111 protein-coding genes, 1 tRNA gene and 1 riboswitch (1 of these 113 running past the window's edge) are annotated in these 115,343 nt (G+C 53.2%); of the genes, 75 read left to right on the top strand and 37 right to left on the bottom strand.

Annotated features, from left to right (window positions below):
* From accC to pqqA, 4 genes are all read left to right on the top strand, one after another.
* Window positions 1-716, top strand: partial view of an acetyl-CoA carboxylase biotin carboxylase subunit gene (accC, locus tag CHB59_RS06165; RefSeq protein ID WP_089375352.1) — the 3' portion only. Its footprint begins 634 nt before the window's first position; only the last 716 of its 1,350 coding nucleotides appear in the window; its start codon lies off the left edge, out of view; the stop codon is at window positions 714-716.
* Window positions 716-1,603 carry a 50S ribosomal protein L11 methyltransferase gene (gene prmA / locus CHB59_RS06160; protein WP_089375351.1) on the top strand — a complete coding sequence of 296 codons (888 nt, stop codon included), beginning with the start codon at window positions 716-718 and terminating at the stop codon, window positions 1,601-1,603. Before accC ends, prmA begins: the two co-directional genes overlap by 1 nt.
* Window positions 1,604-1,612: 9 nt before the next feature.
* The gene (locus CHB59_RS06155) at window positions 1,613-2,539 is read left to right on the top strand and encodes a DUF3426 domain-containing protein (protein ID WP_089375350.1); all 927 of its coding nucleotides are present in this window, start codon (window positions 1,613-1,615) and stop codon (window positions 2,537-2,539) included.
* Between the two features lie 168 nt (window positions 2,540-2,707).
* On the top strand, window positions 2,708-2,779 hold the full coding sequence (gene pqqA / locus CHB59_RS11870) for a pyrroloquinoline quinone precursor peptide PqqA (protein ID WP_081774944.1): 72 nt from the start codon (window positions 2,708-2,710) through the stop codon (window positions 2,777-2,779).
* 49 nt (window positions 2,780-2,828) lie between these two features.
* Here the strand turns inward: pqqA and CHB59_RS06145 are convergent, their stop codons facing one another.
* Window positions 2,829-3,731: a hydrogen peroxide-inducible genes activator gene (locus tag CHB59_RS06145; RefSeq protein ID WP_089375349.1), complete on the bottom strand. Its 903-nt coding sequence runs from the start codon at window positions 3,729-3,731 to the stop codon at window positions 2,829-2,831.
* Window positions 3,732-3,873: 142 nt separating this feature from the next.
* On the opposite strand from CHB59_RS06145, the gene CHB59_RS06140 reads away from it, so the two are divergent.
* On the top strand, window positions 3,874-5,037 hold the full coding sequence (locus CHB59_RS06140; RefSeq protein WP_245835064.1) for an HPP family protein: 1,164 nt from the start codon (window positions 3,874-3,876) through the stop codon (window positions 5,035-5,037).
* A gap of 4 nt (window positions 5,038-5,041) precedes the next feature.
* On the opposite strand, the gene CHB59_RS06135 is transcribed toward CHB59_RS06140, so the two are convergent.
* Window positions 5,042-6,277, bottom strand: coding sequence for a mechanosensitive ion channel family protein (locus CHB59_RS06135; protein WP_089375348.1), 1,236 nt, complete (start codon window positions 6,275-6,277; stop codon window positions 5,042-5,044).
* A 452-nt stretch (window positions 6,278-6,729) separates the two neighbouring features.
* On the opposite strand from CHB59_RS06135, the gene CHB59_RS06130 reads away from it, so the two are divergent.
* A complete protein-coding gene (locus CHB59_RS06130; RefSeq protein WP_089375347.1) occupies window positions 6,730-6,882 on the top strand; it encodes a DUF3096 domain-containing protein in 153 nt (50 codons plus the stop codon).
* Window positions 6,883-7,083: 201 nt separating this feature from the next.
* Window positions 7,084-7,356, top strand: coding sequence for an HU family DNA-binding protein (locus CHB59_RS06125; protein WP_089375346.1), 273 nt, complete (start codon window positions 7,084-7,086; stop codon window positions 7,354-7,356).
* A gap of 34 nt (window positions 7,357-7,390) precedes the next feature.
* Here CHB59_RS06125 and CHB59_RS06120 read toward each other — a convergent pair whose 3' ends face one another.
* Window positions 7,391-7,879 (bottom strand): GNAT family N-acetyltransferase, encoded by a 489-nt coding sequence (locus tag CHB59_RS06120; RefSeq protein WP_179212086.1) that lies wholly within the window; start codon window positions 7,877-7,879, stop codon window positions 7,391-7,393.
* Complete coding sequence (locus CHB59_RS06115) at window positions 7,869-8,234, bottom strand: hypothetical protein (protein ID WP_089375344.1); 366 nt, start codon at window positions 8,232-8,234, stop codon at window positions 7,869-7,871. The genes CHB59_RS06120 and CHB59_RS06115 overlap by 11 nt, the downstream gene beginning before the upstream one ends.
* Window positions 8,235-8,314: 80 nt before the next feature.
* Here CHB59_RS06115 and msrB point away from each other — a divergent pair, with 80 nt between their 5' ends.
* From msrB to CHB59_RS06095, 4 genes are all read left to right on the top strand, one after another.
* On the top strand, window positions 8,315-8,707 hold the full coding sequence (gene msrB / locus CHB59_RS06110; protein WP_089375343.1) for a peptide-methionine (R)-S-oxide reductase MsrB: 393 nt from the start codon (window positions 8,315-8,317) through the stop codon (window positions 8,705-8,707).
* Between the two features lie 5 nt (window positions 8,708-8,712).
* Window positions 8,713-9,063: a DUF4186 domain-containing protein gene (locus CHB59_RS06105; protein ID WP_089375342.1), complete on the top strand. Its 351-nt coding sequence runs from the start codon at window positions 8,713-8,715 to the stop codon at window positions 9,061-9,063.
* Window positions 9,064-9,148: 85 nt separating this feature from the next.
* The gene (mqo, locus tag CHB59_RS06100) at window positions 9,149-10,630 is read left to right on the top strand and encodes a malate dehydrogenase (quinone) (protein WP_089375341.1); all 1,482 of its coding nucleotides are present in this window, start codon (window positions 9,149-9,151) and stop codon (window positions 10,628-10,630) included.
* Window positions 10,631-10,841: 211 nt separating this feature from the next.
* Window positions 10,842-11,147 carry a BON domain-containing protein gene (locus CHB59_RS06095; protein WP_089375340.1) on the top strand — a complete coding sequence of 102 codons (306 nt, stop codon included), beginning with the start codon at window positions 10,842-10,844 and terminating at the stop codon, window positions 11,145-11,147.
* Window positions 11,148-11,196: 49 nt separating this feature from the next.
* On the opposite strand, the gene CHB59_RS06090 is transcribed toward CHB59_RS06095, so the two are convergent.
* A complete protein-coding gene (locus tag CHB59_RS06090; protein WP_245835063.1) occupies window positions 11,197-12,066 on the bottom strand; it encodes an alpha/beta hydrolase family protein in 870 nt (289 codons plus the stop codon).
* Window positions 12,067-12,159: 93 nt separating this feature from the next.
* Window positions 12,160-12,235, bottom strand: a tRNA-Glu gene (locus CHB59_RS06085).
* A gap of 128 nt (window positions 12,236-12,363) precedes the next feature.
* On the opposite strand from CHB59_RS06085, the gene dinB reads away from it, so the two are divergent.
* Complete coding sequence (gene dinB, locus CHB59_RS06080) at window positions 12,364-13,521, top strand: DNA polymerase IV (RefSeq protein ID WP_089375338.1); 1,158 nt, start codon at window positions 12,364-12,366, stop codon at window positions 13,519-13,521.
* A gap of 642 nt (window positions 13,522-14,163) precedes the next feature.
* Complete coding sequence (locus tag CHB59_RS06075; RefSeq protein ID WP_245835061.1) at window positions 14,164-16,362, top strand: glycoside hydrolase family 2 protein; 2,199 nt, start codon at window positions 14,164-14,166, stop codon at window positions 16,360-16,362.
* A gap of 34 nt (window positions 16,363-16,396) precedes the next feature.
* Here the strand turns inward: CHB59_RS06075 and CHB59_RS06070 are convergent, their stop codons facing one another.
* From CHB59_RS06070 to dnaA, 4 genes are all read right to left on the bottom strand, one after another.
* Complete coding sequence (locus CHB59_RS06070) at window positions 16,397-17,932, bottom strand: SulP family inorganic anion transporter (RefSeq protein WP_089375337.1); 1,536 nt, start codon at window positions 17,930-17,932, stop codon at window positions 16,397-16,399.
* Between the two features lie 216 nt (window positions 17,933-18,148).
* Window positions 18,149-20,545, bottom strand: coding sequence for a DNA topoisomerase (ATP-hydrolyzing) subunit B (gene gyrB, locus CHB59_RS06065; RefSeq protein ID WP_089375336.1), 2,397 nt, complete (start codon window positions 20,543-20,545; stop codon window positions 18,149-18,151).
* Between the two features lie 49 nt (window positions 20,546-20,594).
* Window positions 20,595-21,698 carry a DNA polymerase III subunit beta gene (gene dnaN / locus CHB59_RS06060; RefSeq protein ID WP_089375335.1) on the bottom strand — a complete coding sequence of 368 codons (1,104 nt, stop codon included), beginning with the start codon at window positions 21,696-21,698 and terminating at the stop codon, window positions 20,595-20,597.
* A 217-nt stretch (window positions 21,699-21,915) separates the two neighbouring features.
* Window positions 21,916-23,340, bottom strand: coding sequence for a chromosomal replication initiator protein DnaA (gene dnaA / locus CHB59_RS06055; RefSeq protein ID WP_089375334.1), 1,425 nt, complete (start codon window positions 23,338-23,340; stop codon window positions 21,916-21,918).
* A gap of 282 nt (window positions 23,341-23,622) precedes the next feature.
* Between dnaA and rpmH the strand changes: the two genes are divergently transcribed.
* The 25 genes from rpmH to CHB59_RS05930 all read left to right on the top strand — a co-directional run bounded on the left by rpmH (window position 23,623) and on the right by CHB59_RS05930 (window position 46,692).
* Window positions 23,623-23,757 (top strand): 50S ribosomal protein L34, encoded by a 135-nt coding sequence (gene rpmH, locus CHB59_RS06050; protein WP_045751845.1) that lies wholly within the window; start codon window positions 23,623-23,625, stop codon window positions 23,755-23,757.
* 35 nt (window positions 23,758-23,792) lie between these two features.
* Window positions 23,793-24,170 (top strand): ribonuclease P protein component, encoded by a 378-nt coding sequence (gene rnpA, locus CHB59_RS06045; protein ID WP_179212085.1) that lies wholly within the window; start codon window positions 23,793-23,795, stop codon window positions 24,168-24,170.
* Between the two features lie 2 nt (window positions 24,171-24,172).
* Entirely contained in the window at window positions 24,173-24,385 is a 213-nt protein-coding gene (gene yidD / locus CHB59_RS06040) for a membrane protein insertion efficiency factor YidD (RefSeq protein ID WP_218816212.1), read from the top strand.
* Between the two features lie 33 nt (window positions 24,386-24,418).
* A complete protein-coding gene (gene yidC / locus CHB59_RS06035) occupies window positions 24,419-26,074 on the top strand; it encodes a membrane protein insertase YidC (RefSeq protein ID WP_089375332.1) in 1,656 nt (551 codons plus the stop codon).
* Window positions 26,061-27,401 carry a tRNA uridine-5-carboxymethylaminomethyl(34) synthesis GTPase MnmE gene (mnmE, locus tag CHB59_RS06030; RefSeq protein WP_089375331.1) on the top strand — a complete coding sequence of 447 codons (1,341 nt, stop codon included), beginning with the start codon at window positions 26,061-26,063 and terminating at the stop codon, window positions 27,399-27,401. Before yidC ends, mnmE begins: the two co-directional genes overlap by 14 nt.
* A gap of 291 nt (window positions 27,402-27,692) precedes the next feature.
* Entirely contained in the window at window positions 27,693-29,597 is a 1,905-nt protein-coding gene (gene mnmG / locus CHB59_RS06025) for a tRNA uridine-5-carboxymethylaminomethyl(34) synthesis enzyme MnmG (RefSeq protein WP_089375330.1), read from the top strand.
* Complete coding sequence (gene rsmG / locus CHB59_RS06020; RefSeq protein WP_089375329.1) at window positions 29,594-30,217, top strand: 16S rRNA (guanine(527)-N(7))-methyltransferase RsmG; 624 nt, start codon at window positions 29,594-29,596, stop codon at window positions 30,215-30,217. The genes mnmG and rsmG overlap by 4 nt, the downstream gene beginning before the upstream one ends.
* A 30-nt stretch (window positions 30,218-30,247) precedes the next feature.
* On the top strand, window positions 30,248-31,039 hold the full coding sequence (locus CHB59_RS06015; protein WP_089375328.1) for a ParA family protein: 792 nt from the start codon (window positions 30,248-30,250) through the stop codon (window positions 31,037-31,039).
* Between the two features lie 5 nt (window positions 31,040-31,044).
* Entirely contained in the window at window positions 31,045-31,905 is an 861-nt protein-coding gene (locus CHB59_RS06010) for a ParB/RepB/Spo0J family partition protein (protein ID WP_089375327.1), read from the top strand.
* Between the two features lie 115 nt (window positions 31,906-32,020).
* Window positions 32,021-32,407, top strand: coding sequence for an ATP synthase subunit I (locus tag CHB59_RS06005; protein ID WP_089375326.1), 387 nt, complete (start codon window positions 32,021-32,023; stop codon window positions 32,405-32,407).
* A gap of 11 nt (window positions 32,408-32,418) precedes the next feature.
* The gene (atpB, locus tag CHB59_RS06000) at window positions 32,419-33,222 is read left to right on the top strand and encodes a F0F1 ATP synthase subunit A (RefSeq protein ID WP_089375325.1); all 804 of its coding nucleotides are present in this window, start codon (window positions 32,419-32,421) and stop codon (window positions 33,220-33,222) included.
* Window positions 33,223-33,274: 52 nt separating this feature from the next.
* On the top strand, window positions 33,275-33,547 hold the full coding sequence (gene atpE / locus CHB59_RS05995) for a F0F1 ATP synthase subunit C (protein WP_011480965.1): 273 nt from the start codon (window positions 33,275-33,277) through the stop codon (window positions 33,545-33,547).
* Window positions 33,548-33,615: 68 nt separating this feature from the next.
* Window positions 33,616-34,086 carry a F0F1 ATP synthase subunit B gene (locus tag CHB59_RS05990; RefSeq protein ID WP_089375324.1) on the top strand — a complete coding sequence of 157 codons (471 nt, stop codon included), beginning with the start codon at window positions 33,616-33,618 and terminating at the stop codon, window positions 34,084-34,086.
* Window positions 34,087-34,106: 20 nt separating this feature from the next.
* A complete protein-coding gene (locus CHB59_RS05985; protein ID WP_089375323.1) occupies window positions 34,107-34,643 on the top strand; it encodes a F0F1 ATP synthase subunit delta in 537 nt (178 codons plus the stop codon).
* 9 nt (window positions 34,644-34,652) lie between these two features.
* Window positions 34,653-36,194, top strand: a complete 1,542-nt coding sequence (gene atpA / locus CHB59_RS05980; protein ID WP_089375322.1) for a F0F1 ATP synthase subunit alpha — start codon at window positions 34,653-34,655, stop codon at window positions 36,192-36,194.
* Between the two features lie 29 nt (window positions 36,195-36,223).
* Window positions 36,224-37,099 carry a F0F1 ATP synthase subunit gamma gene (atpG, locus tag CHB59_RS05975; RefSeq protein ID WP_089375321.1) on the top strand — a complete coding sequence of 292 codons (876 nt, stop codon included), beginning with the start codon at window positions 36,224-36,226 and terminating at the stop codon, window positions 37,097-37,099.
* Between the two features lie 62 nt (window positions 37,100-37,161).
* Window positions 37,162-38,559, top strand: a complete 1,398-nt coding sequence (gene atpD / locus CHB59_RS05970; RefSeq protein WP_089375320.1) for a F0F1 ATP synthase subunit beta — start codon at window positions 37,162-37,164, stop codon at window positions 38,557-38,559.
* Window positions 38,560-38,588: 29 nt separating this feature from the next.
* A complete protein-coding gene (locus CHB59_RS05965) occupies window positions 38,589-39,014 on the top strand; it encodes a F0F1 ATP synthase subunit epsilon (RefSeq protein WP_089375319.1) in 426 nt (141 codons plus the stop codon).
* Window positions 39,015-39,172: 158 nt separating this feature from the next.
* Window positions 39,173-40,486, top strand: a complete 1,314-nt coding sequence (gene glmU / locus CHB59_RS05960) for a bifunctional UDP-N-acetylglucosamine diphosphorylase/glucosamine-1-phosphate N-acetyltransferase GlmU (protein WP_089375406.1) — start codon at window positions 39,173-39,175, stop codon at window positions 40,484-40,486.
* A gap of 1 nt (window position 40,487) precedes the next feature.
* A complete protein-coding gene (gene glmS / locus CHB59_RS05955) occupies window positions 40,488-42,320 on the top strand; it encodes a glutamine--fructose-6-phosphate transaminase (isomerizing) (protein WP_089375318.1) in 1,833 nt (610 codons plus the stop codon).
* A gap of 18 nt (window positions 42,321-42,338) precedes the next feature.
* On the top strand, window positions 42,339-43,061 hold the full coding sequence (locus CHB59_RS05950; protein WP_089375317.1) for a response regulator: 723 nt from the start codon (window positions 42,339-42,341) through the stop codon (window positions 43,059-43,061).
* Between the two features lie 2 nt (window positions 43,062-43,063).
* Window positions 43,064-44,446, top strand: a complete 1,383-nt coding sequence (locus CHB59_RS05945) for an ATP-binding protein (protein WP_089375316.1) — start codon at window positions 43,064-43,066, stop codon at window positions 44,444-44,446.
* A gap of 83 nt (window positions 44,447-44,529) precedes the next feature.
* A complete protein-coding gene (locus CHB59_RS05940) occupies window positions 44,530-44,811 on the top strand; it encodes a DUF5666 domain-containing protein (RefSeq protein WP_089375315.1) in 282 nt (93 codons plus the stop codon).
* An 84-nt stretch (window positions 44,812-44,895) separates the two neighbouring features.
* Window positions 44,896-45,327 (top strand): DUF411 domain-containing protein, encoded by a 432-nt coding sequence (locus CHB59_RS05935; RefSeq protein ID WP_089375314.1) that lies wholly within the window; start codon window positions 44,896-44,898, stop codon window positions 45,325-45,327.
* Between the two features lie 129 nt (window positions 45,328-45,456).
* Window positions 45,457-46,692 (top strand): MFS transporter, encoded by a 1,236-nt coding sequence (locus CHB59_RS05930; RefSeq protein WP_089375313.1) that lies wholly within the window; start codon window positions 45,457-45,459, stop codon window positions 46,690-46,692.
* Here CHB59_RS05930 and CHB59_RS05925 read toward each other — a convergent pair.
* The gene (locus tag CHB59_RS05925; RefSeq protein ID WP_245835060.1) at window positions 46,689-47,588 is read right to left on the bottom strand and encodes a LysR family transcriptional regulator; all 900 of its coding nucleotides are present in this window, start codon (window positions 47,586-47,588) and stop codon (window positions 46,689-46,691) included. The genes CHB59_RS05930 and CHB59_RS05925 overlap by 4 nt on opposite strands.
* A gap of 195 nt (window positions 47,589-47,783) precedes the next feature.
* On the opposite strand from CHB59_RS05925, the gene CHB59_RS05920 reads away from it, so the two are divergent.
* The 3 genes from CHB59_RS05920 to CHB59_RS05910 are packed head-to-tail and all read left to right on the top strand — an operon-like array spanning window position 47,784 to window position 51,559.
* Window positions 47,784-48,245 (top strand): (2Fe-2S)-binding protein, encoded by a 462-nt coding sequence (locus CHB59_RS05920; protein ID WP_089375311.1) that lies wholly within the window; start codon window positions 47,784-47,786, stop codon window positions 48,243-48,245.
* A complete protein-coding gene (locus CHB59_RS05915; protein WP_089375310.1) occupies window positions 48,242-50,548 on the top strand; it encodes a xanthine dehydrogenase family protein molybdopterin-binding subunit in 2,307 nt (768 codons plus the stop codon). Before CHB59_RS05920 ends, CHB59_RS05915 begins: the two co-directional genes overlap by 4 nt.
* 6 nt (window positions 50,549-50,554) lie before the next feature.
* A complete protein-coding gene (locus CHB59_RS05910) occupies window positions 50,555-51,559 on the top strand; it encodes an XdhC family protein (RefSeq protein ID WP_089375309.1) in 1,005 nt (334 codons plus the stop codon).
* Here the strand turns inward: CHB59_RS05910 and CHB59_RS05905 are convergent.
* The 7 genes from CHB59_RS05905 to CHB59_RS05875 all read right to left on the bottom strand — a co-directional run bounded on the left by CHB59_RS05905 (window position 51,556) and on the right by CHB59_RS05875 (window position 59,414).
* Window positions 51,556-52,155, bottom strand: coding sequence for a nucleotidyltransferase family protein (locus CHB59_RS05905; protein ID WP_245835058.1), 600 nt, complete (start codon window positions 52,153-52,155; stop codon window positions 51,556-51,558). The two genes, CHB59_RS05910 and CHB59_RS05905, sit on opposite strands and share 4 nt — an antisense overlap.
* The gene (locus CHB59_RS05900) at window positions 52,152-52,673 is read right to left on the bottom strand and encodes a ProQ/FinO family protein (RefSeq protein ID WP_089375404.1); all 522 of its coding nucleotides are present in this window, start codon (window positions 52,671-52,673) and stop codon (window positions 52,152-52,154) included. The genes CHB59_RS05905 and CHB59_RS05900 overlap by 4 nt, the downstream gene beginning before the upstream one ends.
* 142 nt (window positions 52,674-52,815) lie before the next feature.
* Entirely contained in the window at window positions 52,816-54,768 is a 1,953-nt protein-coding gene (locus CHB59_RS05895; RefSeq protein ID WP_089375308.1) for an alpha-amylase family protein, read from the bottom strand.
* A 6-nt stretch (window positions 54,769-54,774) separates the two neighbouring features.
* Window positions 54,775-56,988 carry an HAD-IIB family hydrolase gene (locus CHB59_RS05890; protein ID WP_089375307.1) on the bottom strand — a complete coding sequence of 738 codons (2,214 nt, stop codon included), beginning with the start codon at window positions 56,986-56,988 and terminating at the stop codon, window positions 54,775-54,777.
* On the bottom strand, window positions 56,985-57,920 hold the full coding sequence (locus tag CHB59_RS05885; protein WP_089375306.1) for a carbohydrate kinase family protein: 936 nt from the start codon (window positions 57,918-57,920) through the stop codon (window positions 56,985-56,987). Before CHB59_RS05885 ends, CHB59_RS05890 begins: the two co-directional genes overlap by 4 nt.
* 352 nt (window positions 57,921-58,272) lie before the next feature.
* Window positions 58,273-59,007 (bottom strand): dienelactone hydrolase family protein, encoded by a 735-nt coding sequence (locus CHB59_RS05880; protein ID WP_089375305.1) that lies wholly within the window; start codon window positions 59,005-59,007, stop codon window positions 58,273-58,275.
* 119 nt (window positions 59,008-59,126) lie between these two features.
* Window positions 59,127-59,414: a PsiF family protein gene (locus CHB59_RS05875; RefSeq protein WP_089375304.1), complete on the bottom strand. Its 288-nt coding sequence runs from the start codon at window positions 59,412-59,414 to the stop codon at window positions 59,127-59,129.
* A 314-nt stretch (window positions 59,415-59,728) separates the two neighbouring features.
* Between CHB59_RS05875 and CHB59_RS05870 the strand changes: the two genes are divergently transcribed.
* On the top strand, window positions 59,729-59,971 hold the full coding sequence (locus CHB59_RS05870; RefSeq protein WP_089375303.1) for a hypothetical protein: 243 nt from the start codon (window positions 59,729-59,731) through the stop codon (window positions 59,969-59,971).
* 33 nt (window positions 59,972-60,004) lie between these two features.
* Here the strand turns inward: CHB59_RS05870 and gndA are convergent, their stop codons facing one another.
* Both gndA and CHB59_RS05860 read right to left on the bottom strand, forming a co-directional pair.
* Entirely contained in the window at window positions 60,005-61,516 is a 1,512-nt protein-coding gene (gndA, locus tag CHB59_RS05865) for an NADP-dependent phosphogluconate dehydrogenase (protein WP_089375302.1), read from the bottom strand.
* A gap of 160 nt (window positions 61,517-61,676) precedes the next feature.
* On the bottom strand, window positions 61,677-62,039 hold the full coding sequence (locus CHB59_RS05860) for a MerC domain-containing protein (RefSeq protein WP_089375301.1): 363 nt from the start codon (window positions 62,037-62,039) through the stop codon (window positions 61,677-61,679).
* Window positions 62,040-62,303: 264 nt separating this feature from the next.
* Here CHB59_RS05860 and CHB59_RS05855 point away from each other — a divergent pair, with 264 nt between their 5' ends.
* The 3 genes from CHB59_RS05855 (at window position 62,304) to CHB59_RS05845 (ending at window position 63,857) form a co-directional block, all read left to right on the top strand.
* Complete coding sequence (locus CHB59_RS05855) at window positions 62,304-62,705, top strand: hypothetical protein (RefSeq protein WP_089375403.1); 402 nt, start codon at window positions 62,304-62,306, stop codon at window positions 62,703-62,705.
* Between the two features lie 15 nt (window positions 62,706-62,720).
* Entirely contained in the window at window positions 62,721-63,257 is a 537-nt protein-coding gene (locus CHB59_RS05850) for a hypothetical protein (protein WP_089375300.1), read from the top strand.
* Window positions 63,258-63,329: 72 nt separating this feature from the next.
* On the top strand, window positions 63,330-63,857 hold the full coding sequence (locus CHB59_RS05845; protein WP_143738695.1) for a hypothetical protein: 528 nt from the start codon (window positions 63,330-63,332) through the stop codon (window positions 63,855-63,857).
* 20 nt (window positions 63,858-63,877) lie between these two features.
* Here the strand turns inward: CHB59_RS05845 and CHB59_RS05840 are convergent, their stop codons facing one another.
* Window positions 63,878-64,564 (bottom strand): uracil-DNA glycosylase, encoded by a 687-nt coding sequence (locus CHB59_RS05840; protein ID WP_179212084.1) that lies wholly within the window; start codon window positions 64,562-64,564, stop codon window positions 63,878-63,880.
* 153 nt (window positions 64,565-64,717) lie between these two features.
* On the opposite strand from CHB59_RS05840, the gene CHB59_RS05835 reads away from it, so the two are divergent.
* Window positions 64,718-65,011: a hypothetical protein gene (locus CHB59_RS05835; RefSeq protein WP_089375298.1), complete on the top strand. Its 294-nt coding sequence runs from the start codon at window positions 64,718-64,720 to the stop codon at window positions 65,009-65,011.
* Window positions 65,012-65,042: 31 nt separating this feature from the next.
* On the opposite strand, the gene CHB59_RS05830 is transcribed toward CHB59_RS05835, so the two are convergent.
* The 6 genes from CHB59_RS05830 to CHB59_RS05805 all read right to left on the bottom strand — a co-directional run bounded on the left by CHB59_RS05830 (window position 65,043) and on the right by CHB59_RS05805 (window position 70,981).
* A complete protein-coding gene (locus CHB59_RS05830; RefSeq protein WP_089375297.1) occupies window positions 65,043-65,915 on the bottom strand; it encodes an efflux RND transporter periplasmic adaptor subunit in 873 nt (290 codons plus the stop codon).
* Window positions 65,916-65,927: 12 nt separating this feature from the next.
* Window positions 65,928-66,125: a DUF1656 domain-containing protein gene (locus CHB59_RS05825; protein WP_089375296.1), complete on the bottom strand. Its 198-nt coding sequence runs from the start codon at window positions 66,123-66,125 to the stop codon at window positions 65,928-65,930.
* Complete coding sequence (locus CHB59_RS05820; protein ID WP_089375295.1) at window positions 66,118-68,301, bottom strand: FUSC family protein; 2,184 nt, start codon at window positions 68,299-68,301, stop codon at window positions 66,118-66,120. Before CHB59_RS05820 ends, CHB59_RS05825 begins: the two co-directional genes overlap by 8 nt.
* A complete protein-coding gene (locus CHB59_RS05815) occupies window positions 68,301-69,716 on the bottom strand; it encodes an efflux transporter outer membrane subunit (RefSeq protein ID WP_245835057.1) in 1,416 nt (471 codons plus the stop codon). Before CHB59_RS05815 ends, CHB59_RS05820 begins: the two co-directional genes overlap by 1 nt.
* A gap of 67 nt (window positions 69,717-69,783) precedes the next feature.
* Window positions 69,784-70,293 carry a MarR family winged helix-turn-helix transcriptional regulator gene (locus tag CHB59_RS05810; RefSeq protein ID WP_089375294.1) on the bottom strand — a complete coding sequence of 170 codons (510 nt, stop codon included), beginning with the start codon at window positions 70,291-70,293 and terminating at the stop codon, window positions 69,784-69,786.
* 67 nt (window positions 70,294-70,360) lie between these two features.
* Window positions 70,361-70,981, bottom strand: coding sequence for a TetR/AcrR family transcriptional regulator (locus CHB59_RS05805; RefSeq protein ID WP_179212083.1), 621 nt, complete (start codon window positions 70,979-70,981; stop codon window positions 70,361-70,363).
* Between the two features lie 122 nt (window positions 70,982-71,103).
* Here CHB59_RS05805 and CHB59_RS05800 point away from each other — a divergent pair, with 122 nt between their 5' ends.
* From CHB59_RS05800 to CHB59_RS05785, 4 genes are read left to right on the top strand one after another with little or no spacing between them, the layout of a single operon-like run.
* Window positions 71,104-71,898: a quinoprotein dehydrogenase-associated SoxYZ-like carrier gene (locus tag CHB59_RS05800; RefSeq protein WP_089375292.1), complete on the top strand. Its 795-nt coding sequence runs from the start codon at window positions 71,104-71,106 to the stop codon at window positions 71,896-71,898.
* A 32-nt stretch (window positions 71,899-71,930) separates the two neighbouring features.
* Window positions 71,931-72,206 (top strand): DUF4242 domain-containing protein, encoded by a 276-nt coding sequence (locus tag CHB59_RS05795; RefSeq protein ID WP_089375291.1) that lies wholly within the window; start codon window positions 71,931-71,933, stop codon window positions 72,204-72,206.
* Window positions 72,206-72,553, top strand: coding sequence for a c-type cytochrome (locus CHB59_RS05790; RefSeq protein ID WP_089375290.1), 348 nt, complete (start codon window positions 72,206-72,208; stop codon window positions 72,551-72,553). Before CHB59_RS05795 ends, CHB59_RS05790 begins: the two co-directional genes overlap by 1 nt.
* Window positions 72,550-73,806: an NAD(P)/FAD-dependent oxidoreductase gene (locus tag CHB59_RS05785; protein WP_089375289.1), complete on the top strand. Its 1,257-nt coding sequence runs from the start codon at window positions 72,550-72,552 to the stop codon at window positions 73,804-73,806. The genes CHB59_RS05790 and CHB59_RS05785 overlap by 4 nt, the downstream gene beginning before the upstream one ends.
* A 1-nt stretch (window position 73,807) precedes the next feature.
* Here CHB59_RS05785 and CHB59_RS05780 read toward each other — a convergent pair whose 3' ends face one another.
* Together CHB59_RS05780 and CHB59_RS05775 are read right to left on the bottom strand one after the other, a co-directional pair.
* Window positions 73,808-74,716, bottom strand: coding sequence for a DMT family transporter (locus CHB59_RS05780; RefSeq protein ID WP_089375288.1), 909 nt, complete (start codon window positions 74,714-74,716; stop codon window positions 73,808-73,810).
* 15 nt (window positions 74,717-74,731) lie between these two features.
* Entirely contained in the window at window positions 74,732-75,646 is a 915-nt protein-coding gene (locus CHB59_RS05775) for a LysR family transcriptional regulator (RefSeq protein WP_089375287.1), read from the bottom strand.
* 106 nt (window positions 75,647-75,752) lie between these two features.
* On the opposite strand from CHB59_RS05775, the gene CHB59_RS05770 reads away from it, so the two are divergent.
* Both CHB59_RS05770 and ycaC read left to right on the top strand, forming a co-directional pair.
* Window positions 75,753-76,616, top strand: a complete 864-nt coding sequence (locus CHB59_RS05770; RefSeq protein ID WP_089375286.1) for a pirin family protein — start codon at window positions 75,753-75,755, stop codon at window positions 76,614-76,616.
* A gap of 45 nt (window positions 76,617-76,661) precedes the next feature.
* Window positions 76,662-77,285 (top strand): isochorismate family cysteine hydrolase YcaC, encoded by a 624-nt coding sequence (gene ycaC, locus CHB59_RS05765; protein WP_089375285.1) that lies wholly within the window; start codon window positions 76,662-76,664, stop codon window positions 77,283-77,285.
* A 111-nt stretch (window positions 77,286-77,396) separates the two neighbouring features.
* Here the strand turns inward: ycaC and CHB59_RS05760 are convergent, their stop codons facing one another.
* Window positions 77,397-77,726: a hypothetical protein gene (locus tag CHB59_RS05760; RefSeq protein ID WP_089375284.1), complete on the bottom strand. Its 330-nt coding sequence runs from the start codon at window positions 77,724-77,726 to the stop codon at window positions 77,397-77,399.
* Window positions 77,727-77,837: 111 nt separating this feature from the next.
* On the bottom strand, window positions 77,838-78,428 hold the full coding sequence (locus CHB59_RS05755) for a cysteine hydrolase family protein (protein ID WP_089375283.1): 591 nt from the start codon (window positions 78,426-78,428) through the stop codon (window positions 77,838-77,840).
* Window positions 78,429-78,552: 124 nt separating this feature from the next.
* On the opposite strand from CHB59_RS05755, the gene waaA reads away from it, so the two are divergent.
* Complete coding sequence (gene waaA, locus CHB59_RS05750) at window positions 78,553-79,827, top strand: lipid IV(A) 3-deoxy-D-manno-octulosonic acid transferase (protein WP_089375282.1); 1,275 nt, start codon at window positions 78,553-78,555, stop codon at window positions 79,825-79,827.
* 7 nt (window positions 79,828-79,834) lie between these two features.
* Here the strand turns inward: waaA and CHB59_RS05745 are convergent, their stop codons facing one another.
* From CHB59_RS05745 to CHB59_RS05735, 3 genes are all read right to left on the bottom strand, one after another.
* Window positions 79,835-80,392 (bottom strand): isochorismatase family protein, encoded by a 558-nt coding sequence (locus tag CHB59_RS05745; RefSeq protein WP_089375281.1) that lies wholly within the window; start codon window positions 80,390-80,392, stop codon window positions 79,835-79,837.
* A 14-nt stretch (window positions 80,393-80,406) separates the two neighbouring features.
* Window positions 80,407-81,768: a TolC family outer membrane protein gene (locus CHB59_RS05740; protein ID WP_089375280.1), complete on the bottom strand. Its 1,362-nt coding sequence runs from the start codon at window positions 81,766-81,768 to the stop codon at window positions 80,407-80,409.
* A 148-nt stretch (window positions 81,769-81,916) separates the two neighbouring features.
* Window positions 81,917-82,573, bottom strand: coding sequence for a protein-L-isoaspartate O-methyltransferase family protein (locus CHB59_RS05735; protein ID WP_179212082.1), 657 nt, complete (start codon window positions 82,571-82,573; stop codon window positions 81,917-81,919).
* A 210-nt stretch (window positions 82,574-82,783) separates the two neighbouring features.
* Window positions 82,784-82,904, top strand: a riboswitch (TPP riboswitch).
* 76 nt (window positions 82,905-82,980) lie between these two features.
* On the opposite strand from CHB59_RS05735, the gene thiC reads away from it, so the two are divergent.
* From thiC to CHB59_RS05625, 22 genes are all read left to right on the top strand, one after another.
* Window positions 82,981-84,867, top strand: coding sequence for a phosphomethylpyrimidine synthase ThiC (gene thiC / locus CHB59_RS05730; RefSeq protein ID WP_089375279.1), 1,887 nt, complete (start codon window positions 82,981-82,983; stop codon window positions 84,865-84,867).
* A 207-nt stretch (window positions 84,868-85,074) separates the two neighbouring features.
* Window positions 85,075-85,560: a sigma-70 family RNA polymerase sigma factor gene (locus tag CHB59_RS05725; protein WP_245835055.1), complete on the top strand. Its 486-nt coding sequence runs from the start codon at window positions 85,075-85,077 to the stop codon at window positions 85,558-85,560.
* Window positions 85,561-86,538, top strand: a complete 978-nt coding sequence (locus CHB59_RS05720; RefSeq protein WP_089375277.1) for a FecR domain-containing protein — start codon at window positions 85,561-85,563, stop codon at window positions 86,536-86,538.
* Window positions 86,539-86,625: 87 nt separating this feature from the next.
* The gene (locus CHB59_RS05715) at window positions 86,626-89,067 is read left to right on the top strand and encodes a TonB-dependent siderophore receptor (protein ID WP_089375276.1); all 2,442 of its coding nucleotides are present in this window, start codon (window positions 86,626-86,628) and stop codon (window positions 89,065-89,067) included.
* A gap of 550 nt (window positions 89,068-89,617) precedes the next feature.
* The gene (locus CHB59_RS05710; RefSeq protein WP_089375399.1) at window positions 89,618-95,131 is read left to right on the top strand and encodes a glutamate synthase-related protein; all 5,514 of its coding nucleotides are present in this window, start codon (window positions 89,618-89,620) and stop codon (window positions 95,129-95,131) included.
* Window positions 95,132-95,196: 65 nt separating this feature from the next.
* Window positions 95,197-96,942 (top strand): sulfite reductase subunit alpha, encoded by a 1,746-nt coding sequence (locus CHB59_RS05705; RefSeq protein WP_089375275.1) that lies wholly within the window; start codon window positions 95,197-95,199, stop codon window positions 96,940-96,942.
* A 218-nt stretch (window positions 96,943-97,160) separates the two neighbouring features.
* The gene (locus CHB59_RS05700; protein ID WP_245835053.1) at window positions 97,161-97,793 is read left to right on the top strand and encodes a hypothetical protein; all 633 of its coding nucleotides are present in this window, start codon (window positions 97,161-97,163) and stop codon (window positions 97,791-97,793) included.
* 6 nt (window positions 97,794-97,799) lie between these two features.
* Entirely contained in the window at window positions 97,800-98,960 is a 1,161-nt protein-coding gene (locus CHB59_RS05695; protein WP_425435865.1) for an efflux RND transporter periplasmic adaptor subunit, read from the top strand.
* The gene (locus tag CHB59_RS05690; RefSeq protein ID WP_281252018.1) at window positions 98,957-100,906 is read left to right on the top strand and encodes a MacB family efflux pump subunit; all 1,950 of its coding nucleotides are present in this window, start codon (window positions 98,957-98,959) and stop codon (window positions 100,904-100,906) included. The genes CHB59_RS05695 and CHB59_RS05690 overlap by 4 nt, the downstream gene beginning before the upstream one ends.
* Window positions 100,899-102,290 carry an efflux transporter outer membrane subunit gene (locus CHB59_RS05685; RefSeq protein WP_245835052.1) on the top strand — a complete coding sequence of 464 codons (1,392 nt, stop codon included), beginning with the start codon at window positions 100,899-100,901 and terminating at the stop codon, window positions 102,288-102,290. Before CHB59_RS05690 ends, CHB59_RS05685 begins: the two co-directional genes overlap by 8 nt.
* Window positions 102,291-102,375: 85 nt before the next feature.
* Window positions 102,376-103,293, top strand: coding sequence for a tetratricopeptide repeat protein (locus tag CHB59_RS05680; RefSeq protein WP_089375272.1), 918 nt, complete (start codon window positions 102,376-102,378; stop codon window positions 103,291-103,293).
* A 99-nt stretch (window positions 103,294-103,392) separates the two neighbouring features.
* The gene (locus CHB59_RS05675; RefSeq protein ID WP_089375271.1) at window positions 103,393-103,896 is read left to right on the top strand and encodes a sigma-70 family RNA polymerase sigma factor; all 504 of its coding nucleotides are present in this window, start codon (window positions 103,393-103,395) and stop codon (window positions 103,894-103,896) included.
* On the top strand, window positions 103,893-104,822 hold the full coding sequence (locus CHB59_RS05670) for a FecR domain-containing protein (RefSeq protein ID WP_245835050.1): 930 nt from the start codon (window positions 103,893-103,895) through the stop codon (window positions 104,820-104,822). Before CHB59_RS05675 ends, CHB59_RS05670 begins: the two co-directional genes overlap by 4 nt.
* 100 nt (window positions 104,823-104,922) lie before the next feature.
* Window positions 104,923-107,373 carry a TonB-dependent receptor gene (locus tag CHB59_RS05665; protein ID WP_245835049.1) on the top strand — a complete coding sequence of 817 codons (2,451 nt, stop codon included), beginning with the start codon at window positions 104,923-104,925 and terminating at the stop codon, window positions 107,371-107,373.
* A 27-nt stretch (window positions 107,374-107,400) separates the two neighbouring features.
* Window positions 107,401-108,534 carry a PepSY-associated TM helix domain-containing protein gene (locus CHB59_RS05660; RefSeq protein WP_089375268.1) on the top strand — a complete coding sequence of 378 codons (1,134 nt, stop codon included), beginning with the start codon at window positions 107,401-107,403 and terminating at the stop codon, window positions 108,532-108,534.
* A gap of 30 nt (window positions 108,535-108,564) precedes the next feature.
* Window positions 108,565-108,738 carry a hypothetical protein gene (locus tag CHB59_RS11730; RefSeq protein WP_089375267.1) on the top strand — a complete coding sequence of 58 codons (174 nt, stop codon included), beginning with the start codon at window positions 108,565-108,567 and terminating at the stop codon, window positions 108,736-108,738.
* Between the two features lie 302 nt (window positions 108,739-109,040).
* A complete protein-coding gene (locus CHB59_RS05650) occupies window positions 109,041-109,373 on the top strand; it encodes a TonB-dependent receptor (protein ID WP_089375266.1) in 333 nt (110 codons plus the stop codon).
* 419 nt (window positions 109,374-109,792) lie between these two features.
* On the top strand, window positions 109,793-111,388 hold the full coding sequence (locus CHB59_RS05645) for a PepSY-associated TM helix domain-containing protein (protein ID WP_089375265.1): 1,596 nt from the start codon (window positions 109,793-109,795) through the stop codon (window positions 111,386-111,388).
* The gene (locus tag CHB59_RS05640) at window positions 111,385-111,675 is read left to right on the top strand and encodes a DUF3649 domain-containing protein (RefSeq protein ID WP_089375264.1); all 291 of its coding nucleotides are present in this window, start codon (window positions 111,385-111,387) and stop codon (window positions 111,673-111,675) included. Before CHB59_RS05645 ends, CHB59_RS05640 begins: the two co-directional genes overlap by 4 nt.
* Complete coding sequence (locus tag CHB59_RS05635; protein ID WP_089375263.1) at window positions 111,672-112,475, top strand: DUF3325 domain-containing protein; 804 nt, start codon at window positions 111,672-111,674, stop codon at window positions 112,473-112,475. The genes CHB59_RS05640 and CHB59_RS05635 overlap by 4 nt, the downstream gene beginning before the upstream one ends.
* Window positions 112,475-112,789, top strand: coding sequence for a hypothetical protein (locus tag CHB59_RS05630; RefSeq protein ID WP_089375262.1), 315 nt, complete (start codon window positions 112,475-112,477; stop codon window positions 112,787-112,789). Before CHB59_RS05635 ends, CHB59_RS05630 begins: the two co-directional genes overlap by 1 nt.
* Before the next feature lie 75 nt (window positions 112,790-112,864).
* Window positions 112,865-113,101 carry a DUF2789 domain-containing protein gene (locus CHB59_RS05625; RefSeq protein WP_089375396.1) on the top strand — a complete coding sequence of 79 codons (237 nt, stop codon included), beginning with the start codon at window positions 112,865-112,867 and terminating at the stop codon, window positions 113,099-113,101.
* Window positions 113,102-113,182: 81 nt separating this feature from the next.
* Here CHB59_RS05625 and CHB59_RS05620 read toward each other — a convergent pair whose 3' ends face one another.
* The 3 genes from CHB59_RS05620 to CHB59_RS05610 form a co-directional block, all read right to left on the bottom strand.
* Window positions 113,183-113,977: an SDR family oxidoreductase gene (locus CHB59_RS05620; RefSeq protein WP_089375261.1), complete on the bottom strand. Its 795-nt coding sequence runs from the start codon at window positions 113,975-113,977 to the stop codon at window positions 113,183-113,185.
* Between the two features lie 8 nt (window positions 113,978-113,985).
* Window positions 113,986-114,621 (bottom strand): thiol:disulfide interchange protein DsbA/DsbL, encoded by a 636-nt coding sequence (locus CHB59_RS05615; protein WP_089375260.1) that lies wholly within the window; start codon window positions 114,619-114,621, stop codon window positions 113,986-113,988.
* 64 nt (window positions 114,622-114,685) lie between these two features.
* The gene (locus CHB59_RS05610; protein WP_089375259.1) at window positions 114,686-115,291 is read right to left on the bottom strand and encodes an SPOR domain-containing protein; all 606 of its coding nucleotides are present in this window, start codon (window positions 115,289-115,291) and stop codon (window positions 114,686-114,688) included.
* Between the last annotated feature and the right edge of the window lie 52 nt (window positions 115,292-115,343).

Below are 115,343 nucleotides of genomic sequence, written 5' to 3'. Positions count from 1 at the left end.
TTCAGGTGCTTGCAGACCAGCATGGCAATGCCATTTATCTGGGTGAACGTGACTGCTCCATGCAACGCCGCCACCAGAAAGTTCTGGAAGAAGCGCCTGCCATTGGCATCACACCCGAGTTGCGTGAGAAAATCGGTACGGCATGTGCAGAAGCCTGCAAACGCATCAATTACCGCGGTGCCGGCACTTTTGAGTTCCTCTATGAAAATGGTGAATTCTATTTCATTGAGATGAATACCCGCGTGCAGGTGGAACACCCTGTTACCGAGATGATCACGGGCATTGATATCGTCAAGCAGCAAATCCTGATTGCAGCTGGCGAAAAGCTCGACATCAGCCAGCAGGATGTCAAACTCTCCGGCCACTCCATCGAATGTCGCATCAACGCAGAAGACCCATTCAACTTTGTGCCATCTCCTGGCCGGATTAGCACATTCCATATGCCCGGTGGACCTGGCATACGCGTTGATACCCATGCCTACCAAGGTTATATGGTGCCTCCCAACTATGACTCCATGATAGGCAAGCTGATCGCCTACGGCGACACCCGTGAGCAAGCAATTGCCCGCATGCAGATCGCGTTGTCGGAAATGGTGGTAGAAGGCATCAAAACCAATGTAGCCTTGCACAAGGAGCTCATGGCTGATGATGCATTCCGCCATGGCGGCACCAGCATCCATTATCTGGAGCATAAACTGGGTATTGCCTCCAAATAATGGGCTGGATCTCGTTAAAGATTGAGGCGCAGGATAATAACGCCGAACTGTTGAGCGATGCCCTGATGGAGCTTGGTGCACTGGCCGCCAGTATTGAGGATGCCAATGCGGAAACCCCGGATGAGCAGCCCATTTTTGGCGAGCCTGGCGATCCTCCTCCAGGCATATGGCAGCAAAACGTGGTCAGCGCCCTGTTCAACGAAGATACAGACCTGCACACCGTATTGCAGTCATTGAGCGAAGCCACCGGCATTGCGACCTTCCAGTACACGACGGAAACCATTACGGAGCAGGATTGGGTGCGTGCCACCCAATCCCAGTTTGATCCCATCCGTATCCGCGATGACCTCTGGATCGTACCATCCTGGCATGATGCTCCCAATGCAGATGCATTGAATATTGTCCTTGACCCCGGCCTGGCGTTTGGTACCGGTAGCCACCCAACCACGCACCTGTGCCTGGCCTGGCTTGCGGATACCGTCAGCGCAGGTGCCAGCGTGCTGGATTATGGTTGCGGCTCGGGTATTCTTGCTATTGCAGCACGCAAGCTCGGCGCAAGCCAGGTCATCGGAGTGGATATTGATCCGCAGGCTATTCAATCCAGTGTCTATAACGCTGAACAAAATGCGGTCGATGCCAGCTTCTTCATGGCGAATGACCTGCCCAACGGCCAGTTCGATATCGTTGTTGCCAATATTCTATCCAGCGCGCTTTCCGTACTGGCCCCAGCCTTGGCAAGCACAGCACGACCCGGCGGAAAAATCGCACTTTCAGGCATTTTGCGGGAACAGGCGGAGCAAGTCAGTGCCATTTACCAAGAGTGGTTTGATATGAACCCACCCGTCTTCATGGATAGCTGGGTGCTGCTGACAGGAAGCAGAAGGTGACGCACTGATATGCAGCTACTGACCTCCTGCCCAGCGTGCAATACCCGATTTCACGTCAAGCCGGAACAATTGGCGGCACATGGAGGCCATGTGCGCTGTGGTCATTGCCTGCATATATTCAGGGCCTCAGCAGGACTATATGAAGTGCTGGCCCCACAGGCGCTGACAACAGCACTGCCCGATCCCGGACAAGCTCCCGCACACGACAACCACCCTAAGCCAGAACCCTTCATCATCTCCCTTGTCCAGGATGCTCCTCACTTCGAGGTTACCGCTGCCAGCGCAGCTCCATCCTTCAGCATGGATATCGCTGCCCTGCTCAACAAAAATCACGACAACTCCATCGACGAAACAAAACCCGAGACTGTCGTTGAATCATCCAACATGGAATTGCCTGAAGCCATCCGGGCACCGCTGCCCGGCGCGAGCTTCCTTGCCGAGGAAACTCCTGCTGTGCGCCAGATACCATTATGGTTGGCCCTGGTATTGATATCAGCGCTCTCGCTCGCGGCCATTGGGCAATCTGTTTATTTCTTCCGCACAGAACTGGTCAGTCACTGGCCAGCCAGCAGGCCAACACTGGTCACAGCCTGTAAGTGGCTGGGGTGCACGGTCTCCCTGGCACGCGACTCCTCTTTATTGGCTCTGGATGACTCAGACCTACAGGAAGATTTCGAACATCCTGAAGTCATCCAGCTATCCACCACTCTCATCAATAATGCAAGTTATGCGCAAGCCTTTCCTGTACTGGAACTTACTCTGACAGATAGCAGCGACCAGCCGAAACTGCGCCGTATTTTCCAGCCGGCAGAATACCTGCCTCCCGCTACCAATATAGATGACGGGATACCCGCCAAACAGAGCATACAGATTCACCTGGCATTTTCTACCAGTGGCGAAACCGTCTCTGGTTACCGCGTCTTTGTCACCTATTAGTCCAGACTCCGCATCGTGGTCATAACCGGCACTCATGAAAATCATGAGGTGCAGATCATGATGCTGCGCATGGCAGGTTGATCACGCTTCTATAAGATACGAATCATGCATTGCGTGATTGGAAACACAGTCCCGCAGTTTCTACCCCGAACCTAAAGGAGAGTTATTATGTGGACCAAGCCAGAAGTCACTGAAATGCGTTTCGGTTTTGAAGTAACCATGTACGTCTGCAACCGCTAAGTCTGTTGCTCATCTCCGTACACAAGGGGCCGTCAGGCCCCTTTGCTTTTTACTCTATTGGCTGCAGGCATGGCGATTGTAATGAACGCAGCGCATTCAACAAGCATTCTATTGCCTGCCCACGCGTATAGCCCTTACGCCATGCCAGAGCCATACGCCGCGTAGGCACAGGATCGGCAAAAGGAATCATCTTGATCAGTGGGTTCTGGTAACGCTCAACTGCTGCACTACACGGCAATACCGTAATACCCAGATTGGAAGCCACCATATTGCGGATGGTTTCAAGTGAGTTGCCCTGCAATACTTCTCCGTGCCTCGACAACTCAGGGCAAGCCAGCACTACCTGATTACTGAAACAATGCCCGCTATTCAGCAGAAGGACTTTCTCGTCAGCCAACTCCTCGGCATGAATCTCGGTACGGCTGGCCCAGGGATGAACGTCCGGCACAGCGACGACAAACCCTTCGTCATACACAGGTTCATAACTCACGCCGGGCACATCAAAAGGCAAGGCAATAATCGCGGCATCGATCACACGATTGCGTAACTGGGTTTCCAGATTGACCGTCAGGTTTTCTTCGACCTCCAGCGGCATTTCCGGCGCCAATACACGCAATGCAGGAATGATTTGTGGTAACAGATAAGGCCCTGCGGAATAAATCACGCCCAGCTTGAACGATCCCGCAAGCTGGTTATTGCCCATACGCGCAATATCCTTGATCCGGTTGGACTCTTCCAACGTGCGATTAGCCTGCGCCACAATCTGCTCGCCAATTGGCGTCATCGCCACATCTTTGTGACTACGCTCGAAGATGATTACGCCAAGCTCCTCTTCCAGCTTCTTGACTGCCAGACTCAAGGCTGGCTGACTCACAAAGCATTTTTCTGCAGCACGGCGGAAATTGCGTTCGCGCGCCACTGTCACAATGAATTTGAGTTCACTCAGCGTCATGCCAACTCCTGATAATCAATACATATTGAATTCTAACAATTAATAAATCATTAATATATGTTATCTAAAAATACCATATCGCCAAACGTCGCTAAGCGTATTAAATAATGATAAATTCCGTTGTTTTTACTGAAAGTAACGTGTGCCTGCTGTTTTGAACTGGCTCAAGGGTTTCAAGCCGCAACAAAGCCCTGTCAATCATCATGAAAAACTACGCGCCTGCCTAGGTGCCATGCTAGGCATCCTGGTCAGCGCAAGCATGAGTGCCTGGCTACTGGGTGCAGAGAGCCTGCCTTTCCTGATTGCGCCTCTGGGCGCCTCTGCCGTGCTGCTGTATGCAGTGCCTGCCAGCCCCCTGGCACAACCATGGTCCATTATGGGGGGGAACCTGATCTCCGCCATGGCAGGTATCGCCAGCCTGTATTTTATCCCCAGCATTCCTGTCGCCGCCGCTGTTGCAGTGGCGCTTGCCATCAGCCTGATGTTTGCATTGCGTTGCCTGCACCCACCAGGTGGAGCAGTAGCCCTCACTGCCGTGCTTTCCGGTTCCCTGGCACTGGAACATACTGCTTACTTCCTGCTGTTGGTCATTCTCAATTCCGGCCTGTTGCTGCTGGTTGCTCTCGCTTATAACAATGCCACCAGGCGACGCTACCCTCACCTGGTCAAACCGGAACCCAACACCCATAAAACCGGTGATGTCAGCCCATCTCATCGCATAGGTTTCACCTCGGATGACCTGGACGCCGTGCTCAAGCAATACAATCAGGTGCTGGACATTGCAAGAGACGATCTTGAAGACCTGCTTCTGCAAACGGAGATGCAGGCATACAAACGTCGTTTCGGGGAAATTACCTGTGGCGACATCATGTCGCGTGATGTGGTCAGTGTGGAATACGGCACATTACTGGAAGAAGCCTGGCCCCTGCTCCTCAACCACCACATCAAGGCCTTGCCAGTGGTAGATCGTGCCCGTCGTATTATCGGCATCATCACCCGTTTCGATTTCATGAAACATGCCAATCTCGATGTCTATCCCGGTTTTGAGGAAAAACTCAGGCAGTTCGTACGACGCACCTTCCAGGTGCAAACCGAGCAGCCTGAAGTAGTCGGGCAGATCATGACAAGCAAAGTCATGACAGTAAGTACAAACACACATATCGTCGAGCTAGTGTCTCTGCTGTCAGAACATGGTATCCATCATGTTCCGGTGCTGGACCAGGAACGCCGCCTTGCTGGTATCGTAACCCAGACCGACCTGATTGCCGCCCTTTATCGAGGGCGGCTGGAGGAAACTACCCGTTAACGGATCAGGGCTGGATCGGGCGCAATGCCTGGAAATCCGCGCCGCTTGGGTTTTGGAATACGCGTAAACCAAATTCCGGCAAAATAGCCAGCAAATGATCAAAGATATCTGACTGGATCGCTTCATACTGCACCCAGGCCGTGGTATTGGTGAAGCACCAGATTTCCAGCGGAATACCTTCCGCAGACAGGTTCTGCTGGCGTACGACCATGGTCATCCCCTGATGCAACCTGGGATTATGCTTAAGGTATTGCTCCACATAAGCACGGAAAGTGCCGATATTGGTCACCCTACGGGTATTAATCGGCTGCTTGCCTTTCTCTCCCAATGCCTTATTCCACTCATCCAGCTCATTCTGTTTTTTCTTCAAATAATCATCCAACAAGCTGAACTTCTCCAGGTGCTGCAGCTCATTGGAAGTAAGGAAATGAATACTGTTCTGGTCGATAAAAATACTGCGCTTGATGCGACGCCCACCAGACTCAAACATACCGCGCCAGTTCTTGAAGGAATCAGTGATAAAACGCTTGGTCGGAATTGTCGTAATCGTCTTGTCCCAGTTCTGTATCTTGACTGTGTGCAAGGCAATATCGATTACATCGCCATCGGCATTCAGTTGTGGCATCTCCACCCAGTCGCCAACTCGGATGATGTCGTTAGAGCTGATTTGCACACTCGCCACCAGAGAAAGTAACGTATCCTGGAAAATCAACATCAGCACCGCTGCCATTGCACCAATACCAGACAACAAAATTACCGGGGAACGATCCATCAAAGTCGCCACCACCAGAATCGCAGCCAGGATGTAAATCACCAGTTTAACCACCTGTACATAACCCTTAATTGGCTTGCGATGGGCATCAGGCCGCTGCTGCCAGACATCATTGACCACATCCAGCACACCAGCAATTGCCAAGCCAATGGTTAATACGATAAAGCCATGTGCCACATTGCGTACCACCGTCACCACGGCTTCTGGCAGGCCAGAAATCCAGGCAATACCCACGGAAATAATCAAGGCCGGTACAATATTCGATAAACGCGCCACCACACGATTTCTTGCAATGGCCTGCCCGACAGTGGCAGAGCGCAATACTTTATGTAGTCCTCGAACAAGGATATGCTTCACTACCCAGTTAGCAAACCAGGCACCAAGCAATAATAGTGCAACACACACCAAACTGAATACTTCTTGATGGCTTTGCAGCCATGCAACCAACTGACTCCAATTTTCTGTCATTACTCTCTTTCCTATCTGTTACAACATGTGCGACCAGTACGTAGCCAGCCACCTCGAATATTCCCGCCATATCCATAGCAAATCACCCTTCATGGCAAAACAAAGCTGATGGCCAGCCAAATATTTTAGGGAACAGAATTTTAGTACGCTCTGAATGGGATAGGTTCAGAAAAAATCCCACCTCGCCTGCCATTGACGGAAAACTCGGCATAGGTATTTGTCTGGCATTGTCCTACATGGCAATCAGCAACCTTCCGATACAGCATGACTCATGCTGAGCGCAGGATAAAACTTCAACTTTGAAGGAATCCATCATGAAATTTCTGATTAAAGCAGCAGTACTCACCTATGTTGTCAAACGTGTTGCCAAATCCTATTTACACAAGGCTTGATTCACCGGGGAGTAGACACTCCCTTTTCCATATTTTCCAGCTCCTATTGAAAGGGTGTTCATGAACCTGCACCTCAGTCTTGCTCCTGTTATTTCCCTGATTGCCGGCATCCTGATCCTGGCAATTCCACGCTTGCTTAATTATATTGTGGCGCTTTATCTGATCATCATTGGCATTCTGGGCCTACTGGGTCCCCAGGCCTTTGGGGCCTGAGACTACCCTAAATTGTGTCAAAGTCGCGTCAAAACAGGCTCTAAACACAAAAATTTGCTTGATTGATGCGCAAAAGGGGTTTATTTGATCGCTGGTTGTGATATTTTCTCCTCTGTTACTACTTAACCTGGTAACAAGGCGAAGTATCAGCCTTACTATAATTAGCTTGATAACCCAATATACACAAGGACTGGACAACATATGAACAAGACAGAACTGATCGAAGAAATCGCCAAGGAAGCTGGTATTTCCAAGGCCGCCGCAGGCAAAGCTGTTGATGCATTCACTGCATCCGTAACAGCCGCATTGAAAGGTGGAGATACAGTAACTCTGATCGGCTTCGGTACTTTTGGCGTTTCCGAGCGTGCTGCCCGTACTGGCCGCAACCCTCAAACTGGTCAGGAAATCAAGATCGCTGCTCGTAAGGCCCCTAGCTTCAAGGCAGGTAAGGCACTGAAAGATGCATTGAACTAATAATTGTTCAATGAGCACGATATAAAACGCCAGCTTATGCTGGCGTTTTTGTTTGCTCCGGCAACAAGACCTTGCCGAAACACCGGCTCACAGGATTACCGATATATGCGCCATAAGGCGCTATCTGCTGATAACCCAACCATTGATATAACGTGATGGCAGCAACCTGCAGATAACCGGTTTCCACCAGTATGCGTCGCATGCCCTGCTGAACCGCAAATTGCTCAAGCTCATGCAGCAGGCGTTTGGCCAATCCAAGCCTGCGCGCGGATGGCCTCACGAACAAGCGCTTGATTTCTGCCTCTCCCTCAGCCAGTGGCATCAATGCCACACATGCCAGTGCCTGGCCATCCTGGTATGCCACCAGTGTCAGCATGGGTTGCAACGATGTGAGCGCCGGCATGGCAGGATAAATCTGGAACAACTCCTGCTCCAGCTGCAACAAAAGCTGCTGCACGTCGGCATCAGTAAATCGGCGGGAAGCAATCACCATCCCGCTGGTCTCGCCTTGCTTATTCTTCATCCTGGTCTGGCGAGTGGAATTCCACATCCTCATATACAGACTCGGCAATAGGCAACAGTGCTTCATGCAATGCCTGTTCGGTCTCCAGGCTGTATTGCTGCTGTGCTGTCAGCGCTGGTGCTGTTTCCAGTGCCTTTAACAATGGCTCATAATCATCTCCTGATATACTGAAATGATCATCGCTACCTACAGGCTTGTTATAGGTAAGCGAATATCGCCGTTGGTGTAACTCAAGATCGAATCTGATATTAAAATAGGGGATTGCAGTCTCGTTTTCTTTCGACTCACCATAATCAAAGTCGAGAAGGACGACATCAACATCCTGGATGCTTATGATTTTGCCGTGCTGTGTCACTGCATTTTCCTTAGATAGCTTAAACCCGTTATTGTACTGGGTTTAAGCAGCATCCCACTATAATCTGCGAGGAGGAAACAATGCCCAAGGTTTTCAAATCTGATGTGGAATGGCAGCAGCAGCTCACCCCATTGCAATATGAAGTGACACGCCATGCCGCCACCGAACGCGCTGGCACAGGAGAATACGCCTATCATTCCGAGCATGGCATTTATCATTGTGTCTGCTGTGATACACCCTTGTTTGCATCCGATACCAAATTTGATGCCGGCTGTGGCTGGCCCAGTTATTTCGAGGCCTTGCACCCCGACAACATCCGCGAGAAGAGAGATACATCACACGGCATGATACGTACCGAGGTGATCTGTAATGTCTGCGATGCCCACCTTGGCCATGTATTCCCTGACGGGCCGCCCCCCACCGGCATGCGTTACTGCATCAATTCCGCCTCACTGCGTTTTGAGCCTGTGTAACCTGTATGCGCGAGCTGGAGGAATTGTTCTCAGTCCTGGGACGCTCCCGCTTCCGCAGCTCGTTCAAGCTCAATGCCCAGGATAAGGCTTACTTGCATAGCAAGGGATTGCCAGTCATCAACGACCATGCCCGTGACTTTATTGCCAGGCGCCTGGCTCCAGCTGTCATTGCCAATGATGGCAAGCAAACCCCATATCGCGGCCACCCGGTATTCGTCGCCCAGCATGCCACTGCATGTTGCTGCCGTGGTTGCCTGCAAAAATGGCACCTGATTCCTGATAACCGTGCATTGAGCGCCTGCGAGCAGGATTATGTAGTTCACGTGCTCATGCATTGGCTGGAGCAGACGTATTGAACAGGAAGCAGTGTTTTACAGGAGCGTTGCTTATGCCTATCATTGGCGACCCTGAACCATTATCAACCCATCATTTCAGTCTGACATGACCACTTCCATAGACACCGATATCCTACTGGTCGGCGGCGGCATCATGAGCGCCACGCTGGGCACCCTGCTCCACAAACTCGACCCGGAATTACGCATCACGCTGGTCGAACAGCAGACTGAAGTTGCCAGCGAAAGCAGTGATGGCTGGAATAATGCCGGGACAGGGCATGCTGGTTATTGCGAGTTGAACTACACGCCGCAGAATGCAGACGGCAGTGTTTCCATTCCGCGCGCGCTCAAGATCAATGCTGCTTTTGAAGAGTCCCTGCAATTCTGGGCCTGGCTGGTAGAGCAAGGCATGCTGGATGAACCCACGAGCTTTATCAACCCGACGCCCCATATCAGCTTTGTCTGGGGGGACAAGAATGTTGCCTTCCTGAAAAAGCGCCACGCCGCCTTGAGCGCCCATCATTTATTCGCCGATATGGAATACAGCGAAGATCCGGCTGTATTGCAACAGTGGATGCCACTGGTGATGGCATCGCGCAACACAGATACGCCAGTAGCCGCCACGCGCGTCGCTTATGGCAGCGATGTCGATTTTGGCTCGCTCACCAGACAATTGGTACGCCAACTGGAGAAACAGCCAGGGTTCACACTGTTGACACAGCATGCCATCACCAGCCTCAAGCAGGAGCAAGGCCGCTGGCAGCTCAAGGCAAACAACCTGGCACAGGGAACAGCACTGCAGATCAATGCCGGCTTTGTTTTTCTCGGTGCTGGTGGCGCCACCCTGCCTTTGTTGCAAAAATCCGGCATCAAGGAAGCCAAAGGCTATGGCGGTTTCCCGGTCAGTGGCCAATGGCTGGTATGCCACAACCAGGAGGCAATCAACCAGCATCATGCCAAGGTCTATGGCAAAGCACCGATTGGCGCTCCCCCCATGTCCGTACCCCATCTGGATACCCGCATCATCAATGGCAAGCCCGCCCTGCTGTTTGGCCCGTTCGCCGGTTTCACTACCCGCTTCCTCAAACAGGGTTCGCTACTGGACCTCATCAGCTCCATCAAACCCGGCAATCTGAAATCCATGCTGGGAGCAGGACTCCACAATATGGATTTGACTCGCTACCTGATTGGGGAAGTCTTCCAGAGCCACCAGCAACGCGTAGCAGCCTTGCGTAATTTTTGTCCGCAAGCTGCTGAAAGTGAATGGTCACTTGTTTCTGCAGGCCAGCGTGTCCAGATTATCAAGCAATGTGAACAAAAAGGTGGAAAACTGGAGTTCGGCACAGAAATTGTCTCTGCTGCAGATGGTAGCCTGGCAGCATTGCTGGGAGCCTCGCCTGGCGCTTCCACCTCTGTCCCCGCGATGATGGAAGTATTGCAACGCTGCTTTGGCGAGGAAATGCGTAGTCCAGCCTGGCAGGAGCGTATGCAGGAAATGGTGCCATCCTATGGCCAGTCACTGGTTGAGGACGCAGCACTGTTGGGCAAAGTCCGCCAGCGCACCCTGTCCAGCCTGAAACTGGCATAAACCGGTTTCCAGAGCTGCCACTTCCTGCAGAAAAGCAGCGCCAGGTAACGGGGGCTGCGCCTGCAGCTTCTCTTGCCATACTCTCCATATCCAATTTCTGTGGTCGTCCCATTCCTACAGGGGTTTCAGTCGCTTGCCGATTCAATGCTGCCATCAACGTGGCCAGAATAGACTCGTCCTATCCAACAGAAAAACCTAAAAGGAGTCCCGTATGAAAGCCAATGTTAAAAGCCTGTTGCTGATTAGTGCCTTGCTGATGCCAATCGCAAGTTTTGCTGCTGACGGAGACAGTATTGAAACCAAGGTTAGTGATTCAGTCATCACAGCCAAGGTCAAAGCCGCATTCGCCAAGGACAAGCTGGTCAGTGCTTCTGATATCAAGGTAGAAACCGATAGCAACGGCTTGGTGCAATTGAGTGGTACGGCAAAAAGCAAGGAAGAGGCAGATCACGCTGTGGTGCTTGCCAAAAGTATTCAGGGTGTCACCGGCGTGAAGGATGATATCGTTGCGCCATAGCCCAGAAAAATCAATCTGGTGATAAAAATGGGGCACAAAGCCCCATTTTTCATGATGTCTTGAGCTTGAGATTCAGGTAAGCCAGGATTTCCTGCTTGAGCTGTTCATGAAACTGCTCGCGGTCAAACCCCTCTGGATCCGTGGTAGGCAACGCCCCACCTTGCTTGATCTTTAACGGAAAGGGACTGAGGAAGGAAAAATGCCCCGCATTGCTGACGCAGCGGCTATCCACTCTGGCTGGGTCAGGCACCCCCTCCAGCACAATGTCATTGTGCCAGGCAGGCGTGTACGGGTCATGCTCAGCACTCAGCATCAGGATGGGCACATGCACGCCGCTCAGGGCTGCCTTGGGCTTGAACCAGACAGTTGCAGGGGCGAGCAGCACCAATGCCTTGATGCGTGCATCATGCTCGACATCCACCAGGCTGGGCGCTGGCCCCTGATAATCCGGCTTGAATACCTCTGGCGGAAACCAGGGGTTTCCGCCAGCCAGTGCCAGTGCAGCATACCCGCCCATGGAATGCCCGATCACCGCCACATTGCCAGGTAACAGATAAGGGGCAAACCTGGCATCCTGGTACAAGTAATCAGTAGTCAGCTTGAGATGGCGTGGGCGGTATTGCAGATTATCCACCGTACCCATGAGTCGATTGTCCACACGGTTATTGCCTGGGTGTTCTATCATCGCCACGATATAGCCATGGCGCGCCAGGTGGCAGGTAATACTGCGATACAGCAAATGCGACCCACCACTCCCATGCGACACCAACACCAAAGGATACTGTCCTGGCGCAATGGGCGCATCCAGGCTGACCTCCATGACATAAGGCCCGAATCCCTGACTGACAGGAACCTGTTGTGTCGGATACATGACCAGCGCCGGAAATGAAAGCTCATTCCCAGCATCTTGCAATGTCATTTGACGAACACCAACGAACATATAATAATCAATGACTTATAAATAATACAGACAAAATAAAAGCAGACATTGAAAGTCTGCTTTTATTAGCATTGGCGTCCCCACGGGGATTCGAACCCCGGTTACCGCCGTGAAAGGGCGATGTCCTAGGCCTCTAGACGATGGGGACATGAAACATAATGTTTCTAGAGGGTGCGAATTCTAACCAAGAACTCCGACAAATGCTAGTGTTTTTTGAAAATTTGTTTACACAGCAGATTTCTACAAATCCACTGGATTTGCTAGCATAGCGCCCAGATGACTGATCCTGCCTTCCCACATCGCCGTATTGCTCACCTCGACATGGATATGTTCTTTGCCGGGGTGGAGTTGCTGCGTTATCCGGAATTGCGTGGGCAGGCGGTCGTAGTAGGCGGCCGCTCAGCCCAGCAACCCAGGCAATTGCCTGACGGCAGTTATCAATTCTCCCGCCTGCGTGAATATAACGGACGGGGAGTAGTCACCACATCAACTTATGAAGCGCGCAAACTTGGCGTCTACTCTGCCATGGGCCTCATGAAATCGGCCCAATTGGCGCCCGATGCCATCCTGTTGCCAGCAAATTTCGAGTCCTATCGCCATTATTCGCGCCTGTTCAAGGCAGCAGTCGCCGAGATTGTGCCCCAGATTGAGAACCGGGGCATTGATGAAATTTATATTGACCTGAGCACCATCGAAGAAGATACCCATACGCTTGCCATGCGCCTGAAACAGGCTGTAATACAGGCCACAGGCCTTTCTTGTTCCATCGGCATCGCTGCCAACAAGTTACTGGCAAAAATTGCTTCCGACCTCGACAAGCCTGATGGGCTGACCATCATTGATGAGCAGGCCTTCCGCGAGCGTATATGGCCGCTTCCTGCCAAAAAGATCAACGGCATAGGACCTAAAGCCACGGCCAAACTGGAAACGCTGGGAATACACTCTATCGCCGACCTAGCTGCTGCAAACGCCAGGCAGCTACAGCAACATTTCGGTCGTAGCTATACGCATTGGCTTATGCAGGTAGCTCAGGGGCACGATGAAAGGCCTGTGGTAACCACATCCATCCCCAAATCCATGAGCCGTGAAACCACCTTTGAACGTGATATGCATGCGGTACAGGACAAGCGTTTTCTCGGCACGGCGTTTACTGCGCTTTGCGAGCGCGTGGCGGCAGACCTGCAACAGAAAGGATATGTGGGCCACACCGTAGGGATCAAGATCAAGTATCAGGATTTCCGTACTGCCACTCGTGACCTTACCCTGCCGACACCCACCAATAATGCCGCAGCCATCAGGCGGGCCGCAGGGGTTTGCCTGACGCGCCTGCCATTGGAGCAACGCTTCAGGTTGTTGGGTATCAAGGTGAGCAATCTGGTCCACATCGACGATATCCCAGCAGAAACACCGGAACAAACCAGCCTGTTTACCTGATCAGCCCGGCTGCCAGTACGCCAGGATATGTTCAACCAGATAATCAATGAGCGTAACTTACCAGGGGTAGCATGCCGGCCACGATGACAGGCATAGAAATTCAGTGGCTCAATTGCGCAGGAACATCCAGCCCGGGCAGGCTGGTGATACCCTGCAAGTTATCCGCTCTGCTTGCCCAAACGCTAAACCCCTGTCGTATTTGCATTTTTCATGTCTAGCATCATGGCGATGCCTATCGCTTTTGTATGCGTATGACTGGTGCGCCCTATCATCATGCGACTAGTCACTATCACCATAAAATCTTGAGCATGTGCACCATTCTCTGACAGCAAAATCAGTCATTCGACTATGCAGTAAAACATGCAGCGCTCTTATACTGAACGCTGAATGTCCCGATAAAATCCGGCTCAATGGAACTGTTCGGTGTCAAAACCATCCATATTGCATATGGTATGACCATTCGGTTTTTCAATCTATCTCAGGAGGTGTTATATGAAATTATTAATCAAGACCCTGATTGCAGGTTATGTCGCTAAACGGCTGACTCACTATCTCCTCAACCATAAAAAAACTCATACCATTGATGCCTGACCCCAAACCGGGTAAACACCCGGTTTTTTGTAACCTGCCTATTCGTATCCTATGCCTTGCCTGATTCAATTCCTGCTACTCTGCCTGACCCTGACCACATTATCCCTGCATGCACAGGAAACTGACCGCCAAACTCTGGACGGCAGCTGGCAGTTCCAGCCTATCGAGAAGGAATTGAATGTCACACCACAATTACAGGCTCCTGCACAGGGCTGGAAAAACATCAACGTGCCGGATAATTGGTATCGCCAAGGCCATGACATCAGTGGTTTTTCCTGGTACCAGAAACAATTCAAACTAGATGCAAAAAATAGTGCCAGAGTATCCCACTTGGTATTCAGTGGCGTGGATTACGAAGCTGATATCTGGCTCAATGATCGTTACCTCGGACATCATACTGGGTATTTCCAAGCGTTTGATTTCGATGTCACCGGCCTGTTGAAGCAAGGCAAAAACCAGTTACGCGTATTGGTGAATAGTCCTCTGGAAAAACCTGAAGACTGGTCCTTGCACAAGCGCCTGATCAAGGGGGTTCTCAGCCATCACGACACCCGGCCTGGCGGTGCCTGGTCTGATCGAGGGCAGGAAAAGAATACCGGGGGGATCTGGGCATCTGTGGAGTTGCAGTTCGCCGACCAAGCTGCACTGCGGCAGTTACAGGTCACACCACGCAAACAGGCAACCCTGGATCATCCACAGCGCTGGATGATCAATACCACGGCAGATATCCAGCAACATGTTTCACATGAAACATCAGTGACAGTGGAAGCCAGTATCAATCCTGAAAACTTCCAAGGGCCTGCTTCCGCTTTCAGGCTGCAGAAAACTCTCCAGCCTGGCAGCAATCCCCTTGCATTGAATTTTCCACTCAACAACCCTGCCCTGTGGTGGCCACGCAGTCATGGCAAGCCCAATCTCTACAGGCTGACTCTCAGTATCAAGGATGCCAGCGGCAAACTACTGGATAAGCAACAACAGGTATTTGGCGTGCGCGAGATCAGCGTCAACGATGGTCTGCAGTGGCATGTGAATGGCCGCCGCCTCTTCTTGCGCGGCACCAATTATATCGGCAGCCAATGGCTGGCGGAGATGACACCTGCGCGCTATCAGCACGACCTGGAAATGATGCAGGCAGCCAACATCAATGCTGTCCGGGTACATGCGCATGTCACGGGGCGCGCTTTCTACGAACTATGCGATCGCATGGGAATACTAGTGACCCAGGACTTCCCCTTGCTCTGGGGTTACAGCGACGATCCTGCCTTTATCAAGGAAGCACGGTCACAAGCCAGGGATATGGTGCAATCACTCAGGCAACATCCATCCATCATTTCCTGGACCATGCACAATGAACCTCCATGGGATTCTCCCTGGATGGCGCAGAAATATCCTGATTACCAGCCGGATATCAACCGTAAACTGGACGAATTACTTTACGAAGATATCAGCAAGCTTGATCCATTGCGTGTGGTACGCAAGGAATCTGCCACCAAGGAACATGAATGGATGGGCTGGTATTTCGACCATTGGCTTGCTTTCTCCCGCCCTGCGCCAACGCCCTGGAGCACAGAATTCGGCGCCCAGGCATTGCCCAACCTCAAGAGCCTGAAACGCATGTTCAGCAATGACTTGCTGTGGCCGGATACCGAGGCTAAATGGCGCGAATGGGAATACCACAATTTCCAGCGCAAGGAGACTTTTGAATTCGCCGGAGTAAAACAGGGTCGCAATATTGAGGAATTCATTGCCAACAGCCAGCACTACCAGGCACGACTGATCCAGTTTGCTGTGGAAAACTATCGCCGCCAACGCTACAGCCCGGTTTCAGCAGTATTCCAGTTCATGTTTGCAGAGAACTGGCCGTCCATTAACTGGGGCATTGTTGATTACTGGCGTGAGCCCAAGGCGGGCTATGCAGCGTTGCGTACGGCTTATCAACCCATCCTGCCCAGCCTGGAATGGAAACAGGATGAATACAAGGCAGGTGAAACCCCGAATATCGGCCTGTGGGCCATCAATGACACCTGGCATGGCTTTGAACACATTACCTATACCGTCACTCTGAGCCGGGACGGCAAACAACTGGACAGCCTCAAACTGCCCCTGGAAATGTTGCCGGATTCAGGCCACAAATTACGTGATTACCCACTAGCACCACTTGAACCCGGGCAATACCTCCTCAAAGCCGAAATCACTGATCAATACGGTAAACGCATGGGACACAACCAGTATCAGTTCAGCGTGGAATAACATCTATCGATAACGCAACTGCTTCCGTTGAACCCTATCCCAGCTTGTCATCCGCAACCGGATAAGTTGGATCTTCCAGCAGGTTGATCTCGACCAGTTCACGCGCCTGGCCCAGCAGGGCGCGGCAATCCGGGCTCAAATGTTTCAAAGAAAGCTGTTTGCCCTGCTGCGCGTAACGCTCGGCCAGCGCATCTATCGCCGCCAAGGCAGAATGATCCACCACCCGTGCATGCTGAAAATCAACAATCACCTGCTCCGGGTCATCATGCGGAGTGAACAGTGCCTGGAAATTGGCAATCGAGGCGAAAAACACACTACCCTTGAGCTTGTAAACCTTGCGCCCTGCTTCATCAAGATACGTGCTGGCAGCCACTTCCTTTGCATGTTCCCAGGCAAACACCAGCGCTGACACAATCACGCCGACCAGCACCGCAACAGCAAGATCACTGAATACTGTCACCACAGCCACCAGGATACCAACAAAGATATCCGGTTTCGGCACCTTGCCGAATAACCTGAAACTACCCCATTCAAAAGTTTGGATCGCCATGACGAAAATTACCCCGATCAAGGCCGCAAGCGGGATCATTTCTATCCAGTGCGAAGCAAACAGAATGAAGGACAACAGGAATATCGACATGGCCACCCCGGACAGGCGCAGCAAGCCCCCTGCATTCATGTTGATCATGCTCTGCCCTATCATGGCGCAACCGCCCATGCCGCCGAAAAACCCGGTCGCGACATTGGCTGCCCCTTGTGCCAGGGATTCACGGTTGGGCTGACCGCGTGTATTGGTCATTTCATCAATCAGGTTCAGCGTCAACAAGGTTTCAATCAGGCCGATCGCAGCCAGAATCAACGAATAGGGAAAAATAACCTTCAAGGTTTCCAGATCAAATGGCACCTGCGGAATATGAAAACTGGGCAATCCTCCTGCTATCGAGCCCAGATCCCCTACCGTTCTGGTTTCCAGGCCCAAGCTGGCCACCAGTACAGACACCACGGCAATCGCCACCAATGCCGAAGGTACCGCCTTGGTCAACCGTGGCAATAAATAAATGATCAGCATCGTCAGCGCAACCAGCCCGAGCATGGTGGCCAACATCTCTCCCGTCATCCATTGCATGCCGCCATCCATACCACTCACCTTGAAATGGCTGAACTGCGCGAAGAAAATCACCATCGCCAACCCGTTCACAAACCCCAGCATCACCGGATAAGGCACCATGCGGATGTATTTACCCATACGCGCCACGGCAAACAGCACCTGCAACACCCCCATCAACACCACGGTAGCAAACAAGTATTCCACACCATGCTGTACTACCAATGCCGTCATCACCACTGCCAATGAGCCAGCTGCCCCTGAAATCATTCCCGGACGCCCGCCAAATGCCGCTGTGATGAACGACACAATCACTGCTGCATACAAACCCGTCAATGGTGACACGTGTGCGACAAAAGCAAATGCTATCGTCTCCGGCACCATAGCCAAGGCTGTCGTCAGTCCGCTCAGTACATTGGTTTTGATCTGGGCCGGGGTCAGCCATCTGGATACTGCATTTGACACCTTATTCCTCCTGTTTTCCTGTATCCAATTGGTTTCATACGTAGGAATACCAATGATTAAAATAGCTCAAGACAATCTTGATTTAAATTAAATTTATATAAAAATCAATTGATTATATTAATTTAAGGTAAAAATAGACCCAGAAAATAGTAAAGGGTATTGGATTTTCCAATACCCTTTTTTAAAAACAACCAGACCTACTAAAAGTTTACTTTTTTAGACATCCAGATTATTCACACCCAATGCATTGCCTTCGATGAAAGCCCTACGCGGCTCTACCTGATCGCCCATGAGGGTAGTGAAAATTTCGTCTGCGGCAATAGCATCGTCGATCTGCACTTTGAGCAGGCGGCGCACAGTGGGGTCCATGGTAGTTTCCCAGAGTTGTTCCGGGTTCATTTCACCCAAACCTTTGTAGCGCTGGATGTTGAGGCCATGCTTAGCTTCACCCATGAGCCAGTCCAGGGCAGCCTTGAAGTTGTTCACTGCCTGCTGTTTTTCACCACGTTTGATGGTGGCACCTTCACCTATCAAACCACGCAGAATGTTAGATGTTGCCAGTATCTGCTGATAATCACCACTGCTGATAAAGTCGCTATCGATAATGGAAGCATGCAGGTTGCCGTGAACATATTTATTGATTTCAAGGCGATAGTTACCACTCTCCTGGTTTTGTGACACCAGTACCTCACTACCAGTATCACCCAGCAACAAACGTAATTGTGTTGCGGCAGTTTCAGCCGTTGCTTCAGTATCAAGTTCCAGTTTAGGCATCTCAAGCAATGCACGCAGGATACTTTCGTCATACAACGGAGCCAGGCGGCGAATAATGGCTTCAGTCAAGACCATCTGCTTGGCAATCACTTGCAGAGCCTCTCCACCGATACTCTCCCCACCTTCCTGCTTAAGCAGTTCCGCGCCTTTCAATGCAGATTGCAGCAAGTATTGATCAAGCTCCTGCTCATCCTTGAGATAGCGCTCATCTCGTCCCTGCTTGACTTTGTACAATGGTGGCTGGGCAATGTAAACGTGACCGCGCTCAACCAGCTCACCCATCTGACGGTAAAAGAATGTCAGCAACAAAGTACGGATATGCGCACCATCCACGTCAGCATCGGTCATGATAATGATACGGTGATAACGCAGTTTTTCTGCGTTGAAATCGTCCTTGCCTATGCCTGTGCCCATAGCCGTGATCAGGGTGGCAATTTCCTGTGATGACAGCAATTTGTCAAAACGGGCTTTTTCCACGTTCAGGATTTTCCCCTTCAAGGGAAGAATAGCCTGGAATTTACGATCCCGGCCCTGCTTGGCAGAACCGCCCGCAGAATCACCCTCAACCAGGTAGAGTTCGCTCAATGCCGGATCTTTTTCCTGGCAATCCGCGAGTTTTCCTGGCAATCCCATGGTATCCATGACACCCTTGCGGCGTGTCATTTCACGTGCTTTACGTGCAGCATCGCGCGCACGCGCTGCCTCGATGATCTTGTTACAGATTATTTTGGCTTCGTTCGGGTTTTCCAGCAGGTATTCCGCCAGTTTTGCCGCCACGACTTCCTGCACGACAGGCTGGACTTCGCTGGAAACCAATTTATCCTTGGTCTGAGAGGAGAATTTGGGTTCGGGTACCTTGACGGACAGCACACAAGTCAATCCTTCACGCATGTCATCGCCGCTGGTATCTATCTTGGCTTTTTTCGCCAATTCGTTCTGTTCGATATAGCTGTTCAATGTGCGCGTCATGGCGGTACGAAGACCAGTGAGATGCGTGCCACCATCGCGTTGTGGAATGTTGTTGGTGAAACATTGCACGTTTTCGCTGTAGGAATCGTTCCATTGCATGGAGACTTCTACCGTCATGCCGTCTTTTTCGCCGCTTGCGTAGAATGGCTTGGGATGCAGCACGGTTTTGCTGCGGTTCATGTATTCCACAAAACCCTTAACGCCACCAGAGTGGGCGAAGTTTTCCGATTTTCCGTTACGATGGTCGATCAGCTCGATCTTGACACCGTTATTGAGGAAAGACAGTTCCCGTATGCGCTTAGCAAGAATTTCAAAGTGGAATTCCACAGTAGTGAAAGTTTCTGTCGAAGCCAGGAAATGAACTTCGGTTCCCTTGCGTTCCGTCGTGCCGGTGACTGCCAATGGAGCAACAGGCACGCCACGGCGGAACTCCATCTGGTGCATCTGTCCATTGCGACAAATACGCAGCCTGAGCCAATCTGAAAGTGCGTTGACCACGGAAACACCCACCCCGTGCAGGCCGCCAGAAACCTTGTAGGAATTCTGGTCGAACTTGCCACCCGCATGTAACTCGGTCATGACGATTTCTGCCGCCGAACGCTTGGGTTCGTGCTTATCGTCTTCCTTGATTCCAGTGGGAATGCCACGGCCATTATCCGAAATACTGATGGAGTTGTCAGGGTGAATAATCACCTTAATGTCGTCACAGTGACCCGCCAAGGCTTCATCGATGGCGTTGTCCAGCACCTCGAATACCATGTGATGCAAGCCGCTACCATCAGAGGTATCACCAATATACATCCCTGGGCGTTTACGCACTGCGTCCAGGCCTTCAAGGATTTTAATACTGTCGGAATTGTAGTCAGTCATAGTCCTGTGGTTTCACGTGAAACAAAATTTTTTATTACTATTCAATCAGTTAAATACGCATTGGCATGACAACATATTTATAGTTGTTGTCATTCTCGACTGTTACGAGACAACTACTGTTGGCATCCGCAAATGAGAAAATCACGCTTTCGCTATCTGAGTTGTTCAATACGTCAATCATGTAGGTAACGTTAAAACCGATATCAAGGCTGGTTCCACCGTAACCAATTTCTAGTTCTTCTTCCGCTTCTTCTTGCTCGCTATTGGTGCTGATAAGTTTCAGGCTGTTGGCTGCAAGTACCATGCGAATGCCACGATATTTTTCATTGGAAAGAATTGAGGCACGTTGCATGGAAAGCAGAATCATCATGCGATCCACGGTAAAACTGTTCTGGTGTCCAGTTGGAATCACCCGTGTGTAATCCGGGAATTTTCCATCAATTACCTTTGAAATCAATCGGATATCACCAAACGCAAAATTTACCTGACCATTGGCAACCTCTATTGTGACTTCATCTTCACTTTCATCCAATAGTTTTATTAATTCAATGACTGTTTTACGCGGCAGGATAATTTCCTGTTTTTCATAATTGGAGTTGAGTTCAGTTGAAGTAAAGCTCAATCGATGACCATCAGTACCAACTACATTCAAGCGATTGCCATTGACTTCAAACAACAATCCGTTGAGGTAATAACGGATATCTTGCTGCGCCATGGCAAATTCAACCTGTTTGAACAGGCGCTTCAGGGATTTTTGTCCAATTTTGATTTCAGCGCTGACATTGTCAGCGGTTTTTTTCATCAATGGATAATCATTGGCAGGTAGTGTTTGCAGGTTGAACCGGCTTTTCCCGGTCTTTACCTGGATCCGGCTGTCCTGGGTGGTCATAGTGATATCTGCGTTTTCAGGTAATGATCGACAGATATCTAGTAATTTTTTGGCTGAGATCGTTGTTGACAGTTCTCCGCCTGCAGCGGTTTCAACCGCAAGGGAAATCTGCATTTCAAGATCTGTTGCTGTCAGGACAATTTTATCTTGTTTAGCTTCCAGCAAAAGATTGGAAAGAATAGGCAAGGTATGACGTCTTTCAACAATACTGCTTACGGATGAAAGAGGTTTTAGCAAAGTATCGCGATTGATTTTAATGTTCATATCTTTAAAACCTAATATATAAAAAATAAATTGATAATAGCAATAATAGTACGAACTTCTGTTGATAACTCTAATTTTCAATTAAATTTCAATTAGTTACACCAGGATGAACATTATTGAAATTTTTATATTCTGCTGTGGATAGAATGTTGACTATTTTACCAATTTCTTAAAACAACGCTTAATCCGCATTTTGTACACAGCATTTCCAGAAACCCTAATCCCTGATGACTTGTATCAGGATGGATATGTCACGTGCCACATTTGGGTCGTTCTGGCGTAATTGCTCAATTTCATCACATGCATGCATGACAGTTGTATGATGGCGACCACCAAATGCCTCACCTATTTCGGGAAAGCTGTGGTTGGTCAGTTCTCTGGCAAGTGCCATAGCAATCTGCCGGGGACGGGCAAAATTACGAGAACGCTTTTTGCTGTACATTTCAGCGACCTTGATCTTGTAGTAGTCCGCAACAGTTTTCTGGATATTGTCTATGGTGATCTGTCGCCCACGTACTGCAATCAGGTCTTTCAATGCTTCTTTGGCCAGGCTGACATCAATGATGTGACCAGTAAAATTGGCCATGGCGATAATACGGTTAAGAGCACCTTCGAGCTCTCTGACGCTGGAACGAACTTGTTTTGCAATAAAGAAAGCCACATCCTCATCTAGGGATACACGGGCAACTTCAGCTTTTTTGTGCAGGATGGCAACCCGCATTTCCAGTTCTGGAGGTTGGACTTCCACAGTCAGACCCCAACTGAAGCGCGTGCGCAGGCGCTCATCCATATCTGCGATTTCCTTGGGGTAGGTGTCGCAGGTGATGATGATTTGTTTTTTTGCTTCAATCAGAGAGTTGAAGGCATAAAAAAACTCTTCTTGCGTACGGCCTTTCTTGGCAAGGAACTGAATATCGTCAATCAGCAATAAATCCAGAGAGTGGTATTGGCGTTTGAATTCGTCAAAAGCCTTGTGTTCATATGCCTTGACGACATCGGAGACATAGCGCTCGGCATGCAGGTAGCGGATTTTGGCATCGGGCCGGTGAACTTTCAGATGATTGCCAATGGCTTGCAGGATATGGGTTTTGCCCAGACCCACTCCGCCATAGATAAACAAAGGGTTGTAAGCAGTGCCTGGATTGTCGGCAATCTGAATGGCTGCGGCACAAGCTAGTTGATTGGCTTTACCGGTAACGTAGTTATCAAAGCGCAGTTCAGGGTTAAGGCCGCTACCCTCGCCTGCAGGTTTGGGTTTTCTTGCTGCACTGGCTGCCGATTTCTGGATAACTGGCTTTGTTACCTTGTTGACTTCGGATTCAATGGTTTTTGCTGTGATCTGCTCGACTGTTTCAACAGGTTTCTTGTTGGCTGACACTGGTCTGCTAACGGCTTGTTTGTCACTGGCATCGTAGAGCGCAAGTTCGATTTGTCTAGGTTCCGAAAAAAATTCCTCGGCGAGCGTTTCGATTTTTCTCAGGTACCGGTCTTTTACCCAGTTCTGGACAAAGCGGTTGGGGGCGAGCACACGCAGAATTTCTTCACGTGCTTCAAACTGCAGTGGCTTGAACCAGGTATTGAATTGTTGTGTCGACAACTCTTCTTCAAAGCGACCGAGACAAAGTGACCAAAAATTTTCCATCGGTTGCCCGAAACCCCGCTGTGAGATGGATGATAAAATCGTGTATGTGGGTATGAGTACCCATCATTCTTCTTTTTATCGGCTGGATGCCGATTTTATAAGGTTCCAGCTCAATGGCTGGGACTAGGAATTCTAGCCTGTTTATCACAACTTATCCACAGCTAGGCCACAATCATTTTCACAGCGATCAGGTTTCCCCAAATAAACATTGACATAGGGCAGTGTTTTCAGGTTAAATTACGCGTTTTTGATTCGTAACATAGAAATCAACCGGAGATTCACATGAAACGCACTTACCAACCTTCCAAAGTTCGCCGCGCTCGTACGCACGGTTTCTTGGTGCGTATGAAGACCCGTGGTGGTCGCGCTGTTATTGCTGCGCGTCGTGCCAAGGGCCGTGCTCGCCTGGCTGTTTAATCAGTCACTCGCCGTTCAGGGCGAATTATTAGCTCATGGTTTTGCCATCCTATGCGTTCAAGCGTCGGGCAAAATTGTTAAAAACGGATGAATTTTCATCCGTTTTTAATTTCCGCAAACGAGTTTCAGGCCGCTATCTTGTGCTGCATTATCGCTATAATGCCCTTGATTATGCGAGGCTTGGCCTTGTTGTCAGCAAGAAAATGGCCCGTCGGGCGGTTGATCGCAACTACATGAAGCGGGTTTTGCGGGAGAAATTCAGGCTCAATCAGCATGTGTTGGCTGGTCTGGATATTGTGGCGAGGCCAGGTATATTGTTCAGTCATGCACAATTTACTGAAATTGAGCACGAATTCGCTGAACTTGTGGTCAAATTGCAACGCAAGCTTGTCAGTCAGCTGGATGCCAAATGAATATGCTGGCCCGATTGATGGTGGGTTTGATCAAGTTATATCAAGTGGCTTTGAGCCCTATGCTTGGTCAGAATTGCCGGTTTGCCCCAAGCTGTTCCCAATATGCCGTTGAAGCCATACGCAAGCATGGAGCCTGGCGCGGAGCATTTTATACAATACGCCGTTTATCCAAATGCCATCCATGGCATGATGGTGGCCATGACCCTGTGCCGTAGGATGATGGTTCAAGTAACGAAATTAAGAGATCTATGGATACCAAGCGCCTGATTCTGTTTGTTGTTTTCTCATTTTCCATCCTGATGCTATGGGATTCCTGGCAGCGTGATCACAAGCCAACGCCTGCTCCTTTAGCCGCAGCTACCCAGCAGATTGAGGATGGCAGTATTCCCCAGGCTGCAAACTCTTCCGCGGCTTCAACTACTCAGACCAACCCACCTGTGGAAGCTGGCTTCCGGCTGCAATCTGCTGAGCGTATTAATGTTGAAACTGATTTGTACAAAGCCAGTATTGATACGATAGGCGGTGATTTGCGTCATCTGGAGCTGCGCGAGCACAAGGATGACAATGATCTCGAGAAGAATTTTGTCCTGATGGACGATACATCTGCACCTATGTTGTATGTTGCGCAGACGGGTCTGATCGGCAATGATTTGCCTACCCACAAGGCAGCGTTTACAAGTGAATCCAGCAGTTATCAGCTTGCCGCAGGTGCTTCCAGTCTTGATGTGCGTTTAACCTGGAAAGGTGATAACGGTATTGAGGTGGACAAGATCTATACTTTCCATCGTGACAGTTATGCCATTGATGTGAGTTATGCGATCCGTAACAATAGTGGCGCGGCAATTGATCCTTCGGTTTACTACCAGATCGTGCATGACAATCAGTCCCATCAAGGCTCATATATGATGCCTACTTTTACTGGTGGTGCTTATTACACGGATGCCGACAAGTACAAAAAGCTGAGCTTTTCTGACATGACAAAGAACAATTTGTCGAAAAATACCAATGATGGCTGGGTGGGATTGGTACAGCATTATTTTGTCAGTGCCTGGATTCCCAAGGAAGGCCTGGCGCGTGAATTCTATTCGAAGAAACTGTCGGATAATTTATTCTCCATCGGCACAGTCAGCCATATGGGGGTGATAGAGCCTGGTAACTCTACTGAGCTGAAATCCAGGCTTTATGCTGGTCCACAGACGCAAAGTGATTTGAAGGCAGTGGCGCCGGGCCTGGAATATACCGTGGATTATGGCTGGTTGACCGTGATCGCCACACCATTGTTCTGGGTACTGTCCTCCATCCAGAAGCTGGTTCACAACTGGGGTGTGGCCATTATCCTGCTGACGATATTGATCAAGCTGGCTTTCTATCCATTGTCTGCGGCAAGTTACCGTTCCATGGCCAATATGCGTGAGCTTGCGCCGCGCCTGCAACGGCTGAAAGAGCAATATGGCGATGACAGGCAGAAGCTGCATCAGGCCATGATGGAGATGTATAAGACAGAAAAGATCAACCCTATGGGCGGCTGCCTGCCTATTCTGGTACAGATTCCCGTGTTTATTGCACTGTACTGGGTGTTGCTCGGCAGTGTGGAAATGCGCCATGCGCCATTCATGCTCTGGATTCAGGATTTGTCTGCAGTCGATCCTTACTATGTGCTGCCTATTCTCATGGGCGCTACCATGATCATCCAGACCAGGTTGAATCCAAAACCTACTGATCCGATTCAGGCCAAGGTCATGACCATCATGCCTATCGTATTCAGTGTGTTCTTCTTCTTCTTCCCGGCAGGCCTGGTACTTTACTGGTTGGTGAACAACGTCCTGTCCATTGCCCAGCAATGGCATATCAATCGCACTATCCATAACGAAGCTGCCAAGAAGAAGGGAAATGCACGCCGTTGATACCATCGCTGCCATTGCCACTGCTCCCGGTTCCGGGGGTATTGGCGTGGTACGGGTTTCAGGCCCATTAAGCCGTGAGATTGCGGAGGGAGTGCTGGGGCACTGCCCTGCCCCACGGCATGCGGCGTACTTGCCATTTCAAGATGCAGATCAAGCCCTGATCGATCAGGGAATTGCCATCTACTATGCTGCGCCCTTTTCTTATACGGGTGAAGATGTGCTTGAATTGCAGGCACATGGCGGCCCTGCCCTCATGCAGATACTGCTCAAGCGTTGCCTGGCCTTGGGTGCGCGCCAGGCAGAGCCTGGTGAATTTACCCGTCGAGCTTACCTCAATGACAAAATTGATCTGGCCCAGGCTGAAGCCGTTGCTGATGTGATTAATGCAGCAACAGAAGCTGCTGCACGTAGTGCAGTCAGGTCTCTCTCGGGCGAATTTTCTGCACGCATTCATCTGCTGTTGCAACAGCTCATTGATTTACGCCTGTATGTTGAAGCATGCCTGGATTTTCCTGAAGAAGACATAGATTTCATCAGCCAGGGACGGGTAGCGGAAAAATTGGCAACCGTGTCATCTGGCCTGGACGCAGTATTCAATGAAGCGCGTCAAGGCAACTTATTGCGGGAGGGGCTGCAGGTGGTCTTGGTGGGCCAGCCTAATGTTGGAAAATCCAGCTTGATGAATCAATTGGCGGGTGAAGAAGTCGCCATTGTGACCCCGATTGCCGGGACTACCAGGGATACGATAAAAAATTCCATACAGATCAATGGAATACCACTTCACATTATTGACACAGCCGGATTGCGCGAGACTTCGGACGAAGTTGAGCAGCATGGTATTGCCCGCACATGGCGAGCTCTAGAAAACGCCGGTGTTGCATTATTATTGCTTGACGCAGCTCATGGTATTGGCGAGATGGAAAAATCGATCCTGGATCGATTACCGCAGTTTTTGCCCAAAATATGGATTCATAACAAGATTGATCTCGACTCAACGAGCCCCCAAATTGTTATAGATAATAATGATACTCATATTCATCTTTCAGCCAAAACTGGATTGGGCGTGGATCTTCTGCGTCAGCAATTGTTGAATATTGCCGGATGGCAGCCGAATGGCGAAGGTGTATTCATGGCGAGAACGCGTCATCTGGTTGCCTTGAAACAAGTTCGTGAGCATCTGGATATTGCAGCGGATTTATTATTGCAGCCGGAGTTATTTGCCGAAGAACTGCGACTTGCACAAGAGGCATTGAATACCGTGACGGGAGAATTTACGCCGGACGATTTGCTTGGTGAAATCTTTAGTCGGTTCTGTATCGGAAAGTAATTAAGCCCTTGGTTTCGCAGTTTGGTCAATAAAGTGCTGTTGACCGGATTAAAGTATATTGGTTTTATTGACGCCTTGTTTTCCAGAATATCAAGACTGCAAGCACTATCAGTCTTATTTGTGATGTACTGCTACTTGAAATTTCATGTGTTTTTCTGATGTTCCACGTGGAACAAATTACGTTAAATTATGATGAATTGTGGATGTTTCACGTGAAACATGCCTGGTTTGCGACTGACAGGGTACTGGGTAATACAGTATCATTCATATAATTCTATCTGAGTATTATTCATGCAATATCCCGAGAAGTTTGATGTCATTGTTGTGGGTGGGGGCCATGCTGGCACGGAAGCGGCATTGGCGAGTGCTCGCATGGGGCAGAAAACCCTGTTGTTGACCCACAATATTGAAACTTTGGGGCAGATGTCCTGTAATCCTTCCATTGGTGGTATAGGCAAGGGGCACCTGGTCAAGGAAGTTGATGCGCTTGGTGGCGCCATGGCGGCGGCTACAGATGAAGGCGGTATCCAGTTCCGCATCCTGAATTCCAGCAAAGGTCCTGCGGTGCGTGCCACGCGAGCCCAGGCAGATCGCGTATTGTATAAGGCGGCAATTCGACACAGGTTGGAAAATCAGCCTAATCTCTGGTTATTCCAGCAGGCCGTGGACGATATTATCCTTGATGGTGAACGTGTAGCTGGTGTGGTCACGCAACTGGGTTTACGGTTTGAGGCCAAGTCGGTTGTGCTGACTGCGGGTACTTTCCTGGCTGGCTTGATTCATGTCGGGTTAGCCAATTACCAGGCTGGTCGGGCCGGTGATCCTCCGGCAGTTTCATTGGCTGCCCGGTTACGTGAAATCGGCTTGCCAGCTGGCCGGCTCAAGACCGGTACCCCACCACGCATCGATGGCCGTACCATAGACTATAGTGTCATGACTGAGCAGCCTGGTGATACACCGGTGCCGGTATTTTCTTTCCTGGGAAATGCGGATCAGCATCCTGCGCAATTGCCCTGCTGGATTACGTTCACAAACGAAAGAACCCACGACATCATACGCAGCGGCCTTGATCGTTCCCCAATGTATACAGGGGTGATCGAAGGTGTGGGGCCACGATACTGTCCGTCTGTTGAAGATAAGATACATCGTTTTTCGGACAAGGAATCTCATCAGATTTTCCTTGAACCTGAAGGTCTGAGCACGAATGAGATCTACCCCAATGGCATATCGACCAGCCTGCCTTTTGATATTCAGTATCAATTGGTGCGCTCGATCAAGGGGTTGGAGAATGCCCATATCCTGCGTCCTGGCTATGCCATCGAATATGATTATTATGATCCGCGCGGCCTGAAGAGCTCCCTGGAAACCAAGGCAGTCAAGGGGTTGTTCTTTGCCGGGCAGATCAATGGTACGACCGGTTATGAAGAAGCTGCTGCGCAGGGGCTGCTGGCTGGCGCCAATGCTGCGTTGTATGCCCAGGATAAAGAGGCCTGGTGGCCAAGTCGTGATCAGGCATATCTTGGTGTCCTCGTCGATGATCTCGTCACGCAGGGCGTGAGTGAGCCTTATCGCATGTTCACCAGTCGCGCTGAGTATCGCCTTATGTTGCGGGAAGACAATGCAGATATCCGCCTGACAGAAGCTGGCCGTAAAATTGGGTTGGTGGATGATGTGCGCTGGGAGGCTTTCCAGCGCAAGCAGGAGGCGATTGAGCGAGAGCAGCAACGCCTGCGTCGGACTTTCATTCATCCGCAACATGTGTCTCCTGAGCAATTGCAACAGGTGTTCGGCAAGGTGCTGGAGCGTGAATACTCCATGTTTGAATTGTTGCGCAGGCCTGAAGTGAGCTATGAGGCCCTGCTCTCCTTGCCGCAGGCTGGTGAAGGGGAGACGGATCCTCAGGTGCGGCAGCAGCTGGAGATCGCTGCGAAATACCAGGGTTATATTGATCGCCAGGCCGAAGAGATTGGGCGCTTGAAGGAAAGCGAACAATATAAATTGCCGGAAGACCTTGATTACAGCGAAGTGCACGGGCTTTCGATTGAAGTGCAGCAAAAGCTCAATAAGCAGAGACCGGAAACCATAGGGCAGGCTGGACGTATTTCCGGCGTTACGCCTGCGGCCATCTCCCTGCTGTTGGTGCATCTCAAGCGCAAGCATCGCAAGGCTCAAAATGCAGCGGATCATGTGGCATGAGTGTGCGTGAGAAGCTGGAAGCTGGATTACAGCAGCTTGGTATTGAATTATCGCCAGAGGTGGTGGATAAATTGCTGGCTTACCTGGCCTTGCTGGTGAAATGGAATAAAGTGCATAACCTGACGGCGGTGCGGGATCCTGAGGATATGGTGACTTTGCATTTGCTCGACAGCCTCACTGTGCTGCCGCATGTGCCCAGTGGCCGTTTGCTGGATGTGGGTAGTGGAGCCGGGTTGCCGGGTATTGTGCTGGCCATCTGTCGCCCTGATCTCAATGTCACGACTATTGATGCTGTGCAGAAAAAAGCCAGCTTTATGCGTCAGGTCAAAGCAGAGCTGCAGATCAATAATTTGCAGGTGGTGGCTGGGCGGGTGGAGCAACTGAAACCGGAGCAGCCATTTGATGCGGTGATTTCCCGCGCGTTTTCTGAAATTGCCCTGTTCATCAAGTTGACGCGGCATTTGATAGCAGAACATGGCATGTGGCTGGCCATGAAAGGGCAAAATCCGCAGGAAGAGCTGGCAGCTGTCACAACCGAGCCGGCAAGAATTGAAGAGTTAAAGGTACCGGGGTTAGATGCCAAGCGTCACCTGGTTTTTCTGCTGGCGCAACAGTTTTGATGATACAACGCACATGAGGTGGCTTAAATCATGAGGATTCTGGCAATTACCAATCAAAAAGGCGGGGTGGGTAAAACCACTACTTGCGTCAATCTTGCTGCCAGCCTGGCGGCAACCAAACGCAAGGTGCTGCTGATTGATCTTGACCCTCAGGGAAACGCCACTACTGGCTGCGGCGTTGATAAATCGCAAATGCAGCATACTATTTACCATGTGCTGCTGGGTGAGAAAAGCCTGAAGGAAGTCATGCAGCATTCCGAGCGCGGGCGTTTTGATGTGGTACCGGCCAATCGGGAGCTGGCTGGCGCAGAAGTGGAGTTGGTAAATGAATTTGCGCGTGAAACCCGGTTGAAGTCGGCCTTGGCGGTATTGGGCGACGAATATGATTATGTGCTGATAGATTGCCCGCCTGCCCTCAATCTCACTACCGTGAATGCACTGACCGCTGCCCATGCAGTCATGATTCCTATGCAGTGTGAATACTATGCGTTGGAGGGGTTGTCCGACCTGGTCAATACTATCAAGAAAGTCCGTGCCCACCTGAATCCGCGTCTTGAGATCGAGGGATTGCTGCGTACTTTGTTTGATAATCGTAACAGCCTGGCGCAGCAGGTTTCCAATGAACTGGCCCAGCATTTTGGGGATAAGGTCTACCGTACTGTGATTCCTCGCAATATTCGCCTGGCAGAAGCGCCAAGTTACGGTGTTCCTGTGTTATTGCATGACAAAACCTCCAAGGGAGCAAAAGCCTATCTGGCACTTGCCGGAGAAATAATCAACCGACATATCGTTAGTAATCAGCAGGTTGCAGCAACAAATTAGGAGTCATGATGGTGAAGAAGGCTTTGGGGCGCGGATTGGATGCGCTACTTGCAGGCGGGATGGAAAGCGTATCCACGAGTGATGCGCCGAGTACATTGCGGATTGAGCAATTGCAGTCTGGCAAATATCAACCCCGCACGCAGATGGATCAGGCTTCATTGGAAAGCCTGGCAATCTCCATTCGTGCTCAAGGTATCATGCAGCCGATTCTGGTGCGCAAGATTGATCATGGGAAATATGAAATTATTGCAGGTGAGCGTCGCTGGCGTGCATCGCAATTAGCGGGATTGACGGAAGTGCCAGTGCTCGTGCGCGACATTCCCGATGAATCTGCGCTTGCCATGGCCTTGATTGAAAATATCCAGCGCGAGAACTTGAATCCCTTGGAGGAAGCCCTTGGTATTCAACGACTGATCAATGAATTCAGCATGACACACCAAGCTGCAGCAGATGCAGTAGGCCGCTCTCGCAGTGTGGTGACTAATCTGCTTAGATTGCAGAATCTTCACAAAAGTGTGCAGGAAATGTTAATGCGGTCGGAGTTGGATATGGGGCATGCCAGAGCCCTTCTCTCCCTGACCGATGCTAAACAGATTTTGGCGGCGGAGCGCATTGTGCAGAATCAACTTTCTGTGCGAGAAGCAGAAAAACTGGTCAAGCAGTTGAGCGAAGAGTTCAAGGAAAGCCCGAGAGTTGCCAAGGTTGTTGACCGGGATGTTTTGCGATTGCAGGAGAATTTGTCGGAGGTGCTGGGTGCCAAAGTGGAAATCCGTGCTGGCAGCAAAGGCTCCGGACAAGTCAAGATTCAATATGCGAGCCTGGACCAACTCGACGAGCTAATTCAGCGATTTAAAGGTGGGAAATAGCAATTTCAGCTTGACTTGAGATTGATTTAACAACAAAATCTCGGGTTTTCACGGGTGGGGCAATTGTGCTCGGTTGGCTTTTGCCCGTAATTTGTGAAAAACAGGGAGTCAAGGCATGGATGCGTTACTGGCGAGAGTGATAAAAAGGCAGGTACTTGCCACGCTGGTAGTTGCAGGACTTGCCTTTGTCGTGCTGGGGCAATACGGTATCGGTTTGCACGGTGCTTTCTCTGCGCTTGCAGGTGGTGGGTCTGCCATTCTCGGAGGCCTTGCTGCAGGAATGAAGTTAAAGGGAAAGACAGCAACGGTTGGTGCAGGTTCCGTTCTGGTCAATATTTTGATCGCCGAGGCAATCAAAATTGCAGTGATTGCCATTACCCTGCTTTTGGTATTCAAGTTTTATGACAAGCTGGTTCCGATCGCGTTGATCGCCGGACTGGCAGCAGCCGCCGTGGTGTCAGGCGCTGCAATTTTTGCAATTAATGAAAAAAATAACGCTTAAGGTTTGATGTTATGTCGACAGGTCAATTAACTCCTTCTGAATATATCGGTCACCACCTTTCCTTCAACCAGATCAGTGTCGGTGAAGGCGGTTTCTGGGTTCTGAATGTGGATACGCTGGTGATGTCTGCCCTGCTGGGTATCGTTGTATTCGGTCTGTTGGGCTGGGTGGTACGTGGTGCCACTTCAGGCGTTCCTACAAAGCGCCAGGCGTTTGTTGAGCTGCTGTTGGAGTTTATTGACAATCAAGTCAAAAGCATTTTCCATGGCAATAGACATACTTTCCTTGCCCCTCTCGCCTTGACAGTATTTGTCTGGGTGCTGGTCATGAATGCGATGGACTTCCTGCCTATCGACATTATGGCGACTCTCTACGGCTGGCTTGGTTTGCATGAGTGGCGCAGTGTGCCTACTTCTGATATCAATGCGACCTTCGCCTTGGCGTTGTCAGTCTGGTTGTTGATGATTTTCTTCAGTATCAAGGTCAAGGGAGTTGGTGGTTGGATCCACGAGCTTTTCTGTTCCCCATTCGGCAGCAACCCTCTGGTGTGGCCTGCCAATTTTGCATTTAACCTCATCGAATACATTTCCAAGCCGTTGTCGCACTCCTTGCGTCTGTTCGGCAATATGTATGCCGGTGAGATCATTTTCCTGCTGCTCGGTATGTGGGCGGCGACCGGTCTGGCGGGTACCTTCTTTGGTGCGTTGCTGGGCGCTGGCTGGGCGATCTTCCATATCCTGATCGTCTGTCTGCAGGCATTTATTTTCATGATGCTGACGGTTGTCTACATAGCCATGGCGCACGAAAGCCACTAATCAGTTTTATCATTTTTTTATCGTTAACTCTCTAAAGCCGAAAGGAAATTAAATGGAGAATTTGCAATTGTTGGCCATGATTCAAGCTTACACCGGTGTTGGTATCGGTTTGATCATCGGTTTGGGTGCAGCTGGTGCCTGTATCGGTATTGGTATCATGTGTGCAAGCTTCCTGGATGGCGCTGCTCGTCAACCAGAACTGATTCCTGCTCTGCAAGGTAAAGTATTCCTACTGCTGGGTCTGATCGATGCTTCCTTCATTATCGGTGTTGGTCTGGCTATGATGTTCGCCTTTGCAAACCCACTGCTGAGCGTAGTTGCTTAACTGGAAATCTGGTTTCGGATTAAGTGAATACTTAACACTGACTGGATGTTAACGGCTCGGGAGCAAATATGAATATAAACCTGACATTAATTGCGCAGGCTATCTCATTTGCCATTCTGATCTGGTTTATCACAAAATTTGTGTGGCCATATCTCCTGAATGCGATTGAGACTCGCCAGAAAACCATTGCGGATGGTCTGGCGGCAGCTGAGCGCGGTAAGCAGGAGCTGGATTTGGCAACACAGCGTTCCGCTGATGTTGTTAACGATGCCAAGCAAAAAGCAACTTCCATTATCTCGCAGGCTGAGAAACGTGCCAGCGAAATCGTGGAAGAAGCCAAGGCAAATGCCAAGGCTGAAGGTGATCGTATCATCACCGGTGCCAAGGCAGAGATTGATCAGGAAGTAAATCGCGCCAAAGAAGGTCTGCGTCAGCAAGTTTCTACGCTGGCAATCGCCGGTGCGGAAAAAATCCTGCGCAAGGAAATTGATGCCAAGGCTCATGCTGACTTGTTGACCAGCATCGCAAACGAGCTCTAAGGAAGGAATGGGAGCACGATATGGCTGAAGCGATCACCATTGCAAGACCTTATGCTGTAGCGGTTTACCGCTTGGCCAAGGAAAAGAATGCGCTGGCAGAATGGTCGCAAATGCTCGCACTTGCCGCGACTGTCGCGGCAGATGAGCAAATGCGGACGTTTATTGACAACCCCAAGGTTGATGCGGCTGATTTGGAACGTGTATTCCTTTCCGTGTGCGGAGACAAGCTGAATGAAGCAGGTGCCAACCTGGTCAAGTTGCTTGTGGAATATGGTCGACTGTCCATCCTGCCAGAAGTTGCCGCTGCATTTGAGGATTTGAAGGCACAGGAAGAAGGTGTGCTGGAGGCCGAAATTACAGCAGCAACCCAGCCTAGCGATGCTGAATTTTCTGCCATCGTAAAGCGCCTGGAAACCAGGTTCGGCAAAAAGGTTGAAGCAAGCGTAAAAGTGGATCCGGAGATTATTGGCGGGATCAAAATTGTAGTCGGCGATACGGTCATTGACGCTTCAGTCCGTGGCCAATTGCAAGAGATGGCCTACACGCTGAAAGGTTAGGAAAAAGTAATGCAATTATCCACATCAGAAATCAGTGAACTGATTAAAAGCAGATTAGAGAATTTTTCTACCAGTGCTGAAGCACGTACTCAAGGTACAGTGATCTCAGTAACTGATGGTATCGTTCGTATCCACGGCCTGTCCAATGTCATGGCTGGCGAAATGATCGAGTTCCCAGGCAATATCTATGGCCTGGCACTGAACCTGGAGCGTGATTCCGTAGGTGCCGTGATTCTGGGCGACTACGAAAACATCACCGAAGGTGACACTGTTAAGTGCACTGGCAAGATTCTGGAAGTGCCAGTAGGTCCTGAGCTGGTTGGCCGCGTTGTGAACGCACTGGGTCAGCCTATCGATGGCAAAGGCCCTATCAATGCCAAGCTGTCTGACAAGATTGAAAAAGTTGCGCCAGGCGTGATTGCGCGTAAATCTGTGTCCCAGCCGGTACAAACTGGTATCAAGGCGATCGACTCTATGGTGCCGGTTGGCCGTGGTCAGCGTGAGTTGATCATTGGTGACCGTCAGACTGGTAAGACTGCCGTGGCTGTTGATGCCATCATCAACCAAAAGGGTCAGAACATGACCTGTATCTACGTTGCGATCGGCCAGAAGGCTTCTACTATCGCCAACGTGGTACGCAAGCTGGAAGAGCATGGCGCAATGGAATACACCATTGTTGTCGCGGCCTCCGCTTCTGATCCTGCTGCCCTGCAATTCCTGGCACCTTATGCCGGTTGTACCATGGGTGAATATTTCCGTGACCGCGGTCAGGATGCACTGATTGTTTACGATGACTTGACCAAGCAAGCTTGGGCATATCGTCAGATCTCCCTGTTGCTGCGTCGTCCACCAGGCCGTGAAGCTTATCCAGGTGACGTGTTCTACATTCACTCCCGTTTGCTTGAGCGTGCAGCACGTGTGAGCGAGGAATATGTAGAGAAGTTCACCAATGGTGAAGTGAAGGGTCAAACTGGTTCTCTGACAGCATTGCCTATCATTGAAACTGCAGCAGGTGACGTTTCTGCATTCGTTCCAACCAACGTAATTTCGATTACTGATGGTCAGATCTTCCTGGAAACCGACCTGTTCAACGCTGGTATCCGTCCTGCGATCAATGCTGGTATTTCAGTATCACGTGTGGGCGGTGCGGCTCAGACCAAAGTCATCAAGAAGCTTGGTGGCGGTATCCGTCTGGCACTGGCGCAGTATCGTGAGTTGGCTGCGTTTGCGCAGTTTGCTTCCGATCTGGATGAAGTGACCCGCAAGCAGCTGGATCGTGGTCGCCTGGTAACCGAGTTGATGAAGCAAGCACAGTATGCTCCATTGTCTACTTCTGACATGGCAGTGACATTGTTGGCTGCAAACAAGGGTTACTTCGATGACGTACCTGTTGCGCGTGCCCTGGCATTTGAATCTGCCCTGCACTCCTTCCTCAAGTCCAAGTACAAGAGCAATCTGGACAAGATCGACAGCACCAATGACCTTGGTGGTGACGACGAGAAGGCTTTGGAAGCAGCAATTCAAGACTTCAAAGCAACTAACGCTTACTAAGCTTAAAGTACAGACAGGCAGACTAGACAATGGCTGGTAGCAAAGAGATACGTAGCAAGATCAAGAGCGTGGAAAATACGCGCAAGATCACCAAGGCAATGGAGATGGTGGCAGCATCCAAGATGCGCAAGGCGCAGGAGCGCATGCGCATGGCCCGTCCCTATGCGGAGAAGATTCGCAATGTGACAGCCCACTTGTCACAAGCCAATTCCGAATACAGGCACCCTTTTATCGTTAAGCGTGAAAAGGTGGCCAACGTCGGCTTGATCGTCGTCAGTTCGGACAAAGGTTTGTGCGGTGGCTTGAATACCAATGTACTCCGTATGTCGTTGAATCAGATGAACGCATGGGAAAACGAAGGCAAGAAAATTGCTGTCAGTGCGATCGGCAATAAGGGGTTCACTTATCTGAACCGTGTCAATGCTGATGTCAAATCCCATGTGACAGGTCTCGGTGATACCCCAAGCCTGGAAAAGCTGATTGGCAGCATTAAAGTGATGCTGGATGCTTACATCGCTGGTGAAATTGATCAGCTGCATATCTGCTATACCCGCTTCATCAACACAATGAAGCAGGAACCAGTGATGGAGCAACTGCTGCCATTGTCTGGTGACAAGCTGGATACCACGACCAAGACAGCACAGGGCCCATGGGATTATATCTATGAGCCTGAAGCTAATGTCGTCATTGATGAACTGATGACTCGCTATATTGAGTCCATTATTTATCATGCCGTTGCCGAGAATATGGCTTCTGAGCAAAGTGCCCGTATGGTGGCGATGAAGGCCGCTTCTGATAACGCGAAGACTGTGATTGGTGAACTGAAGCTGGTGTACAACAAGGCACGCCAGGCTGCGATTACCAAGGAAATTTCAGAGATTGTCGGTGGCGCGGCGGCTGTCTAGTCGTGCTGGAATGTAGCTTAGCTAAAGCTCGAAGAATTTAAGTATAGATTGAGGATACCAAGATGAGTCAAGGTAAGGTTGTTCAATGTATTGGTGCCGTGGTTGACGTTGAGTTTCCACGTGATCAAATGCCCAAGGTATATGATGCACTGATCCTGGATGAAGAAACATCCACGGCAGAAGCAGGACTGACCCTGGAAGTGCAACAGCAATTGGGTGACGGTGTTGTGCGCGCCATTGCCATGGGTTCCAGTGATGGTCTTTCCCGCGGCATGAAAGTTAAGAATACTGGTAACCAGATTCAGGTACCAGTAGGTCACGGTACGCTGGGTCGTATCATGGACGTGCTGGGTCGCCCTATTGATGAGGCTGGTCCAATTGAAGCTGATGAAAAGCGCTCGATTCACCAGAAGGCGCCTACATTCGAAGAACTCTCTCCTTCCGTCGACTTGCTGGAAACTGGTATCAAGGTGATTGACTTGGTATGTCCGTTTGCCAAGGGCGGTAAAGTTGGTCTGTTCGGTGGTGCTGGTGTGGGCAAGACCGTGAACATGATGGAACTGATCAACAACATTGCGAAGCAACACAGTGGTTTGTCCGTGTTTGCCGGTGTTGGTGAGCGTACTCGTGAAGGTAATGACTTCTACCACGAAATGAAGGACTCTAACGTTCTCGACAAGGTTGGCATGGTGTTCGGTCAGATGAACGAACCACCAGGCAACCGTCTGCGTGTTGCGCTGACTGGCCTGACCATGGCGGAGCGTTTCCGTGACGAAGGCCGTGACATCCTGTTCTTCGTCGACAACATCTATCGTTACACCCTGGCCGGTACCGAAGTATCCGCGCTGCTGGGCCGTATGCCTTCTGCTGTGGGTTATCAGCCTACATTGGCTGAAGAAATGGGCCGCTTGCAAGAGCGTATCACTTCGACCAAGGTTGGTTCGATTACATCTATCCAGGCCGTTTACGTGCCTGCGGATGACTTGACCGATCCATCCCCGGCTACTACCTTCCTGCACTTGGACTCTACAGTTGTGTTGTCCCGTGATATCGCTGCGCTGGGTATCTATCCTGCGGTTGATCCACTGGATTCCACTTCCCGTCAGTTGGATCCACAAATCGTTGGTGAAGAGCATTACGCTGTAGCGCGTTCCGTGCAATCAACACTGCAACGTTACAAGGAATTGCGTGACATTATCGCGATTCTGGGTATGGATGAATTGTCTCCAGAAGACAAGTTGGCAGTTGCACGTGCACGTAAAATCCAGCGCTTCCTGTCACAGCCATTCCACGTTGCAGAAGTATTCACTGGTGCACCTGGTAAATATGTGACACTGAAGGATACCATCAAGGGTTTCAAGGCCATCGTGGCTGGCGAATACGACCACCTGCCAGAACAAGCGTTCTATATGGTTGGCGCAATCGAAGAAGCTGTTGAAAAAGCGAAGACCCTTAACTAATACCTGTCACAAGGTAAGGATAGGACGATATGGCATCAACAATACACCTGGACGTGGTTAGCGCAGAAGAGTCCATTTTCTCGGGCGAGGCAGAGTTCGTTGCTGCTCCTGCGAAAATGGGCGAGGTGGGTATTTATCCCAATCATGCGCCTCTGATCACTACCATCAAGCCAGGCGTGCTGCGGGTTAAGGTTGCCGATAACGGTGAAGAACAGGCGATTTACATTTCCGGCGGTTTGCTGGAAGTGCAGCCTGGTGTGATCACTGTACTGGCTGATACTGCGATTCGTGGACATGACCTGGATGAAGCCAAGGCAATTGAAGCCAAGCGTGTTGCGGAAGAAACATTACGCAACAAGTCTTCCGGCGTAGACTATGCGCGCGCGCAGGCTGAATTGTCCGAAGCACTCGCTCAATTGCAGACAATTGAGCAATTACGCAAGACAACGCACTAAACCTGTAAGTTTTGCATGAGAAGGCAGCCAATCGGCTGCCTTTTTTCATTTATACTTCCAGTTAATTCTCAACGCTTGAACCGGATCAGAACTTGTCTTTTTCATCACCCTCCTCCAGGCTCAATGTCGTGATTCTCGCAGCGGGCAAAGGTACCCGTATGCATTCCGGCAAACCCAAGGTACTACATGCGCTCGCAGGCAGGCCTATCCTGCAGCATGTATTGGACACTGCACGGAAACTCAACCCCAGCAAGATCATTGTCATTTATGGTTTTGGCGGTGATGCAGTGCCGCAGGCATTGCCCGCTGATGACATTACCTGGGTGCAACAGGCTGAGCAATTGGGTACCGGACATGCCATGCAGCAAGCGCTTCCCCATCTGGAAGCAGATGCGAGGACGCTTATCCTGCTGGGTGACGTGCCTTTGCTTGCAGTGGAAAGCTGCCAGAGTTTATTGGCTGAGCAGGCTGCCCTGGCATTGTTGACAGTGCATAAGCATGATCCGGCAGGTTATGGGCGCATTGTGCGAGAACAGGCATCGGTGCAGGCAATTGTCGAGCACAAGGACGCAACGGAGGCTCAACGCGCAATCCAGGAAGTGAATACTGGCATTATGGCTGCAGATAACGCCTGGCTGGCACAATGGCTGGCGCAACTGGATAACCGCAATGCCCAGCAGGAGTATTATTTGACGGATATCGTGGCACTGGCCGTGGCGGATGGCCAGGCAGTGGCCGCCACGCAAAGTGATGATGAATGGCAGGTGACAGGTATCAATTCCAAACAGGATCTTGCGACGCTGGAGCGCGTCTACCAGCAGCGGTATGCGGCAAGGTTACTGGCGCAGGGTGTGACGCTGGCCGATCCTGCGCGCATTGATGTGCGCGGGACATTGACCGCCGGGCGTGATGTCGAGATAGATGTTGGCTGTGTGTTCGAGGGTGAGGTAACACTGGCTGACAATGTGCGGATAGGCTCGTATTGCGTGATCCGTAACGCCAGCATTGGTACTGGGACTGTATTGGCAGCCTATACCCATATCGACGATGCCAGCCTGGCAGAAGCCTGCAAAATCGGGCCTTACGCGCGATTGCGACCGGGCACGAACCTGGCTGACCATACGCATGTTGGCAACTTCGTAGAATTGAAAAACGCCCAGGTGGATAGTGGCAGCAAGATCAACCACCTGAGCTATATCGGTGATGCTACCGTAGGCAAGGATGTGAATATCGGCGCAGGCACCATTACCTGCAACTATGATGGCGTGAACAAATCACGCACCGTGATCGAGGATAAGGCGTTCATTGGCTCTGACACGCAACTGGTGGCGCCGGTGACTGTCAAGGCAGGTGCGACGATTGCGGCTGGCACTACGGTTACCCAGGACGCCCCGGCAGAGCAGCTGACCATGTCGCGCGTGCGCCAATTCACGATAGAAAACTGGAAACGCCCTGAGAAAGTGAAGAAATAAGATGTGTGGCATTGTTGGCGCAGTTGGCGCACGAAATATTGTTCCGGTGTTGATAGAGGGCCTGAGCCGCCTGGAATATCGCGGCTATGACTCCGCAGGGATTGCTGTGCTTAGCGAGGGCGCTATCCGCCGTGTGCGCGCGGTGGGCCGTGTGGCGGAAATGCAGGGCAAGGCCCAGGAGGAAAACCTGACCGGGACACTGGGCATCGGCCATACGCGTTGGGCCACGCATGGCGGCGTGACTGAATCCAATGCGCATCCACATATCTCGCGCGGGGAAATTGCCGTGGTGCACAACGGCATCATCGAGAACCATGATGAGCAGCGTCTGCGCCTGCAGGCAATGGGTTATGAATTCGAGTCGCAAACCGATACCGAAGTGATTGCGCACCTGATCCATTACTACCTTGCCCAGAAATTGCCATTGCTGGATGCAGTCAAGCACGCCGTCAAGGAGCTGACAGGCGCGTTTGCGATCAGTGTGGTATCCATTCACTATCCTGGCCAGATGATCTGCGCACGCCAGGGCTGTCCATTGCTGATCGGGCTTGGGGAAGGTGAAAACTTCATTGCTTCTGATGTTTCTGCCGTGCTGTCTGCCACTCGTAATGTAATCTATCTCGAAGATGGTGACGTGGCAGATATTACCAAAGACCAGGTATTGATATTTGATGCGGCGGACCAGTTGGTGGAACGTACCGTGCATCGCAGCGACCTCTCGCTGGCTTCACTGGAGCTGGGTCCCTACTCCCATTTCATGCAGAAGGAAATCCACGAACAGCCGCGCGCATTGACCGACACGCTGGAAGCCATTATCGACGACAACGCCTTCAGCCCGGCCTTGTTCGGCGCGGAGGCGGAAGCAGTGTTTAGTGAAGTGGACAGTATATTGATCCTGGCGGCAGGTACAAGTTACTACGCCGGCCTGACCGCCAAATATTGGTTGGAAAGCATCGCGCAATTACCCACCTCGGTGGAAATTGCCAGCGAGTACCGTTACCGCAAATCCGTGCCCAACCCCAGGCAATTGATTATCACCATTTCCCAGTCCGGCGAGACCCTGGATACCATGGAAGCGCTCAAGCATGCCAAGTCGTTGGGTCAGAACCTGACCCTGGCCATTTGCAATGTACAGGAAAGCGCCATTCCACGCGCATCGCGCCTGGTGCTGTATACCCGTGCCGGTGCAGAAATCGGTGTGGCATCGACCAAGGCTTTCACTACCCAACTGGTTGCTTTGTTCACGTTGGCTGCGACGTTTGCCAAGCAACGCGGCTTGCTGGCCCAGAATCAGGAGCAGGCCTATATCGACGAATTGCGCCGCCTGCCCGGCAGCGTACAGTATGCGCTCAACCTTGAGCCACAAATTCGTGAGTGGGCGAAGGCGTTCAGTAACAAATTCCATGCCTTGTTCCTCGGGCGTGGTATGCACTACCCAATTGCCCTCGAGGGTGCGCTCAAGCTCAAGGAGATTTCCTATATCCATGCCGAGGCCTACCCTGCCGGAGAATTGAAACATGGGCCTCTGGCGTTGGTGGACAGGGATATGCCTGTGGTGGTGATTGCTCCTAACGACGCTTTGTTGGAAAAAGTGAAATCCAATATGCAGGAAGTCAGCGCGCGTGGTGGGGAGTTATTCGTATTTGCCGATGCAGACAGCAACTTTACTGCCAGTGAAGGGGTGCATGTCATTCGTACGCCACGTCATGTCGGGGTATTATCCCCGATTCTTCATACCATCCCCGTCCAGTTACTGGCATATCATGCGGCTCTGCTAAAAGGGACGGATGTCGATAAGCCACGGAATCTGGCCAAGTCGGTCACAGTAGAATAGTCACGCGAGCTTACCAAGATGAATAAACCAGATCATATTCTAGTCGTTGATGATGACCATGAAATCCGCGAGTTGCTGACGGATTACCTCCGGGATGCTGGTTTCAGGGTTTCCGAGGCGGCCAATGGTCGTGAAATGTGGCGGGTAGTCAGTAAGGAGCAAGTGGACCTGATTGTGCTGGACCTGATGCTGCCAGAGGAAGATGGCCTGAGTTTGTGTCGCGGGGTACGTGCGCAGGGGGATACGCCTATCATTATGCTCACAGCCAAAGGTACCTTGGTTGACCGTATTATCGGGCTGGAAGTGGGGGCGGATGATTACCTGCCCAAGCCGTTTGACCCGCGTGAGCTATTAGCGAGAGTTAAGGTGATACTGCGGCGCACACGCACCAATACCGAGAAAAGTGCTGTAGATGAATATGCGTATATCAGTTTTGAAGGCTGGCGACTGGATACACGGGCGCGACAGATGTTTTCGCCGAGTGGTGTGATTGTGTCTCTGGGGAGTTCAGACTACATGGTACTGCGGGCTTTGCTTGAGCATCCCAACCGCCCACTGAGCCGTGAATTCCTCATCGAGCATGTCTACGGCAAAGACAGTCAGACCATTGATCGATCGATTGATGTGTGCATCAGTCGCTTGCGCCACCATCTGGAAATGGATTCACGTAATCCCGGTATTATTCGTACTGTCCGCAATGCGGGTTATATGTTGACCAGCCAGGTCAAGCACGAAAAATGAACATGAAATGGCTATGGCCAGCATCGCTGTTTGGGCGTCTGGTCATCGTGTTGGTGGCGGGCACCATGACAGCTCAGGTGCTGACAGGGTTTATCTGGTATGACATGAATTATGCCAAGGCCCTGGAAATTCCCACTCGGGTTCTGGCGGCAAAATTGTCCGACAGCATTGGTTTCATCGAAATCAGTAAAGTTGATGATGAGCAGTTGCTGATCAACAAGCTCAGCAACTCCATGTATCGGCTTACTCCGGTGAGCGCTCCTCCCCGCCTGGCGGCACTCAATACGCGTGAACGAGCAGTGGAGCTCCTGTTCAAGCATGTGTTTGAGCAGGAGTTCGGCCGCTCCCTGCCTATTCGTATCACCGAGATTGACTTGCGTGATGAGCATGGCCGAGAGGCACAATGGCTGGATCTATTTGAATCGCACTACCCTTCCGCCCATTTCACTCTCTATGTGCAGCTGGACAGTGGGCAATGGCTGCAGCTGAATGCGCATGAGGGCCAGGCTGGCATGAGTGTGGCGCCGCTGATGGACCTTTTTGACTATCTGTTCCGCGTTTATTTCATCCGTATTATTGTCATTGTCGGCATTGCCTTGTTTGCTGTGCGGCAGATCATGAAGCCACTGGATCGGCTGGCAGCTGCAGCAGAGCGTCTGGGCCGCAATATCTATAGTCCTCCGCTGGATGTGGATGGCCCGACTGAGGTGCGGCGTTCAGCGAATGCATTCAACCTGATGCAGCAGCGCCTGATTGATACGGTGACAGAAAAAAGCCGTTTTCTCGCAGCCATTTCGCATGACCTGCGTTCCCCGATCACGCGCTTGCGCCTGCGTACCGAGCAGATCGAAAGACCTGTGCTGCGGGATAAATTCCGTCGAGACCTGGAAGACATGGAAACCCTGATTTCCACTACTGTGGAATTCATGCGTGGTGTAGAGGTGCATGAAAACCGCCATCCTATTGATATCAATGCCATGTTGCAAGGGCTGCAGGTGGACCTGCAGGAAACCGGAGCCGAGGTTTCACTGCATGGTGAAGCAGTGCCGATTGATGGCTATGCCGTGAGTCTGAAACGATGCCTGCAGAACTTGCTGGAGAATGCGATACGCTATGGTAAGTCTGCACATATTGAGGTGATGGATACTACAGAACGGTTGCAGATCGCCATCCGCGATCATGGGCCAGGCATTCCGGAGCATTTACTCAAGCACGTGTTTGAGCCGTTTTACCGGGTCGAGAGTTCGCGTAATGCCGCTACTGGTGGTTTCGGGCTTGGTCTGAGTATCGCCAAGACCATTGTGGAGGCGCATGACGGCCAGATCAATTTGCACAACCTGGCGGAAGGCGGCCTCGAAGTGCTGGTTGATTTACCTAGAAATTGACATCTGCCTGATTTTTGGGAATGATTCCCGCATAGATATATGAATTATTTCATGTATCTTCATCAATAATGAGGAGAAACGTCATGAAGAAGACCTTGAGTATCAGCCTTGCAATACTTGCTTTTGCAGGTGTGGTATCTAGTGTGCAGGCTGCGGAAGAAGAGTTCTATGGAGTGATTGAGAGCCGTTCGGATACTAACATCGGAACCTGGGTGGTATCAGGCCGCCAGCTTGATGTGACCAAGAATACAGAACTGGAAGAAAAGCATGGTCCGTTGGTGGTGGGTGCCTGTGTAGAGGTTGAGATCGAGAATGGCCTCGTGGAAGAAATAGAAACCAAGAAAAAGGAAAAATGCGCCCAATAATGGGCCTACCAGAGGCTGGATTTGGGAGATTGCCTGGCAAGCTGTTAGACTCGGCCTCTGTTTTCCTGCAAATTGGTTGATGCTATGTATGTTCTGACGCGCTTCACAGCGCTCCTGTTGTTGCTGGCTTCGTCTTCTGTCTGGGCTTTGCCGTTGGTCACGCTGTACAAAGATGCGAATTGCGGTTGCTGCCAGAAGTATGTGGCATATTTGCGTGAGCATGGCTTCAAGGTCGAGGCATTTGACCGGGCGGACATGGGACGCATCAAGCAACAATATGGTGTCACGCGTGTGGCAAGCTGCCATACAGCGCTGATTGGTGGTTACGTGGTGGAAGGTCATGTGCCCGTCACGGCAATCCAGAAGTTATTGCAGCAGAAACCCGCCATCGCAGGGATCAGTGTTCCGGATATGCCAACCAATTCCCCAGGCATGGGAGAAATGAAGCCTGGTACCCTGACTGTGTATACCATTCCTGCAGCGGGTGAAATGCCCCGTGTATTTTCAGTGGAATGAGCCTGGAGCAACGCGGCACGCGGTGCCGGACCCCATAACCTGAAATTACCCAGCCTCCCCGGAAATAATCTCAATAGCCCTGATAATACCGGGGTGTAATGCCAATGCTGCATTGTTTACAATATCACCATGCCTGTCGACGACTCGTCCTACCCCCTGCGTAATGCCGCTTTTCTCAGATTACTGGCTTTTCGGGTCAGTATTACGTTCTCATATCAGGTCATGGCCGTGGTGGTGGGCTGGCACATTTTCCAGATTACGCATGATCCCTTGTCACTGGGGCTGATCGGCCTGGCGGAAGTCATTCCCTATTTCTGTACTGCCTTGTTTGCAGGTTATGCCGTGGATCATTATTCGCGGCGTATGTTTGGCATAATGGCCAGTATCGTATTGACGATAAATGCGTTGGTGCTGGTGGCTATTTCGTCCGGCTGGCTATTGCACGAAAGTGAGTCCCCACTTTTTATCTATGGATCCATCGCCTGTGTAGGATTTGCCCGGGCTTTCATCGGCCCTTCATACAGTGCCTTGTTTGCGCTGGTATTGCCGCGGCAGCAATTTGCCCGGGCGGCGAGCATCGGCAGCGCCGTGTTGCAGACCGGCCTGGTGCTGGGACCGGCAATTGGTGGTGGCATGATTGCCTGGCTGGGTATCAGTGCTGCCTATGGGTGTTCTGCCGTGTTTGCCCTGGTCGCAGCGGTTGCCATGGTGAGCCTTAAGGTCAGGCAGCCTCCCGCGACAGACAATACGCCTGTATTTGCCAGCATAGGGCAAGGGCTGCGTTTTGTTTTCAACAACCAGATCATGTTGGGAGCACAGGCACTGGATATGTTTGCTGTGTTGTTTGGCGGTGCCGTCGCCATGCTGCCCATGTTCATCCATGATGTATACAACCATGGCCCGGAAGGCTTGGGTATCCTGCGTGCTGCACCTGCATTGGGCGCCATTGCAACAGGCATCTGGCTGACGCGCCACCCGATCAACCGCAATGCGGGCCGCATTCTGCTGGTAGCCGTGGCAGGCTTTGGGTTGAGCATCATTGCCTTTGCCCTGAGTGGCAATTTTTGGCTTGCAGCGTTCTTGTTGATGATTTCGGGTATCTGCGATGGCGTATCCGTGATTGTGCGTAGCACGATCATGCAGCTCGTGACACCGGATGAAATGCGTGGCCGTGTTTCTGCCATCAATGGCATTTTCATTGGCTCGTCCAATGAGCTGGGCGCATTTGAATCGGGTATGGCAGCCCGTCTGCTGGGGTTGGTGCCTTCGGTCATATTCGGCGGAGCGATGACAATCGCCGTGGTCGGTGCAGTGGCAGGGTTTGCGCCGAAATTGCGCAAACTCAGTATGCGCGACCTGTATTAATCGAGGCGTTGGGTCGGGAATAAGGCTGGATCACTGAGTGCCTGGGCGATCTTGTCATAAACCAGGCGGATGCGGTCAGGCACCGGGCCGCGTCGTGGACGGTACACATATAGATTCCATGAAGGTGCAATAAACTCATCCAGCACAGAAACCAGGCGTCCACTCTGCAAATGCGGAATGGCAAAAGGTGAGCCAAGTTGCGCGAAGCCAGTACCGTTCAGTGCCAGCGCTACTTCCAGTTCGGAATCATCCGTGATGAAGCTGGGAGATTTGAGGGTGAGCTGCTGACCATCTGCGAAGAACCAGGGCCAGTGTTTGCCACTGCTCTTATCCGCCAGGGCGATGGTGGGTAGGTCATTCAACTCCTGTAGCGTGGCAGGGATGCCGGTTTTTGCAACCAGCTCTGGCGTGGCTACTACCAGGAATGAAACTTTGGACAGGGACCGGGCCACAAAGCTGCTGTCCCGCAAGAACCCCACTCTGACGCCAATATCAATTTGCTGTTCGACGACATCGCTGTGCGCATCTGACAGGCGCAGGTCTATCGTGATCTGGGGATACTTCTGTGCAATTTCACTGAGTATGGGTAGCAGGAAATGACGCCCGATCACGATGGGTGCCGTAATACGCACGATGCCGCCGATATCCTGTTGCCGTTGCCTGCCCGATGTAAGAAATAAGTCATCTATGCCAGTGACCGCTTCTCTTGCGCGCGCCGCCAAGTGTTCGCCGAATTCGGTAATACGCATCTGGCGCGTATTCCGATAAAACAGAGGTTCTCCGAATAAGGTCTCCAGCTCCTTGATAGCCCGGGTGATGGATTGTGGCGAGGTGGCCAGCCGGGCTGCGGCTTCCTTGAAGCTGCTGGCTTCGGCAGTTGCACAAAAAATGCGCATCAATTCCAGGCGGTTGAGCATGATGAATATGGTAAAGAATCAATGTCACATTATTCCACAAAATGGAATTCTAAAATAAGTATATTTCCATTTATAGAGTAGGGTAATTTCTGCATACTGCGCATATCTCATTGATATTAAACGATATATATATTTGTATATAACGTTATTGGTTTGCACTTGAAAGGAATTGACATGGTATTGCTGGAAATCAATGGTCAGAGTCGCCAGTTGGAGGTGCCCAATGATATGCCATTGTTATGGGCAATACGTGATGTTGCCCAGCTGACAGGTACCAAATTCGGGTGCGGCATGGCGTTGTGTGGGGCTTGTACCGTACATCTGGATAATGAGCCGGTGCGTGCATGTGTGACTCCGGTTTCGGCGGCGGTAGGCAAGAAGATCACTACAGTCGAGGCTGTAGGGGAGGACAAGGTGGGTCAGGCTGTCCAGCGGGCCTGGCTTGAGCTGGGGGTTGCCCAATGCGGATATTGCCAAGCTGGACAAATCATGTCCGCTACAGCCTTGCTTCGCGCTACCCCCAATCCTACGGATGAAGAAATTGATGAGGCGATGAGTGGCAATATTTGCCGTTGTGGTACATATCCGCGCATTCGTGCGGCAATCAAGCTGGTTGCCAAGGGAGGCACAAAATGAGCCAGGAATTGATGATGGATCTGCCGGATATCAATCGCCGTCGCCTGCTTAAAGGGGTTGGTATTGCGACTGGCCTGGCCTTGACCATAGGCATTAATGACCTTGTACGTGCGGCGGTCGCAGAGCCGGCGAAGAAGTATGGCGGTGATGCCATGCCTGGCGGGCTGAAGGAAGATGTGCTGGTGTTTGTCTCCATTGGTTCCGATGGCATCGTCAATATTGTGGCGCATCGCTCAGAAATGGGCCAAGGTGTACGCACCAGCCTGCCCTTGGTGATCGCTGATGAGATGGAAGCCGACTGGGCACGCGTGCGTGTGGTGCAGGCGGAGGCAAATGAAGCAAAGTACGGCAATCAGAATACGGATGGATCACGCAGCATGCGTCACCATTTTGAACCCATGCGACGTATCGGGGCCACGGCGCGCATGATGCTGGAAACGGCTGCGGCGGCAAAATGGGGTGTTCCGCGTAATGAAGTGCGGGCCAGAAACCACCAGGTCGTGCATCAACCCAGTGGCAAGACATTGGGCTATGGTGAGTTGGCAGTTGCAGCCGCCAAGTTTCCGGTTCCAGTGCGAGACAATCTGAAACTTAAGTCTGCCGCTGAATTCCGTTATATCGGCAAGCAGAATACCCGCAATGTCGACGGTCAGAAAATTGTCACTGGCACAACGCATTACGGTATCGATACTCAGCTGAAAGGCATGCTGCATGCTGTCATTGCCCGGCCGCCAGTGCTGGGTGGCAAGGTCAAGTCGTTTGATGCCAGTGCAGCACTCAAGGTACCAGGCGTGCTCAAGGTACTTGAGCTGAAGAGCAGCAGTCTGCTGCCGCCATTGTTCCATCCACTGGGAGGCATTGCCGTGCTGGCAAGCAATACATGGGCGGCGATCAAGGGACGTGAAGCGCTGAAGATCGTCTGGGATCATGGTGCTAATGCAGTCTATGATTCTCAAACCTATCGCAAGATATTGGAAGCCGCTGCGCGTAAACCTGCGAAGGTTGTCCGCAATCATGGGGATGCTGCTGGCGTACTGGCCAGGGACGGCAAGAAATTTGTCGCCGAATACTATCAGCCGCATATTGCTCACGGCACCATGGAACCACCTGCTGCCACGGCGCAGATCGTGAATGGCAAGTGTGAAGCCTGGGCATGTGTGCAGGATCCCCAGGCAGCGCTGGATGCTGTGGCTGCGCATCTCGGTTTCAAGCCGGTTAATGTGCGTGTGAATGTGACGTTGCTGGGTGGTGGTTTCGGGCGGAAATCCAAGCCTGATTATGTGGTAGAGGCTGCCCTGCTTTCCCAGGCAATGAAAGGCAAGCCGGTCAAAGTGACATGGACACGGGAAGATGACCTGCACCATGATTATTTCCATACCGTATCATTGGAGCATATGGAGTGTGCCCTGGATGCCAAGGGCATGCCGACAGCATGGCTGCACAGGACAACCGCGCCGACCATTGCCTCGACATTTGTCGCCAATGCCAAAGGCGGTGCGCCATTTGAGCTTGGCATGGGCGCAGTGAATATCCCGTTCAATATTCCCCATATGCGAGTTGAGAGTCCGGAGGTTCAAGCGCATACCCGTATTGGCTGGTTCCGTTCCGTTTCCAATATTCCGCACGCATTTGCAGTGCAGTCTTTTGTGGCAGAGCTGGCGCACAATGCCAAGCGCGACCATCGGGATTACCTGCTGGAGCTGTTGGGGCCGGCACGCAAGGTGAATCCTGATAGCATCGAAGATGGCTGGAATTATGGTGAATCGCCGCAACGTTATCCGCTGGATGTAGGCCGCATGCGTCATGTGGTCGAGTTGGTCACCAGCAAGGCAGGCTGGGGGAGAAAATTGCCCAAAGGGCATGGCTTGGGGCTGGCATTCTGTTACAGCTTTGTCACGTATATCGCGGCAGTTGTTGAAGTGGTGGTCGGCGAAGATGGTGAGATCAGTATTCCCCGTGTGGATATTGCCGTGGATTGTGGCCCGCAAGTGAACCCGGATCGCATCCGCTCACAGGCAGAGGGCGCATGCATCATGGGTGCAAGTCTCACTCTCACTGGTGAAATCAGTTTCAAGAATGGGGCAGCGCAACAGAGCAACTTCCACGAGTATCAGGTACTGCGCATCGACGAGGCACCGCGCGAGATTCATGTGCATATGGTGGAGCACGCGCTGGATGTGCCGTTGGGCGGCGTAGGTGAGCCTGTAACCCCCACTATCGCCCCGGCCATCTGTAATGCCATTTTTGCCGCCACGGGCAAACGCATCCGTACCCTGCCCATACGTGACCAGTTGAAGGCGTAACGCATCATGTATATGCCTGAGCAGGAAGTGCTGGAACATGCGATTGGCTGGTTGCAGGCTGGACATCAAGTGCATCTTTGCACTGTGGTGAAAACCTGGGGATCATCGCCGCGTTTGCCTGGTGCCATGCTGGCGGTGAGGGATGATGGTCAGCTGCTGGGCTCTGTTTCTGGCGGGTGTATTGAAGACGAGCTGATCGCGCGCGCACGAAGCCATCGCCTGCCGCCAGTCAATGGCCTGCTTGAGTATGGGGTAAGCCGGGATGAGGCGCAGCATTATGGTATTCCCTGTGGTGGACAGTTGCAGATTTTTGTCGAGCATGTCAGCAGCGTACATGTGCTGCAGCCCGTGCTGGATAGTCTGCAGCAACGCAGGCTATTGCGGCGCTCTGTGCGGATCGGTAGCAATGAAGTGATCTGGGGTGATGCCATGCCGGGTGCAATTGCCTGCCTGGAGAATGGCTGGTTTCATCATTATTTCGGCCCACAATGGCGTTTGTTGATTATTGGCGCCAATCAATTGGGCGCCATGCTGGCCAGCATGGCGCAGGCATTGGAATTCAATGTGCTGTTGTGTGATCCGCGTGAGGAAATACGTGCACAATGGCAGGTGGAGGGTGTGCAGTGGTGTGCAGGCATGCCGGATGATGTGGTGCTGGACATTGCCGCAGACGGATACACCGCAATTGTAGCTGTGACGCATGACCCCAGGCTGGATGATATGGCATTGCTGGAAGCCTTGCGCTCAGAAGCTTTTTACGTCGGGGCGCTGGGCTCCAGGCTGAATCAGGAGAAGCGGCGCGAACGCTTACGCATGTTTGAGCTCGGCGATGAGGAAATCAGCCGCTTGCATGGTCCCGTCGGGTTGCAGATCGGCAGCAGAACGCCGGCAGAGATTGCGGTGGCCATCCTGGCGGAAATCATCCAGATACGTTCGCAGCAACGTGCAGCAGCCTTGAAGAGTCAATCCATTGCCAGTGCACTATCTGCTGGCAGTGTCTGTACCAGTTAGGTATCGGGCAGGAGACGTTGTAACTCCTCCCAGGTATCAAAATCCTGCAGAATACCCGGATCATCGCACTCCAGCATGACAATGTCCTCCGCATGGCGACGCAGGACAGAGCGTGCGCCTTCGTCTCCAGTCAGAGTGGCAAGTTCGGCATAGAAACGCTTGCTGAAAGCCACGGGGTGTCCGCGCAAGCCATGATAAGTGGGTGCTACGATGTTGTGGGTATGTACTGACAGCTGATCGACGATCATGGTGATAGTGTGCGGCAGAATAAACGGCATGTCGGCCAATGCGACGACAATGGCATCCGGTGGACGTGGTTGAAATACCAGGTGACGTACTGCCGCGGCCAGGCTGTCTGCCATTTCCTGCTGGTCTGGCTGGCAGGCCAGCACTTCCAGTCCCGCACCTGACAAGCAGTCAGCCAGTGCGGGAGTTTCCGGCCTGACCACTGCCAGGCTGTGTGGAAGCGCAGCCACGAGATGTTGTGCTGCGATCAGGGCAGCGGGCTGGTTATCCTGCAGGGGGTACAGCAGCTTGTTGCCGGGTGTGAAGCGGCGGGAGTGGCCAGCTGCCAGCAGGATACCGGTAATGTTCATTCCACAGGAGGAGTGACGTCACCGGGTGCAGGTGGTTGAGACGCAGGCTCCTGGGCACTGGCATTTTCCGCTGCAGCTGCCTTGGGTTTGCGTGGCTGTTTGCGGCGTGCCTCCAGGGAACGTGCCTGTGCCGCATCACGGGCTGTCACCTCGCCTGCCGTGTTGCCTTCCAGGTCAACGCGTGGCGCACCTTCAACAATACTGGCCCAGTAACGTGTGCCTCGGCACCAGGTTTTCACTGCTTCTGTAATTGCAGCAGTTTCCAGCCCGATTTCCTTGGCCTTGGCCAGTAGCTCTTCATGGATGCCGACCTTGAGTGGCAGCTTGGGAGCTGGGTTCTTGGGGAACGCCTTGGGAAAATGCTTTTGCAGCCTGCCAATACTGAGTATTACAGGATCAACTGGGTCCTGCCTGCGCGGCGTAGCGGCCTTGGGTTTTGTTTGAGGTTTGGCAGGTCGTTCCGCCTTGGCCTTGGCTGCCAGTTGTTTTTTAAGTTCTGCGAGTTGTTCAAAGCCCATTGTGGTATCTGGAAAGATAAAAACTGCGATTCTACTACTGAAAGTACCAGATGCAGAAACCGGGTACGCGGTCATGCCGAATGGTGTGCATGGATGCATGCCATTTTGTATCACCATGTACCTGGTCTGGTGGGTTGCAGATTTAGAGTTGCAGCCAGTAAAAGCTCAATGCCGGGATTTCAACTGTTCCTGTTTGAGTGGCAATGCATTGGTTGCTATAGATATCCCTGGTTTCATAGCGCTCTGAGAGATTGACGGTATTCAACTCGGTCAGGTTCAGGATATGTGGCGCAGTATCAAAATTGGCGATGACCAGCACGCGCGAATAAATCCCGTGTGCCGTGAAGCGCATAAAGACAAACAGGTGTGGATTGCTGGTCTCGAATATCTCGCGATTATTGAGGTCGGCAAATGCTGGAATCTGCTTGCGTACCGCGAGTATTTTCCTGATGGCATGGAAAATACGGTGTTCTACGGTTCCGGGTTCATGGCGGCGCTCTGCTTTGCGCCAATCCAGGGTGGGACGATGCACCCAGCGGCTGTCGTGATGTTTGTTCTCGTCAGTCAGGTAAGTATTGTCGTTGAGGGTACCGATGGCATCTCCGTAATAAAGCAGCGGGATACCGCCAAACGAGGCAATCATGCCATGCAGCAGGATAATGATCTGGACACTGTTATCTATGGCGGCATCGTCATGGCTGGAAAGTGCGGCTTCCAACCCGGCCAGGGACGCCAGGGAGCCGGAGATACGGGCATCACCGGTTTTTTCATTGCGGCCAAAGGCAACGCCAGTGGCCGTAGAGTCGGGATAGACTCCAGTATAGTAATCCACCAGGAAGCGACGGTGTGCTTGCGGGTCATAGCCTGCGGCGCGGATGTCGTTATCATCGAAACCCAGCCCGATATCATCATGGCAGCGGGCATAATTGAGCCAGGTGGCTCGGTCCAGCTTGGTGGGCAGGTTACGCAGGCCATGGTTGAGCAACAAGGTTTTCTTGGTTGCCACAGCATCCCATAGCAAGGCCATGAACGTGGCGTTGTAGGCCACTTCACATTCTTTGGCGTTGACGGCGTCCTCACCGAAATATTTGATGATTTCCAATGGAGCTACAATGGCTTCGGCAATGAACAGCGTGCCTGGGGCTGTGACCTGGCAACAGTCTTTCATCAGTTGCAGGATCAGGTGGGCCTCACGTTCATTCTGGCAGGTGCTGCCGATTTTTTTCCAAAGAAAAGCTACGGCATCCAGCCGCACGACATCTGCCCCATGGTTGGCCCAGAACAAGATGATATCGATCATTTCGATGAAAACAGCCGGGTTTTTGTAATTGAGGTCCCACTGGAAATGATTGAATACTGTCATCACCCAGCGCCCCATTTCCTCGTTCCAGGTGAAGTTGCCGGGAGCTGTTTCCGGGAAAACCTCGGGCATGGACTGTTCGAAGATATCCGGGATCTTGCGATCCGGGTAGGTGTAGTAATAGTCCAGGTGTTGTTCGTTGCCCTGTTTGGCCTGTTGAGCCCATTCGTGTTCATCCGAAGTGTGGTTCACAACCACATCCAGCACCAGCAACATACCCCGGCTACGCATATCGGCACTCAAGGCGTCCATGTCATCCAGCGTACCGTATTTTTCATCGATCTTGCGGAAGTCACGTACGGCATAGCCACCGTCGTTGCGTCCTTTGGGACCATCAAGTACAGGCATGATATGCACCAGGTTGATACCTAGTTCCTGCAGGTAATCCAGCTTTGCGTGCATTCCTTTGAGATCCTGGGCGTATTCCTGGCAATACAAGGTATAGCCAGCGAGTTCCTGGCTTAGGAACCAGTTGTGATCTTTCTCGCGCGCAAGATCGCTTCTGCGGAGCTCCGGGCGGCGATTGACATATTGCCTGGCCATGACTTCCACCAGCTTCTGCAGTTGCGGGCGGAAATCGTGGCGGTCGCCATACAGCTGGTGGAATAAGGAATGTATGGCATAGAAATTGGCCCCGAGACGGATATAGAAATGTTTCAAGTCCTCGCAGCCTACTTTGGGGTCCAGGCCAATGAGGATATCGTTCAGTAATGAGTGGGAAACTTGTTCATACATGCCGATTCACTTTCTTTGTTTTTGATTGTGAGTACTTTCCTCTTTCCCTTGTGTCACTGGCACAGGTTCGTCCGCACCGAAACCGTAATGGGCAATACCTTCCATGATGCCTGCGGCGTAATGCCCTGCGGCAAAATGGACTTGCTCCATGCCACGTAACGGCTCCAGTTCTTCACTGTAATTGCCGACCACTACGCCCAGAGTGTCGCCGACCAGCATTTCCTGGTCATTGCCGGAATCCCCCGCCACCAGGAAGTGATGCAATGGCACGCCCCATTTATAGGACAGGTAACGGATGGCATGCCCTTTCGAGGCGCGGATGGGCAGCAGGTCAAGAAACTCATGATGGGAATAGATCAATTGCGCGCAGAGCTGCTGATCACGCAGATAATGGTTGATCTCCTCAAGCGATGGCATGCGGTCAGGATCAACAATGTAGCTGAGCTTGAACTCACGCTGATTTTCGGCTGCCTGCAGTGTCAGCCCTGGCAGTGATTGCATGGCTTGCTCCAGCGCATCACGACGCCATTTGTGACGGATATGGTTGGCCCATCCTGTGTCAGGTATCAGGTGTGCGCCATAATGAATCTCGCTGCCTACCGAGGTAATCCATACAGCAGGCGGAGGGGCCTGCCATTGTTTGAGAATATCAACCGCACTTGTGATGACGCGACCAGTGGCAATGCCGAAAGCCAGCCTGCCCTTGTGGTGTTGGAGCCAGTTTGCCAGCTGGCGCAAGGCACGCTTGTCACCCAGCAGTGTATTGTCGATGTCGCTGATAAGCGCGGAGTTAACCAGCGGCATGTAGGATTTCCCGGAATCCAGCTTGATGACCATTTGCCTGCGCCAGCGTTTACGATCACGGCGCAGAACCTGGCGTACCTGCTTCATGTAGGTGTTGACATGGGCAGGCCAATTGTAATGCCGCTTAATGCCATTCAAGCCATTTCTTGCCCAGTGGCGCCAGCGTTTCCTGTCAGCCAGAACCTCCTTCAGGGATTGTGCAATAGCCTCACTTTCCAGTGTGTTCGACAGTAAACCGCTGCGGCAGTTGCGCACGATATCCCGAGGGCCACCATCATCAGGTGCAACAAAAGGCAGCCCACTGGCGGCGGCTTCAATCAGGGTCAGACCGAATGGCTCGGTGAGTGCCGCATTGACAAAGACACCATGCCTGCGGGCCGCCAGGCGATATAACTCGGGAATATCATCCTGTGAAATATGCTTGGGAATGGCTACCTTGCCCCAGAGGTCATAGCGATCAATATCCAGCAGCAAATCCTGCATCACCTCCTGCTGCGCTTCTTCCAGCTCGCGGATATCATCGCGCGTGCCTGCTACGATCAATAGATTGGCCTGTTGTTGCAGTCCGGGATTCCTGCCAAACGCCGTCACCAGGCCTTTCAGGTTCTTGCGGACCTCGGGGCGGCAGATGGTGAGGATAAGGGGTTTGGCTGGATCGGCAAAGAAACGGTCGATATTCTGTTGCAGGCTGGAAGATATTTTCCTGCGGTCAGGCGGAGAAAAACGTGTCGTATCCGTGCCCGGCGGGATGACGCAGAAGCGCTGGTGGTCGAAATGATGATAAAGACTGTATTGCTCATCGATTTCCTGCTGGGTACTGGTGACGATCATGGAGGCATGTTCCAGCACAGACTCTTCCGCCGCAATGCGGCGCTCAAAATTGAATTGCCGCTCTATTGCAGAAGCCTTACGTCCTGAAGAAAGTAAGCGCTCACGTTTTGGATGACCCAGGGAATGGCCGGTATGTATCTGGGGAATGCCCAGCAGCAAGGATAATTGCTGTCCAACATAGCCTGCATCGGCATAATGCGTGTGTAGCAGGTCAGGCAGGCGCCCTCCCTGGCTGCGCAGGAAATTCAGGCATTGGTCCACCATCTGGTCAAGATGAGGCCATAGCAGTTCCTTGCGCAGATAACGTCTGGGGCCGCAAGGCAGGCGGATGATGCGGGCATGATGGCCCAGAGGCTCTTCCGCGATACGGTAATCCGGGGCCAGGTTGTTATCTTCAATACGCCGCGTAAGCAAATCCACTTTTTCCACTGATGGATGCTTGCCCAGGGCGCGCGCCAATTCCACGACATAGGTGATCTGCCCCCCTGTATCGGCGTCACGTCCCAGCTCAAGATTTTCGGAGCGGATCAATCCATGCATGCTGATCATGAGGATATAAATAGGTCTGTCCCCTGTGCTACTCATTGTTGCCATTCCCTGAGAAACGGCAGGTAGAAATCACTGGAATCCGGTGCTGCGCCACGAATGCCGCAAAGTGCAGCTGCGAATTGATTGGCACGTGCGATCATGGTGGCAGTGGGCCACTCATTGAGTATGCCCATAATGCACACCGAGGCAAAACCATCACCGGCGCCGACGGTATCGACAAAACGTTGGGGTGGTGTCGTGCCTTCAATACGCTGTACCTGATGTTCGCGGTCTATGGCCCATGCTCCCTGATCCCCTTCTGTCACCAGCAGCATGTCCAGGTTGAAACGCTTGAGCAATGCCGAGGCATGCTCAATGGCATTACGTCCAGGCAGACGCAGCATAGTGCCGAGTGTGGCCAGTTCCTCAGCATTGAGCTTGACGATATCGGCGCGCAACAGGGACCGGCGCACGGTATGTTTGTCAAACCAGGGCTCGCGCAGATTGATGTCCAGAAAACGGGGGCTGGTGCCATAGTTGAGAAAATTGTCCACAGCCAGGCGTGATTCCATATTACGCTGGGCCAGCGTACCAAAATAAACCAGTGCCGGCTTGGTTGCCATGGTGACCATATGAGTGATACCGGCGTTGATGTAGTCATATGCCTGGGAAGGCAGAATCTCGAATTGATGGCCGTGGTCGGACATATGCACTTTGACTTGTCCGGTCGGATGCAATGGGTCGATCTGGACACCTGTGGTATTCATGTCCTGGCGCTGCATTTCGTCCATTAACTGACGGCCCAGATCATCCTGGCCGATACGTGTAATCATCACGGGATGCAGGCCAAAAGCCTGCAAATGGCGTGCTACATTGAATGGTGCGCCGCCCAGTACGCTGCCATCAGGGAAGATATCGGCAAGTACCTCGCCGAAAATGGCAATCGAATGGCCGTTGTGTTGCTTGGAGTCGCGTTGAGGTAATGCCACTGTTGCTCCTTATCTATTTATTCGATGGAATTACGAGGCATCATGTAATGCAGCAAGCAACTGATCAATATACACAGTGCTCAGTGACTGCTACTTAAGTAAAAACGAGGGCTTGCCACGGTTTAATTGTTGTCATGTCCGCGTATGGCTCGACTATGACGGACTGTTGTTCTTTGCAGGCCGGATTGATGCCTGTTGTATGCACAGGATGACTTCATGCGTATCAGGTTGGATGGCATTCTTGAGGTGAGGTTCAAAAATTAGTCTGATTTGTCCGGCTAACTGGCATTGCCGGGCATGATGAATGACAGGGAAATAAAAAAACCACAGTTGCCTGTGGTTTTTAAAGTACTTAAAGCGTATTGCTGAACAGCTGCAAGGCCAGCTGGTAGCCTGTGGCAGCGAGCTGCGGGTCGTAACGCTCGCCTTCGTCGCGCATGAAGGCGTGCTGGCCGTTGAATTCGTGCCAGGTGAAACTGAGGCCTGCATCCGTCAATTGCTGGTAAACCTGCACACGGCCTGCGGTCGGGATGTGGTTGTCCTGTTTGCCCCAGATCATGAGCAGTTCGCCCTTGATGTCAGCCAAGCGTTCCATGCTGTGCTGGCCTGGTTTATTGGGGATAACCTGGGTGTGCAGGTCGGTCGCGTAGAAGCAGGCAGTCGCCTTGATTTCCGGTTGCAGCGCTGCGCGGAACGCCAGGTGGCCGCCGATACAGAAGCCTGCGGCGCCGATGTTGCCGTTGAACCAGTCTTGCGTCTGCACCCATTCAATCATGGCGCGGTTGTCGCTGTCGTAGCCTTGCACGTCCTTGGCTGACTTGTCGGCATTGCCTTTGTCGCGGCCTGCATCGTCATAGGCAAGCACGGTGCTGATCGGGTTGAGTTCGTGGAATACTTCCGGCACCAGCACGGCGTAGCCATGCCCTGCCAGGAAGCGTGCGGCACGTTCGATCGGACCGGTTTGCTGGAATATTTCCGAGTAGAACAGGATCGCCGGGAAACGGCCTGCGCCGGCAGGGCGATGCACATAGGTGCGCATGATGCCGGTTGGGGTTTCCAGATCGACGATATGGCTTTGAATCAGCATTGCGTGGCTCCTCCCACAATAGGGTCATTAATCATTACCTATATTCTATCGCGCCATGGAGGATTGGGGCAGGAAAATCAATGGCCGTCAGCCTGTGCTGGGCTGACGGGAGAGATGAATCAATGACCGGATAAGCAGGTTTTCATGAAAGCCTTGCGGGCATCACCGCTCAGTGCTTGCTTACCAGCTTCGGCATTGCAGGATTTCATTTTCAGTTGTTGCGGGTTGCCACTGGCTTCAGGTGTGCCGGATAGGCAGGTCTTCATGAAGGACTTCCGGTCGTCTCCCTTGAGGTTTTTTTCTCCCGCGGAGGCATTGCAGGACTTCATTTTTTCTTGCTGTGGATTGGCATAGGCATGGCCGAAACAGAAGGCGGAAAACAGCAGAACAGTGAGTAAGGATCGCATTGCGATAGTCTCCGGGAATAGTGATATTGTGTCGTCACGATACCATGCTGCTCGCCAGCGGGATGTTCTTTTATGTCAATTGCGGTAAACCTTCTGATGCTCGGTCTATTACCTGCAGCGTGCAGCCAGATGTTGCAGGTATACCAGCAAGAGGGCGATACTGTTTGCGCTGCGCAGGACATATTGGGTGATTGTGGTCATTTCCTTCATCCTTGTCATTGTCGGATATGTGCATGTTGCCCTGGATGCATGGCAGGACAATGAAAAAGAGATGACGGCAATATGACGGGTATGTGCGTATTGAGGAAAGGAGCATGATGGAAAAGAGCTTGTTACATGCAGTAGAGCTTGCGCTGGGCGGCGATTGGAATGGTGCTCACGAGATTGCGCAGGACTCAGATATGGCAATGGCGCACTGGATTCATGCGGTCTTGCATAAGATCGAGGGGGATGAGTGGAATAGCCGTTACTGGTACCGACGTACTTCCCACGAGTATGAGGAATATCCTGACCCGGAGACTGAGCTACGGGCAATTGCAGCAGTATTGAATAGTTGAAAAAGGGCAGGCTGATCAGCCTGCCCTGTTACTTTACACTTTCAGTTGCGGACGGCCGGGTTCCGGCCAGTCGACGTGGAAGAACTGGCCGCGAGGCTGATCTACACGTTCATAAGTGTGTGCGCCGAAGTAGTCGCGTTGTGCCTGCAGCAGGTTGGCAGGCAACGTAGCACTGCGGTAACCGTCGTAATAAGACAGTGCCGCACAGAACGCCTGGGCTGGAATGCCGTTGCGTACTGCCAGGGAGACGACTTCACGCCAGCTGGATTGGCCTTCATCCAGTGCTTCGGTGAAGTATGGATCCAGCATCAGGTTGGTGAGGTGTGCATCCAGTGCGTAGGCATCGGTAATTTTTTGAAGGAAGCGGGCACGGATAATGCAGCCGCCACGCCAGATCTGGGCAATTTCACCGAAGTTGAGTTTCCAGTTGTAGGCCACCTGTGCCTTGTCAATCAATTGGAATCCTTGGGCGTAGGCGCAGATCTTGGAGCAATACAATGCGTTGCGGATGGATTCGATCAATTTCTCACGATCCGCCTCCTGCTGGATCTTGGGGCCCTTGAGGATGGTGCTGGCTTCCACACGCTCATCCTTGACCGTTGACAGTGCACGGGCAAAAACGGCTGCCGCGATGGCATTGGCGGGAGAGCCCAGCTCCAGTGCGTTGGCAGCAGTCCATTGACCGGTGCCTTTCTGGCCTGCGGCATCCATGATCTTGTCCACGAGGAAACCATCTCCTGCCGGATCTTTCTGTTGCAGGATATCGCCGGTGATTTCAATCAGGAAGCTGGACAGCTCGCCCTTATTCCATTCTTCAAATACCTTGCCAATCTCGTCTGATTGCATGCCGAGCAGGTTTTTCATGAGCCAGTAGGCTTCGCAGATCAGCTGCATGTCGATGTATTCGATACCGTTGTGCACCATCTTGACATAATGGCCTGCCCCATCCGGGCCGATATATTCAGTGCAGGCAAAACCACCCTGGACAGGATTGCCAGGCGTGGCACCCTCAATGGGGTTGCCAGTACGCGGATCCACTTTGGCGGCAATATCGCGCCAGATAGGTTCCAGGGAAGACCATGCCTTTTGCGTGCCACTAGGCATGAGGGACGGACCGAAACGGGCGCCAGTTTCGCCACCGGATACGCCAGAGCCGATGAATTCGAGTCCCTTGGCACGTAATTCCTTCTCGCGGCGAATAGTGTCAGTCCAGAGAGCATTTCCGCCATCAATGATGATGTCGCCTTCTTCCAGGAACGGGATAAGCGCGTTGATGGTGACATCCGTGGCACTGCCTGCCTTGACCAGCAGCACGATTTTGCGCGGCCGCTTGATGCTTAACACGAAAGTGGCAAGGTCTTCAAAGCCTTTCAGGTTGCCGGCGGAAGGTTCGTGCTCCTTGGCATGTGCAATGAATTTGCGGGTTTTTTCAGGATCACGGTTATAGACGGAGATCGTGTAACCATGATCTGCGATGTTTAATGCCAGGTTCTGCCCCATTACTGCTAAACCAATGAGGCCAATATCTGCGGTATTTGTACTCATAATGATTGCTTCTTGTTAATGTAAGGTGAATGGAAACGAGAGCCAAACTGACGCACAAGCATATACAACTCGGTAAAACAGCTCCCAAGGCAGACTATAGACCTTTATGGAAAAACCTAAAAGGCAAAGTGGCGGGAATTCTGGAATTTATTGCAGTGTATTAAGCGCTTGTTGCGCGTGCACCGGCAATATGTGCAATCCGCTGTAACCGGCGGTTGAGGGTGTGGCCGGTAATCAGGAACAAACTGCCTGGTATTGTCAGGGCAATCTCAGCAGCAGCGCTCATGGGGATAAAGGTGGCACAGCCCACCAGAGCCAGGCCGATCGCAAGCAGCAAACTGGGTCTGCCATTGCCGTGATGGAGCCATCCTGACCACGCACCAAAGACTGCTGCCGGGAACAAGGCAACGAACAGCCAGAGATGGACGCTGTCATCAAGCAGGAATGACAACGGCAATATGAAGGCCAGCCAGGGCAATACTGTGCAATGGATAAGGCACAGCCAGGAAACAAGATTGCCCATCCTGTCCCAATTGATCAATTTTTGCGTGGAGAAACGAATGATAAAAGCTTCAAAGCAGTTCAGGCAGGTATTCTAGACCAATTGCAACTTGGTAAGCAACATTGTTGCAAAACTATTGTCAGCGACTGTGGTTGAACTGTCCCGGAACAGACTGTTTTGCTTACGAAGTATTACGCAGATTTACCAAACCCTTCAAAACTCAGCCGTACAAGTGCGGGTCTTAGTTCATACCCAAGCAAGATATTGATGATGGAGGTCAAGGTTATGCTGCAGACAACAACAAGCAGAATCCTCACGGCAGGGTTGATTGCCGGCATTTTATTCAGCAGTGCAGCCATGGCAGATCCAGGCCACCGTGGCTTTCGTCATGGCGGCCCCCATATCGGGGTCTATGTCGGACCTGGTTTTTACGGTCCAGGCTGGGGACCTTACTATCCTCGGCCTTATTATGTGCCGCCTCCATATCCTTATTACCCACCTGTGGTGGTGACGCCTGCGCCTGCTGCGCCCCCGGTGTATATCGAGCAGGCACCTCAGCAGAGTGCAGCGCCGCAATCTGCGAATAGTGGATATTGGTATTATTGCGCACCATCTGAAGGGTATTACCCTTATGTGAAGGAGTGTCCTTCCGGATGGCAGAAAGTTGCGCCGCAACCTGCCCAGTAATTGCGAGGAAACATCATGAAAATTGCGATCTTGTTGGCACCGGTCGTGTTGTTGAGCGCCTGCGCCTCGTTACCACCGGATGGCCCAAGCCATATGGCTTTGCCTGGTACGGGAAAATCCTTTGATCAATTCCGCTACGATGATAGCATCTGCCGCCAGTTTGGCCTTGAGCAGAGCGGCTCTGCCAAGGTGGCGGCCCAGGATAGTGCTGTGGCGAGTGCCGCAGTCGGGACTGTGGTTGGTGGCCTGCTGGGTGCCGCTGCTGGTGGTCATCATGGGGCTGCCGTTGGTGCCGGGTCTGGATTGATGATAGGCACAATGGCAGGAGCCGGCATGGCATCCGACTCCTACTACAGTGCGCAGGAGCGGTTTGATAATGCGTACACGCAATGCATGTATGCCAAGGGCCACAAAGTGGCAGTGTCTGCGCGTCTTGCACAGGCACAACAGGCAAGGCCGGCGCAGCGCAATGTAGCGCCACCGCCGCCACCGCCACCCGGTTACCAGGGTGTGCCATTGTCCTCTGCTGTACCACCGGACTATCGAGAATAATAAAAGACTGGATATAGCCATCGTGAATAGATCGGGGATTAATAAGTGTGATGCTGTAATCAGGAGGACATCATGAAACAAGTAACGAAGAGAACACTGTGGTCAACCATGGGTGTTGTATTGCTGGCCACTGTGCTGGGACAAACTGCGGCTTATGCTGATCGTGATGACAGGCGTGATCGTGGTCCGCGGCAGGAGCATCGTGCGGGTCACAACAAGCATGAGCGCGGCGGTAATTGGAAACAGCAGCACCACCATGATAACCGGCAGTGGAATAATAGAGGTCCGCAACGCCCTGTGATTGTGCAGCATAATGTGCATCATCAATATCAATTCCGTGATCATGACCGTGCCTATCTGCAGCGTAACTATGCGCGCAGCTTACGTACAGTGAGATACGATCACCGCCCACATTTCCAGATGGGCTATGCCATGCTGCCGGCTTACCGGCCTTATATCACACCAGTTCCTGCCTATGTACTGCGTACATTGCCACCACCGCCACCTGGCTATGTCATTGGTTATTACCAGGGCTATAACGTGGTCTATGATCCGGTAACGTATGTTGTACTGTCAGCAATAGATTTGCTGGTCAGATAACTTCATCAGGCTGGGGCGGGTTACTGAGCCGCGCTCCAGTCTATTTCTGGCAAGCCAATGCTGTGCAACGCAGCATTGGTTTTACTGTATGGCTTGCTGCCAAAGAATCCACGATACGCTGAAAGCGGCGAAGGATGGGCAGCGCTGATCACGATGTGGTGTGGTGCAATCAGGGAGCGGAATTGTTGCGCATGCGCACCCCAGAGAATAAATACTAGCGGTAGCTCGCGTTGCCCCAGGTCGTGCAACAGTGCATGGGTGAATGCCGGCCAGATTTTGCTGTGCGCCCCGGCAATGCCTCCACGCGTCGTGAGGGAAGCATTGAGCAGCAGAACCCCTTGCCTGGCCCATGGCATCAGGTTGCCGCTGGACCGTGACTGACCTATATCCGCTTGCATCTCTTTCAGCATATTGCGCAGCGATGGAGGTGGCCTGACTCCTTCCGGTACCGAGAAAGACAATCCATGTGCCTGCTGGATGCCATGATCTTCACCATGATATGGATCCTGTCCGAGCAATACGACCCGGACTGCCGCAGGATCAACCTGACGCAATGCTTCGAACCATAATCCACGGCGCGGACGTATATCGGTTTCCATGTCCAGCTTGGTCTTGATGCTGTCGTATTGTGTTTGCAGTTCAGGAATTGCTGCTGCCCAGGCAGCGGGCAAGGATTCTTGATGCAATTGGATGGCGGGGTCGGACATGGTGGCAGGTCAATGCAGGAACGGGCTGCTTAAGGTACTAAATTCATTGATGTTGGGCAAGTGCAAAAGGCGTAATATCCATGTGGGAACATAATGCAATCGAGACAAGCGCCAGACTTGTCAGATGTTACTCAACACTATGGAGAAAACGTGATGAAAATCTTGATCATACTACCTGTTTCACTATTGTTCGCAGGGTCTGCATTTGCCAATACTGAGGGCGATGGTGAGTGGCAACTTACCAAGACCTGCCATATCAATGCGACGGCCATGAACCTGACAGATCAGGTGCGTGAGTATTACCTGAATAATTGCATAGTATCGAACGCCTATGGTGACCAGCCAGCGAACGAGATGCGAAAGCAGTGCCAGATCAATGCTGCGGCGATGAATCTTGAGGGCAATACGCGCTACCAGTACCTGGCATCATGTCTGGCTAGCCAGTGATCAGATAGCGCCGGTATAACCGGCGCATGACTCACGAGGCTGGGTGCACGATCACGGAGCATGTCATGCCGGCAACCAGCTCGACACCTGCCGGGATTTCGTCGATATGCACGCGGACTGGAACGCGCTGGGCCAGGCGTACCCAGTTGAAACTCGGGTTGACGTTGGCAAGTAGCCTGACATCTGTCGGGTTGTCGCGGTCGGTAATGCCGCGGGCGATACTTTCCACGTGGCCCTTCAGGACAATATCGGTGCCCAGCAGGCGGATTTCCACCGGGTCATTTAGATGGATCAGGTGGAGTTTGTGCTCCTCGAAATAGCCGTAAACCCAGTAAGATTTCTGGTCAATCAGTGCCAGTTTGGCTGCTCCGGCCTGGGCGTAATCTCCCGGGCGGACCAGCAGGTTGGATACCCAGCCATCCACGGGAGCACGTACCTCTGTACGTTGCAGGTTGAGTTTGGCATGATCGCGCTCTGCCAATGCCTGGTCGAGGTCTGCCTTTGCAGCTAGCGTCACCAGGTCGGAATCTTCGCGATCCTCGCGGGAGATGACCTGGTCATCCAGCATGGCGCGGCGTGTGGATTGCCCACGCTTGAGGGCCAGTGTGATCTTGCGTTGCTGCAGTCTTGCTTCTGCTTCTTCCAGTGAGTGGTGATAACGCTCGGCATCAATGCGGAACAGCAGGTCACCTTTTTTCACAAACTGGTTATCGCGCACGACGACCTCGGTTACAAGTCCGGAGACATCGCTGGCAATATTGACGACATCCGCCCGCACCCTGCCATCACGTGTCCACGGGGAGTCCATGTAGCGTACCCAGAGCATATGGCCGAGAATGATGGCGACTGCCACAATCATCAGTGTGAGTGAAATGCGCAGGATGTGCTTATACAGGTCTTTCATAAGTATCACCTTTTAATAGATCAGGAGGCCCAAGGCACAGAACAGGCAGCTGAACAGGCTCAGGCGGAATAATGCGCGATACCAGATGAACTGGTACACACCCAGCCATACCAGTACTTTGTCCAGCAGCCAGTACAGCAGCAATGCAGCGATAAATGCGAGTATCAGCGTAGGCATCAATGCATCGAGCAAGGCAATTTCCCTAGGCATTGTTGAGTACTCCTTGTTTTTCTGCGATATCCAGCGAGGCACTCAGTGTGAGTACCGAGTCAGTGTCGAGCAAGGCACCGCGGATGAAATGCAGCATGGCGAGCAATTGCTGGTGGTTGGCGCTAGTCAGCTGCATCCTGATTTCCTGCTGCTGCAGATGCTCAATACTGTCGGTAATCGAACGGATGGTGGTGTTGCGCCATGCTGTGCTGGGCTGCGCGAACAGCTGGGCCAGTTGATGCAGGCTGTGCTTGATGGATCTGCGGATCGAGGGGACGGGAGTGCTGTGTGCTTCTGAACGCAGCGCAATGACGGCCTGGCCGATTTCCAGCGTGGATAATAACCAGTCAACCACTTCCTTGTCCCTGGCATCTGCGACGCGATGCACGGTACCCATGCGCAGCAGCAGTTCGCGGACATTGGTTTCCAGCCTGCTGCGCAGGGGTTGCGCCGGATGCACACATATCTCCTGGATCAGCTCACGCAATGCCTGGGCAATACGGGTGCGTGACCACTGGTTGTTGCTCAGGTCAATCAGGCTATAGAACACACCAGCCAGCATGATGGCCAGCAGGTCGGCAATGGCGGCATTGATAAAGTTGACTGGGTCTGCCGCAAAAGTATTGTTGAAACCGATATGCAGGAAAAACACAATGAAAATGCCTGCGCCAATGACGGCGATGGAAGGCTTGGTCGTCAGCCAGGCCGCCACGATGATGACGGGGCTCAGCGCCAGTGCAAGCATGGCAAAGCCCTGGGCATGGGTCAATAAATGGAAGTTGACTATATAGAGCAGGATGGTACCTATCAGCACCCCGGTGATGAACTGGCGTACCGTCCTTCTGGGAGTGGGCGAAGAGGCAAACAGGGTGCTGCATATTGTGGCAAAAGTGATGGCTTCAACTCCAGAATGCAGGTCGCAAGTGATCCAGAGAAAGGACATGGCAGCAAACACCAAGGCACCCCGTAGACCAGCAAGCAATGCGGTCAATGGATCAAAATGCATGCCCATCCCCGGCATTTTCCAGATTTTTACAGCCGCGGCTTTCTGGGACGTATCCAATCCGGCATAGGTGCTGGTATAGGCGTGCAATTCATTGAGGATGCGCAGGATGAGTGCAGTTCCTGTGGCAAAGTCCAGTGTGTCGCTGCTGGAGAGATCTGCCGGGAGGCGGGATTTTACCTCCTGCAGGTGAGTTTCCCAGTGGTCAAGTAATGTGCTGCTAGTGAGTACTACCTGTCTTGCTTCGTGTTCATCGCGTACTTCACGCTGGTGAGTCAGTACTGCTGCCTGGACAGGGGTAAACAGGGCAAGCAAGTTTTCCACCACCTGTGGGTGTCCGCTTCGGTGCAGGCGCCGCATGAGCTGCTCGAAAGAATGGAGACTGGTGGTCACTGCCATGAATTCTGAATTCAACAGGTTGAGCCGCTGCCGGTAAGTGCGTGAATGATCGCTTTCCATGGAGGATGAGGCATGAAAGATTTCCAGCTCAAAAACATTGCCTACCATGCGCAATGTTTCAGCCCGGGTGGCCGGGGCAGCAAGTTTCCTGCGATCGAGGCTGGTAAGCAAACGCGAGAAGTCGCGGAAGCGGTTGCGTACGGAGTGACGTAACAGTTCGCTGACACCTTGCGGGAACACCAGGGCGCTGACCAGGCTGGCGGATGCAAGCCCGACCATGATTTCCGACAGCCGGGTCATGGCGATATTGAAAGTCTGGTCGGGATTGAGCGTGGCAGGAAGCCCGACAATGCAGAGTGTATAGCCGGCCAATACAAAAGCATAAGATTGGTGGTGCCTGAATACGATGGAACCCGCGGTGCAGAAACTGATCCACAAGGCCATGGATAGCAGGAACAGAATACGCTCCTGCGCAAACAGGGCAATGAGCAGCACGGAAATGATGATGCCTACCAATGTCCCGATCAGTCGATAATAACTCTTGGCAAGTACCATACTGGTACGGGCCTGCATGACGATGGCCACTGTCAGCAGGGCGGTGCGTGGCTGCTCCAGATCAAACTTGAGAGACACCCATAGGGCCAGCATGCAGGCAAGCAATACCTTGCCAATGTAGACCAGGGTCTGGGCATCTTCACGCATCCAGTCACGTACGGCACCCAGCAGCGCATAGCGCCAGCGTGGCATAAGAGAGCGGATACGGAAGTGGTGCATCAGTGTGTTTCGGCAGGAGCTGGTTCAAGACCGCCACCCAATGCCTGCATCAGGCTGGCATAGGTGCTGAGACGGCTGGCTTCCAGGTCAATCAGGACTGCGCGCTGATCAAGGACCTGGCTCTCGGCATCCAGTACCTGCACGTAGTTGGCAAGCCCCGCATGATTGCGGGTTTGGGCCAGCTTGTGGGTTCTTTCCGCGATATGCAGTGCCTCCAGCAATTCAGCATGCTGGATTGTGTCGGATTCCAGTGCTACCAGCTGGCTGCTGATGTCCTGTAGTGCGTGCAGCATGATACTGTTGTATTGTTCAACGGCCAGGTCGTAGGCTGCGGTTCTTGCTGCAAGATTGCCACGACGCTGCCCACCATCGAACAATGGCAATGATATGGCAGGCCCGGCCCCTGCGGCCAGGCCGCTATCGGAAATCAGTTTATTGAAGCCGATGGCCTGGAAGCCGATAAAGCTCATCAGGTTGATATTGGGGTAGAACGCGGCTTTGGCACTGGCAATCCCCGCACTGCTTGCCTCGATGCGCCATTTTGCTGCGACGATATCAGGGCGGCGACCAATCAGGTTGGCAGGCAGAGAGTCGGGAAGCCCAATGACGGCGTTGAGGGAAAGAGCCGGATGATGCAGGTGTTCGGTAAATCCTGGTCCTTCACCTGCAAGTGCCGCCAGTTGTTGCTGCATCAGGGTTACATGTTCGGCACTGGCCTCCAGCTGTGCCCTGAGGACAGGTATCAGGGTTGCGGCCTGGTTGACTTCGATTTCCGTACCCAACCCTGCGGCCAGTGCACGTTGCAGGATGTCCAGGCGGTGTTGGGCAATTTCCAGCCTCTCCTTGGCGATTTCGTGTAATGCATATTCCCGCGACAGCGCTATATATTGCATCACCATCGCGCTGCTCATGCTCAGTTTGACCTGTTGTGCCTCGGCTGTTGCCACTTGTACCTGGCTCAGGGTGCTTTTCCATTGCTGTTCGCGCTGGCCCCAGAGATCAAGGTCATAGCTGAGATTTGTTGTGGCCTTGTTATTCCATTCCAGGTGTCCGCCCCAGGGTGACGGAATGAATTGCAGGCTGGTGAAGCGTTCGCGTACCAGGGTGCTGTTGATGCTTGCCTGTGGCGCGCGTAATGCGCCCACCATCTGCGCCTGTGCCTCAGCCATGGTGATTCTGGCGCGCGCAGCCCGGATGTCCGGATGTTGTTGCAGGCTGTGAGCCACCAGCTCATTGAGTTGAATATCCTGGAAAACCTGCCACCATTCCTGTTGTGGCCATGGCAGGTCATGTCGTGCCTGGGTGATTGCTTGCCCTGTGGCAAGTTCATCGACGGAAGTGGTTGTGGACTTGGGATCAATGCCATCCATGCTGATACAGCCGGAAAGCATGGCAGGCCCAAGCAAGCTGGTCACATATGGAATCAAGCCATATGCGGAATGGACAAGCTTGCGGAAAAAGGACACAGCTAGTTTCTTCAGGCTAGAGATTTTTCATGATGTCTGCATTGGCACCCAGTGACTGCATATGGCGTACAACATCCTGGCGATGTTGCAGGGAGAGCTGGGACATGAGGGTCGTGACGTTGGTGTAATAGATGGGCATGACTTCATCTAGTTTCTGGCGCCCGGCGGCTGTCAGCTTGATTTTGAGTTTGCGCCTGTCCTTGCGGTCAGTCAGGCGGCTGACCAGGCCTTCATGTTCCAGGCCATCGATAAAGCCAGTCATGGTTGCCTTGGTGACACCTGCTTTTTCCGCCAGTTCAGAAGGAGATGAACTGAGGTTGTCTTCGCGCAGCAATAATACCAATACCCACCAGCGTCCCTGTAACAGGCCGTGCTGGGCGAGCATCTTATCCAAGGCCTCAGACAGGTTGGAGGCGGCGCGCAAGATATTGACGAACTCCCAGATGGCCACGATATCGGCACCAGGGTAATAGCCAGAAAATTTTTTCAGCGACTCGGAAGTCGGCAGTTCTTTGATCAATAGCATGATCCAAGAATAATAGTTAGGAACCTTATATTATGTCAATGGCCTGATCGATATTTTCCATTAATTTCTAAGGTTTCGCGCTGGTATCCGGCTGCGATACGAGCAATTGGAGTTGTTGTTTGTAAAGTGTCAGGGTGCGGGCAATGACATGCGGATCATGGCTGGATTTTGCCAGTATCAGAGCACCTTCCAGCATGGCAATGTAGAGTTCCGACCAGGCAGTGGCATCCAGTGATGTGAGTGCTTGCTCGGTTTTGAGCTGTTCGAACATGCTGATGAGATCATGCCGCCATTGTGAAAAATAACTGCGGGAAACGGCATACAGGTCCGGATTGGTGTCTGCCAGCCCCATGGTGAAGATTGCCAGCATACAACCCTGGCTAAGTTGCGGGTCCTGGTAAGTGGTCATGGCGTGGTCCAGGTAGGCACAGATTTTGTCCAGCTGGGCCGGATAATGCCGGTGAAGGATGTCTTCCTGCCGGTTAGCAGCATCTTGCCAGAACTGTCGCAGCACAGCTTCGCCCAATGCCTCTTTATTGGGGAAGTGGTGAAAAAAGCCACCCTTGGTGATATCGGCCTGTGCGCAGACCATGTCCACGCTCATGGCAGAAAAGCCGCGCGACAGAATCAGGTCTCTGGCGACATACAGGATGCGTTCGCGTGTGGAGGATGTTGTCTGCTTGGACATGGTCGTTTTCCGTGAGGTATCTATTCTACTGTGTAAGGAATGGATGAGGCTATTGACAAATCTGTATACTGGCATAACATACCAACTGGTCGGTATTTTATAGAATAGGCAGGATAAAGCAAATGATGACACGCGTATTCCTGGGATGTTTGATGGCTGTGGGTCTGATGTTGTCCGCAGCGGGGCATGCCGAGGTCAATGACCAGAAATGGCAGAGCATGCAGCATGACATGTTCCAGGGGAAAACTCTCGAACAGGGAGACTTTATCAGGATTACAGCACCCAAGCGTGCCGAGAGTGGCGCTCAGGTGCCCTTCTCTTTCTCTGTCGATTACCCAATGACGGAGCAGCAGTATGTCAAGGCCGTCACTGTTGTTGTGGATGCCAATCCGGTGCCCCTGGCAGCGGTTTTCCACTTCAATCCGAAGAGTGGCAAGGCTGAGATCGCAACACGTATCCGGCTGGAGACAGATTCACTGGTACATGTGGTGGCAGAAACCAGTGACGGGAAGTTGTACGTCAATGCAGCGGCAGTCCGGGCCAGTGGCGGTTGTGGTGGCGCGGTGGATGGTGATGAGGAAGAGGCCAAGCGCAATGCTGGCAAAATGCGGCTGGCGCTGGATAGTGAGGATACTGAGCAGGATCTGCGTCATGTCAAGTTGCAGATCAAGCACCCCATGTTCACGGGTCTGCAACGCGACCTGGTTTCACAAGGTTTCCGTCCTGCGTTCTATATCAGCAAGATCGATGTGCAATACAACGGTGAACCTGTGTTGCAGGCTGATACTTATATCGGTATCAGCGAAGACCCCAATATTCGTTTTCCCTTGATTGTCGAGCGGGATGGTATGCTTACCGTCACGATTCATGACAATGAAGATAACGAATTCAGCCAGAATCTGGCAGTAAAACGTTAATTACCCATTATTCATGACAGGAGATCAATACGATGCCGAAATTTATCATTGAACGCGAACTACCCGGTGCTGGCAGCCTGGGCAATGCGGACTTGCAAGGTGTATCAGCCAAATCCTGCAGTGTGCTGAAAGCACTTGGGCCGGAAATCCAGTGGGTGGAAAGCTATGTGACAGATGACAAGATCTATTGCGTGTATATTGCCCCTTCCGAAGAGCTGATACGTCAGCATGCCAGCGAAGGCGGTTTCCCTGCCAATCGCATTTCGCAGATCAAGCGCATGATAGACCCGACGACAGCAGAATCCTGATGCGCATCATCCTGACAGTGCTGCTCAGCCTGGTGGGGGTGACTCCACTGACTATGGCGGGCCAGGCGGATAGTCATATACGCTCGTTGGCTGCGTCCTGTGCAGCCTGTCATGGATATGAAGGAAAAAGCCAGGGCGAGACACCCAGCTTGGCTGGCATGCCGCCTGACCAGTTTCTTGACCGTATGCGGCATTATCGCGATATGGACGATGATGGCAGCGTGATGAACCAGCATGCCAAAGGCCTGACCCGGGAAGAAATCTCCTTACTGGCTGGTTACTTTGCCTGTGTAGTGCCGGATGGTACGGCCTGTAATACATATCGCCAGAAAGCAGACGGACAATGAAGCGTCGCAGTTTCAATCAATTAATGCTAGCCGGCTTAATACTGCCCGGGATGTGGCGCAATATAGCCAGTGCTGGCGGCGCGCCACGGGTTGTGGTCGTGGGTGCCGGCTTTGCCGGGGCGACAGTCGCCAAGTACCTGCGGCTCTGGAGCCAGGGGCGTGTGGAAGTCACCGTGATTGAACCTGGCAGTGGTTTTGTCTCCTGCCCGGTCAGTAATCTGGTGTTGGGTGGCAGCAGGCAGATACAGGATATTTCACGTTCCTACGATGTGCTCAGGCAGCATGGTATTCAAATGCGGCAGGCGAGCGTGACGCAGATTGATGCCGGGAAGCGACAGCTCAAGCTGGATGATGGTACTCACCTGGGTTATGACAAGCTGGTACTGGCACCCGGGATCAGCTTTGACTACAGCCATCTGAATGCCGTGACCGGGCTGGATTTACAGCAGCACTTCCTGCATGCATGGAAGGCCGGGGCACAGACTGTCGCCTTGAAGCAGCAATTGCAGGCTATGCCCGATGGTGGTGTGTTTGCCCTGACGGTGCCTGCCCTGCCTTATCGTTGTCCACCAGGGCCGTATGAACGCGCGTGCCAGGTGGCCTATTACCTCAAACAGCACAAGCCACGCTCCAAGGTGCTGGTGCTGGATGCCAACCCGGCCATTACGTCCAAGCGCGCCTTGTTCGAGAAAGCCTGGGCAGAGCTTTATCCCGGCATGATTGAATACCAGCCAGTCAGTGAGCTGAAGCAGATAGACCCGGCCCAGCGTATGGTGCGCACCACCTTTGATACATTCAGGTTTGATGTGCTCAACCTGATTCCGCCACAGACGGCGGGCAGGATTGCGCTGGATAATGGGCTGGCCAATGCAGAGGGGCGCTGGTGTGATGTGGACTATGTCAGCTATGAATCAAAACAGGCGCAGCATATCCATATCCTCGGAGATGCCCTGGATTCCGGCTTACCCAAATCGGCACATATTGCGACCTCTGAAGCCAAGGTGTGCGCCAGCGCCATCATTGATATCCTGGCCGGACAGGCGCCTGACCCGGCACCAGTGTTCGCCAATACCTGCTACAGCTATGTCAGCGCAGATGAAGCCATGCATGTAGCCAATGTATATCGATACGATGAGAAAAGCAGGGAAATGAAACCCGCTCCCGGCGGCGGCGTTTCAAAGCAGCATTCCGCAGGTGAAGCGCGTGAAGCACGGTCATGGGCCAGCAATATCTGGCACGACGCGCTGGGTTGAGCTAGGCTCGGTTTGACAGGAACAAGCCTCCCAGAATTGCCGTGATACCGACAATATGGAACAGGTGCAGGTTTTCCCCCAGCAATGCCACTGATAACAGGCTGCCAAATACCGGCATCAGGTGAATAAACAGTCCCGCACGTGCCACGCCAGCATATGCCACGCCCAGTGTATACAGCGTATAGGCAATCACCGATGGGAAGATGCCGACATATGCCAGTGCCAGCCAGACCTCGTGGTTCCATTGCGGTGTGATGCCATGCACATGCTCCCACAGAAACAGTGGCACCAGCAGGATCATGGCCAGGATGATCTGTATGCCCATGAGCCCCAGGCGGTTGATGCTGGCCGGGATATCGCGCAACCAGAGTGTATAGAACGCCCAGCACACCATGGCCAGAAAAATAATGAGGTCGCCGCTGGAGAACTCCAGCCTGAGCAATCGCGCCCATTCTCCGTGCAGGATGATGGTGAGCACGCCACACAATGACAAAGCCAGGCCAATGACTTGCCAAATATGCAGGCGCAGGCGATAGAACAAGGCACCGAACAGCAGAATCAGCATCGGGATGCAGGAGTTGAGCAGAGTGCCATTGGTGGCGGTAGTGAAATGCAGCCCGCTGTAAACCAGGGTATTGAATGCTGCTACTCCGGCCAGTGAAACTGCCAGCAGGCGCCAGCGATACTGCCAATAAAGTGGGTAGTCGCGCCGCATGGCCGGGTAGGCAAATGGCAGAAGGCAGCACAAGGCGATCAGCCAGCGGCCCAGTGACAGGGTAAACGGCGGGATTTCCGAATGCACTGCCCTGCCGACAACAAAATTGCCGGCCCAGAACAGCGGGGGCAGGACCAGGATCAGGAAAAGTGTCAGCGCAGATGGCCTGGATGGCGAGGTGGCAGGTATCGACATGGCAGACAGTATAAGTTACTTGATGGGGAATGCATCCTGTTCATGGCTGAACCATGCGCCCAGTTCACGCTGTGCGATGTCGATGAACGCGCGCAACTTGGGAGGCATGAAACGCTGGCGTGGATATACCAGGTGTACGGCGTCCTGCTGTGCCTGCCATGCAGGCAATATCCGCTTCAGTTCACCGGTAATGAGGCCGGGTTTGCAGAAATAAGTCGGCAGCAATGCCACACCCTGCCCGTTCAGGGTCATATGGCGCACGATTCCGATGCTGTTGGCCATGGTAACGTTCTTGAGGGGAATGGTGATGCTGTCGTCACCTTGCCTGAAAGTCCAGGTATCCCGGCCCATGGGGCTGAATTGCAGACAGTGATGCTGATTCAGGTCCTGGGGCGTGAGCAAAGGCGGTGCCTGGTCAAGATAATGCTGGCTGGCGAATAACGCCCAGCAGGCTGTGCCCAATGGCTTGGCAACCAGGCTGGAATCACGCAGCTCACCTGTCCTGATGGCTGCATCTATTCCTTCGGCGACCAGGTCCACATAACGCTCTGTCAGTACCAGCTCCATGGCGATGGCTGGATATTGTGTCTGTACCTGCTGGATCAGCCCTGCCAGCAAACTGTCGCCAAGATCGGCAGGTGCTGTGATCCTGAGCCTGCCTTGTGGCTCTTGCCTGCTGGCATCAATCGCCGCTTCGGCTTCCAGCATGTAGCCCAGCCCCAACGCAGCATGATCGAAATAAGCCTGGCCGGCTTCGGTCAGGTTCAGGCGCCGGGTGGTGCGTTGCAGTAGCGTGACGCCCAGGCGCCGCTCAAGCCGCGCAACGCGGGTGCTGATGGTGGAAACGGGTAGTTGCAGCTGCCTGGCTGCTGCGCTGAAACCACCTGCCTGTACTACTTTCACGAATACCGCAGCTTCGTTCAAGTCCACAATTATTCCATTAAATGAAAAGTAATTTCATATTTAACCATCTAGTGCGGTAAAAGTCTTGTCTTTATAGTGGGAGACATCAACATTCATTGCAGGAGACAACATCATGAAAAAACTTGCATTCATCAAACGCAGCAATGGTCGTCATTGGGTCGGAGATGGTTTCCCTGTGCAGAGTATTTTCTCCTATCGTGATATTCACGAGGAAATGTCACCGTTCCTGCTCATGGATTATGCCGGTCCTGCCAATTTCGAGCCTACCGAGAAACGCCGTGGTGTCGGGCAGCATCCACACCGTGGCTTCGAGACCGTGACCATCGTCTATGACGGGCAGGTATCGCATCATGACTCCACTGATTCAGGCGGCACTATAGGTCCTGGCGATGTGCAGTGGATGACAGCCGGCTCAGGTATTGTGCATGAAGAGTACCATGGCGATGACTATGCCAAAACCGGCGGTGCGTTCGAAATGATTCAGCTCTGGGTCAACCTGCCTGCCAGGGACAAGATGACCAAGCCGGGCTATCAGAGTATTACGCAGCAGCAAATCCCGGAAATCGCACTGCCAGGCCATGCAGGCACGGTGCGCGTAATCGCCGGGGAATATGCCGGCAACCAGGGTCCTGCCCGTACTTTCAGCCCGGTGAACGTCTGGGATGTGCGATTGAATGCCGGTAGTACCACGGCATTCACATTGCCTGAAGGTCACACCACTGCCATCTTTGTCCTGCATGGTGCAGTTGGCGTGGGGGATGTGCATACCATCCGTCCGGAAGAGCTGGCAGTCATGCAGCGCGAAGGCAGCGAGCTGGTGCTGGAAGCGCAGCAGGATACGACTTTGTTACTGTTGAACGGGGCGCCATTGAATGAACCTGTGGTTGGCCATGGCCCCTTCGTCATGAATTCCTGGGAGGAAATCGACCAGGCAATCAGTGACTATAACAATGGTCGTTTTGTCTCTGCTGCTTGATGACCTGGAATAGACAACATTTTTTGATGAAAAGAGGAGAAACCCATGAATAAGCCTTATGTACGCCTCGATCGTGATAATGCTGCAGTATTGCTGGTGGATCACCAGGCGGGATTGTTATCCCTGGTGCGGGATATTGAACCGGACAAATTCAAGAACAATGTATTGGCGCTGGCGGATGCCGCCAGGTATTTCAATCTGCCAACCATCCTGACCACCAGTTTCGAGACCGGCCCCAATGGCCCGCTGGTCCCTGAGCTGAAAGCGCTGTTCCCGGATGCGCCTTATATCGCGCGGCCGGGACAGATCAATGCCTGGGATAACGAGGACTTCGTCAAGGCCATCAAGGCGACTGGCAAAAAGCAATTGATCATTGCCGGGGTGGTGACGGAAGTCTGTGTGGCCTTCCCTGCCCTGTCTGCCATTGAGGAAGGCTATGAAGTGTTCGTGATTACGGATGCTTCCGGCACTTTCAATGCCATGACCCGCGATGCTGCCTGGGAGCGCATGACGGCAGCTGGTGCACAACTGCTGACCTGGTTTGGCGCAGCCTGTGAGCTGCACCGCGACTGGCGACGTGATATCGAAGGCCTGGGTGCGTTGTTCTCCAACCATATTCCCGATTACCGCAATCTCATGACGGCATACGACACACATACCACTAAGTGAAGTTGAGAAACCGGCACGTGCAAGTTTGTACGTGCCGGTTTTGCAAAATCAGCAGGACATTTCCACGCATGCTTCATGCCTGCTCATGTCAGGCGAAGCAGCGCTATCCGCTTAATGGGATTTTTGTAACATGTCCTTGTTCGGCAGTATCTTGCCGTTGGTATATGTCCGGTACAGGGTAATGGCGGCTTCGCGCAGTTGAGTGGCATCCGTGCTCAGGGCGGGGTGTGTCAGCGACTCTTCCTTGAGTTTATAAACCGGTTGTAATTCCAGATTGTTGAGGGAGGACAGCGATTCAAATGTCACGTGACCGATGACAGCATCCTCCTGATAGAAATTCACATTGAATATCTGCCGGACACTGATGTCGATGATGCTGCCGTTTTCCAGTGTGATGCGCTGGTCGCGTTTGTTCAGGGGCTGGATATTCAGGATGGGCATGGGCACTGGGTCCTTTGTACAGTATCTGGTGGGTTGTGCAGTCGTGATGCCGGGCATTATGGTGAAAAATGCCCGGCTGGAACAGACGCAGAATATGACTGGATATGCAGATCAGATGACTTCGTCCACATCCGTGGCAATGGCGGCATACAGGTCGCGCGTGGCAGCCAGTGCAGCAGCATGTACCTGGGATGCCGGAATTAGTTTGCCATCTGCACCAGGCAGGGCACGGGTTGCCGTGGCGTTGGCTACAACGGTAGGGGCGTAGCCTAGATTGAAACCACCGTGTGCGGTGGAATTGATACACATATGTGTCATGAACCCAGCCAGGACAATATTCTTGACGTTCTGTGCTTTCAGTACTTCATCCAGCGTGGTGGCGCAGAACGAGTTGGGATAGTGCTTGGTAATCACGGTTTCACCTTCCACTGGAGCCACGATGTCTGCAATCTGGCCAATGCGGGCACGAATGTCATAAGGGCTGCCCTCACCTGCATCATGCTGGATATGAATGACAGGTACCGAGAGCGCCCGTGCCCGGTCCAGCAGCCGCCTTGCCTGTACCAGTGCGTCTTCCACGCCTTCGAGCTGCATGATGCCTTCACGATAGGTGTTCTGGCAGTCAATCAGGATCAGGGTCGCATCGGCCAGCCTGGAGGGTGTGTGTCCCAGACCCAGCAAATCGCGCAGTGTGGTGCTCATGATTCAATCTCCCGTCATCGATCAAGGTGACATACTGACCTTTTTAACGAAAGTTTTCAAACCTGCGTGATAGTGGCTGGGGCGATGCATACACCTGGCATGAGATTCATGAGAAAATCGCACCATGTCACGAACCATCTATTCCCTGCTGATTTATCTGCTATTGCCATTTGCCCCCTTGCGCCTGTTATGGCGTGGCCTACGTCAGCGTGAGTACCTGCAGCACTGGGGTGAGCGTTTTGGTTTCTTCTCGGTGCCGGTATCCGGGCCGGTGATCTGGATGCATTGTGTGTCCGTCGGCGAAACCAGAGGAGCTGCACCGCTGATCAGGGAGTTGCAGCAACGTTATCCCAAACACCAGATCCTGTTCACCCACGCCACGCCTACAGGCCGCGATGCTGGGCAGCAGCTGTTTGGCGATCAAGTCCTGCGCTGCTACTTGCCCTACGATACGCCGGGTGCCGTGGCGCGTTTCCTGCAACATTTCCAGCCCAGCCTGGGATTGCTGATGGAAACCGAACTCTGGTTCAATCTGATTGCTGGCTGCAAGGTGCGCAATATTCCCCTGTTGCTGGTGAATGCACGCTTGTCGGAAAAATCTGCCCGTGGCTATGCTCGGCTGGGGGCGGTCGTCAGTGACGGCTTGCGCGAGTTGACCGCAATTGCCGCCCAGACAGCACAGGATGCCAGCCGTTTGCAGGCACTGGCTGGCGGAGAAGATGGGGAAAATGCACTGGCGGTCGAAGTGGCGGGTAACCTGAAATTTGATGTGACACCACCTGCATCTGCAGCAGCATCGGGAGATGAGTTGCGCCACCTTTTCGGCAGAAATCGTGCCGTATTCCTGGCAGCCAGTACCCGTGATGGTGAAGAATCCATGATCCTGGATGCCGTGGCCGCTGCTGCTGTTCCCCGCTTGCTAACCGTGATTGTGCCACGCCATCCCCAGCGGTTTGACGAGGTCGCCAACCTGTTGACGCGCCGGGGCATCCATTTTGTCAGGCGTTCACGGCTGGATACCGGCGTACCTGCCAATGTGCAGGTGGTGCTGGGAGACAGCATGGGAGAGATGTTTACGTACTATGCTGCTTGCGATGTGGCATTTATCGGTGGCAGTTTGCAGCCATTGGGTGGGCAGAACCTGATCGAGGCGGCTGCGATGAGCAAGCCAGTATTGATCGGGCCACATACCTTCAATTTTGCGGCGGCCACGGAAATGGCAGTGGCTGCGCATGCTGCCTGGCAGGTGCGTGATATTGCTGGCCTGGCTGCTGCGTTGCAACGCTTGTATGGTGATCCGGAATTACGGCAGACCATGAGCTGGAAGGCGCTGGAGTTCAGTACCAGCGCTGGTGGGGCAACGCAACGTGTGGTCGAGATGGTGTCGCGTTACTTGTAACAGCCTCTTATCGAACGAGCCGGGAGATGGCTTTGAACGTCTCCCCTTCGGCAACGCCCAGCCATTCAAATACGATGGATTCCGTATTGCTTACCATAATGCCGGCTTGGCGCAGCCTGTGTATGGCATTGTCCTTGTTGAGCGGGTTGCGGGAAAGCACGGCATCCTCGGCAAGGATGACCTGGTAGCCCTGCTGTTGCATATCCAGTGCGGTTTGCAACACGCAGATATGTGCTTCCATGCCGGTCAGGATAATCTGCTGGCGTGCAACGTCCAGCGACTGGCGGAATTCTGGCACTGCCTGGGCAGAGAAGGCAACTTTCTCGATATGGGCGGCATCTGGTGTCAATTTGCTGAGATTATGCAGGGTACTCCCCAATCCTTGCGGGTATTGCTCAGTATAAGTGACGGGAATCTCCAGTAACTGGGCAGCCTGGAGCAGGATGCTGCAATTGCGGACCAGGGAGAGCATGGCATTGGCTTCCATTGCGGCTGCAAGTTTCTCCTGGACGTCGATGACAAGCAGCTGGCTTTGCGCGCGTATGGCGAGGTGGGCGTAGGACATGACATGGACTCCGGTTATGGCGATGGATCGTTGGCTAGCACCAATCGCTCATTGACTTCAGCAAGGTCGCCTTCATTCAGCAGGCCGACTGCAGACTTGAGCCGCAACACGTTCAGGAGATAGTTATAGCGTGACTGCAGCAAGTCCCGCTTGGCCGTGAAAAGTTGTTGTTGCGCGTTGAGGACATCCACACTGTTGCGCACACCGACTTCATAACCCAGGTTGGTCGAATCAAGCTGGCTCTGGCTGGAATTGAGCGCCTGTTCGTAGGCCTGCACCTGGGCTACGCTGCCAGTGAGATTCAGGTAGGCCTGGCGTGCATCGAGCTCCACTTGCCTGCGAGCCGCTTCCACTTCATCAGCCGCTTTCTGCTGATTGGCAACCGCCTCCCTGATGCGTGAGGAAACGGCGCCCCCTTGATACAGCGGGATATTGAGCTTGAGCCCGATCGTGGCATTCTGCAGGTCGCTGCCAAAGCCGTTGGCGCTGCCGCCAGCACGGGTATCAGTATAGCTGCCGACCATATCAAGCGTGGGCCAGTGGCCTGCATTCATGCGATCCACCTCCTGTGTGGCAAGGCGCAGTGCCTCCTGCTGAATGCTGAGCGACAGATTGTTCTGTTCGGCCAGTGTGACCCATTGTTCCATATCCAGTGGCTGTGGCGGACGTGTCTGCAGGTCCTGGCGCACAGTGGCCAATCGTGTGGGCAGGCGGCCAATAATGGCCTGTACGCTGCGCTTCCGCACTTCGTAGTCGTTGAGTAGCGTGATTTCCTGTGCCTTGAGCAGGTCATACCTTGCCTGGGCCTCGTTGACATCCGTAATGGTGGCAGTCCCTACCTCGAAGTTGGCTTTTGCCTGTTCCAACTGTTGTGAGATTGCGGCTTTCTGGCTATTGAGCAGATCAATCTGGTCCTGCGCGATCAATACATCGAAATAGGCCTGTGCGCTGCGCAGCATCAGGTCCTGTTGCGCCAGTATCAATTGTTTGTCCGCCTGGGAAACCTGGGTTTGCGCCTGTTTGTATTGCACCCAGTTCTCCTTGCGTAGAATGGGTTGCGTAAAATTCACCCCCATGCCGAACACTTCAAAGGATTCATGTCCTGCATTACGGAACACGGCATTCTGTCCCAGATAGCGGATGTCAGTTTCGGAGTGGCTGGCATCAGTCGTGAAATTGACAGTGGGACGGTACAGCGCCTTGCCCTGTTCAATTTTTTCCTGCATGGCCAGGTTGCCATGCCTGGCTGCAGACAGGGTGGGATCACTGGATATGGCTATTTCATAGATATCCAGCAGGTTCTGCCCTTTTTCTGCATGTGCCGTATTGCTGATGGCGAGTGCAAGCAATGGAATAAAAAAACTGGCTAGTTTCATGTTCTCGATCCTGGATCAGCTGACATGGCTGCTAAATACAATGGATTGGTCGAGACGCATTCTAACCCGATACCGGGCACAGAGGACAACAGGATCAAGCTGTTGGAACAGTATGCGCAGACAACGCGAGTGTTATCCGCGCATATGGTCAGAAGGCAAACTGTTGCGGCTGGGGAGCGTTTTCCAGTGGTGGCAGGCAGGTCTCGAAAATTACATCCTGGCGGAAGCTTTCCTCATTGATGCGCCGGATCAAGGTGGCTTCCATGACGGGAGGCTGGCCGATGACAGCAAACAGCCGGCCATTCATGCGCAGGTGCTGTGTCGCTTCTGGCGGCAGCGCCAGGGAGCCGGTGAAGACGATGACATCATACGTGTCATTGCCATGCCAGGTGTTGACGCCATCCCCTACATGCAGCGTGACATTCTGTATACCTTGCTGCACCAGTTTCTCATGGGCCTGGCGGCTTAACTCGGCATTGATTTCGATACTGTGGACTTCATGTGCCAAGGATGCCAGCAAGGCCGTGAAATAACCGCTGCCCGTACCAATTTCCAGTACCTTGTCTGTGGGCTGGATGGCGAGTGCCTGCAGGATGCGGCCTTCCATTTTCGGGGAAAGCATGGTCTGCCCGGCGCCAATCGGGATCTCGATATCGGCAAATGCCAAACCACGATACTGGTCCGGGACGAATTGCTCACGGGGCACCCGGCTCAACAGGTCCAGTACTGTGCCATCCAGAACCTCCCAGGGGCGGATCTGCTGTTCGATCATGTTGAAGCGGGCTTGTTCTACATCGTGGTGCATCACATTATCCATCACATGGGTATCAGTTTGCCGATTATAGCGCCCGCAGGTAGAGATTCAAGATAAACCCTTCGCAGAGTGCAGGAAATGTAATATTGATGGTGGGCGCACACTTTCGCTGGCACCCATGTATGACAGGGAATATTCAGCCAGTTGTTTGATATCGGTGCCGAATGTGCTTGATTCCATCATGGATTTAACGTAAATTTTACCCATCGCTAGGGGTCTACTGTCATTGTCTTCGACTGAGTTGAAGACAGGATGGTAGTGAGAGTTACCCTTTGAACCTGACGTGGATTATCCCACCGTAGGGAAGCGGATGCAGGTTTCAATGGGTTTCCCTGTCTGGTGTTCTTCCAGCAACCTTGAAGCTTCGCGCGCTCCCTGCTTTTTTCTGGAGCATTGTAATGAACGCCATTGACAAGAATCAGCACGAGAAATTCCTCAACGCAACCGCAGAGGTTGACCCAGGCACAACGCAGCCATTCACCAATTCCCGCAAGATTTATGTCACAGGTTCACGCCCTGACATCCGTGTACCGTTCCGTGAAATCAGCTTGTCTGATACGCCATCGGCATTTGGTGCGGAAAAGAACCCGCCTGTGGTGGTGTACGATACTTCCGGACCTTATACCGATCCTGACGTCCGGATTGATATCCGTAATGGCCTGCCTGCGCTGCGAGCTGGCTGGATTGCCGAGCGTCATGATACCGAGCAACTGGACGGCCCGACTTCAGCGTATGGGCATGAACGCCAGACAGACCCCAAATTGGCTGATATGCGCTTCAACCTGACGCGCAAGCCATTGCGTGCAAAGGCGGGCAGGAATGTGTCGCAGATGCACTATGCGCGCCAGGGCATTATCACTCCGGAGATGGAGTTCATTGCCATTCGCGAGAATCAGCGCCGTGAAGGCATGAGCGAGCTGCTGCAAACCCAGCATGCAGGCCACCATTTTGGCGCCAGCATCCCTCAGGTCATCACTCCCGAATTCGTGCGGGATGAGGTAGCGCGTGGCCGCGCAATTATTCCTGCCAATATCAACCATCCTGAAATTGAGCCTATGATCATAGGCCGGAATTTCCTGGTCAAGATCAATGCCAATATTGGTAATTCCGCCATTTCCTCCAGTATCAACGAAGAGGTGGAAAAGATGGTCTGGGGTACACGCTGGGGTGGTGACACTGTGATGGACCTGTCCACAGGCAAGAATATCCATGAAACCCGTGAATGGATCATCCGTAATTCTCCCGTACCTATCGGTACCGTGCCCATCTACCAGGCACTGGAGAAAGTGAATGGCAAGGCCGAGGACCTCACCTGGGAAATCTTCCGCGATACCTTGATCGAACAGGCGGAACAAGGTGTGGATTACTTCACCATCCACGCTGGCGTGCGTCTGGCCTATATCCCGATGACAGCCAAGCGCATGACCGGCATTGTGTCACGCGGTGGCTCCATCATGGCGAAGTGGTGTCTGGCCCACCACAAGGAAAGCTTCCTCTATGAACATTTCGAGGATATCTGCGAGATCATGAAGGCATACGATGTCAGCTTCTCACTGGGGGATGGATTGCGGCCAGGTTCCATTTATGACGCCAACGACGAAGCCCAGTTTGCTGAATTGAGGACACTGGGTGAGCTGACCCAGATTGCCTGGAAACATGATGTCCAGTGCATGATTGAAGGGCCGGGTCATGTGCCCATGCATATGATCAAGGAAAATATGGACCTGCAGCTTGAACATTGCGGCGAAGCGCCTTTTTATACCCTGGGGCCATTGACGACGGATATCGCGCCTGGCTACGACCATATCACTTCCGGGATCGGAGCGGCGATGATCGGTTGGTATGGCTGCGCCATGCTCTGCTATGTGACACCCAAGGAGCACCTGGGGCTGCCAGACAAGGAGGATGTGCGTGTTGGCATTGTCACCTACAAGATTGCGGCGCATGCGGCTGACCTTGCCAAGGGGCATCCCGGCGCGCAGATTCGTGACAATGCCTTGTCCAAGGCACGTTTCGAGTTCCGCTGGGATGACCAGTTCAATCTTGGCCTTGATCCGGAAAAAGCCAAGGAGTTCCATGATGAAACCTTGCCGCAGGAAGGTGCCAAGCAGGCGCACTTCTGTTCCATGTGCGGCCCGCATTTCTGCTCCATGAAAATTACCCAGGACGTACGGGATTATGCTGATAAGCTGGGGGTGGATGAGCAGGCAGCCCTGAATAAGGGCATGCAGGAAAAGGCGATTGAATTCGTCAAGCGTGGCAGTGAGGTTTACCAGAAGGTTTAATTCCATTATCAAGCAAATAGTAAAGGCACGCTACGCGTGCCTTTACTATGTCCGTGCCTCATATGATTGTCAGGAAAATCCTTGAAATAAAGGAGCCTGCAGCTGTTTTTCCAAATATTCCAGGGTTTCAATAAGAGTTGCATAGTACGTAATTTGATATATAATGATATTTATTCTCATTTGCAATGACGACACATCCTTTTTATCTTGGATACTTTCAAGGCTTTATATACTCACCACCATGGCTGGCTCAATAACTGGCTACGCAAGAAAATGGGTAACCAGTCTGATGCTGCCGACCTGGCGCAAGATACCTTCATGCGGGTTTTCCTGAGTGGCCACGTGGATAGCCTGCATGAGCCACGTGCTTTCCTGACTACAGTAGCAACTGGATTGTTATCCAATTTTCATCGTCGCAAGAAGCTGGAGCAGGCCTATCTTGAGGCGCTGCAATACTTGCCTGAGACGGAATCCCCTTCTCCTGAGGTAAAAATCATAATGTTGGAAACCTTGGTTGAGATTGATGGTCTGCTTGATCAACTGCCATATAAAGTACGTAGGGCGTTTCTATTGTCCCAACTCGACGGCATGAGCCAGGCAGAGATTGCCCGGGACTTGGATGTGTCAATATCCACGGTCAAGCGCTACATTGTGCAGGCGGTACAGCAATGTTGTTTTGGAGGAACGAACTAAATGGGGAACAAGTCAGAAGCAGCCATTTCCTCCAAAGTCAGCCGGGCAGCAGCTGAATGGCTAGTGGAATTACAGTCCGGACAGGTGAGCCAGGATATTCGTGAGCAATGGCAGGCTTGGAGAGCCGCGCACCCGGATCATGAGCGTGCCTGGCAGCATATTGAAATGCTGGGGGACAAGCTGGGCGGGTTGTCGCCTTCGGTGGCGCATGCGACGCTGGCACCGCGCGGATCGTTCAAGCGCAGGCGTGCCATCAAGACACTGGCCATGCTGCTGTTTGCAGGTGGCAGTGGCTGGGTTGTACAGGACAAGTTGCCGTGGTGGCAGCTGGGTGCCGATTACAGCACCAGTGTGGGCGAGCAGCAGCAAGTAGTGCTGGATGATGGCACAGTCGTGGAACTCAATTCTGCCAGTGCCATCAATGTGGCTTATACACCGCAGCAGCGTATTGTCATGTTGCTGCATGGGGAAATTCATATTGTCACGGCACATGATACGCAGATGCGGCCATTTCTTGTTGCCAGTGATCAGGGCAGCATGCAGGCACTGGGTACCCGTTTCACGGTGCGCCAGCTGACCAATGAAACGGATGGCCCTATCAGGATTGCTGTGCTGGAAGGTGCTGTGGAAGTGTCGCCCACTGATATGATGACCCGTGTACGCTTGCAGGCTGGCGAGCAACTGTCATTCAGCCGCCACATGGTCACGCCGGTTGAAACAGCAGTCCCGCATGATACGGCATGGCTGCAACGCATGCTGGTGGTTGATGATATGCCATTGGGCGAGTTCCTGGCAGAACTTGGACGCTACCGCAAGGGTAGTCTGGCTTGTGATGACAGTATCAAGGATCTCCGGGTCAGTGGTACCTATCCGCTGGAGGACACCGACAAGGTGATTGATATGCTGCGGCAGAGTCTGAAGCTGGAAGTGCGCATGCTGACGCGCTACTGGGTACGGTTGATGCCGGCCTTGGCATAAATTCTGCCCATTATTGAGCTGTTTTTGATTCTTGTGTGGCATTGGAAATAGAGCACCTGTTTTCATTCACATTTCAAGAGAAAATCAATGCAGCCACATCAAGCACCATTACGTCTGAGGCTGGGGCATAAGCTCCTGGCACAGGCACTTTCCACATTCCTCTTGTTCAGTACTCCCTTGTTGGCAACAACGACATGGGCGGAGACCGCCGCCAGGCAATACCAGATTCCTGCCGGTTCGCTCAAGGAGGCCTTGGCCCAGTTTGGCCGCGATGCGCAAATCATGCTGTCGTACAGCAATGATCTTGTTGCCGGGCTGCACAGTCATGGCGTGCAGGGTGCCAGCTCTGTGCGGGACGGCCTGGAGCAATTACTGGCGGGGACAGGCCTGGAAGCCGTAATGCAGGAAAGTGGCGGATATATATTACGCAAGGCAGCCCATCCATCTTCTGGCAGCACGGCGGGTGTGCTGGATGAGGTCAGCGTTAGTGCTGCCAAGGACCCTACTACGGAGAACACCGGCGCTTATACGACAAGTGCGACTGGCGCTTCTGCCAAGTTGCCCATGTCATTGCGCCATACACCACAATCGGTGAGTGTGATAACCCGCCAGCGCATGGATGACCAGAACCTGACCCAGTTGCAGGATGTGCTGGAGCAAACAGTCGGTATCAGTGTGGTGCAAAGCGGCTATGTGGGTGCCAACTGGAACACGTTCCAGTCTCGGGGATTCACTATCAATAACTATCTGGTGGATGGATTGCCGCTTGGAAGCGGTTTCCAGCAGATGACGAATGACATGGCTTTTTATGACCGGGTGGAAGTGTTGCGCGGTTCTTCGGGATTGATGGTGGGTATCGGCTCGCCTGGAGGCAGTATCAACTATATCCGTAAAAAACCTACCCGCGATTTCCAGGCGTCCGTTACTGCGCAAATGGGGTCATGGGATAATTATCGCGGCATGCTGGATATTTCCGGCCCGTTGAATGCTGATGGCGGCGTACGCGGGCGTATTGTGGCCGTCAAGCAGGACAGTGGTTCACACCTGGATCGCTACGGCCTGGAACGTGAGATGCTGTATGGCATTGTGGAAGCCGACCTGAGCCCTGAGACTCTGCTGACTGTCGGCGTGGAATACCAGAACCATGAAACGCATGATTCTCCCGAAGCCGGTTTGCCACTGTTTTACAGCGATGGCAGCCATACCAATTGGAAGCGCTCCAAGAACCCGGCTGCACGCTGGGCTGCCAGTGAAAATGAAAAGCTTGCTTTCTTTACTTCGCTGGAGCATTTTTTTGCTAATGACTGGCGCGCGAAAGTGCAGTTCAACCATATACGCCACAGTTACGACAGTATCATCGGTTCGGGCGGCTCAGGCAGTCTGGACAAAGATACCGGGAGTGGTATTTCATTGTGGGGTGGCCGCTGGAAGGCAGACCCAATAGAGCAGAATGCGCTGGATGTGTATGCCACTGGCCCATTCACCTTGGGTGGCCGCCAGCACGAACTGGTGTTTGGCATGAACTACTCCCATATCGAGCAGGACAATGATCCCTCATATTCGCTCTGGCATTATATTGCAGTGCCGAATTATGGCAGCTGGAACGGAAGTGTGGCGCAGCCTGATATGTCGCCAGTCGGGCGTTATTCTGATCTCACCCGCCAGTTCGGTGGCTACCTGACTGCGCGCTTCCATCCGACAGACCAGTTATCCATCCTGACAGGTGCCAGGGTCACCCACTGGCACCAGGCAACCGAGTCAGTGCCCTATACCGGGACCTCCAGTGCGACCAGTCGCTCTGAAACCGGCGTGCTAACACCTTATATCGCCGCAACCTATGATGTGACGGAGACAGCTTCGCTGTATGCCAGTTATACCAGGATCTTCAATCCGCAAAGCTACCGGGATCGCAATGGCAGCTACCTAGAACCTGAGGAAGGCAACAGTTATGAAGTGGGCGTGAAACATGCTTTTTATGGTGGTCGCCTCAATACCAGCCTGGGCTTGTTCAGGGTCGAGCAGGATAATCTCGCCGTACAGGATGGCAATTTCCTGGCCCCGGACGGCGGTGTGGCCTATCGTGCCGAGCAAGGCACTGTCACCAAGGGCTTTGAGGCCGAGGCCAATGGAGAGCTGGCGCCAGGCTGGCAAGTGAGTGGTGGTTATACCTTCCGTATTTCCCAGAACGCGGATGGTGACAAGGTGCAGACCGTCACGCCGCAGAACCTGTTCAAGTTGTTCACTACTTATACCCTGCCCGGTGCCTGGAATAAACTCACTGTCGGTGGTGGCGCCAACTGGCAGAGTCGCATCTATACCAATGACACCGGCCCCAACCAGGAGCGCTTCACGCAGGGCAGCTATGCGGTAGTCAATCTGATGGCGCGCTATCAGTTCGACGAGCATTTGTCGGCGGCGCTGAACGTGAACAATGTGTTCGACAAGGTCTATTACACCAATACCGCCGCAAACATGGGTTTCTATGGTACGCCGCGCAATGCCATGCTCACATTGAAATACCAGTTCTGAGTGCATGAACTGCCGATGCAGTGAGAATACTGTATCGGCAATGCCGGGAATGCACATTATTGGTGCCTGATTTCCTTCAATCTGCCTGAAGGAAATCAACCGGCAACATTCTCTCTTCTTCCTTTTTCACTTCCTCATCGCGTTATGTCTTAGGCTACTGCCAGTCCCGGCGCAGGATTGGCGTTCCTCTTGCATGTCTGGTACTCCGGTGCTTGCCCGCATATCCGCCATGATGATGCAGCCGAAATGCACGGTAATTGTGCTTAAACAATGCGGATGCACATTTTTGGTGCTTTTGATATGTTTCTCATTAAAGGTAAAGGATGCCAACTGTATGATGGGTGGCGATATAAGGCTTTGTTTTTAAAATGGATACTAGGGAATTGTCGGAGGCGGAATAAAGGGTTTTGTGCTGTGGCACGTTCATTGCTTATCAATAAGCCCGGCGCAAGCTGGGATGCTTGCTGTGGCGATTAGTTGACAATATATCACGCCTTGGTGCGAGGTATAGCAACGCCACCGGATATTAATGAAATTGCTGGAGAAGCACATGAGCACCATCAACAGTTCGCAGAGCGAGAATACTTTTGGCTTGTATGACAGTTCCCTGGAAAAGGATAACTGTGGCGTTGGCTTCATTACCCGCAAGGACGGGGTGCAGACGCATGATGTACTGGTCAAGGGGCATGAAGCGCTGTGTACGATTCCTCACCGCGGCGGTATGTCCGCTGAGGGTGTGGGCGATGGCGCCGGGGTTTCCCTGGATCTTTCCCTGTCATTTTTCCGCAGATTGACGGGCCAGCCACTGGAAGCCGGGCGTTTCGGGGTGGGTAATTTCTTCCTGCCATCTGATGCTGCAGCGTATGAACATGCTGAAGAAGTGATCCGCAAGGCCCTGGCGGACAAAGGTCTGGATATACTGCTGGTACGGGATGTGCCAGTGGATAGCAGTGCCATCCGTCCTGCCGCAGTGCGTTATCAGCTTCCCATCCAGCAATGGATATTTACTGCACCTGAAGGGATAGATGCACAGGAGTTCGATCGCTGTATCTACCAGGCGCTGCTCGCAATCGAGGAACAGGCCTATACCGAAGCTGTATTGAGCGGCCTCTACCCCCTGTCGATGTCCGCGCATACACAAGTGCTCAAGGGACGCCTGAACTCCAATGAAGTGATCCCGTATTTCCATGACCTTATGGAAGAGGATCATGCCGTGCACACCATGTATTTCCATACACGGTTCTCCACCAACACTGACCCACACCCAAGCATGGCGCAGCCATTCCGTATGATGGCACACAATGGGGAATTGAACACTGACCGCAAGAACCGCATTGCGGAAGCTGCGCTGGCGCGTGCGCGCAATGGCAAGATTTTTCGCCCCAAAGGCCAGTCCGATAGCTCGCGCCTGGACCAGACACTGAATAGCCGCCTTATGGATGATGGCCTGGACCTGGTGACTGCCGTGGTTTCCATGATGCCGCCAGCCTGGGAAAATGATGCGACTCTGCCGGACAACGTCAAGGCGATGCTGGAATATTTCTCACTCTATGAAGAAAAGAACGACGGCCCCGCAGCGTTGATTTTCGGTAATGGCAGCGTGATTGGTGCGCGTCTGGACCGCCTGGGCCTGCGCCCCTTGCGTAGCGTCGAGACCGAGGAATACCTGTGTGTCATGTCCGAGGCTGGCCAGATCAATTTCCCACCAGAAGATGTCTTGCGCCGTGGCCGTATCGAGGCGGGTGGCATGTTGTATTACGACCATGGTGAAAAGCGTTCCCGTGGAACACTGGAAACCCTGGAAATGCTGGCAGGCAAGCGAGATTACGCAGCTTTGCTGGAGCAAGCCCGCGTCACCCTGAAGCAATTGCCTGCGGTACCTGCAGAGGTTGCTGGATCGCCACAGCGCTATCATGGCGACCTGACCTTGTATCAGCGCTTTGTCGCGAATTACTACAATCAGGAAAGTTTCAAGTTCATGATGGACCCGATGCTGGCAACCGGCGCGGAAAAGATTTCTGCCATGGGTTATGGCAATGCCATCAATGCATTGAGTGACCATGAAGGTGGCGTGGCCCATTATTTCTCGCAACGTTTTGCCCAGGTGACCAACCCACCACTGGATTCCATCCGTGAGGCGGATGGCATGACCTTGCGCGTGGCACTTGGTGCCAAGCCCAACATGAACAAGGGTAAGGGGCGGCAGATCGTGATTGATTCGCCTATCCTGAGCCATCTCGACATGCTCAAGTTGCGCGAGCAGAAAGAAACGCCATATCGATACTTCGAATCGCTGTACACCCAGGTGGCTGGTGATGAGGCTGCAAACGCGCGCGCGCTGGAACAGGCCATAGACAACCTGGCGGAAGCGGTAGTGGATTTTGCCCGTGAGCAAGGTGGCATTGCCGTGATTTCTGATCGTCATGTCTCTGCCAGCCAGGCAGCCTTGCCATTGCTGCTGGTCGTGTCTGCAACCAACCAGCGCCTGATCGATGAAGGCCTGCGCCTGGATGTGTCATTGATCGCGGAAAGTGGCCAGATCGTTTCCTCGCACCATGTGGCGGCGACACTGGGTTTTGGCGCCTCTGCCGTTTACCCGCTGGGCGTGCAGTTGCGTGCGGAAGAAAAATACGGCGCCGATGCTGACAAGGCATTCAAGAAATACGCCAAGGCGGCTGAAAAAGCGCTGATGAAGACCATGGGCAAGGTGGGTCTGTGCACAGTGGAAAGCTATATCGGCGGTGAATTCTTTGAGCCCAATTTCCTCAATACCAATGACCCGGTCTTGCGCAAATACTTCCCCAACCTGAAGACGCCAGTAGGTGGTGCCGGGTTTGTGGATATTGCCAACATGACCGTGAACTGGCATCAGGAAGCACTTACTATCACTGACGAAGGCAGCATGCCGTTGCTTGGCTTGTTCAAGGAACGCTCTGAAGGCGCTGGCCATTCGTTCGGTACTATTGCGGTGCGTGGTTTTGTTGAGATGACGGAAGAGAAGATTCATTTCGACAAGCAAGGCAAACAGCCTGAAGATGAATTCCTGCGCCTCATGACATTGTCCCGCCTGGAAGATGCATTTGCCCTCAAGAAGGGCGAGGCTTTCAGCAACGGTAGTTTTGATCGCCTGAGTGCAGAAGTGATCGACCAGATCGGCGTCACGCAGAGCTATCGCAGTTTCTCCCATTCGATGGCAGAAGAACGTGCCAAGCGCCCTTCTGCATTGCGGGATGTGCTGGCGTTCCCGGCGGATGTGACCAACCTGAAGACTGCAGATGAATTCCGTGCCGTGCTGGGACGTTTTGCGGTTGCAGGCAATAACAGTATTGCCGTGCGTGGCCTGCAGGCCCAGATATTGGGTAATGACCGTTTCAGCCTGCAGCTGACTGGCACCCAGGCTGGCGATATTTCCCGCTTGTCTGAATTGGGGCAAGCACTGGTGGCGCACTTCGGCAAGGCAATCAGCGGACACTGGCTGGAAGGCAGCGTCCTTACAGTTGAAGCCACTGGCAAGGCAGCAGAATATTTCGGGCTGCTGCATGTGGCGCCTGAAAGTGTGCCGCTCAATGAAGTGCAGCCAGCCAGCGAAATTACCCGCAGCTTCGCTTCTGGTGCCATGAGCCATGGTGCTCTGGTCGCTCCGGCGCACGAGGCTGTGGCGCACGGTACCAATATGGTCGGCGGCATGTCCAACTCCGGCGAAGGCGGTGAGCATATCTCACGTTATGGCACTATCCGTGCTTCCCGCATCAAGCAGCTGGCTTCTGGCCGTTTTGGTGTCTGGGCCGGGTATCTGGCCGACCCCATGCTGGAAGAGCTGGAGATCAAGATCGGTCAGGGCGCGAAGCCCGGGGAAGGTGGTCAGTTGCCATCTCCCAAGGTAACCGTTGAGATTGCGGCTGCGCGTGGTGGCACGCCGGGAGTGGAGCTGGTTTCCCCGCCTCCGCATCACGATACCTATTCAATCGAAGATCTGGCACAACTGATTCATGACTGCAAGGCGGCGCGCGTGCGCGTGATCGTCAAGCTGGTCTCGTCAGAAGGCATAGGGACGATTGCCGTGGGCGTTGCCAAGGCTGGTGCTGATGTGATCAACGTGGCAGGTAATACCGGCGGTACTGGTGCTGCATCCGTGACCAGCCTCAAGTACACCGGCCGTGTTGCGGAAATCGGGATTGCCGAGGTGCACCAGGCATTGTCTGCCAATGGTTTGCGTGACAAGGTGATCCTGCGTTGCTCCGGCGCACACCAGACTGCCAGTGATGTCGTGAAATCCGCCATGCTCGGCGGGGACAGTTTCGAGTTCGGCACGACAGCGCTCATGATGCTGAAGTGCGTGATGGCGAAGAACTGCAACGTCAAGTGTCCTGCCGGCCTGACAACCAATGCTGAAGTATTTGATGGTGACCCGCGTGCACTGGCGCAGTACCTGGTCAATGTCGCGCATGAAACCCGAGAGATTCTTGCTGTTATCGGCCTGCGCTCCTTGCGCGAGGCGCGCGGACGCTCCGACTTGTTGCAGTTGCTGGATCATCCGGCTGCCGTTGGACAGCTTGACCTGCGTGCCATGTTGACGATGGTGCCTGAGGTAAAGATTGAGAATCCGGTCTATATGGAGAAGGATTTTGAGCTCGATGACGCGTTCGTCGATGTGTTGCGCCAGGCACTGGTGGCTGATCGTCAGCTGGAAGTGCATCTTGGCGAAGGCCGTGCGCTGAATAACCGCAACAAGACTGTAGGTGGTCAGCTGGCGATTGATATCGAGCGATTGCTCAACCATGAACTGACAGCCGAGCAGGCATTGCAGTTGCCTGCGGTAGCCATGGATCAGCGTGGTCGTCGCTTCCTTAAGCCTGATAGTGTCAAGGTCAGCACCACTGGTTCTGCAGGACAGTCCTATGGCGCATTCTGCAATGATGGCATGGTCATGCATCACAGTGGCACGTGTAACGATGGCGTGGGCAAGGGGCAATGCGGCGGCACCATTATCGTCTCCTCTCCTGGCGGCGGTTCCGAGCAGGCCGGCGGCAATGTGCTGGTCGGTAATTTTGCGCTGTTTGGCGCAACAGGTGGTCGCCTGTTTGTGGAAGGTCAGGCTGGTGACCGGTTTGCCGTGCGTAACTCCGGTGCTACTGCCGTGGTCGAGGGAGTGGGCGATTTCGCGTGTGAATACATGACCAACGGCGCTGTGCTCAACCTTGGCGCATTCGGCAAGGGTTTCGGTAACGGCATGAGCGGTGGCTTTGCTTATCAATATGATCCGTATGGTGAGCTGGCTGGCAAGGTTGCTACAGACTCCGTGCTGCTTGGCAATATCACTGATGACAATGAAATGGCACGTGTACACAGCCTGGCGATCCAGCAATTGTTGCAATGGCACCTGGAAGCCACTGGCTCTGCGCGTGCGGCATGGTTGCTGGAAAACTGGGAAACCGAGCGTCAGAACTTTGTTTTTGTCATGCCACGCGCCCTGCTGCTTTACCAGGACAGCGAGGAAATACTCAAGGCCAAGCCGCGCAAGGACTTGCTCGAAGAGTTGTCCACAGCATTGGCGGCCTATCAGGTACGCAAGTTCAAGCTGGCATACCGTGATGGCAAACCCGTGGCTGGTGGCAAGGTGCCAGGTCACGGTGAGGCGGATTCAGAGGAAATGTTCGAGCTGCTGAACAATTACACTGTGCTCAACATGGCACAACAGGTGGCACTGGCCAAATTGCCCCATATCAGTGATGTGGCTGATCCTGCCGTGCAGAAAGCCGTGCGTAACCTGTTGCTGACCGAGGATTTCCTGCTGATGCAGAAATTGCAGCGTTATGCGCGTGAAGCCATCGAGGGCTACAGTGACCTGGAGCTTGCAGTGCTGATTGCGGACAAACGCCTGAGGGATTACAAATCGGCATTGGACCTGCGTAATATTCTTTCCATGGACAGCCCGGGTACCTATGGCTGGATTATTCACCAGAGTGCGAAGAACGTTGCGCAGATCGGGGAATTGCCTAGCCTGGAAGGCTTGTTTGCCAAGGCATCCATGCATGAACTTGTCACTACCCTGAGAGCTCATTGATAATCACGTAATTCATAACACATGCCGTGCTTGATGCACGGCATGCATTTGTTGACGACCAGATAATGAAAATTCCTTATATCCCTGAAGATTCCCCGTTCAACCAAGACCAGAAAGCCTGGCTGGCTGGTTTCATGGCGGGCCTGCAAACCCGGCTGTTAGACATGGGCGATTCGGCCGCGCGTGCCAAGCCGCCAATTTATATCCTCTACGGCTCGCAAACCGGCAATGCCGAAGGATTGGCACGTACTGCCGCAGGCAACGCCAAGCAGCACGGGCTGGAGCCAGTGGTGAAGGCGCTGGACGAGGTGGAACTGGAAGAGTTTGGCAATATGCGTCGGGTGATGATCATCACCTCGACTTACGGCGAAGGTGAAATGCCGGACAATGCCCAGTTGTTCTGGGAGGCCTTGTCCGCCGGACATGCCGAGCGCATTGAAGAAATGAGCTTTGGTGTGCTGGCGATAGGTGACACTGGCTATGATGGTTTCTGCGAAGCTGGTAAGAATCTGGATACCCGCCTGGAGCAGCTGGGTGCCAAGCGCCTGCTAGCGCGTGTTGACTGTGACGTGGATTTTGAAGAGCCTGCGAACACCTGGATTGAGGCAGCTCTGCCCTTGTTTGCGGAAGTGGAAGGTGGCCCGGATGAAGTGGCTGCCACTCCTGCAACAGAAGTGGCAGCACCAGTGGCATCTGCTTATAACCGCAAGAATCCTTATGCCTCTGCATTGGCGGTCAATCGCCGCCTTTCTGGCCAGGGTTCCGGCAAGGAAATCCGCCACTATGAGTTTGACCTCGGTGACAGTGGCATTCATTACGAGGCTGGTGATGCGCTGAATGTGGTGCCGGAGAACAACCCAGAACTCGTGAGCCTGATCCTGGAGCGTCTGGATGCCAAGGCAGATGCTGCAGTGGCTAAACATGACCAGCCACTGGTGGAATTGCTGGCTCGCAATTTCGAGATTTCCACGCCTTCACGGGAGTTGATTGCGGCTGTTGAACAGCGAGCAGGCAATGAAGACCTGAGCCGTATTGTGCAGAGTGGCGACAAGGCGGCGCTGGAGCACTGGTTGTGGGGCAAGGATGTACTGGACCTGTTGCAGCTGAATCCATCCCTGGCGTTGAGCGCGGATGAGTTTGTGGCGCTGCTCAAGCCCCTGCAGCATCGTGCTTATTCCATTTCCTCCAGTTCTCTGGCCAATCCGGATCGCATCCACCTGACCGTGGCCAGCGTGCGGTATGCTTCCGCTGGCCGGCAACGTGGCGGCGTATGCTCCACCTATCTGGCCGACAGGGTGCAGGAAGGTGATACTGCCGGGATTTTCCTGACAACCAACAAGTCCTTCCGCGTGCCTGTGGATAAGAGTGCGCCGGTCATCATGGTTGGCCCGGGTACCGGTATCGCACCGTTCCGGGCGTTTCTGCAGGAACGTCGCGCGTCTGATGCAGATGGTCGCAACTGGCTGTTTTTCGGTGACCAGACGCGAGCCAGTGATTTCATCTATGAGGATGAACTGACTGCCATGATGAAGGATGGTGTGCTCAACCGTCTCGATCTTGCCTTCTCGCGCGATCAGTCTGACAAGATTTATGTTCAGACCCGCATGCGGGAGAACGGTAAGGAGTTGTATGCCTGGCTACAGGATGGTGGCCATTTCTACGTCTGCGGCGATGCCAGCCGCATGGCCAAGGATGTGGACCAGGCACTGCATGATGTGGTGGCTGAACATGGTGGCCTGGATGTAGAAGGCGCGATTGCTTACGTCAACCAGCTCAAGCGCGACAAGCGTTATCTACGCGATGTTTACTAATATCTCGGATATTAGTTGATTATCATCACGGGGCCTTCGGGCCCCGTTTCTTTTGCCCTGACTGTTGTTGTGTCTGCGCTGTCGCCCTGGCCAGGCACCCTGATGAGACGGAAATTACAATTTTTTTGTCCTGCAAGGTGTCCTTTTTTCATTCTCGCGTGTCATTACTAGTAAGAACGTCAAATTTTCTGACAACAACAAGACAACAAGGAATGAATATGGTGAAAGCAAACAAGATCAAACTGGGTATCCAGGCCATGATGGCGACATTACTGCTGGGCAGCATGACAGTAGTCCAGGCGGATTACCTGTGGTTGGAGCCAGCTCAGGATGGCATGCATGCCTATTTGGGCATGCATGAAACTTCAACCAAGGCTGACCTTTCCAGCCTGAACGCACCGCGCGCATTCCTCACGGATGGCAAGGAATTGGCGCTTAAGGCAGGCAAGGAATACCTGCAGGTGGCCGCCGTGCCAGCAGATATGCGCGTGACGGCGCAGGTCGTGGAGCAGGACAATGTGTTGCATTTTTACCAGGCACGCTTCGGGCGTCACGAAACCAAGGCCGTGAATGATCTGGAGTTGGTGCCTACCGAGCCAGGCGGCAAGACATTCAGGCTGATCTGGAAAGATAGTCCGGTAGCAGCTTCCCAGGTGAATGTAAGCACCAGTGATGGCTGGATACGCACCCTCAAGCCAGCTGAAGATGGCAGCGTGACCCTGGATACCCCATTTCCAGGCCTGTATATCCTGGAGGTGACGGCGCGTGTTAATGGCAGCATGACGTATCAGGGCAGGAAATTTGAGGATGTGCGTCATACCGCTACCCTGAGTTTTGAGGTCCAGCCCTAGATGAGATTGCGACAGCGCAGGTGGACATGGCTGCTATTGCTGATTGTTGGTGCGATGGCGGCATGGCTGTGGTGGGGCGGCAGGCCACAGAATGCGTTTGAAACCGAACTGGTAAAGCGCGGGGATATTGAGTACAACGTCACTGCCATAGGTACTTTGCAGCCACTCAGCTATGTGGACGTGGGAGCGCAGGTATCGGGCCAGATACTGGAGCTGCATGTGCAGCCCGGAGATTATGTGGCAAAAGGCCAGCTGCTGGCAGAAATCGATCCGCGTGTGCCACAGGCAACAGTCGATGCTGGACGCGCTGCGCTGGCCGGGTTGCAGGCCCAGCTGGAAGAGCAGCAGGCTCAATATCAACTGGCCAACCAGCAGCAGGAGCGTCAGCAGCGCATGCATGCCGAAGGGTCAACCAGGACTGAAGATGTACAGCAGGCTGAAGCTGCCCTGAAAACTGCTGCGGCAAGAATCAAGAACCTGGAGGCGCAGATTGTGCAGACCCAATCGACCCTGCAGGGGAATGAAGCCCTGCTCGGGTTCACGCGCATCTATGCCCCCATGTCAGGTACCGTGGTGTCCGTGGATGCCAAGACTGGCCAGACATTGAATGCTACCTACCAGACTCCTACCCTGTTGCGTATTGCAGACCTGTCCGCCATGACTGTGTGGACAGAGGTTTCCGAAGCTGATGTGCGTCATGTCAAACCCGGCATGGCAGTTTACTTCAAGACGCTGGGCGGAGATGCCAGGCGCTGGAACGGTACTGTGCGCCAGGTGTTGCCGGCACCACCAAAGCCAGAGGGCAACAATACGTCCACGACGCAGACACCAAGCAGCAACAAGGTGGTGCTGTATACCGTATTGTTTGACGTGGATAACAGCGATGGTGAATTGATGCCGCAAATGACCGCCCAGGTGGCGTTTGTCGTGGCTTCGGCACAGAAAGTACTGACAGTGCCGGTAATGGCGTTGGCGGAGGTGGGAACCGCTGCGAACCAATATCAGGTGCGAGTGCTGGGCAAGGATGGCAAGGCCAGCTGGCGCAAGGTGACTACCGGAGTGCGTACTCGCTTGCGGACAGAACTTGTATCCGGGCTGGCTGAGGGCGAGCAACTCATTATTGCGGACAAGGCTCCGCAACCCAGTCCCTGGAGATTCCAGTTTTGAATGAACGCATGCCGCTGATCTCCCTGCGCGACATCCGCAAGCACTTTGGCGGTGGTGATAAGCCACAGGTAGAGATATTGCATGGTATTTCGTTGGATATTCATGCCGGGGAGTTTGTAGCCATTGTCGGTACGTCAGGTTCCGGCAAATCCACGCTCATGAATATCCTGGGTTGTCTTGACCGCCCCAGCGCTGGTACTTACCTATTCGCAGGACGCAATGTTGCAGGCATGGATGTGGATGAGCTGGCTTGGTTGCGCCGGGAAGCCTTTGGCTTCGTCTTCCAGGGATACCACCTGATTGCGACTGAAACCGCCCAGGAAAATGTGGAGATTCCTGCGCTCTATGCCGGCATGCCGGAACATGAACGCGCCCAGCGGGCCCGATCCCTGTTGGCGCGGCTGGGGCTGGAAGAACGCTTGCAATATCGTCCCAAGCAGTTGTCCGGCGGCCAACAACAGCGTGTCTCGATTGCGCGGGCGCTCATGAATGGTGGTCGCATCATTCTCGCAGACGAACCGACAGGTGCGCTGGATTCACGCAGTGGTGAAGAAGTCATGCGTTTGCTCAATGAACTTGCGGATGCCGGTCATACCATTATCCTCATTACGCATGACCGTGATGTGGCGGCAAATGCGCGCCGGGTGATAGAAATACGCGACGGTGATGTCATTAGTGATACCGGCGTCAATCGTGTCACAGAAAGCGCCGGCAGTATGCCGGTCTTCACGCTGGATGAGCAGGCATCTACAGCGCAGTGGCAAGGGGATATGCTGGAAGCCTGTCGCGCAGCCTGGCGTGTGATGTGGGTCAATCGTTTTCGCACGGCCCTGACATTGCTTGGCATCATCATTGGGGTGGCATCGGTGATCGTCATGCTGGCAGTAGGCATGGGCACCAAGGAACGGGTGGTGGCGGAGCTGGGTGCGTTTGGCACCAACCATATCTATGTCAGTCCCAAGCGCGAAAGCTCGCGTGTGCCTGGACGTGGCATCAATTTGTCTGACCTGGATGCGCTAGAGGAGCTGCCGCAGATTTCCTATGTGTTGCCCAATTTGTCCGGCAGCAAAGTCGTGAGGTACGGCAACCAGGATGCCCAGACCAGAATCAAGGGCACACGTGCCGCCATGTCACGCATGTTGTCCTGGCCTGTGGTGGCCGGTGCCTTCTTCAGCGAGGAGGATGACCAGCACATGGCGACTGTGGCTGTGCTGGGGCCGCGGCTGGTCAGCAACTTGATGCCAGATGTGGAAAATCCGGTGGGGGAAACAATACTGATAGGCAATGTGCCATTTCAGGTGATTGGCGTGCTGGGCTCCAAGGGAAGCGTGACCGGGGACGAAAGTGTGGATGATCTGGTGATCATTCCCTACACCGCAGCTGCCATGCGTGTCTTTGGCGAACGTGATCCTACATATGTCACGCTGGAAGTGAGTGATATGGCACAAGTAGATGCAGCAGGAAAGGCTGTGGAAGAGTTGCTGTTATCGCGTCATAGAGTCCGCGATTTCAATGTGGAGAACGCCGCCGCTTCCATCGCTGCCCAGGCCAAGACACAGGGCAGCATGAGTATGATGCTGGCCATGATCGCAGTGATTTCCCTGCTGGTCGGCGGTATCGGGGTCATGAATGTCATGCTTATGACAGTTCGGGAGCGTACCCGTGAAATCGGTATCCGTATGGCAACTGGCGCGCGACAGCGTGACATTCTTCAGCAATTCCTCACTGAGGCCGTGCTGGTGACAACCGTTGGTGGTGTGACTGGCGTGATATGCGGCCTGGCAATCGGTACTACCCTGGTTTTTCTCGGCATGCCGGTCATTTTTTCCCTGAGCGCGATTATTGGTGCTTTCCTGTGTTCTGTCGTTACTGGCCTCGTGTTTGGATTCATGCCTGCGCGCCAGGCCGCCCGGCTGGATCCTGTGGTGGCATTGGCGAATGAGTGATATGAGAACCCCCACTTTATTTTGTCTGCTGCTGTTATTGGCTGCTTGCAGCAGTGTCGCACCTTTGCAGCCGAACCCTGATGACGGGCTGGCACAGATGCCGCAGCAATGGCACAACCAGGTCAGTGCAGGTGGCGCCACATTGGATGAAGCCTGGTGGCGAGGATTTGGCAGTGCGGAACTGCTTGCACTGATCCAGCAGTCCCAGACTGCGAATTACGACCTGGTCGCTGCAGTGGCCCGCGTGAGTCAGGCACAAAAGCTGGCTATCATGGCAGGAGCACCACTGTTGCCTGAAGTGACAGCGACAGCCGGTATTGGGCGCCAACGACCATTGGGAGGTAGCAACGCTGCAACGCTCAGTACGTATTCAACAGGGTTGGCGGCCAGCTATGAAATTGACTTCTGGGGTAAGAATCGTGTGGCTTACCAGGGAGCGCTGGCACGTCTTCAGCAGAGTGAATTTGACCGTGACAGTATGCGCCTCACCATTACTGCCAGTGTTGCCAATACATGGCTGGAAGTCGCGGGACTGCGTGGTCGTACGGAAATTGCCCGCCAGAACCTGGCAAATGCCGAGCAAGTGCTGGTCTTAGTCGAGTCCAGGTACTATGCTGGCGCGGCCAACCAGGTCGAACTTTCCCAGCAGCAAGGGCTGGTGGCGGCCCAGCATCGTGAGCTGGCGCAGTTGCAGCAACAGCAGGGTAATGCCGAGACCATATTGGCTACCCTATTGTCTCAACCTTTGACGGACAGGCTTGTGGGCAGCAGCAGACTGCTCGATGTACAGGTTCCGGATGCGCGCGCCGGCTTGCCTGTCACTCTGTTGACGCGCCGGCCGGACATTGCCAGTGCTGAAGCAGCATTGCTGGCTGCCAATGCGGATATCGAGGTTGCCCGGGCAGTCATGTTGCCCAGTATTACCTTGAGTGGCGGAGTTTATGGGAGTAGTGAGCACTTGCGCAGCTTTCTTGACAGACCCTTGTATAGCCTTGCAGCCGGGCTGACCGCTCCTATCTTCAATGCCGGGCGCCTGGCTGCCCAGCGTGATTATGCGATTGCCCGGCGGGAGGAGCTGCTGGCCAACTACCGGCAGGCTATCGTGGCAGCACTCGGGGATGTGGAAGCGGCCCTCAACCGCATTGCTGGTCTGGACCAGCAGGCCTTGGCCCAGGCAACAGCACTGGAACATGCTGGACGTGCATTTGCCTCTGCCCAGTCGCGCTACCAGGCCGGCGCGGAAACCATGCTGACTCTGCTGGATACGCAACGTACCTTGTTTTCAGCACAGGACCTTAGCCTGCAGGTACAGCAGCAACGCCTGCAGGCCTCTGTTGATTTGTACCGGGCACTGGGAGGCGGATGGGAGCGGAAAATTCACTGAATAGTGCGCAGGGATGCGTCAGTCAGGTATGACTGCAGGAATTGGTGTATAGTCATCACCTGATTAATTCCTGTTCTCAATTAGCATGTCTGCCAGCCATTCCTTAGCCCCTACCCCGGAACATCTCAAGAAACTTACGACAGAAGAGTTGAAGCAGCGGCTTGCTGGTGCGCCGGAAGAGGCAGTGCAATGGATACAGGCGCTGGCTGAACAAGGTGTTGCAGAAGCTCAAGTCCTGCTGGGGCAGGCATATCTCGATGGACACGGCCTGGCACCAGACCCGAAGCAGGCAAGGATATGGTTCCGCAAGGCGGCAGAGGCCGGCGACCTGATGGGCATGAATATGCTGGGGCGTGCATATGACCAGGGCTGGGGTGGCCTGGTAGACCATGCTTGTGCGGCATACTGGTTCCGCATGGCAGCCAATCAGGGGCTGGATTGGGGTATGTATAACTATGCCAATCTGCTGTTGCATGGCCAAGGTGTGGAAAAAGATGAAGCAGTAGCTTTTGACTGGTACCAACAGGCGGCGTCGCTCGGGCACGCCAAGTCCCTGGGTGTCGTCGGACGCTTTTTTGAAGAAGGTTGGCTCGGAACACAGGATAAGGAACAGGCGTTCGAGTTCTATCGACGTTCTGCTGACGCAGGGGATTTTCGTGGACAGTACAACTATGCCTTGATGCTGGAGGAACGCGGGAACCCGGCGCAGGCAGCCGAATGGATGCGCAAGGCGCTGGACGGCGCACACCTGGCATTCTCGCGGACCATGGCCATCAACCTGCAGCAGCACCCACATGCCAGCCTGCGTCAGGTTGCGCGGGAAGCGCTGCTCAAGTGTGCGCGCCAGGGCGATGTCAACGATATGTATACTTATGCCCGGGCGATGCTGGCCCAGCCTGATATGGCCAGTATCTCGCTGGGACGTCAGTGGCTGCAGCAGGCCGCTGCGCAGGGGCATGCGCAGGCACAGCGCGAGCTTGCTGTGAATCTCCGTCTTAGTTGACCAGGATCAGGCGGACTGGATTGCCAAGCGGCAGCAATTGGACAATAATGAGAATTATTCCCTATTGCTCAGCTGAGGTCTGCCGCCCATGGCATTACCATGTCTACCAAGCATTCCCTGATTTCCGATCTGGCGCGACAGTTGTATACCCATCATCACGGATGGTTGTACGCCTGGTTGCGCAGGAAGCTTGGGTGCCAGCATACAGCGGCTGATGTCACGCAGGACACTTTTGTACGTCTGATCGTGTCCGGCAGGATGCCGCTTCCCGAGCAATCGCGGGCTTACCTGACCCAGATCGCCAAGGGCCTGGTAACGGATCTCTATCGCCGCCGCCATCTGGAGCGGGCCTATCATGAGTGGTTGTTGCAATTGCCACTGCCAGAGGCTCCTTCCCCAGAACAGCAGGCCATAGTGCTGCAAAGCCTGATTCAATTGGACCAGCTGCTGGATCAGTTGCCGCATAAAGTCCGGGAGACTTTTCTGCTGTCGCGCTTGGATGGCCTGACCTATAGCGAAATTGCTGTTCATCTCGGTATTTCTGTGGCTGCCGTGCGTAAATATATGCTCAAGGCGGCACAGGTTTGCATGGAGATGGCGTGAACGATACCGCTTTGCAGCAACAAGCGCTGGAATGGCAGGTTGTCCTGTGGTCGGGAGAAGTGACAGCGGCAGAGCAGCGAGCGTTCGAAATCTGGCTTGCTGCCAATGAGCAACATCAGCAGGCGTGGGATGGATTGGCTACCATGCAGCATACCCTGCAGGAGTTGCGGGTGCCGGCAGCCGCACTGTTACGCGATAAACCGCAGGCAACCAAGCGCAGGCGGTTGTTGCAGGTGCTCGCTGTCGGAACGCTTGCCGCTGGCATGGTGCCGTTGGCGCGTCACACGGATATCTGGCAGGACTGGTCGGCAGACCACCATACCCATGCCGGTGAGCAGCAGCACCTGCTCCTGGCGGATGGCAGCCGTCTCAGTCTGAATACTTCCACCGCTGTGGATATCGAGTTCAATGCCATGGAACGGCGATTATTGCTGCATCGCGGAGAAATTCATATTGCGGTTGCTCCTGGGGCGCATCCCCTTTTTATCCAGACCCGCCATGGAACAGCCCAGGCACTTGGTTCCAGGCTCAATATGCGTGTGCGGGCGGATGAAACATGGGTGTCGGCACAGGAAGGTGCCGCCAGACTGATACCGACCCATGGGGCGGCGGATTATATGCTGGCCAGTGGCCTGCAGGCCGGATTTTCAAGTCACGCTGTAACGGAAACCATGCCGAATGGAGCCGAGGCAACCTGGCTGGAAGGGAGGCTGGTGGCGGAACGCATGCGGCTGGGAGATTTTCTTGATGAACTGAACCGTTATCGCGCAGGTGTCATCCGTTGTGATGCTGCCGTTGCCAATATGGTGGTGTCCGGTGTATTTCCGTTGCCTGATACGGACAGGATACTGGAATCCCTCTTGCAGGCACTACCTTTGCGCATCAGTTATTTCTCGCGCTACTGGGTATCCGTGCATGCCTTGTGAGTATGCCGTGGGTATATGCAGAAAATTTTTGCTGTATGTGTAGCACTTTTGCGTTCTCGTCCGGGATAGGAGTAACACCTACTTTCTCGAAAAAGGAACCATGATGCTGGACCAAAACGATTGCCGGACATTAGCCCGCCCATTAGCTACTCGACAACTGGCAGCAGCATTGCTGGCCTCCGGAATGATCACGCTGGCATTGGCACCACAGGCCAGGGCTGAAGCTGGGCAAATCAGCCAGGCCGGCAGGAATTTCAATATTGCGGCAGGCCCGCTGGACCAGGTGCTGAATACCTATGCCAAGGAAACCGGGATATTGCTGGTGATTGATGGCAGGTTGACCGAAGGCAGGCAAAGCCGCGGGCTGAATGGCACATATGAACTGAGGCCGGGCCTGGATGCTATTCTTGCCGGTAGCGGGTTACAGGCGGTGGTGCAGGATAACGGCAGTTACAAACTGCAGAAGGCCCTGCAACTTCCTCGTGCCACGGGTGATGCAACGACGACCCTGCCGGAAGTGGCAGTATCAGCCAGTGCTGAGAGGCAGGGCGAGTTAAGCCCGGAGTATCCCGGGATGCAGGTTGCCCGTGGCGGGCGTGCGGGCTTGCTGGGGCAGCGTGACTTCATGGATCTGCCATTCAATGCCACCAACTATACGTCCGATATGATAGAAAACCAGCAGGCGCGCAGTATCGGCGACCTGTTGCAGAGTGATCCTTCTGTCAGGCAGGCCAGTGCGCGTACTAATATCAACGAAGATTTCTCCATCCGTGGCTTTACTGTCTCCAGCCAGGATTTGGCCTTCAATGGCATGTATGGATTGATGCCTTTTTATCGTGTGCCAGTGGAAATGGCAGAGCGCGTGGAAGTGCTGAAAGGTCCAAGTGCCTTGCTCAATGGCATGCCGCCAAGCGGCAATGTGGGCGGCAGTATCAATGTGGTGCCTAAGCGTGCGGCAGACCAGCCCCTGACGAGGTTCACTGCGAGCTATATGTCGGATTCCATCTATGGCGGTCATGCCGACCTTGGCCGCCGGTTTGGTGAGAACAACGAGTTCGGCATTCGCCTCAATGGCGCCTACCGCAAGGGCGATATGCGCATAGATCGTCAGGATGTGGAAGAGACGGTAGGCAGCCTGGCGCTGGATTACCGTGGCGAGCGCCTGCGTTTGTCCGCCGATATCATGTATCAGCAGGAAAATCTTGGCGTGGTGGTCAGGCAATTTTCCGTGGGAAATACATTGACCAAGATGCCGAGCGCGCCTGATAACAAGCTGAATTATCCCGGGTATGGATACTCCAAGATGAAAGACAGTACCGTGGTACTGCGCGGCGAATACGATATCAATGACCAGGCAACGGTGTACGCGGGATTTGGCACGCGCAAGAGCCGCATGGATGCGTTGGCAGGCAATCCCACATTGGACAGCGCGGATGGCACCTTCAGTTCCGCGGCAGCCTTGCAGTTGTATGATGTGAGCTCAAGGTCGGCAGAGATCGGCGGCAGGTTCCAGTTCTCGACAGGGGCTGTCAAGCACCAGGTCAGCGCAGGCGTGACCCGTGTGACGCAAAATGCTGATATACATTTTGTGGGAGTGGGACTGTTTGAAACCAACAACCTCTATTCCCCGGTATATGGGGATACGCCGGATACCAGTGGTTTCCGTGGCAAGACACTGAAATATACCACCATGGAACTGACCAGCTATGCCTTGGCTGATACCTTATCCTTCATGGATGACCGCTTGCAACTGACGCTGGGCGCGCGGCACCAGAATGTGGAACAGCAGAACTATGTGATAGGTACAGGCCAGAAATCTGGTGAGGGATACGACAAGAGCGCTGTGACGCCGGTTGCTGGCATTGTGTTCAAACCGGTAGAAAATGTGGCGTTATATGCCAATTACATTGAAGGGTTGAGCCAGGGGCAAGTCGCGCAGCCGCCAGCTACCAATGCCGGACAAATGTTCTCTCCCTACAAAACCAAGCAGAAGGAAGCAGGCGTAAAGGTGGATTGGGGCAGGGTTGCCACTACACTGAGCCTATTTGAAATTGAGCGACCCAGTGCGATTACCACTGGTAACGAATATCGTGTGAGCGGCGAACAGCGTAATCGTGGTATCGAACTCAATGTCTTTGGCGAATTGAACTCCCGCGTGCGGATATTGGGTGGCGGTGCCTATAGCCAGGGCAAACTGGTCAAGACAGAAGGTGGTAATTTCAATGGCAATACCGCGATTGGGGTGCCGGACTGGCAGGTTAGCCTGGGTAGCGAGTGGGACCCTGTGTTTGCCCAGGGACTGACGTTGACGGCCCGGGTCATCCATACCAGCAAGCAGTACGTGAACGAGGCAAACACGCTGTCTATCCCCAGTGTGACCCGTTTTGATATCGGCGCGCGATACAAGACCACCCTCAATGACACGCCGGTGACATTACGGGCCAATGTCGAGAACCTGTTTGACCGGGATTTCTGGAACACCTCCAACGAGGGTTACATTTATCTTGGCACACCACGTACTGTGCTATTGTCGGCCACTGTTGATTTCTAACAGGATAATCTGCTTCAAAGGAACAGGATGAGTATCAGGAAGTGGTATTTCGTACATAAATGGACCAGCCTGGTCTGCACGGCATTTTTACTGATGCTGTGCATTACCGGTCTGCCCTTGATCTTCCATGAAGAGATCGAGCACCTTTCCGGTGTAGTGGAAGCACCGCCCATGCCGGAAGATACACCCTATGCCAGCCTGGACAAGGTGGCCGAGGCTGCGCATAAGCAGCGGCCTGGGGATGTCATCCGCTTCATGTTCTGGGAGCAGGATGAACACCCTCATGTGACTCTGGTCTCAATGGCTGAAACCATGGATGCTCCCCCGGATGACGCCAAGGTCGTACTGATCGACAGTCGTACTGCCAAGGTACTGGACGAGCCGCCACCTGACCGCGGCTTCATGTACGTGATGTTCAAACTGCATGTCGACATGTTTGCCGGACTGCCCGGCATGTTGTTTCTCGGCTTTATGGGCTTGCTGTTCGCGGTAGCGATTATTTCCGGCATCGTCTTGTACCACCCTTTCATGCGGCGGCTGAATTTCGGCACCATCAGGCGTGAAAAACAGGCGCGCCTGAAATGGCTGGATATCCATAATCTGCTGGGCGTTGCCACTCTGGTCTGGGCATTGGTGGTCGGATTGACCGGTACCATCAATACCCTGAGCCAGATCGTGATCTTCGTCTGGCAGAGTGACCAGATGGCGGAAATGACCGCGCCTTACAAGGACTTGCCAGTTCCTACCACACTGGGTTCCTTGCAAGCGTCGATTGATACCGCCAAACAGGCGATTCCTGATATGCATGTGAGTTTTGTTGCTTTCCCGGGCAGCATGTTTTCCAGTCCACACCATTACACCGTCTTCATGAAAGGCAATACGCCCGTGACTTCCCGCCTGCTCAAACCGGCACTGGTGGATGCCCAGACCACTGAACTGACGGACGCACGCGACATGCCCTGGTACGTAAAAACCCTGCTGCTGTCCCAACCCTTGCACTTCGGTGATTATGGCGGCTTGCCGCTGAAAATCATCTGGACCCTGCTCGACCTGATCACCATCGTAGTGCTTGGCAGCGGCCTGTATCTCTGGATCAAGCGCCGCAAACATACAGAAAAGCGCCTGGCGGAGCTGGAGCAGCACCATGCGGCCAGGGCCTGACATGTGGATTGGGGATAAGGGAACAAAGATATGAACAAGCGGTTTATCGACATATGGGGCTGGCCTATCCTGCTGGCAATCCTCACGACACTGGGTCTCTTGTCAGCCTTGCTTGGCATTGGTATCTGGCATTGGCTTGCCTGGGCCAGCCTTGCAGTGCCGCTGATCGTGATCTGGCACTACTGGTTGCGGCCTAAACGATGAGCACAGGATTTCAAGCGGCTTGTGACATGCCACAGCATGCCATACTGGCAAAACATGAAGATTTTCGGGAGCAAACGGAGCTTATCTGAATCACCCTACTTGCATCATTGTTGACAATGATTTTCATTTAGATCATTATGGATGCCATGCATTCTTGGCATCTAACTTTCTCCGCCAATAATGTGTTTCCTTTTGGCTGGCAGAATTTCTGCCAGCCTTTTTTATTTCTGTTTACGTTCTTGTGGTGCGCTGTCGGCTTCTGCTTGCTGGATATCCAATGTGATAATAATCATTATTAATTAATGAGTTTTATTGCCATGTTGCAGGCCCTTCCTCTTTTTGAGCAGGTCTTACGCATCCAGCTCTGGCGGCGGCGTGAGCTGGAGCAGGTATATCTTTCCCGAGCACGACTTTTCTGTGGGGGTGCTCGTTTCCAGAGCAGTGTTGACTATGACTACACCGGTAGCGGATACACTATCCACCAAGGTGGTTTGACTATCTTTGGGCTGATCGCTCAATACCTGATCAATTTCCATGCGGATATTAATTTGGCCATCAATCATTTGTTTGATAAACGATACTATTCAAGCCTTGGTCAAGGTACGGGTTATTACTACTATGGAGCGCCACGCTGAATTCTGGTTACCGTGAAATATCATTTCTGAATTGTGGCACGGTGTTCATCCAATACTTCATATCAATGATGCCAGCCGGTTTGCTTGGTTTATATCTGGATGGTTATTCTCGATACAGTATCCCTTACTGTATCAATGGTTTTGGAGACAACCCGTATTGCCTGGTATTTTGTGATAACCCTTGCCTGGGAGCGAGGCTCCGGCTCCGGGCCGGGATGACAAAGGCAGAAGATTTGCAATAATTGTTGTGAATTTTTAGATTTTTTTCATTCCAGGGTGTCCTTTTTTCATTCTCAAGTGTCATTACTAGTAAGAGGGTAATTTTTGGGAAGTGTGGCGTCTGTATAGCGCTGGGCTTCAAGAACATATAAAGGCGGATGTGTTGTCCGCCTTTTGGTTGTATGACACGAGGATGTACCGTGAAAGAAGGTTTCCGCCAGAGCATGGCCTGGCTGCACACTTGGGTTGGCCTGCTGGTCGGCTGGGTGCTGTTCTTTGTTTTTGTGACCGGTACCACTGGTTACATGAATTATGAGATTACGCGCTGGATGCAGCCGGAATTGCCGTTGGCAAAGACACCAGTAGAGGTGGCGCCGGCCCAGGTTCTGGGGTTTGCCTTTGACCGGCTGGAGCAGGTGGCACCCAATGCGCGCATGTGGAGTGTGACGCTGCCGCACCGTGCCGTGGCGCAGCGTACTGACCGCGAAGCTGGCATTGCCTGGGAGGACATGCCACGCGCGGGACAGGAGCGGGGGCGGCGCGGCAAGGAAGGGTTTGACCCTGAGACAGGGGCGCCTGACCAACCTGTGGAGGCCCGGGAAACCGGAGCTGGCTGGGAATTGTATGAAATGCACTACGCGCTGCATTACATCGATTATGACGTGGCGTTCCGCATCGTCGGTGTCTGCACCATGTTCATGTTCCTTGCCATCATCACTGGTGTAATCACGCACAAGAAAATCTTCAAGGACTTTTTTACCTTCCGCCCCGGCAAAGGGCAACGCAGCTGGCTGGATGCTCATAACCTCGTGGGTGTCATGGCCCTGCCCTTTTTTGTCATGATTACCTATAGCGGCCTGGTGTTCTTCACCTTCCAGTATATGCCGAGCGTGAAAGATGCGCTTTATGGCACGTCGCAGAAGCATCTCAAGCAGTTGTACGACGAATTGTTCCAGCGTGATCCGGTCGATAAGGTGTTTATTCCTGTGGCACGCCCTGCTGCATCCGTGCCTGACATGGTGGCCACGGCCCAGTCTGCCTGGGGGGAGTTGCCTGTGGCGACCGTCATGGTGCGCCATCCTGAGAATGAAGGGTCTTATGTGGAAATCACGGGTGATACTTCCAATACCCTGAATCGCGGTTTCCCACCCAGGATGAGATTCAGGGCGGAAACTGGCGAGCCCATGGCGACCGAGGACAAGAACAATGCTTCCCTGCAGACGCGTAACGTGATGCTGGCCTTGCATGAAGGACATTTTGCCGGCTGGTGGCTGCGTTGGCTGTATTTCCTTTCCGGCGTGCTTGGTTGCGCCATGATAGGCACTGGCCTGGTACTGTGGACAGTAAAGCGCCGCAACAACTACCTTGCCAAAGGAAGTCAGCCGGGATTCGGCCACCGGCTGGTGGAAGTGTTGAATGTAGGCACCATTGTCGGCCTGCCTGTGGCCGTGGCGGCTTATTTCTGGGCCAATCGCCTGCTGCCGGTGGAAATGGCAGACCGGGCTGACTGGGAAATTCATTGCCTGTTCGCGACCTGGGGCTGGATGTTCATCTATGCAGCTCTGCGTCCGCTCAAACGCTCATGGCTGGAAAGCCTGTATATCGCGGTTGCGGCATTTGGCCTGATCCCGCTGCTGAACTTCTTCACTACCGACAGGCATCTGGGCGTCACCCTGCCTCATGGCGATTGGGTATTGGCAGGTTTTGACCTGACCATGCTGGGGTTCGCTGCGGCATTTGCCTACATGGCGTACAAACTGAAAAAACGTTGGCTGAAACAGGAGACCAGGGCATGACATCCATCACACGTGATCGCCTGGCAGTGGCATCGCGCATACTGGCTGCTGTGGTTGGCGGTTATGCGCTGACTGCCGCGATCGCCATTCTGCTGGCGCTGGTCTGGCCCATCCCCAAGGCTGAAGCCGTGCTGGCATCCACCATGCTGAGTTTTGTCATATACGCCGCCGTGGTCATCTGGGTATTTGCCACCAGGAGCGCAGCCCGTGCCTGGGTCGGCCTGCTGGTTCCGCTGGCAGTGGTTGGCCTGCTTTGCTGGTGGTTGATGCCGGGAGGTGGAGCATGACGGCATACCACGTGACAGTTCTGCTGTTTGCATTGGCCAGCTTTGCTGCTTTTGCGCTCAGCATGGAAAAGCACGGGCGGGAACTGACCGGTCGTGACTTGTCTGTCGGGCTACGCAAGGGCATGTACTGGCTCGGTTGGGGGTTGTTGGCAGTGGCGCTGGCGATTGGCGTGGCCGGATGGCACTGGAATATCGGCCCGGTGATCTGGCTGGGCTGGCTCAGTATCGTCGGTGTGGCCATTGCATTCCTGATGCCATGGTGGCCATTGCGGCCGCAGCCGGCGCGGAAAAAGGAAAAGGCGCTACCTCAATTGCGGGAGCGCGAGCTGACCTTGCCGGTACGGGCATTGCTGACAGTAGGTCTTGTGCTGTTGCCAGCATGGATAGCCATCAATGCCTGGAAAATGTCCGAGCAGGCAGTGCTGCGGGAAGATGCGATGCGGGGCAAGATCGGCCCCTGGGAGTTTGTGATCGCCGAAGAAAACCTGGATCCGCCGGAATATGTGGCAGGCAATACGCCGATCAAGGAATTCCACCTGCGCTTTTGCGAGGAGTGTGACCGGGATATCCGTGCTGCCTACCTGAAGATTCGCCAGCCACGCTCCCTGCGCGCAGCCGGGCTGTCTTTCCAGGGTGCAAGGTGGACACGCGAGGTCGCCATTTATATTCCCCCGGCAGCGTTGCTGGAAGACCAGATATGGTTGACCGTGGAGAGCAAGAGCGGCGAGGTGTATCACCAGGCGTTCGATATTGCGCGGTTGTCGCCTGCGACCGCCAGGTTCATTCAGGAGAAGAAATAATGCGATTGATGGTCATCCTGCTGCTGTTGCTTGACAGCACTGCAACATGGGCGCATGAGGTGCATATCCCGATTGGCAAATGCTGGGTGGAGGCCAGGGATATCATCTGCGAAGGCGGCGAATCTGATGGTCATCCGCTGCCTGATGCCTTGGTTGAGGTAATCGGTTATGACGAAAAGACGTTCCTGTCCGGCAAGCTGGATGACCATTCCCGCATCAGCTTCAAGCGCCCTCAATGCGAGTTCTATATCTTGATTGATGCCGGGCCAGGGCAAGTCATTGAAATCGACTGGAAAGATATCAAGGGGATCTGATATTGGCATGGCGCGTGAGGCTGTGTTTAAATCAAAGGGTACTCAACCCAGATGATTCCAGAGGAGATGTCATTCATGAGCCAGACCTTTCACCGCTTCTCCGAGTTATTCGCACAACTGGGATTGCCGTCCGATGAGGATGGCATTCGCCATTTCCTCAGTAGCCATTCCCCGCTGCCACATGCGCTTGACCTGCCCGATGCACCATTCTGGACACCAGCACAGGCTGCTTTCCTGCGGGAGGAGCTGCTCAAGGACGCAGACTGGGCGGAAATGATAGACCAGCTGAACAGCGCGTTACGCCCTGTGTGAGTACATACTACATCAGTCAATACAGGTTCCTCGGCGTCATGGTCCAAGGCCAGGTCGATCAGCTTGGCTGACAGGGTAGTTTTAAATCTCTATTCTTGGCTTATGCGGTGCATTTTTGGTCAGTCTGTCCCATAGCCAGCGCGGGATGATACGCAGGATGCATGCGACCCAGGCCATTTGCCAGGGGACGATGACAAAACGCTTGCGCTTGGCGATGGCAGTGGCAAATTTGCTGGCAGCGATATCAACGTCCATGAGGAAAGGCATGCGGTAGCTGTTTACATCTGTCATCGGGGTGCGGATGTAGCCAGGCGCGATGGTGGTGACGGCAATGTTGTCATTTTGCATTTCCGTGCGCAGACTTTCGAGATAGGTGATGGCTGCGGATTTGGAAGCACTGTAAGCGCCTGCGCCCGGCAGGCCACGTATGCCGGCCACGCTGGCGATGCCGACCAGTTGCCCTGGCTTGTGGGCGGTGCGCATGGCATGAATGAATGGCTGGAAGGTATGCACCATGCCGAATACGTTGATCTCGAAGACGGTATGGAATGCAGCAGTATCTTCTGCTTCAGCAGTCAGGGTGCCACGGCTGACGCCAGCATTGGCGATAATGATGTCGGGGACGCCTGTGGCCGTGATGAAATGTTCAGCGCAAACCCGCATGGCGGAGGCGTCACGCACATCCACCTGGAAAATCAGGCATTGCCCGACAGGGAATTCCGCAGCCAACGCCTGCAACGGTGCCAGCCTGCGCGCGGTAACGCCGACAATGGCGCCTTGCCGCAAATAATGCCGGGCCAGTGCCAGCCCGATGCCGCTGGAGGCACCGGTAATAAAAACCCGCTGGCTTGCAGCGGGTGTTGGGGCTGACAGCATGTCAGGAGTTACTTCGCGCCGCCGCTTTTTTCCTTGCGGACATTTTCAATAATGTAGTCTGCAGTCTGCAGAACAGCCTGGTTACCACCCGCCATGGTGCTGGAGGTAATGTAGCGACCATCAATCACGATAGCGGGTACGCCTGTGGCGCCTGAATCACGAAACGTGTTCATGGCGCGTACCATATTGTTATTGGTAGAGAATGAATTGAATGCCTCTTCTACCTTTTTGCGGTCCAGCCCGCCCTTCTTGGTAATCCAGTCGATCAACTGGGCTTCGACGGTTGGGTTGACACTGCGTTCTTTCTGGATGGCCTCAAACAATTGGGTGTGCAGTTTTTCTGTGAGATTCAGGGCTTCCAGTGCATAGAACGCCTTGCCTGCTGGTGCCCAGTCCGGGCGTGGAACACCAGGCACACGCTTGAAATAAACATCCTGCGGCAGTTTCTTCACCCAGGCTGCCAGTGTTGGCTCCAGGTGGTAGCAGTGTGGACAGCCATACCAGAAGATTTCCATGACTTCGATCTTGGCCGGTGTGTCGGTCTTGATGGTCTTGGCAGTCTGCAGGAATTCATTGCCCAGTTGCGGGGCTGCCATGGCAGTTGCAGATGCCAGCAACATCAGGGCAGCAAATAGCTTTTTCATATTGTTGTGTCCTTAGTGAGGTTGAGTAGTTAACGTCTTGCTATGTGTTCAGGATGACACTGGTTTACTGCCCAGTGGAGTTTACCTTGATCAGGTCTGCCTTGAAGCCATTTTGTGCAAGGTCAGACTTTGCACTGTTGATTTGGTTCAGGTCAGTCAGCGGACCGACGCGGACTCGGTGCCATACTCCTTTGCCGGGGATGGTGGCAGTCTGGACAATGGCTTCAAGCCCAAGCAGGGCGAGGCTGGCTTTCATGTTGTCAGCCTCTTTCTCGGTCTGGAATGCGCCGACCTGCAGGAAATAGCTTTCCTGGGATTGTGCTGGTGTGGATTCCTTCTGCTTGATTTCCTGTTCGGTTACCTGTGACTCGCTGCCAGGCAGGATAGTATAGAAATCAAAGCGCGGACGTTCACTGCCTGCTTCATTGTTGTTGGCCTGCTGGCTGGGTTTCGGAGCCTCTTTCGGCATGGCGATTTCACCCGGTTCCAACTTGGGTTTATTGTGCTTGTCGGCAAACGGGCTGTCGCTTTTCATGACCAGAATGGCGACAGCGACTGAAATGCCGACCCCCAACAGAACGCCTATCAACAGGCCGGTAAAAAGCGAGCTGCCTTTATTATTGCTGCTAGAGTTCGATTTGCGTTGTGCAGGCTTGTAATCTCGACTCACGATAGTTCCTCTTTTTTCTTCAATTCAGTCCCGACATGTCTCTATATTGAGA

It is taken from the genome of Methylobacillus rhizosphaerae (genome assembly GCF_900187985.1).
Lineage (GTDB): Bacteria > Pseudomonadota > Gammaproteobacteria > Burkholderiales > Methylophilaceae > Methylobacillus > Methylobacillus rhizosphaerae.
The sequence above is the reverse complement of the archived record's forward strand: the minus strand, read 5'-3'. Positions and strand labels throughout refer to the sequence as shown.

Coding starts and splice junctions, on each gene's coding strand:
- prmA (WP_089375351.1), top strand. CDS start 716: ATGGGCTGGATCTCGTTAAAGATTGAGGCGCAGGATAATAACGCCGAA.
- CHB59_RS06155 (WP_089375350.1), top strand. CDS start 1,613: ATGCAGCTACTGACCTCCTGCCCAGCGTGCAATACCCGATTTCACGTC.
- CHB59_RS06145 (WP_089375349.1), bottom strand. CDS start 3,731: ATGACGCTGAGTGAACTCAAATTCATTGTGACAGTGGCGCGCGAACGC.
- CHB59_RS06135 (WP_089375348.1), bottom strand. CDS start 6,277: ATGACAGAAAATTGGAGTCAGTTGGTTGCATGGCTGCAAAGCCATCAA.
- CHB59_RS06130 (WP_089375347.1), top strand. CDS start 6,730: ATGAACCTGCACCTCAGTCTTGCTCCTGTTATTTCCCTGATTGCCGGC.
- CHB59_RS06125 (WP_089375346.1), top strand. CDS start 7,084: ATGAACAAGACAGAACTGATCGAAGAAATCGCCAAGGAAGCTGGTATT.
- CHB59_RS06120 (WP_179212086.1), bottom strand. CDS start 7,879: ATGAAGAATAAGCAAGGCGAGACCAGCGGGATGGTGATTGCTTCCCGC.
- msrB (WP_089375343.1), top strand. CDS start 8,315: ATGCCCAAGGTTTTCAAATCTGATGTGGAATGGCAGCAGCAGCTCACC.
- CHB59_RS06105 (WP_089375342.1), top strand. CDS start 8,713: ATGCGCGAGCTGGAGGAATTGTTCTCAGTCCTGGGACGCTCCCGCTTC.
- mqo (WP_089375341.1), top strand. CDS start 9,149: ATGACCACTTCCATAGACACCGATATCCTACTGGTCGGCGGCGGCATC.
- CHB59_RS06095 (WP_089375340.1), top strand. CDS start 10,842: ATGAAAGCCAATGTTAAAAGCCTGTTGCTGATTAGTGCCTTGCTGATG.
- CHB59_RS06090 (WP_245835063.1), bottom strand. CDS start 12,066: ATGACATTGCAAGATGCTGGGAATGAGCTTTCATTTCCGGCGCTGGTC.
- dinB (WP_089375338.1), top strand. CDS start 12,364: ATGACTGATCCTGCCTTCCCACATCGCCGTATTGCTCACCTCGACATG.
- CHB59_RS06075 (WP_245835061.1), top strand. CDS start 14,164: ATGCCTTGCCTGATTCAATTCCTGCTACTCTGCCTGACCCTGACCACA.
- gyrB (WP_089375336.1), bottom strand. CDS start 20,545: ATGACTGACTACAATTCCGACAGTATTAAAATCCTTGAAGGCCTGGAC.
- dnaN (WP_089375335.1), bottom strand. CDS start 21,698: ATGAACATTAAAATCAATCGCGATACTTTGCTAAAACCTCTTTCATCC.
- dnaA (WP_089375334.1), bottom strand. CDS start 23,340: ATGGAAAATTTTTGGTCACTTTGTCTCGGTCGCTTTGAAGAAGAGTTG.
- rpmH (WP_045751845.1), top strand. CDS start 23,623: ATGAAACGCACTTACCAACCTTCCAAAGTTCGCCGCGCTCGTACGCAC.
- rnpA (WP_179212085.1), top strand. CDS start 23,793: ATGGTTTTGCCATCCTATGCGTTCAAGCGTCGGGCAAAATTGTTAAAA.
- yidD (WP_218816212.1), top strand. CDS start 24,173: ATGCTGGCCCGATTGATGGTGGGTTTGATCAAGTTATATCAAGTGGCT.
- yidC (WP_089375332.1), top strand. CDS start 24,419: ATGGATACCAAGCGCCTGATTCTGTTTGTTGTTTTCTCATTTTCCATC.
- mnmE (WP_089375331.1), top strand. CDS start 26,061: ATGCACGCCGTTGATACCATCGCTGCCATTGCCACTGCTCCCGGTTCC.
- mnmG (WP_089375330.1), top strand. CDS start 27,693: ATGCAATATCCCGAGAAGTTTGATGTCATTGTTGTGGGTGGGGGCCAT.
- rsmG (WP_089375329.1), top strand. CDS start 29,594: ATGAGTGTGCGTGAGAAGCTGGAAGCTGGATTACAGCAGCTTGGTATT.
- CHB59_RS06015 (WP_089375328.1), top strand. CDS start 30,248: ATGAGGATTCTGGCAATTACCAATCAAAAAGGCGGGGTGGGTAAAACC.
- CHB59_RS06010 (WP_089375327.1), top strand. CDS start 31,045: ATGATGGTGAAGAAGGCTTTGGGGCGCGGATTGGATGCGCTACTTGCA.
- CHB59_RS06005 (WP_089375326.1), top strand. CDS start 32,021: ATGGATGCGTTACTGGCGAGAGTGATAAAAAGGCAGGTACTTGCCACG.
- atpB (WP_089375325.1), top strand. CDS start 32,419: ATGTCGACAGGTCAATTAACTCCTTCTGAATATATCGGTCACCACCTT.
- atpE (WP_011480965.1), top strand. CDS start 33,275: ATGGAGAATTTGCAATTGTTGGCCATGATTCAAGCTTACACCGGTGTT.
- CHB59_RS05990 (WP_089375324.1), top strand. CDS start 33,616: ATGAATATAAACCTGACATTAATTGCGCAGGCTATCTCATTTGCCATT.
- CHB59_RS05985 (WP_089375323.1), top strand. CDS start 34,107: ATGGCTGAAGCGATCACCATTGCAAGACCTTATGCTGTAGCGGTTTAC.
- atpA (WP_089375322.1), top strand. CDS start 34,653: ATGCAATTATCCACATCAGAAATCAGTGAACTGATTAAAAGCAGATTA.
- atpG (WP_089375321.1), top strand. CDS start 36,224: ATGGCTGGTAGCAAAGAGATACGTAGCAAGATCAAGAGCGTGGAAAAT.
- atpD (WP_089375320.1), top strand. CDS start 37,162: ATGAGTCAAGGTAAGGTTGTTCAATGTATTGGTGCCGTGGTTGACGTT.
- CHB59_RS05965 (WP_089375319.1), top strand. CDS start 38,589: ATGGCATCAACAATACACCTGGACGTGGTTAGCGCAGAAGAGTCCATT.
- glmU (WP_089375406.1), top strand. CDS start 39,173: ATGCATTCCGGCAAACCCAAGGTACTACATGCGCTCGCAGGCAGGCCT.
- glmS (WP_089375318.1), top strand. CDS start 40,488: ATGTGTGGCATTGTTGGCGCAGTTGGCGCACGAAATATTGTTCCGGTG.
- CHB59_RS05950 (WP_089375317.1), top strand. CDS start 42,339: ATGAATAAACCAGATCATATTCTAGTCGTTGATGATGACCATGAAATC.
- CHB59_RS05945 (WP_089375316.1), top strand. CDS start 43,064: ATGAAATGGCTATGGCCAGCATCGCTGTTTGGGCGTCTGGTCATCGTG.
- CHB59_RS05940 (WP_089375315.1), top strand. CDS start 44,530: ATGAAGAAGACCTTGAGTATCAGCCTTGCAATACTTGCTTTTGCAGGT.
- CHB59_RS05935 (WP_089375314.1), top strand. CDS start 44,896: ATGTATGTTCTGACGCGCTTCACAGCGCTCCTGTTGTTGCTGGCTTCG.
- CHB59_RS05930 (WP_089375313.1), top strand. CDS start 45,457: ATGCCTGTCGACGACTCGTCCTACCCCCTGCGTAATGCCGCTTTTCTC.
- CHB59_RS05925 (WP_245835060.1), bottom strand. CDS start 47,588: ATGCGCATTTTTTGTGCAACTGCCGAAGCCAGCAGCTTCAAGGAAGCC.
- CHB59_RS05920 (WP_089375311.1), top strand. CDS start 47,784: ATGGTATTGCTGGAAATCAATGGTCAGAGTCGCCAGTTGGAGGTGCCC.
- CHB59_RS05915 (WP_089375310.1), top strand. CDS start 48,242: ATGAGCCAGGAATTGATGATGGATCTGCCGGATATCAATCGCCGTCGC.
- CHB59_RS05910 (WP_089375309.1), top strand. CDS start 50,555: ATGTATATGCCTGAGCAGGAAGTGCTGGAACATGCGATTGGCTGGTTG.
- CHB59_RS05905 (WP_245835058.1), bottom strand. CDS start 52,155: ATGAACATTACCGGTATCCTGCTGGCAGCTGGCCACTCCCGCCGCTTC.
- CHB59_RS05900 (WP_089375404.1), bottom strand. CDS start 52,673: ATGGGCTTTGAACAACTCGCAGAACTTAAAAAACAACTGGCAGCCAAG.
- CHB59_RS05895 (WP_089375308.1), bottom strand. CDS start 54,768: ATGTATGAACAAGTTTCCCACTCATTACTGAACGATATCCTCATTGGC.
- CHB59_RS05890 (WP_089375307.1), bottom strand. CDS start 56,988: ATGAGTAGCACAGGGGACAGACCTATTTATATCCTCATGATCAGCATG.
- CHB59_RS05880 (WP_089375305.1), bottom strand. CDS start 59,007: ATGCTGATTCAAAGCCATATCGTCGATCTGGAAACCCCAACCGGCATC.
- CHB59_RS05875 (WP_089375304.1), bottom strand. CDS start 59,414: ATGCGATCCTTACTCACTGTTCTGCTGTTTTCCGCCTTCTGTTTCGGC.
- CHB59_RS05870 (WP_089375303.1), top strand. CDS start 59,729: ATGATGGAAAAGAGCTTGTTACATGCAGTAGAGCTTGCGCTGGGCGGC.
- gndA (WP_089375302.1), bottom strand. CDS start 61,516: ATGAGTACAAATACCGCAGATATTGGCCTCATTGGTTTAGCAGTAATG.
- CHB59_RS05860 (WP_089375301.1), bottom strand. CDS start 62,039: ATGGGCAATCTTGTTTCCTGGCTGTGCCTTATCCATTGCACAGTATTG.
- CHB59_RS05855 (WP_089375403.1), top strand. CDS start 62,304: ATGCTGCAGACAACAACAAGCAGAATCCTCACGGCAGGGTTGATTGCC.
- CHB59_RS05850 (WP_089375300.1), top strand. CDS start 62,721: ATGAAAATTGCGATCTTGTTGGCACCGGTCGTGTTGTTGAGCGCCTGC.
- CHB59_RS05845 (WP_143738695.1), top strand. CDS start 63,330: ATGAAACAAGTAACGAAGAGAACACTGTGGTCAACCATGGGTGTTGTA.
- CHB59_RS05840 (WP_179212084.1), bottom strand. CDS start 64,564: ATGTCCGACCCCGCCATCCAATTGCATCAAGAATCCTTGCCCGCTGCC.
- CHB59_RS05835 (WP_089375298.1), top strand. CDS start 64,718: ATGAAAATCTTGATCATACTACCTGTTTCACTATTGTTCGCAGGGTCT.
- CHB59_RS05830 (WP_089375297.1), bottom strand. CDS start 65,915: ATGAAAGACCTGTATAAGCACATCCTGCGCATTTCACTCACACTGATG.
- CHB59_RS05825 (WP_089375296.1), bottom strand. CDS start 66,125: ATGCCTAGGGAAATTGCCTTGCTCGATGCATTGATGCCTACGCTGATA.
- CHB59_RS05820 (WP_089375295.1), bottom strand. CDS start 68,301: ATGCACCACTTCCGTATCCGCTCTCTTATGCCACGCTGGCGCTATGCG.
- CHB59_RS05810 (WP_089375294.1), bottom strand. CDS start 70,293: ATGCTATTGATCAAAGAACTGCCGACTTCCGAGTCGCTGAAAAAATTT.
- CHB59_RS05805 (WP_179212083.1), bottom strand. CDS start 70,981: ATGTCCAAGCAGACAACATCCTCCACACGCGAACGCATCCTGTATGTC.
- CHB59_RS05800 (WP_089375292.1), top strand. CDS start 71,104: ATGATGACACGCGTATTCCTGGGATGTTTGATGGCTGTGGGTCTGATG.
- CHB59_RS05795 (WP_089375291.1), top strand. CDS start 71,931: ATGCCGAAATTTATCATTGAACGCGAACTACCCGGTGCTGGCAGCCTG.
- CHB59_RS05790 (WP_089375290.1), top strand. CDS start 72,206: ATGCGCATCATCCTGACAGTGCTGCTCAGCCTGGTGGGGGTGACTCCA.
- CHB59_RS05785 (WP_089375289.1), top strand. CDS start 72,550: ATGAAGCGTCGCAGTTTCAATCAATTAATGCTAGCCGGCTTAATACTG.
- CHB59_RS05780 (WP_089375288.1), bottom strand. CDS start 74,716: ATGTCGATACCTGCCACCTCGCCATCCAGGCCATCTGCGCTGACACTT.
- CHB59_RS05770 (WP_089375286.1), top strand. CDS start 75,753: ATGAAAAAACTTGCATTCATCAAACGCAGCAATGGTCGTCATTGGGTC.
- ycaC (WP_089375285.1), top strand. CDS start 76,662: ATGAATAAGCCTTATGTACGCCTCGATCGTGATAATGCTGCAGTATTG.
- CHB59_RS05760 (WP_089375284.1), bottom strand. CDS start 77,726: ATGCCCATCCTGAATATCCAGCCCCTGAACAAACGCGACCAGCGCATC.
- CHB59_RS05755 (WP_089375283.1), bottom strand. CDS start 78,428: ATGAGCACCACACTGCGCGATTTGCTGGGTCTGGGACACACACCCTCC.
- waaA (WP_089375282.1), top strand. CDS start 78,553: ATGTCACGAACCATCTATTCCCTGCTGATTTATCTGCTATTGCCATTT.
- CHB59_RS05745 (WP_089375281.1), bottom strand. CDS start 80,392: ATGTCCTACGCCCACCTCGCCATACGCGCGCAAAGCCAGCTGCTTGTC.
- CHB59_RS05740 (WP_089375280.1), bottom strand. CDS start 81,768: ATGAAACTAGCCAGTTTTTTTATTCCATTGCTTGCACTCGCCATCAGC.
- CHB59_RS05735 (WP_179212082.1), bottom strand. CDS start 82,573: ATGCACCACGATGTAGAACAAGCCCGCTTCAACATGATCGAACAGCAG.
- thiC (WP_089375279.1), top strand. CDS start 82,981: ATGAACGCCATTGACAAGAATCAGCACGAGAAATTCCTCAACGCAACC.
- CHB59_RS05720 (WP_089375277.1), top strand. CDS start 85,561: ATGGGGAACAAGTCAGAAGCAGCCATTTCCTCCAAAGTCAGCCGGGCA.
- CHB59_RS05715 (WP_089375276.1), top strand. CDS start 86,626: ATGCAGCCACATCAAGCACCATTACGTCTGAGGCTGGGGCATAAGCTC.
- CHB59_RS05710 (WP_089375399.1), top strand. CDS start 89,618: ATGAGCACCATCAACAGTTCGCAGAGCGAGAATACTTTTGGCTTGTAT.
- CHB59_RS05705 (WP_089375275.1), top strand. CDS start 95,197: ATGAAAATTCCTTATATCCCTGAAGATTCCCCGTTCAACCAAGACCAG.
- CHB59_RS05700 (WP_245835053.1), top strand. CDS start 97,161: ATGGTGAAAGCAAACAAGATCAAACTGGGTATCCAGGCCATGATGGCG.
- CHB59_RS05685 (WP_245835052.1), top strand. CDS start 100,899: ATGAGTGATATGAGAACCCCCACTTTATTTTGTCTGCTGCTGTTATTG.
- CHB59_RS05680 (WP_089375272.1), top strand. CDS start 102,376: ATGTCTGCCAGCCATTCCTTAGCCCCTACCCCGGAACATCTCAAGAAA.
- CHB59_RS05675 (WP_089375271.1), top strand. CDS start 103,393: ATGTCTACCAAGCATTCCCTGATTTCCGATCTGGCGCGACAGTTGTAT.
- CHB59_RS05665 (WP_245835049.1), top strand. CDS start 104,923: ATGATGCTGGACCAAAACGATTGCCGGACATTAGCCCGCCCATTAGCT.
- CHB59_RS05660 (WP_089375268.1), top strand. CDS start 107,401: ATGAGTATCAGGAAGTGGTATTTCGTACATAAATGGACCAGCCTGGTC.
- CHB59_RS11730 (WP_089375267.1), top strand. CDS start 108,565: ATGAACAAGCGGTTTATCGACATATGGGGCTGGCCTATCCTGCTGGCA.
- CHB59_RS05650 (WP_089375266.1), top strand. CDS start 109,041: ATGAGTTTTATTGCCATGTTGCAGGCCCTTCCTCTTTTTGAGCAGGTC.
- CHB59_RS05640 (WP_089375264.1), top strand. CDS start 111,385: ATGACATCCATCACACGTGATCGCCTGGCAGTGGCATCGCGCATACTG.
- CHB59_RS05635 (WP_089375263.1), top strand. CDS start 111,672: ATGACGGCATACCACGTGACAGTTCTGCTGTTTGCATTGGCCAGCTTT.
- CHB59_RS05630 (WP_089375262.1), top strand. CDS start 112,475: ATGCGATTGATGGTCATCCTGCTGCTGTTGCTTGACAGCACTGCAACA.
- CHB59_RS05625 (WP_089375396.1), top strand. CDS start 112,865: ATGAGCCAGACCTTTCACCGCTTCTCCGAGTTATTCGCACAACTGGGA.
- CHB59_RS05620 (WP_089375261.1), bottom strand. CDS start 113,977: ATGCTGTCAGCCCCAACACCCGCTGCAAGCCAGCGGGTTTTTATTACC.
- CHB59_RS05615 (WP_089375260.1), bottom strand. CDS start 114,621: ATGAAAAAGCTATTTGCTGCCCTGATGTTGCTGGCATCTGCAACTGCC.